The sequence below is a fragment of the Streptomyces sp. NPDC048623 genome (genome assembly GCF_040650755.1).
Taxonomy (GTDB): Bacteria; Actinomycetota; Actinomycetes; order Streptomycetales; family Streptomycetaceae; genus Streptomyces.
Genome location: NZ_JBEZHV010000001.1, coordinates 1 through 110,297, shown reverse-complemented (window position 1 = coordinate 110,297; position 110,297 = coordinate 1). Strand labels below are relative to the sequence as shown.

Sequence of the window (110,297 nt, the reverse complement as noted above, 5' to 3'; positions counted from 1 at the left end):
CGCGCAGTCCGCGAGCAGCGCCGCGTCCTCCCGGTCCGCGAGCCGGGCCGCCGCGGCGGGCGTACGGTCCACCATCCGGGCCGCCGCGTCGCCGAGCCGCCGAAGGCCGGGCGGCGCGGGCACGGCGACAAGGCGCGCCAGCAGATCCGCCAGGATCCCGACCGCCTCCCGCGCCTCCGCCACCCGCGACAAGTGCCGCCCCTCATCGGCCCGTTCGAGCAGCATCGTGCCCGTCCCCGCGTCGTGCTCCAGGAGCCGTACCGCCCCGTCCCCCGCCCACGCCCGCAGCGCCACCGGCTCGCCCTCGGTCTCCGCGTCGAGGAGCTGGAGCTTCAGGGCCGCCGGGACGCCGTCCCGCGCCACCGCCACGGGCAGCACGAGCGAGGCGACCCCGTGCATCGACGGGCCGGTCACCCGCAGCCCCCACCGGTCCAGGAACTCCTCCGCCCTGCCGGGCAGGGCCGCGATGAAGGCCCGCCCCGCCGCCCCGTTGTACCTCGCCTGCGACGCCGCCAGTTCCGCCGGGATCTCGATCATCCACCGACCCTAGAACCCTGGATCGCCCGCGTCGCCCCCGGTAACCTCCCGCGCACGACCCGGAAGAGGGATACACATGAGCACGACCAGCCAGCTCAGCACGGTGAACGGCGGCATTTCCTTCTGGTACGCGCAGGAGGGCGGCGCCCCCGCCCCCGTACCGCGCGAGCCGCTCCCCGGCGACCGGACGGCCGACGTCTGCATCGTCGGCGGCGGCTACACCGGCCTGTGGACCGCCTACTACCTCAAGAAGGCCGTCCCCTTCCTCGACATCACCGTCCTGGAGTCCGCGTTCTGCGGCTACGGCGCCTCCGGCCGCAACGGCGGCTGGCTCTACAACGGCATCGCCGGCCGCGACCGCTACGCCAAGGAGCACGGCCACGAGGCCGCCGTACGCCTCCAGCACGCCATGAACGACACCGTCACCGAGGTCATCGACGTCTGCGCCGCCGAGGGCATCGACGCCGACCTGCACCGCGGCGGCGTCCTGGAGGTCGCCACCTCCCCCGCCCAGCTCGCCCGCCTCAAGGACTTCCACGCCGTCGAGCTCGCCTTCGGCGAGAAGGACCGCGAGCTGTACGGCGCCCGCGAGACCGCCGAACGCATCCGCGTCGCCGGTGCCGTCGGCTCCTCCTGGACCCCGCACGGCGCCCGCCTCCAGCCGGTCAAGCTGGTCAGGGGCCTGGCCGCCGCCGTCGAGGCGCTCGGCGTCACCATCCACGAGTCCACCCCGGTCACCGAGATCCGCCCCAAGCACGCCGTCACCCCGTACGGCACCGTCCGCGCCCCGTACGTACTGCGCTGCACCGAGGGCTTCACGGCCTCCCTCGCCGGCCAGCGCCGCACCTGGCTCCCGATGAACTCCTCCATGATCGCCACCGAGCCGCTCACCGACGCCCAGTGGGAGTCGATCGGCTGGGACGGCCTGGAGACCCTCGGCGACATGGCGCACGCCTACATGTACGCCCAGCGCACCGCCGACGGCCGGATCGCGCTCGGCGGGCGCGGCGTTCCGTACCGCTACGGCTCCAGGACCGACAACGACGGCCGCACCCAGCCGCAGACCGTCGAGGCGCTGCGCGAGATCCTGGTCCGCTTCTTCCCGCAGCTCGCGGGGGTACGGGTGGCCCACGCCTGGTCCGGCGTCCTCGGCGTGCCGCGCGACTGGTGCGCCACCGTGACCCTCGACCGCTCCACGGGCCTGGGCTGGGCGGGCGGTTACGTCGGCTCCGGCGTCGCCACCACCAACCTCGCCGCCCGCACCCTGCGCGACCTCATCCAGCAGGACTCCGGCCAGTCGGGCCCCACCGACCTCACCGCGCTGCCCTGGGTCAACCACCGGGTGCGCAAGTGGGAGCCGGAGCCGCTGCGCTGGCTCGGCGTGCAGACCATGTACGCGGCCTTCCGCGCCGCCGACCGCCGCGAGTCCCGGGCCCGCACCACCGCCACCGACCGCATCGCGGTCGTCGCCAACCGCCTCAGCGGCCGGTAGCCGGTAGCCGGGGCGGCGTCGCCGTCACATCGCGGTGAGGCTCGCTATCGCGTCCTGCGCCCACTGCTGCGACCCCGCCGTCGCCCCGGCCGCCACCCCCGTGGCGACCGGGGCGAGCGCGCCCCGCAGCAGGGTGAGGGCGCGGCGCAGCCGGCCCGGCTCGGGCGCCTCCGTACCGCTGATCGTGTCCAGGACCTCGTTGGCCGCGGCCTCGGTGTCCTCGCGCTCCGGCTCGCCGAGCCCCTGCTCGGGCAGTCGCCGCAGCAACTCCCGTACGAGCTCGGCGAGCTCGGCGTGGCCGGGGGCGACCTCCGTGGCCGTGTGGTTGATCTGGTTCTGGGTGACCTGCTCGTTGCCGACGGCGATCTGGGAGCCGGACACCGCCCCGTGGATGTGAAGCCCGGGCGTCTGATGCGCCGGGGTGCCCGGGGTGCCGTGCTGGGATTCGTTCATGCGGAAGATCCGTCCTCGTCGGTGTGTCGTGGGCTGACGCTCTGGTTCATCTCGACCCGCTCGTTGCCCACGGCGATCTGGGCATCCCTCACACCACCGTGCACCGTCACGTGGTTGTTGTAGGTGACGTGCGTGGGCGGCGCCGGGTTCTCCTTCTCCACCCACTCCTTCACCGGCAGCGAGCTCTCCAACGCCACCAGCGACACCAGCCCGTTGTGCCACACCCCCACCCCGCGCGTACCGGAGACGGTGCACCCCACGAGGCGCCCGCCCACCTCCCCCCTGAGGAACACACCCGCCAGCTCGCAGTCGGCGAACTCGCTCTCGGAGACGTCCACGCGGGCGTTGTCCTGGCCGAAGAGGCCGCTCGCCGCCGAGCCGTCCACCCTCAGCCCTCGGGCGACCAGGCGCCCCTTCCCGAGCGCCGCCGCCCCGCCCGAGTCCGCCCCGCGCACGTCGCACTCCGTGATGAACAACTGCCCCTGCTTCGCGACGCCGAAGCCCACGGCGCCGCGCTCGGCGGTGACGTGACGCAGCGTCACACGCGACTGGCCGAGCACTTCCACGGCGGACATGGAGAAGTCCTCGAACACGCCGCCCTCGACCTCGGCGGTCGTGCCCGGGTCGCCACGCGTCTCCAGATGGGTCGGGCAGCGCTCCACCCGCACGTCCTGGAAGACGGCCTTGCCGCCCTCGTACGCCCGGAGCGCGACGCTCGTCAGATCCGCCACCCGGACCCGGGTGAAGCGGCCCCGGGAGCCGGTGCCCTCGACGACGACACCGACATTGCCGTGCACCACGCGCAGCCCGTGCACCTCCGGGCGGCCGCCCCCGAGTACGAACACGGCGATGTTGCCGGCCTCGGCGACCTCGCACTCCTCGAACCGGCCGCGCCCGGCCCGTACGTTGATCCCGGTGTCCCGACAGCCGGTGAAGACACAGCCGCGCACCACCGGGTCGGAGCCGTCCCCGACCGCGATGCCGTGCTCCGAGCCCGTGACCCGGACCCCGTCCACGGTGCCGCGGGACTGCTCGATGAACCCGATGCCCTCCGCACCCGCGTCGGCGATGGTGCAGTCGGCGACCGCGAGCCACGCCTGCGTGTCCGCGAACAGTGCGGCCGAGCCGCTCCCGGTGAACTCACAGCCGACGCACTCGACATGCGCGCCCCTGACCCGTATCCCATGGAACCGGGCCCCGGCGAAGCGGCTGTCCCGCACGGTCACCCGGGCACCCTCGACCACGGCAAGCGCGTTGTCGGCGGCGTCGTAGAGACCGCACCGCTCCACCAGACCGCCGGCCCCGGCGAACACCAACCGCCCCTGCCGCACGACGGTGTCCCGCAACGTGACCGCCGTACCGCGCACCGCGTGCACGGCGACGGCCTGAGGCGCCCGGATCTCCCCCTGCTCCACGGTCAGCGTGCCCGCCCCGCAGCGCACCACATCCCCGTCGCGCCCCTCGATGACGAGCCCCCGCACCCGCACCGCCCCGCCGGCATCGAGCACGGTGCCACCTGGAGCACTCACCACCACCGAGCCGGGCTCGCCCCGCGCCACCAGCTCGACCTCGCCGCCGACCACCAGCGGCGCCCGCACCTCGTAGTGCCCGGGCTCGATCTCGATCCGCGCAGACCGTCCCCGCCGGGCCGCCTCAGCGACCGCGGACCCTATGTCCGCGTAAGTCCGCCACCCCCCGCGCGGCGAAACGACATACCTGACAGCCACTCGCACCTCCCCCGATGCTCCCTGGCGATCCCCTGCAATCCCAACCTGCCCACCAGCTTAGGCGGTTGCACTGACACTCCCCCGTCCCGAAAGGCACCCCCGAGGCCGCTCACTCCACCTCGATCCCGAAGTCCCCCACCAGCTCCGCGAGCCCGCCCCCGTACCCCTTCCCGCCCAGGACGAAGTCCCAGTCGCCGCCCGCCCGGCGCCGGAACGAGCCGAGGACCAGCGCCGTCTCGCCCGGCCGCCCGTCCGACACCTCCAGGCGGTCCAGCTCCGCCCCCGCGTCGTCCCGCAGCACGATGCCCGCGTCCAGGAACCCCGACAGGTCCGCGTCCGGATTCACCTCCGGGTCCACCGAGGCCACCAGGACCAGCCGGTCGGCGTCGGCCGGCAGCGCGTCGAAGCCCACCCGTACCGCCGCCTTGTCCCCGGCTGGCGGTGTCACCATCGCCACCGAACCGTCCGGCGTGGCCGCGTTGTTGAAGAACACGAACCAGTCGTCGCCCAGCACCCGGTTCCCCGCGCACACCAGCGCGCACACGTCGAGCACGACCGACCCCGACCACACCATGCCGAGGAGGTTGAAGTCCTCGTCCGGCTCCGCCGGAGCCCGCAACGGGTCCACGAGGGTCGGCGTCGGCACCGGCGCCGCGACGGACGGGCCCGTCCCGAGCCGCCCCCGCAACCCGTGCTGCCGCAGCAGCTCCACCAGTTCCGGCCCCGAGATCAGCGTCAGCGGCTTGCCGTTGGCGAAGGTGTACGAGCCGGGGCCGAACTTCGACGTCGTGACCAGGACCCCCTTGTTCGCCCCGGCGCTCTGCACCGTCCCGAACAGGTCCCGCACCGCACTCGGCGGCACCGTGTTCCGGTACCGCTTCACCTGCACGATGATCGAACCGCCGCTGATCGGATCGGGATCCAGGGCCTCCACGTCCACCCCGCCGTCGTTCGACCGCTGCGTCGTCACGGCCGCGAGGCCCCGCGCCCGGAAGAGCTGAGCCACCAGACCTTCGAAGGCGATCGGGTCCATCGCGAGCAGATCCGGCTCGTCGCCTGCCCCGGCCGCGACCCCGGCCGCGGCCCCGGCCCCGGCCGCGGCCCCGGCCCCGGCCGCGACCCCGGCCCCGGCCACAGGCGGCACCGCGCCCGCCCCGCCCCCAACGCCGCCCCGCTCCGGAAGCAGGAACGGCTCCACGGCCACCCGCTCGTCCGGCCTCGCCGACAACCGCCCCGACAGCGCCCCCGTCACACACTCCACCGCGCTCACCAGCGCCAGATTCAGCCCGTCGAAGACCGGCCGGTCCACCGCCACGGCCGCCACGCAGACCCGGCCCATCACGCCCGTCGCCGGGTCGACGCCGGCCACGTACCCGTTCAGGACCACGCGTTCAAGGACACCCGAGCGGTCGGCCACGAACGACTCCCGCACCGCGAGCAGCACGCTCTGCGCCAGCACGTCCCGGTAGAGCGCCCGCCGCTGCGTCACCGGCCGCGGGACCTCCTTCTCCTGGTCCGTGCTCGGCAGGTACTTGATCCCCTTGGCGGCCGGCACCACCTCGTACCCGGGCAGCTCCCAGTCCAGGACCAGTCCGCGCACGCTCCGGTCGTACGCCGCCGACACCCGGCGCGGGAAGCCCTCGGGCCACACCGCCGACCCGGACAGCACCGCCGCGAAGAACCCGTCCACCGACTCCGGCTCGCGCGGCTGCCGCTGGAGCTCCGCCCGCCGCGCCGCCGCCCACTCCTCGTACTGCCGCCGGTACGCCGCCAGCTGCTCCACCCGCCGCGCCTCGGCCGCCTGCGCCGCGTACCAGTCCCGCTCGAACGCCGCCCGGTCCCGGTAGAAACGCTGCTCCGGCATCACCACCGGCACTCCCAGCTCCCCGGGCTGGAACGGCGCCGCCTGCTCGGTCAGCGGCACACTCCGGCAGCCGGCGACCAGCAGCCCCGCCAGCACCGCCACCCGCTCGTCCAGCTCCCGCGTCCGCCGCAACGCGTCCGCATCCCGATGCCGCCGGTACTCCGCCCGCTGCTCCCGCCGCATCCGCACCCCTCCCCGGAACACACCCCACGCACCTACGCCCCCGTAACGCACAAGTGTCCCGGACCCTCAAGGGTCCGGGACACAAGATCGTGGAGCCCCCTGTCGGATTCGAACCGACGACCTACGCATTACAAGTGCGTTGCTCTGGCCAGCTGAGCTAAGGAGGCAGCGAAGGCAGTGTAACGAACGCCCGCCCGCCGACGGTCGGAAATCTCACGTGCCCGGGACTGCTGACAGATCGGACATCGCGAGGTAGCGTCACCCGGAGTTCACCCAGGTGGACTACACCACATCCTTCCTTTACTCGGATCGTCCGGCACGTTCCTGCCGGTGAAGGGACATATCACCATGGCTTCCGTCACCTACGACAAGGCGACCCTGGTCTACCCGGGCGCCGACAAGCCCTCCGTCAACGAGCTGGAGATCGAGATCGCCGACGGCGAGTTCCTCGTTCTCGTCGGCCCCTCCGGCTGCGGCAAGTCGACCTCGCTGCGCATGCTGGCCGGTCTGGAGGACGTCACCGCCGGCGCCATCCGGATCGGTGACCGCGATGTCACGCACCTGCCGCCGAAGGACCGGGACATCGCCATGGTGTTCCAGAACTACGCGCTCTACCCGCACATGACCGTCGCCGACAACATGGGCTTCGCCCTCAAGATCGCCGGCGTGAACAAGAGCGAGATCCGCACCAAGGTCGAAGAGGCCGCGAAGATCCTCGACCTCACCGAGTACCTGGACCGCAAGCCGAAGGCGCTCTCCGGCGGTCAGCGGCAGCGTGTCGCCATGGGCCGCGCCATCGTGCGTGAGCCGCAGGTGTTCCTCATGGACGAGCCGCTGTCGAACCTCGACGCCAAGCTCCGTGTCTCGACCCGTACGCAGATCGCGAGCCTGCAGCGCCGGCTCGGCATCACCACGGTGTACGTGACGCACGACCAGACCGAGGCGCTCACCATGGGCGACCGGGTCGCGGTCCTCAAGGACGGTCTGCTCCAGCAGGTCGACACCCCGCGCAACATGTACGACAAGCCCGCGAACCTCTTCGTCGCCGGCTTCATCGGCTCCCCGGCCATGAACCTGATCGAGGTCCCGATCACCGACGGCGGCGTGCGGTTCGGCGCCAGCGTCGTCCCGGTCTCCCGCGAGGCCATCGCCGCCGCGGCCGCCAAGGGCGACACCACCGTCACCGTCGGCGTGCGCCCCGAGCACTTCGACGTGCAGAGCGCCACCAGCAAGGACGGCCTCGCCGTGACCGTGAACGTGGTCGAGGAGCTCGGCTCCGACGGCTTCGTCTACGGCTCCACCCGCGTCGGCGGCGAGGACAAGGACATCGTGGTCCGCGTCGGCGGCCGCGAGGTCCCGGCCAAGGGCTCCACGCTCCAGGTCGTCCCGCGCCCCGCCGAGCTGCACGTCTTCTCGACCTCGACCGGCGAGCGTCTCTCCGACTGACGCCTCACCCAAGCCATATCCAGGCCGCTCCTTACGGCCCCGTTCCCGCTTGCGGGTGCGGGGCCGTTGGCGTACAAGAGGCATGAAACCCGAAGTCGGCGAAAACCCCGGCAGAACTGGGCAACCAGGCCCTCGACCGCACCCCCGCGTCAACACGGGATTCGAAAAGGCGCCGAGAACCATCCCTCGTGAGAGTGACTAAATGTCGCCATTTCACTACCGACCGCTACGCTCGCCTGCGTGACGCACACTGCCCGCCGTATCGGCCGCTCCCTCGCCCTCGTCCTGCCCGTCGTCCTGGTGCTCTCCGGAACGCTCGCGGTGTCCGCCGTTCCGTGGGCCGGCCAGGGCTCCGGGACCCAGATGCTGACCGCCTCGTCCACGGACGTCTCCACCCCGGCCAAGTCCCGCGCCCCGCAGGACGTCCTGCGCGACCGGCTGCTCGCCGAGCTCCAGGAGAAGGACCCCGGGGTCGCCCTGACCCATCTGCAGCGCGAGGTGGAGAACCGCCCGTCGCTCGCCAAGCACTGCATGTCCATCGCCCGGTCCCTCGGTGCCGCCGCCGTCCAGCGCTACGGCCCGACCCGCGCCCAGGCCTTCTCCCGCCCGGTCTGCGACACCTCCTTCGCCTACGGCGTCCTGCACGCGAGCTGAGCGGGGCCCGGCCCGCATATGGTGCGGGGTATGCACACCTCCCCGACGCAGGCCGTGGTCCTGGCGGGCGGCCAGGGCTCGCGGCTGCGCCCGTACACCGACGACCGCCCCAAGCCGATGGTCGAGATCCCGGGCACCGGGACCCCGATCATCGGCCATCAGCTGTCCTGGCTCGCCGCCGAGGGGGTCACGCACGCCGTCGTGTCCTGCGGCCATCTCGCCGAGGTGCTCCAGGAGTGGCTGGAGACCGCCGACCTGCCGCTGAAGGTCACCACGGTCGTCGAGTCCGAGCCGCTGGGCCGTGGCGGCGGCCTCAAGTACGCCGCCGCGCACCTGCCCGAGCCGGAGCTCCCCTGGTACGCCACCAACGGCGACATCTGGACCCGCTTCTCGCTGCGCGAGATGGCCGAGTTCCACACCGAGCGCGACGCCACCGCGACCCTCGCGCTCGCCCGGCCCCGCATCCCGTGGGGCGCCGTCGAGACCGACGCGTTCGGGCACATCACCGACTTCATCGAGTCGCCGCCGTCCCCGTACCTCATCAACGCGGGTGTGTACGTCTTCTCCCCGGCCTTCACAGGCCTGCTGCCGGACCGCGGCGACCACGAGCGGACCACCTTCCCCCGGCTGGCCCGTGAACGCCGCCTGGCCGGCTTCCCGCTGCCCCAGGGCGCGTACTGGCGGGCCATCGACACCGCGAAGGACCTCACGGAGGCGGCGAAGGAGCTCGCCGCGCAGGCCTGAGGAACCGGCGGAACCTGAGGAACCGGCGGAAGGGGCGGCACCACGAGACCGTGGTGCCGCCCCTTTCTCGACCCGTTCTCGCCCCTTCTCTCGCGCATACGGAAGGGCCCCGGGCGCCTCCTGGCGCCCGGGGCCCTTCGTCCTTCCCGCCCCTCGGCCCCTCAGCCCAGCAGGCCGCCGATCGGGTTCCGCGCCCCGCCCGAGGTCGAGCCGCCGTCCGACGTGCCGCCGGTGCTGCTGCCACTGGTCGGGGTGCCGCTGGTGCCGCCCGAGGTGGAGTCCGTGGTGGACGAGCTCGGCGCCGTCGTACGCGACGACTGGCTCGGGCTGCGCGTCGCCGTGGTGCTCGGGCTGCGCTGCTGGGTCCGCGTGGTCTCGCGCGTCGACTCCGAGGGCGTGGCCTCCTTGGTCGGCTCCTTCGTCCCGCTCGCGCCGCTCGTCGCCGTGGGGCGCGGGCTCTTCGGGGCCTTGCGGGACGGGCTGCTCGTGCCCGGCTCGGACGGCAGCGACTGGCCCGGGAGGTGGTTGACCGGGTCCTCGTTCGGCCCGGGCACCGTGACCATCTCGGTGGAGCGCACCGCGCCGCCGAGGACCGAGCCGATGAGCAGCGTGAGGCCGACGACCACGGCCGCCACCAGCGTGCCGCGGCGCAGCACGCGGCGGCGCAGGTCCCACAGCTCGGAGCGCGGCCCGAGGGTGCGCCAGGCCTCGCCGGCGAGGCGGCCGTCGACCGAGTAGACCGGGGCGCCCGCGATGATCAGCGGCGACCAGGCGGCCAGGTAGATGATGTCGGCCGAGTCGTAGACCGGGACGCTCCTCCAGCTGACGGTCAGCAGGAGGGCGGCGGAGAGCAGGCCGCCGACGACGGCGGCGACCCGCTGCCACAGGCCGAGGACGGTGAGGACGCCGACGACCACCTGGAGGAAGGCGACGGTGAGCCCGGCGCCGACCGGGTGCTGGAGGGCGAAGTCGCGCAGCGGCTCGGCCAGCGCCCACGGGTGGAGCGAGTGCAGCCACTTGACCATGGAGCCGCGCTCGCCGCCGTCGAAGTAGACGGGGTCGCAGAGCTTGCCCATGCCCGCGTAGATGGAGATGAAGCCGAGGAAGACCCGGAGCGGGAGGAGGACGACACCGAGGTTCATCCGGCGGCCGGGGTAGTAGGCGTGCCGGAGGGCGTCGCTGGTGGCGGCGTGGCGGTGGGCGCCGCGGGCGTCCGGGCCGGCGCCCCGGTCCCCGTACCCGCCCTGGCCCTCGTCCCCGTCGGGTCCGAGCTCGTACACCTCGTCGTACGCGCCCTCCGCGCGCCGCATCGGCGGCAGCAGCGGGCCGGGCGGCGTGGGCGGCACCACCGGGGTGGGCATCGTGTCGTGGATGCGCGGGATGGTCTGGGTGGTCGGCTCCAGGGTGGAGACGCCGCCCGGCCGGTCGGGTCCGGCGGACGCGCCGCGGACGGCCTGGAGCAGTCCGGTCGCGCCGGGTGCCGCCTTGCCGGTCCACACGACGGGCCTGCGGCGGCCCGCGCCGCCCGCCGCGGCGCCGCCGGCCATCCCGGCGGCTCCGGCGAGCGCGGCGATCCGGGGGTTCGCGGCGAACTTCGGCTGGCCGGCCGCAGCGAGCCGCACACGGAAGCTGGCGTGGTTCACGATCACCTGGGCGGGATCGGAATCCACCTTGACCATGCTCAGCGCGGGCTGATCGTCGAACCCCGGCCGGGGCGTTCTGGTGTCCACACTCATCTAACCGAGTGACGCGCGGTTAGGACACTGCCTTGACGGCCCCGAAATGTCCGAGGCCCGTCAAGATCACGGCCGGGGCGGCTCACCCTTTCGGGTCAGCCTCTTCACCGGGCTGTACGGGTACGGGCTCAGCCCATGCGGCGGCGCGCCGCCTCGTACAGCACCACGCCCGCCGCGACACCGGCGTTCAGCGACTCGGCGCCGCCCGGCATCGGGATGCGGACCAGGAAGTCGCAGGTCTCGCCGACGAGACGGGACAGGCCCTTGCCCTCGGAGCCGACGACGATGACGACCGGGCCGGAGAGCGCGTCCAGCTCGTGCACCTCGGTGTCGCCGTCCGCGGCCAGACCGACCACCGTCAGGCCCGCCTTCTGGTACTGCTCCAGGCAGCGGGTCAGGTTGGTGGCGCGGGCCACCGGGGTGCGGGCGGCGGTGCCGGCCGAGGTCTTCCAGGCGCCCGCGGTCATACCGGCGGCGCGCCGCTCGGGCACGACCACGCCGTGGCCGCCGAACGCGGAGACGGAGCGGACGACGGCGCCGAGGTTGCGCGGGTCGGTGACGCCGTCGAGGGCGACGATCAACGGGTCCTCGTGGTCGTCGTAGGCCGCCTCGGCGAGGTCCTCGGGGTGCGCGTACTCGTACGGCGGGACCTGGAGGACGAGACCCTGGTGGTTGAGGCCGTTGGTCATCCGGTCCAGCTCGGGGCGCGGCGCCTCCATGATGTTGAGGTTGCCGCGCGCGGTGGCGAGGTTGAGGGCCTCGCGGACCCGCTCGTCGTTGTCGATGAACTGCTGGACGTAGAGCGTGCTGGCGGGCACGCCGTCGCGCAGCGCCTCGAAGACCGGGTTGCGGCCGACGACCATCTCGGACTGGCCCTTGCCGCCGCGGCGGGCGACGGGCTTGCGCTTGGCCGCGTTCCGGGCCATGGCGTTGGAGACGCGGAACGCCTTGTGGCCCTTGCGGTTCTCGGCCTTGGGCGTCGGGCCCTTGCCTTCCAGGCCCTTGCGCCGCTGGCCACCGCTGCCGACCGTCGCACCCTTCTTGTTGGACGTGCGACGGCCCCTGCGCTGGCTGTTCCCGGCCATGACTGCTACCTGTTTCCTCTACCTGCTGTACGTGCGTACGTACGAAGTCTGTCTGCGTCTGTCTGTATCTGTGAGTGTCGTCTGTGAGTGACGTCGGTAAGTGAAGTCTGTAAGTGAAGTCTGTAAGTGAAGTCTGTAAGTGAAGTGTGCCGCCCGGAGCCCCGGACGGCACACTCTCCTCGGTTCTAGCGGCCGGAGACCGACCAGCGGGGGCCGTCCGGGCTGTCCTCGATGGCCAGGCCGGACTGGGTGAGCTGGTCGCGGATCGCGTCGGCGGTGGCCCAGTCCTTGCGCTCCCGCGCCGCCTCGCGCTGGTCGAGGACGAGACGTACGAGGGTGTCGACGACGCCGTGGAGTTCGTCGCCGCGGTCGGACTCCTCGGCCCAGTGCTCGTCGAGGGGGTCCAGTCCGAGGACGCCGAGCATGGCGCGGACCTCGGCGAGGCGGGCGATGGCCTCGTCCTTGTCGTCGGCGGCCAGCGCGCTGTTGCCCTGGCGGACGGTGGTGTGGATGATCGCGAGCGCGTGCGGCACGCCCAGGTCGTCGTCCATCGCCTCGGCGAAGGCCGGCGGGACCTCGGCGGCGGGGGCGACAGGCGCGCCGGCCTTCTCGGTGGCGCGCTGGATGAAGCCCTCGATGCGCCCGAACGCGGCCTCGGCCTCGCGCAGCGACTCCTCGCTGTACTCGATCATCGAGCGGTAGTGCGGGGTGCCGAGGTAGTAGCGCAGGACGATCGGACGCCAGTGCTTGACCATCTCCGACACCAGCACGCTGTTGCCGAGCGACTTCGACATCTTCTCGCCGCTCATGGTGACCCAGGCGTTGTGCACCCAGTACCGCGCGAAGTCGTCGCCGAAGGCCTTGGCCTGGGCGATCTCGTTCTCGTGGTGCGGGAAGACGAGGTCGAGGCCGCCGCCGTGGATGTCGAAGGCCGAGCCCAGGTACTTGTGGGCCATCGCCGAGCACTCCAGGTGCCAGCCGGGACGGCCGCGGCCCCACGGGGTCTCCCAGTCGGGCTCGCCCGGCTTGGTGGCCTTCCACATGGCGAAGTCGCGCGGGTCGCGCTTGCCGGTGATGCCTTCCTCGGCGGGCTGGCGCAGGTCGTCGATGTCCTGGTTGGACAGCTCCAGGTAGCCGGGGAAGGAGCGCACGTCGAAGTAGACGCTGCCGTCGGCCTCGTAGGCGTGGCCGCGCTCGATCAGGCCGCGCATCATCTCGACCATCTCGGTGACATGGCCGGTGGCGCGCGGCTCGTAGGTGGGCGGCAGGCAGCCGAGGGCCTTGTAGCCGTCGTTGAACGCGCGCTCGTTCTCGTAGCCGATCGACCACCAGGGGCGGCCCTGTTCGGCGCCCTTGGTGATGATCTTGTCGTCGATGTCGGTGACGTTGCGGACGAAGGTGACGTCGTAGCCGCGGTAGGCGAACCAGCGGCGCAGGATGTCGAAGTTCAGGCCCGAGCGGATGTGCCCGATGTGCGGGGCGGCCTGCACGGTCGCGCCACACAGGTAGATCGAGACGCAGCCCGGCTTGATCGGGGTGAAGTCACGGATCTGCCGGGCGCTGGTGTCGTACAGGCGAATAGTCACCCCCCCAGGGTAGTGGGCGGGGGGCAGTGCCCCGCGACCCTTTGGGGGCGCGGGGCGGTTTTTTCGGGCGCCCGCTGCCGTGGCTGCTGCCGGGCCCACTCCCGCACCTACTGCTGTACGGGATAGACCAGGGCGGTCGCGAGGGCCGCCAGGCCCTCGGCGCGGCCGGTGAGGCCGAGGCCGTCGGTGGTGGTGCCGGAGACGGAGACGGGCGCGCCGGCCGCCTCGCTCAGCGCCTTCTGCGCCTCGTCGCGGCGCTTGCCGATCTTGGGGCGGACGCCGACGACCTGGACGGCGATGTTGCCGATCTCGTAGCCCTCGGCGCGCACGATCCGGGCCGCCTCCGCGAGCAGGGTGACGCCGGAGGCGCCGGACCACTCGGGGCGCGAGGTGCCGAAGTGGGCGCCGAGGTCGCCGACGCCGGCCGCGGAGAACAGCGCGTCGCAGGCGGCGTGGGCGGCGACGTCACCGTCGGAGTGCCCGGCGAGCCCGTACTCCTCGCCCTCCCAGAGCAGGCCCGCGCACCACAGCTCGCGCCCCTTCTCGAAGGCGTGCACGTCGGTGCCGATCCCGGTGCGGGGAAGGACCGGGGTCTCCGGGCGGCGGTCAGAAGCCATCGTTGGCCCTCCTGCGGGCGAGTACGGCCTCGGCGAGGACGAGGTCGAGGGGGCGGGTCACCTTGAAGGCCTCCTCGTGGCCGGGCACGACGACCACGGGAGCGCCGAGCTTCTCGACCATCCCGGCGTCGTCGGTGGCGCCCTCGCCCGTGAGGGCGACGGTGGCGTGCGCGTTGACCAGGGTCTCCCGGTCGAAGCCCTGCGGCGTCTGTACGGCGCGGAGGCGGGCGCGCACCGGGGTCGCGACGACCTGCTCGGGGGCGCCCGGCTGCTCGGCCGGTTCGACCTCCTTGACGGTGTCGGCGACGGGCAGCGCGGGGACGACGGCGACGGCCCCGTCCCGTACCGCCTCGATGACGCCGTCGACGATGTCGACCGGCACCAGCGGGCGGGCGGCGTCGTGGACCAGGACGATGGCGATGTCGTCCGGTACGGCCTTCAGGCCGAGGTGGACGGATTCCTGGCGGGTGTCGCCGCCGGGGACGACGACGTAGTCGGTGCGGTCGGGCAGCGCGTGGGCGTCGAGGAGGTTCTTGACCTCGGCGACTCCGTCGTGAGGCGCGACCACGACGACGAGGGAGACGGCGCGGGAGGCGGCCATCGCCCGGACGGCGTGGACGAGCATGGGGGTGCCGTTCAGCGCGCGCAGCGCCTTGGGGGCGCCCGGGCCGAGGCGCACGCCCCGGCCGGCCGCCGGAATCACCACGGCGGTGCGAGGAGGACGCGCTTGGTCTGTCATCGGTTGCACTCCGGCAGGTTTGTTTCCGCGGGCGTCGTGGGTATGGCGTCAGCAGGCTTGCTGCGACGCCTCGACCGGGCCCTTTCCGTGACGACGGTCGAGGCGTCGCCATGCGAGCCGTCGCGAGCGGCCGCCGGGTCCGGTAGGGGGGCGAGAAGAGAGACGAACATGCCGCAGTGCCCGGCGACGGCACTGTGGAATCGATCGGAGTCGATGCGATTCACAATGCGTCGGCGGGCACTGCGGCATTGATGCCTTTGATGCTGATGCCTTTGATGCTGGGCATGGCGGGTGCGCCAGGCGTCAGGACGCGAGCACCTCGTCGAGGAGCGCTTCGGCCTTGTCCTCGTTGGTGTTCTCCGCGAGGGCCAGCTCGCTCACCAGGATCTGGCGGGCCTTGGCGAGCATGCGCTTCTCACCGGCGGAGAGACCACGCTCGCGCTCGCGGCGCCACAGGTCGCGCACCACTTCGGCGACCTTGATGACGTCGCCGGAGGCGAGCTTCTCCAGATTTGCCTTGTAACGACGAGACCAGTTGGTCGGCTCCTCGGCGTACGGCGCGCGCAGCACCTCGAAGACCCGGTCCAGCCCGTCCTGACCGACCACATCGCGAACACCGACGAACTCTGCATTGTCCGCCGGCACACGAACCGTCAGGTCGCCCTGCGCGACCTTGAGCACCAAGTAGGTCTTGTCCACGCCTTTGATCTGGCGAGTTTCGATGGCCTCGATCAGCGCGGCCCCGTGATGGGGATAGACCACGGTGTCGCCAACCTTGAACGTCATGTGACAGGTACCCCTTCCGTGGCTATCCAGGGTAACACGGATACGGCTTCTTCTGAATGGCGTTTTCGCAGGTCAGGGCATATCTCGGGGCTTGACAAGTGTGTCGCCCGCGTGCTGCGACAGCCTTCCGGAGGGCGGTATTCGCAGGTCGGAGCCGCTGCGTCGACGCAGAGAAACACCCACGTTACAGGCTTCGGAGGGGGTCGGGAGGAGGGGTGATGTCCCGGTTTGTCGGGTTCGGTGTGGCCCGCTTCACGTACTCCGTTCGAGGATCGGCCACCCGTACGGACGGATTCCCGGAATTGATCACCGAGGATTCCCGAATGGCCCGGGCGGCGTAATCCGGGACGGGCGGCCGAATTGATCACGGCGCTTATGTGAACGGGAGGTCAATCAGCTGTGATCAGGCCATGACGGCGAGTTCTCGACGGTCGCGGGTGGTCGGCCGGAGGGTGGTCGGAGCATGGTCGGGGCGCGGCCGGAGCGTGGTCCTGGGAAGCCCGCTCGCATGGCGGGTGCACGAAGGGGGCGGGTCGGGTGCAGCACGGAGAGTGGGGGTCGGTAACCTGACTCCGCTGACACACCTTTAGCCGTTCCTTAGCCTGTCCGTTCGTCCTAGGAGTTGCCGCCGCCGTGAGCCGCAGCCTTCGACGCGGCGCCCTCGCCGCCACCGCCATCGTGATCTCGATCGCCGCCCTGTCCGCCTGTGGTGCGGGCAACGACGCGCAGACGCTCGGCGTGAAGCCGGACAACGCCGCCGTCACGGTGGACGACGTCAAGATCCAGAACGCCCTCGTGATCACCCAGCCCGACCCGGGCGCCGTGGGCCCCGCGGTCGTCTCCGCCACCGTCTTCAACAACGGTCAGACCCGTCAGGTGATCGACTCGATCACCCTGCCGGGCACCGTCGGTGCCGTGAAGCTCAAGGCGGCCGAGGGCGACGGCCCGATCGTCGTCCCCGCCCTGGGCTCCGTCGTCATCGGCGGCAAGGGCAACGCGTCCGCCGTGATCGAGGGCGGCCTGCGCGAGGCCAGGAACGGCGACTCGCAGAAGATCGTCTTCAAGCTGAGCAAGACGGGCGAGGTGCCGATCAGCGCCTTCGTCGTCCCGGCGGCCAGCTACTTCAAGGACTTCGGCCCGTCCGAGATCCCGCTGGCCCCGGCCACCCCGCCGACGGCCACCGCCACGGCCACGGCCACGCCGACCTCGACGGCGACCCCCACGGGCACCGCCACGCCGACCGGCGAGGCCACCCCGTCGGGCGAGGCGAGCCACGCGGCCGCCGGCCACTGACCCGTACGGGTGTAAGCAGTACGCATACGTAAGGGGCGCCCCCTCCGAGGAGGGGGCGCCCCTTACGTATGACGACGGGTGGCTACGGGGCCGGTTCGGCCTACGGCTCGAACTTGTATCCCAGGCCTCGCACCGTCACCAGGTACCGCGGCGCACCCGGGTCGGGTTCGATCTTCGCCCGGAGGCGCTTCACGTGGACGTCGAGGGTCTTCGTGTCGCCGACGTAGTCCGCGCCCCAGACGCGGTCGATGAGCTGCATACGGGTGAGGACGCGGCCCGCGTTGCGGAGCAGCATCTCCAGGAGGTCGAACTCCTTCAGCGGCAGGTCGACCTTGCCGCCCGCGACGGTGACCACGTGGCGGTCGACGTCCATGCGGACCGGGCCGGCCTCCAGGGCGGCGGGGGTGACCTCCTCCGGCTCGCCGCGGCGGCGCAGCACCGCGCGGATGCGGGCGACCAGCTCCCGCGAGGAGAAGGGCTTCGTCACGTAGTCGTCGGCTCCTATTTCCAGGCCGACGACCTTGTCGATCTCGCTGTCCTTCGCGGTCACCATGATGACCGGGACGTTGGAGCGGCTGCGCAGCTGGCGGCAGACCTCCGTACCGGGCAGACCCGGCAGCATCAGGTCGAGGAGGACGAGATCCGCTCCGTTGCGCTCGAACTCGTCGAGGCCGTCGGGCCCGGTCGCCGCGACGGCGACCTCGAAGCCCTCCTTGCGGAGCATGTACGACAGGGCGTCGCTGAAGGATTCCTCATCCTCGACGACAAGCACACGGGTCACGGAAGGACCTCCGGGGCGGGGAGTGGTTCGGTCATGAGATCGGGGGTGGGGAAGGTGGAGGCGGCACCGTGGCCGGAGCCGAACCCGGCGCCACCGTCCGCGCCACCGTCGGCGTCGGCATCGGCGTCGGGCCCGTCCTGGTCGGAGCGGCGGTTCCGCGCGGCGCCCGCCTCGGGGAGCCGCAGGGTGAAGGTCGAGCCCTGGCCCTCGGTGCTCCACACGGTGACTTCGCCACCGTGCGAGGCGGCCACGTGCTTGACGATGGCCAGGCCGAGCCCCGTACCACCGGTGGCACGGGAGCGGGCCGGGTCGACCCGGTAGAAGCGTTCGAAGATGCGCTCGCGGTCCTTCTCGGAGATGCCGATGCCCTGGTCGGTCACCGCTATCTCGATCAGGTCACCGCCGGGGGCCGCGACCCGGCGGGCGGCGATGCCCACGCGGGTGCGGGCCGGCGAGTAGTTGACGGCGTTCTCGACGAGGTTGCCGAGGGCGGCGGCGAGCTGGCCGCGGCTGCCCCAGACGAACAGGTCGGCCGTACCACCGGAGGCCATGGTGATCTGCTTGGTGGACGCGGTGTGGCGCGAACGGTCGATCGCCTCGGCGACCAGCTCGTCCACCCGCACCGGCTCGGAGTCCTCCAGCGGGTCGTCGTTCTGCACCCGGGAGAGGTCGATGAGCTCCTGGACGAGGTTGGTGAGGCGGGTGGCCTCGATCTGCATCCGGCCCGCGAAGCGGGTGACCGCCTCGGGGTCGTCCGAGGCGTCCATGACGGCCTCGGAGAGCAGGGAGAGCGCACCGGTCGGGGTCTTCAGCTCGTGGCTCACGTTGGCGACGAAGTCGCGCCGCACCGCTTCGATGCGCCGCGCCTCCGTCAGGTCCTCGACGAGCAGGAGCACGAGCCGGGAGCCCAGCGGGGCGACCCGGGCGGAGACGGCGAGGGCCTCGCCGCGTCCGGTGCCGCGTCGTGGCAGGTCGAGCTCGACCTGACGTATCTCCCCGTCGCGGCGGGTGTCGCGGGCCATGTTGAGCATGGGCTCCACGGCCAGCTTCCCGCCGCGGACCAGGCCGAGCGCGTACGCCGCCGAGCTGGCCTTGACCACGGAGTCGCTCTCGTCGAGGACGACCGCGGAGGAGCGCAGCACGGACAGCACGGTGTCGACGCCGGGCGGGAGCACGGCGTCGGTGTGCAGGGAGGTACGGGTGGGTCGCGCCTGGTCGCGCTCGCTCCAGCGGAATGCCAGCATGGCGATCACGCCGGTGCACACGCCGGCGATCGCGGCCAATGCGGCGACCGCCGCGTTCACGTCCATGCCATCCAGGTTATGCGGGCCGGACGACACTCTCCCAGCCGTCCGAGTGGCTGCTCGAACAGTCGTCGCTCAGAGTTCACCGAGGAGACGGGCCGGGTTCATTTGTCCTGATCGGTTCTGCGGGGTGTGTTGCCCAGAGTTCACCTGGGCGACGGAGGTGGTTCACGCGAGGGGCCGAAGCCGGACGCGTAGGGGCCCGACCGTGGGAGCGTGGGGGCACCACAGCGTGGGAGCACCACGTAGAGACAGGCCTGGAGACAGACAGGCATGGAGAGAGGGACATCGATGCGCGACGCGTACCACGAGGAACTTGACTCGATCGGCGAGGGCCTGGTCGAGATGGCCCGCCTGGTCGGGTCCGCGATCGGGCGCGCCACGACGGCCATGCTGGACGCCGACCTGAAGCTCGCGGAGAGTGTCATCGCCGCGGACCAGAAGGTCGACGACCTCCAGCACGACCTGGAGGCGCGCGCGATAGCCCTGCTCGCCCGGCAGCAGCCGGTGGCGACGGACCTGCGGATCGTGGTGACCTCGCTGCGGATGAGCGCCGACCTGGAGCGCTCGGGCGACCTGGCCCAGCACGTGGCCAAGCTGACCCGGCTGCGTTTCCCGGACCGTGCCGTGCCGAACGACCTGCACGCGACGATCCTCGAGATGGGTCAGCTGGCGCAGCGCCTGATGGCGAAGGCGGCCGAGGTGATCATCACCAAGGACGTCGACCTGGCGATGCAGCTGGAGCAGGACGACGACGAGATGGACCTGCTGCACCGCACGCTCTTCCAGCACCTGATGGACGACCGCTGGCGGCACGGCATCGAGACGGCCGTGGACGTGACGCTGCTCGGCCGCTACTACGAGCGTTTCGCCGACCACGCGGTGTCGGTGGCCAAGCGCGTGGTCTACCTGGTGACGGGCGAGCACGCGGACGAGCTCCAGCCGACGGACGCGCCGGTCGAGGGCGCGTAAGGCGCGCGGGGCGCGCACGGCGCGACGGGGCCGGTGGTCGCACAACAGTGCGCTGTTGATGCGCCCTGGGCGGTGGGCATGCACTGAGGGGGGAGGCGAGGTACGCCTCTCAGGGAGGGAACCCATGGCCGACACCGCTCCGATCACCGACCTTCCGCAGGACCCGCCGGCCCCGCGCGGCGCCGAGTTCCTGCCCGTCCTCGGCGCCTGCGGCTGCGGCTCCGGCTGCGGCTGCGGCTGCCAGTCGGGCGGACCGTGCCAGTGCGGGGGCTGCTCGTCGTAGGGGCAGGGCTCGGGCGCGGGGTCCGCCGGTTGACGGACCCCGCGCGCTATACGAGGTCGAGTACGCCGACGGCCTGGTCACCGGACTGTTCGCCGGTCTCGCGGAAGCCGAGGCGCCGGTAGAAGTCGCCGGGCCCGTGCTCACCGCGGTGCCAGGTCACGTACAGCTGCCTCGCCCCGCGCCGCCGCAGCTCCTCACGTACGGCGCCGACGGCGAAGCGCCCGTACCCCTTGCCCTGGTGCTCGGCGCCGATGTTCAGCCGCCACAGACCGCTGCGCCGGTCGGCAGGCTCCTGCTCGGCGTTCCACTGGATGTCGACGAAGGCCATCAGGAAGCCGACCACCTCGTCCCCGTCGAAGATGAGCCGCGGCCAGGCGGTCTCCCCGTACGCGTAGGCCTCGGCGAGCGAGCGGACGACGGGCGCGACGTCGTCCTGCTGGTGGGGGTGGACCCGCAGGCCGAGGGCGGCGTCGAGGGTGGCGGGGGTGACCGGCTCGAGGCGCGGTGCGGAGGGTGGCGGGGTGGTCATGCGGCGGACGGTAGATGATCTTCGGTGCCCGCCGCCTTCCATTAACCCCTTGCGCCGTGCGGGCGGCGGGCGGCGGGCGGCGGGCGGCGGGCGGCGGGCGGCGGGCGGCGGGCCAGGATGGGGCGCATGCCTGAACTCCGCGCACCGCGCCGCCGTACCGTTCTCGCCCGGGCGTCCGCGCCCGGGGAGGTGTCGCCCGAGCTGCGCCGGCGGCTGATCGGGTGCTGGATCGCGGTGAGCAACGCGGGCGGCGCGGCCGGTTTCCCGTTCCCGCCAGTCACGGAGACGGACGTCGCGCCGGTCGCGGACGCGCTGATCGCCCGTCTCGCGCCGGACGGGCACCAGTTGATCACCGCGACGGTCGGGGCGCGGCTCGCCGGCTGGGTGGTGCTCGGGCACGACCCGAGCCCGTTGATCGGGCACTGGGGCACGGTCCACCACCTCCAGACCCACCCCGACTTCCGCGGCCACGGCCTGGGAAAGGCCCTGATGCGCGAACTCCAGCGCGTCGCCCGCGACGAGCTCTCCCTCACCCACCTCCGCCTCGCCGCCCGCGGCGGCGTGGGCCTGGAGACCTTCTACGCCGCTCTCGGCTGGACCGAGACCGGCCGCTGGCCCCAGGCCCTGCGCCTGGGACCGGCCCCGGAGGACGTACGGGACGAGGTGCTGATGGGCCTGGAGCTGACGCGGGCGGACGGGGGTGAAGGCCCGCCTACGGCATGAAGACCTGGTCCAGGCGGTGGATCGCGCCGTCGTCGCCGACCTCGTAGCGGAACACCAGGCCGGAGTCCGGGTGCGCGTTCACCCAGTCGATGAGCTCCTGGACGCCGATCCGCTGGTTCTCGGTGCTCGTGACGATGGGGTTGGTGGCGGTGACGTAGGCCGCCTGGTCGAGCGCCCAGCGGCTGTCCTCGCCGCTGACGACGAACGGCGCGCCGTCACTGTCCGGAGTGCCGCAGCCCCAGGCCCCGTGCTGGAGGATGAGGTTGACCTTGCCGGTGCTTGCTGGAAGCTCCTCGGTGCGGTAGAGGGCGAACTCGTCGGGGTCGTACTGCTCCGGGGTCGGCGCGCTCGTCACGCAGCCGGAGGCGCCGGTGGACGAGCCGCCGGTCGACGAGCCGCCCGTCGACGAACCCTTCTTGGTGCCCTTCTGCGTGGACTTGGGCGAGGGCTTGGGCGAGGGCTTGACCGCGGGCTTCACCACCGGCGGGGTGGAGGAGTCCGCGGACGGCTCCGGCGTGGGATCGGCAGCGGGCGTGGCCGTCGTCGCCGCCGGGGCGGCCGGCGCGGGCGCCGCGGCGTTGTCCTTCTGACACCCCGTGAGCGCGACGGCGAGCACCACTCCGGCGACAGCGATACCGGCGGATCTGAAGCGCTTGATGTTCATCCCGGGACTCCCCCTTTTTCGACGGCGGCCATCCGAAGCCGCATCCCGCTCCGGAACGTAGCAACGCACCGGCCAGAGGCGCGAGATCCGGCCACGCACTGTGGCACAGCCGGGACATTTCCGTCACGGCCCCGGGTCACTCCGCCGGCCGGCCGGAATGTCCGTCAGAGCGCCTGGGCGGAGCGCCCGTCAGAGCGCCGGGAACGAGATCCGGACGGAGTAGCGGCGTTCCAGGTCGCGGATCCTGGCGGGGAGCGCGGTGCCGAGCGCGGCGATCTCCTGGCGGTGGGCGGCGCGGAAGCGTTCCCCGAGCGCCCTGCGCAGTTCGCCGCGCACGTCCTCGACCGGCTTCATGCAGGTGGCGTACGTCCCGGCCAGGGCGTGCTCGCCGGCGGTGTCGCCGTCCTGGAGGCGCCGGTCGACGAGCGCGAAGAAGGCGTTCTCGTCCGCCGCCTCGACCTTGTGCGCGGCCAGGCAGGGGCCGAAGCCGCGGAGCGCGGCGACGACCTGAGGGTGCCGGCGCAGCCCGGCCTCCTCCTGGAACCACTGGCCCTGGAGCTTCACGTACAGCGTGCGCAGGCTCTGGTCCACGGTCCGTCCGGTGTCCATGCAGCGGTTCTGGACCTGCTGCTGTCCGGCGCCGGCGGCGGGGCGGTCCGGCGCGGGGTCGGCGGAGCCGGGGACGATGACGCCGTTGAAGCCGTTGCGGCCGATGAAGGGCAGGTCGGGGATCTCGGAGAAGCGGACGAAGGCCGGGGGTTCGTGGGGCGGCGCGGGCGTCCGGGTCTCGGCGAGGCACGCGCGTACGGCGGTGTCGGCGGCCAGCCGTCCGAAGGCGTCGAGGCCCTGCGTCCAGCGGGTCTGCTCGCCGGTCGTGGGCAGCACCATGTCCGCGACGTCGGCGGGCAGGGCGGTGGTGACGGGGACGGCGGCGGGGCGGTGCTGCGGGGCCGCGGGGGCGGCCGGCGGCGCCGGTTCGGCGGAGCAGGCGGTCAGCCCCGCGAGGGCGGCGAGGGCGGCCAGGGCGACGGGGACCGGAGCGGTGGTGCGGCGGGGCATCGTCCCCGTACCTCCATGGGGCGTGGCGCCCGGCCGCCATGAGGAACGGCGGCCGGGCACGCGGTGAGCGCGAGCTGCGACGGGGAGGGTCAGTGGGCGACTTCCACGGCGCTGCCGTAGGTGTTCTGCGCCGAGACACCGAACCAGCGGCCGGTGGTGAGGTCGGAGATGAGGATGTACTGGTTCACCGGGTAGGTGCCGTTCGAGATCCAGACGTACGGGCGCGAGGCCCAGGTCCAGTAGCCGGAGGCGTTGACGTACTGGGCGCGGTAGGCGTCACCGGAGGCGCCGCCGGAGGCCCAGGCCTGGGTGACCTGGACGTCGTGGCAGCCGCTGCCGGACTTCTGGATGACGGAGTACGTGCCGCCGTGACCGGTGGTCAGCCAGTCCCGCTGGCAGCCGTCGGCCGCCGAGGCGGTCGGGGCGAGCGCCATCAGCGAGGTCGCGACGGCACCGGCGAGGGCCAGCACGGCCGTCGTCTTCTTCTTCATGAGGAGATCCCTTTCCTGCCGAGAACGCCGCCCCGGTGATGCGACGGCAGCACCCACTCTCCCGACGGGACCCCCCTCCTGTATGGGACGAATGCGCACACACGAAAAAGCCCCCGGCCCGCCGGAGAACGGCAGGTCGGGGGCTCTTTCGTACGTCAGCCCGGGGAAGACCGGGGAAGCCCGGGGAAGCCCGGGGAAGAACAGGGGCTACTTCTTCTTGCCCTGGGTCTGGCGGGCCCGTTTTCCGCCCCTGGTAAGAGGGGTGCGCACCCCAAGTGACCTGCGGTCGAGCGGTCGTTGTTGGTCGCTGGTGGTCGTCGCCGGTCGTCCTCGGAGGGCCCAGAGAGGGCCCAGCTTGGGGCCCGAGGGAGCCGCTGACGCTAGCAGTACGGCCCGCTAACGTTAGCGCCCCCGCTAGCGGCTCAACGGGCCGCGAGCAGCACGTTAGCGGATAGCGGCCCCCTGGCCACCACCCCGAATCCGGGCGTGAGGCGTGGAGTTGGGACCGGCCGGCGGACCGCTATCGCCGGTCGTCGGGGAAGAGCGAGAAGGACCGCCCTTCGGGCGGACGACTCTCGGGCGCCAACCACCGTCCCGGGAACCGTCGGAGTGCGGCCACCGCACGTCGTGTCCGAGCAGAAGAGACCACCGGCCGCCCGCGCGGCGTGGTCTCTTCCCTGACCGCCGGAGCCGCGCCCGGGGACGGGCTGAGCGCCCTGGCGCCTGCCGCTGGACGGAGCTCCGGGAGGGCTTTTCAGAGAGGCGGGTGACGGCGGTGCGCACCCTCGGCCGCCCCCGCTTCTGAAAAGCCCCCTCCTCTCGTCCTAGAGAGTTGAGGGAAAACAGCGTCCGCAGCGTCCGCCGCCTTTCCCGCACCGCTCCTGACCTGTGCTTTCCGTGCGGACGCTAAACAAAATGTGTAGCGTCCGCCAGCGTCCGCAGCGTCCGCGAGATCTCCCCCCTCTAAGAGAATCACCCCAGGTCAGAGCGCTCTTAGAGGGATACGGGCGCCGGACGCTGGACCTCCCACGTCACGGGACAGCACACAGACAAGAGGAGCACGCTGCGCCGCGCCCGGGTGCTCCTCTTGTCCGTACGCGGCCACTGCTTCGGGCACCCCCGACCGCCGAGGATGGGGCGTTGCCACTTGTCTTGTCGCTTGTCGCGCCGCTGGTCAACGGCCCTGCTGACCCCCTCTGGCACCGTTTCCTGCCCCTGGACGACAAGACAAGCGACAAGCCGCACTGCGCCGGCCGCCCGCGCCCCGGCGGCGGGCTGCGCAGCGCTCGCGGAGCGAGCTGCCAAAGGACGCGCCCGAAGGGCATCCTTCTATCCCTTCCTGCTGCGCGCCGACAGCGGCCTGACATCCCACGGATCATCGACCGCACCAAGAAGCACGCCGAGGAGACCAACTAGCCCCGCACGCGGGCCGTTCGAGCGACTGAGGCCGTCTGCGCCCCGCAGGCAGCCTGGACCCCCTCACAAAGGGGTTGAGACCCCCCAAGAGTTGTTCGGGCCTCTCGGGGCCCGTGGCGACCCTCCGTGAGGGAAGTTTCGCCGCTCGCGCGCGCACGCGTAGGAGGCCCGTCGGAAACCGGGAAACCAGAAACTCCACTACCCACCGTGATGGCGACGGGCCTACACAGGGCCTGTCACCACCCAACTTCCCTCCTCCGCAGCCCTGCTAGACCTAGCACCCCTCACTGCTAGGTCTAGCCGGACCGCTAGCAACCAAAAGGGCCCGCGACCAGCCTTCTAGCGTCTAGCAGGGCACACAGAGAACCCCCGGAATCGCGACGATCCCGGGGTTGGCAAGGTCTCACTCCGCCCGCTAGGACAGGGATCCCGGCTTCTCGCGCTCCGGCGTCTGAAGCCCTGCCGCTTCGAGCACCTTCAGCACCGAATCGGGATCACCGCCGTAGGCGACGTGAGGCTCGTCCGGCCGAGGAGGGACGAACCGGGTCCGGTAGCGCACCAAGTCGCTCTCCGAGAAGTAGATCGAGTTCGGGTCCGCTTCATGCTTTGCGTTCCTCTGGCTCACGCGCGACCACAGTTCCTCGTGACTCGCCTCCAGGTAGACGAGCAGCGGGCGGCCGCCGGCGGCCGCCGCGATCCCGAGCCATCGGGCGCGCTCTTCGGGCGTCCAGAACCCGTGATCCACTACCACGTCGTGCCCCGCTTGGAGCTGTTCGCGGAGCTCCACGGCGGTCTCTTCCAGGATCGGCCGCTCCAGGGCGGGAAACGTGCCCCGGGGGAAGTCGACCCCGTACACGCCGTGCCGGTGGAACATCACCTCATCCGGGCACAGCCGAACGAAGCCGCGGGCGGTGAGCGCACGGGACAGCGTCGTCTTCCCCGAGCCCGGGAGGCCGACCATCAACACGCAAAACGGCGCCCGGGCCGAGTCCGCCGTCACTGGGCGACCTCGGATTCCGTGAGCCAGGTACGACCGGGGCCGCCCAGGTCCACGCCGTACTCCACGACGTGGTCCCCGCTGTCGACGAACTTCGCCGTCATGACGACCACCGGCTCTACGGGCGGATTCGCGGGGTCCAGCTCCAAGAGCTCCGCGTCCGCAGGCGTCAGGAGTCGCGCTGAAGCCGTGTCGATCCGGCGAGTGATCGGCCGCCCCGTGGCCTGCGCGATGAGCTGGAGGGACGTTCCGCCGGACAGGCGCGCGCTCTCCGCCAGCTGGGGGACGAGCTTCCCGTACTGCACCGGGATCCACGACGTGGAGTGCGCGACGATGCCATGCCGGTCACGGTAGACGCGGCGCCGCCGGATCACGTCCGCCCCCGCAGCGATGTCCAGCACCTGAGCCACGTCGGCCGGCGCCGAGACCACCGCCGCTTGGTGGGAGTCGGACCGTTCGCCCGCTCCCCAGCTCGACCCGCTGCGGCGCCCCCGGTCCTGTCGCTGTGCGCCGGAGGACATGGGGGCAGGGCGGTCGATCACCTCGGTGCCGATGCCGTGGATTCCCCGGACGAGCCCGTCGGTGCGGAGCTTCCGGAGCGCCTTCTCGGCCGTCGCCGTGCTGACGCTCCACTCCTGGGAGAGGGTCTTGATGCTGGGCAGAAGCTCGCCCGGCTGAAGCTTGCCGGACGTGATCAGTTCCTCGTAGTGCGCGGCGATTCGTGCGTACGGCGCCCGATGGCCGGCCTGATCCGACACCACGTCAACTCCCTTGCGTCATTGGATGCGTTCCCTAGCGTACCGCTTGACACCCTAGGGTGCCCTAGGGAACCTTAGGGATGTGCCCGCCGATCGAACCGATCGGGGGCCACATCAGCGCTGCACCCGAGCGCTGGTCGAAAGAAAGCCCTGGTCAGAAGACCAGGGCTCTCGCAGGGAGCGGCTCCCTACCGCCAAGCAGATCGCCGCTCCCCGACCCTTGAAGGGGTACTTCCATGATGCACGGAAACGAGACGAGCACGGCAGCACGGCAGGGGAACGGCCCGTGTGGGCGGCGGCTGAAGCAGGGGGAGGACATCCCGCTGACGCCGGCGCAGTCCGCGCGGCTGGCGGAGCTGTACGAGGCGCACTCGGACTCGGTGCGACGGTACGCGTTCTCGCGGCTGCGGTCGGACGGGCGGGTCATGGGCGGCGCCTGGGCGCTGGCGGAGGACATCACCCAGAACGTGTGGCTCGGCATCGCCCGGACCATCGCCAAGGACGTACTCGGCGATGAGGCGACCGACGTTGAAGCGGCTCGTGGCCTGCTGTTCTTCCGGGTGAAGCAGGAGATCGGCAGGTACTTCCACGTGTCCCGCAACACCGAGCGGGTCGTCGACTGGACGGACCCGGTGACCTGCAACATCTACTGCCCGCTCATGCCCAGTGGGTGCGCGCTGATGGAGCTGCCCGGCTACCTGGCTGACATGGTGGCGGGGCTGCCCGAGGCGGAGCGCGAGGCGCTGCTGCTGAAGCTGGACGGGTTGCACCCGTCGCTGATGGCGGAGCATCTGGAGTGCAGCGACGCGACCGCGGCCCGCCTGGTCGACGCCGCCGTCCTGCTGCTCAAGCTCGACAACCCCAGCCTGTGCGGCCCGGCCGCGCTGCAGGGGGACCTGGACGAGTGGGAGCGCGCGGCCCTGGCCGAGCTGAGCGACGTCAAGCGCGAGGCGCTGCTGCGGCTGGACGCGGACTCCCGGCGGATCCTGCTGCTGAAGGCACAGGGCCTGAACGTCCACGAGATCGCCAAGCGTCTGGGCGTGACCTGGGACAAGGCTGCGGGCGCCGCACGATGCGTGAGCGTGCTGCGGCCGTCCACGGGCAAGAAGCCCTCCGCCCCGCGCAAGAGCGGGGTTCGCCGCAAGGAGTCGAAGGCGTCGCGGCTGGCCGAGACGCTGCGCTACGAGGTGGCCCGGATGCAGCCCGGGGAGCGTCTGCCCCGGCGGATCGAGCTGAAGGCCCGCTACGGGGTCTCCACGTCGACCGTGGACGACGCGTGGGCGATCCTGCGGCGCGAGGGTCTGATCGAGTCCAACGGCGTCCAGGGCTACCGCGTCACGATGGATGTCTCCCGCCTGGCGGTCGCCGCGTGAGCCTGCACGCCCGTCCCCAGATGAACGCTGCCCGCCGTCGTAGTCGCAAGGCACAGCTCGCGGCCCGCGACGGCTGGCGGTGCACCTACTGCCGGCGCCGCTTCCGCCAACTGTGCGACGCCACGATGGACCACGTCGTGCCGATCTCGCTCTACCGGACTTGGTCCGCGAACGCGCTCGTGCTCGCCTGCGAGCCGTGCAACCGGGCCAAGGCAGACCGACTGTTCCTGTCGATCGCGCTCCTGCTGGTCTGGTCGACCGACCCCGCGCACACCGGTGTTCAGTCGACCCCCGGCCCGACCGGTCCGGTGTTCACGGACGCCGACCAGTCGACCCCGATCGAGCCGATCCGACTCGGCCCCGACCAGGTCGACTGGCTGATGCTCGCCCGGATCGTTCACGCCCGATCGGTCGGGCAACGGTCTACCCCTGACCAGACAAAACCCACCAAACCGGTTCAGCGTCGGGTGCGGGTCGGTCGACTCGCCCACCCCCGCCGATCGCCCCGGATGAACAGCTGTGAACAGTCGACCGATCGAGGGGTGAGCGCGTGAACACGACCAGCCAGCCGGTGAACGGCACCGCCCGACCGATCCACCCCGACCAGTCGACCGGACCGGCCCCGGTGAACACCAACCAGTCGACCGTGAACACCGATCGGGCGACCGTGAACAAGGGGCGGAAGGCGGTCAGCAACCCGCCCTCCGAGGATGGGGGCAAGAAGCCCTCGGCCGCCGTCCGGCTCGTGCAGCTCGCCCGTGAGCGGTACCGGTTCGTAGTCTCGGCCGACGGCCGCCCTTACGCGGTGGCGGTCGACGGCCCGAACATCGCTCTCCCGCTGCGTGGCCGCTCCGGGGTGCGCCAGAGGCTCGCCAGGCTGTACGCAGAGACGTACGAGGGGGACGTGGCGTCCCAGTCCGCGCTCGCGGACGCCATGACCGTCCTGGAGGGTATCGCCGAGGACGACGACCCCGTACCCGTCCACCTGCGGGTCGGTCAGGACGACCTCGGCACGATCGTGGTCGACCTCGGCACCGCCGACGGCCGCGCCGTGACCGTGTCGGCCGGCGGCTGGCACCTGGTCGACCGCTCCCCGCTGCTGTTCCGGCGCTCCGGCGCCATGGCCCCCATGCCCGCCCCCGTGTTGGAGGGCGACGGCCTGTCCATGCTCCACAGCCTGCTGAACATGGACGAGTCCGCGTTCCGGCAGCTCGTGGCGTGGCTGATCGCCGCGTGGATGCCGAACATCCCCCACCCGGTGCTGACGTTCAAGGGCGAGCAGGGGACGGGGAAGTCCGCGACCGCGCAGATGGCCGTGAACCTGGTCGACCCGACCCCCGCGGCGAAGCGCTCCGCACCCCGCGATGTGAAGGCGTGGGCCACGCAGGCGTTCAGCTCGTGGGCACTGTGCCTGGACAACATCTCCGCGATCCCCGGTTGGCTGTCGGACACCCTGTGCAAGGCCGTCACCGGTGACGCGATCGTGGACCGGGCCCTGTACACGGACGACGACGTCGTGGTCCTCACCTTCCGCCGCGTGCTGACCATGACCACGATCGACGCCGGGGCGCTGGCCGGTGACCTGGCCGAGCGACTGCTGATGCTGGAGCTCCAGTTGATCGACCCCGAGCGGCGCCGCACCGAGGAGGAGTTGGCGACCGCGTTCGAGACCGTACGACCGGCCGTCCTCGGCTCGCTCTTCGACCTCTTGGCCACCGTCCTGGCAGTGCTGCCGAACGTGAAGCTCGACTCCATGCCGCGCATGGCCGACTTCTCCCGCGTGCTCGCGGCCGTCGACCAGGTCATGGACTGGCACACCCTGGACGACTACCTGGCCGCGTCCGCGAACGTCGCCGGAGACGCGCTCGAAGGCGACCCGTTCGGCTCCGCCGTCGTCGCCCTGGTCGACCAGTGCGGCACCTGGACCGGCACCGCCGCCCAACTCCTCGAACAGGTCCAGCCCCCCGGCGGCATGCGCCCGCCGTCCTGGCCCAAGGACGCCACCCGCGCCGGCGGGAAGGTCAAGCGGATCGCCCCGCTCCTGCGCACCGTCGGCATCACCGTGGACGACACGCAACGTAGCCGGGACCGGCACCGCCACAAGCTCCTCGTGCTGACCCGTTCCGCTCTCCCCGACGAGTCAGCGTCCAACGACTCTGCGCCCGGGCTGTGGCCCGACGTGCCCCCGATCGGACAGAGCCACAGGCCCTCTGACCAGCACTGACACCGCCGGACCGGGCCGCACACCACCGGCCCGGACACGGCAAGACCCTGCGGACGCTACAGCCGTCCAGCGCCCGCAGCGTCCGCTCCAGCATCCGCAACCCTCACCATCTCTGACCTGGGATAACGGGTCGGTGCGGACGCTGGGACGCTACGGACGCTGAAATGCACCAACTCTCTAGGACGGCCACCGGCACCACTCCCATCCTCCGCCCACTGGACACGAGGAGTCACCGAATCCCATGGCCAGCAAGCCGCTTGAGACCCTGCGCGCCGGACTCCCGGACCGCTACCTCACCCCCGAGGACATCGCCGCGATGTTCACCGTCCCCATCGAGACCGTCTACCGCTGGCGCAAGCAGCGCACCGGCCCGCCCGGCTTCCGCGTTGGCCGCCACGTCCGCTACGACCCCGCCGCCGTCCGCACCTGGGTCCAGCACCAGGAAGCCAACGACACCGCCGCGTGACCCGCCGGCCGACCGGGAGGTAAAGCCCCCTCCCGCTACCCGTCACAGCGTCACGCCTCCCGTCACATCCCCTGCCGGGGCCGCTCGGGTAGAGGGAGCCCTTTACCCCGGTAGAGGGGCCGGTAAGGGCCACTGACCTGGGAGGTAAGGCGGGTAAAGGGGGCCGCGTCACGGCCGTGACGCCACCGGGGCAGGCACGGGGAAGCACCGGGGAGGCGGGGAGAACTCCCCAACCACCTCCCCGGGCCGACTCCCCCACAACGACCAGCGAAAACGCCCGTTCGGGGAGCCGGGGAGGCGGCCCGCAGCACTACCCCGAATCCCCCTCCACAGCACCTTTCGAGCCCCTGCCCTCGCCTCCCCGGAGCGAGGGAGACAGCAGGGAGGCAGGGAGAACTCCCTGACCGCCTCCCTGACCCGCCTCCCTCCCTCTGACCAGGGCCAACGCCCCTCCAGGGAGGCAGGGAGGCGCCCTCCCAACCGCCCGGAAATCCCCTCCACAGCCGCTTCCACGGCACCCCCTTGCCTCCCTCCCTGAGGGCAGGCACACCACCCACCTGAGAGGACCCAGCCCACATGGCCGGCAGCATCCAAGACCGTTGGTTCAAGACCGAGACCGACGCCAACGGCAAGACCGTCCGCACCAAGACCGCCCGCCACGGCAGCGGTCTGCGTTACCGGGCCCGCTACTTCGCGCCCGACGGCAAGCGGAAGTCCAAGAGCTTTGCCGACGGGCAGAAGCGCCTCGCCGAGCAGTGGCTCAGCAGCATCAGCGCGGACGTGGCCCGGGGCCAGTACATCGACCCGAACGCGGCCCGGACGACCTTCCAGGAGTTCGCGGAGGGATGGCTGGCGACCCAGAGCGGCGACCCGAACACCAAGGCGTCGATGAAGTCTCAGCTCAAGCTGCACGCCTTCCCGCGCATCGGCGCGCGCCCGCTGGGCTCGTTCCAGCCGAGCCACATCCGCGAGTTCGTGACGCAACTCGAAGCTTCCGGGATGTCCGGCTCGTACGCCCGCGTCATCTTCTCCAACGTGCGCGCCATCCTGAGCGCGGCCGTCGAGGACGGGTGCCTGCCTCGAAACCCCTGTAACTCGCGCACGGTGACGCTCCCGGAGATGGGGGCACGGCGGGTGGTCCCCTGGCTGCCGGAACGGGTCTTCGCGATGCGCGGCGCCCTGGTCGACCGGTTCCAGCCCATGGTGGATGTAGGCGCCGGATGCGGTCTCCGGCAGGGCGAGATCCTGGGGCTGTCGGTCGAAGAGCTGGACTTCGACAACGCCACATTGCACGTCGTGCAGCAGCTCAAGCTGAGTCTGAGTCAGCCGGTGTTCGCCCCGCCGAAGGGCGGCAAGCTGCGGGACGTACCCCTGCCCGAGCCCGTGGCGGACGCGCTCAAGGCCCACATGAAGGTCTTCCCGCCGGTGGAGATCACGCTGCCCTGGATGCGCGCCGGCGGGGCGCCCGTGACCAAGCGGCTGCTCTTCACCGGCCCGCTGGGCGGGCACGTCTGGCGCACGTCGCTGAACGAGGACCACTGGAAGCCCGCACTGGCCAAGGTGGGCGTCATCCCCGCGGCGAAGAGCCGGGAGCACACCGCCGCGCGAGAGCACGGCATGCACGCGCTGAGGCACTTCTACGCCTCGGTGCTGCTGGACTCCGGGGAGAGCATCAAGGCCGTCAGCGAGTACCTGGGGCACTCGGACCCGGGACTCACGCTGAAGGTGTACGCCCACCTGATGCCGAGCAGCCGGGACCGCGCACGGCAGGCACTCGGCAGGGCCCTGAGGCCGGGCGACTCACTAGGCTGAGGGCCCAGCGTGGGCCCAGAGAGAGAAAATGCCCCTGATCCGCGCCGTGAGCGCAGGTCAGGGGCATGATCACTATTCATACTTCTTCTTGCCCTGGTTCTTCACGGCCTCGATGGCCGCCGCCGCGGCCTCCGGGTCCAGGTAGGTGCCGCCGGGCTTCAGGGGCTTGAAGTCGGCGTCGAGCTCGTAGGCGAGCGGGATGCCCGTGGGGATGTTGAGGCCCGCGATGTCGGCGTCCGAGATGCCGTCGAGGTGCTTCACCAGGGCGCGCAGGCTGTTGCCGTGGGCGGCGATCAGGACCGTGCGGCCGGCGAGGAGGTCCGGGACGATGCCGTCGTACCAGTACGGGAGCATCCGCTGGACGACGTCCTTCAGGCACTCGGTCCGCGGGCGGAGCTCCGGCGGGATCGAGGCGTAGCGGGCGTCGTTCGCCTGCGAGAACTCGTTGTCGTCGGCGAGCTCCGGCGGCGGGGTGTCGTACGAGCGGCGCCACAGCATGAACTGCTCCTCGCCGAACTCGGCGAGGGTCTGCGCCTTGTCCTTGCCCTGGAGCGCGCCGTAGTGGCGCTCGTTCAGGCGCCACGAGCGGTGGACCGGGATCCAGTGGCGGTCGGCGGCCTCGAGGGCCAGCTGCGCCGTGCGGATGGCGCGCTTCTGCAGCGAGGTGTGCAGCACGTCGGGCAGCAGGCCGGCGTCCTTCAGCAGCTCACCGCCGCGGACCGCCTCCTTCTCGCCCTTCTCGGTGAGGTTGACGTCCACCCAGCCGGTGAACAGGTTCTTCGCGTTCCATTCGCTCTCGCCGTGGCGGAGGAGGATCAGCTTGTACGGTGCGTCGGCCATGTGTCCGAGCCTAGACGACGGCCGCCGATTGACGTGCACCGTCAATTCACTGGCGTCCGGCGTATGAGATTCGTAAGTTACGAGGACTGCCAGCGGGACTTACGCACCAGGGGGCCGGACCACACATGTCCATCGACTCGCTCAGACGATCAGCACGCGCCACCGTCTCGGGACTCTCCGGCGGGTTCTGGTGGCTCTGGCTGTCGACCCTCGTCAACCGGACCGGCGCCTTCGTCCTGACCTTCCTCTCCCTCTACCTCACCCAGGAGCTCGGCTACTCCGCCTGGTTCGCCGGACTCGTCGTCGCCCTCCACGGCCTCGGCGGCGTCGCCGGCTCCCCGCTCGGCGGCATGCTCACCGACCGCTGGGGCCGCCGCCCCACCATGGTCACGATGCACCTCTCGGCCGCCGCCTGCGCCGTGCTCCTCTCGCTCGTCACCAGCGCCTGGAGCGTCGCCCTCGTCGTCCTGCTCATGGGCATCGCCATGCAGGGCGTCCGGCCGTCCATCAACGCGGCCATCGCCGACATGGTCCCGGCCCACGACGTGCGCCGCGCCTACGCCCTCAACTACTGGGCGCTCAACCTCGGCTTCGCCATCGCCGCCATCGGCGGCGGCGCCGCGATCGTCCTCGGCTACCGCGCCCTCTTCCTCGTCGACGCCACCGCGACCGCGCTCTGCGCCCTGATCGTCTTCCTCCGCCTCCCCGAGACCCGCCCCGAACCGGGAGCGGCGACCGCCGGGACCACCGGGACCACCGGCGAGGACGTGGCCGAGGCGAAGGTCAGCATCCTCACCGTGCTGCGCGACGCGCCCTTCCGCACCCTGGTGACCCTCAACCTGCTCGTCTGCCTGGTCTTCACCGCGCCCTGGATCGGCCTGCCGCTCACCATGGCGGGCGAGGGCCTGAAGCCCTCCGCGTACGGCGCGGTCATCGCCGTCAACGGCATCGTGATCGTCGCCTTCCAGCTGCTCGTCAACCGGATCACCGACAAGCGCTCGCCGGTCCTCCTCCTGACCGTCTCCTCCCTCCTCTTCGCCCTCGGCACCGGCGCCACCGCCCTGGCGGGCAGCTCCCTCGCCTTCGGCGCGACCGTCGTCGTCTGGACGATCGGCGAGATGGTCCACGTCCCGACGAACGCCGCCGCCACCGCCCGGCTCGCACCCGAGCACGCCCGCGGCCGCTACCAGGGCGTCATGGGCATGTCCTGGGCCGTGGCCGGTTTCGTCGCCCCGATCCTGGCCGGCTCGATCGTGGACGGGCCCGGGCCCGACGTCCTGTGGATCTCCTGCGCCGTGATCGGCGCCGTCGCCGCCCTCGGCTACCAGACCCGGCTGCGGACCGCCCTCGCCGAGGCGGAGGCGGAGAAGGAGGAGGCGGAGGAGGCGCTTCCCGTGACCGAGGAGCCCGCCGCCTCGGAGGACGTCAAGGCGGGGGTCAGCGGGGGCAGTGAGGTCAGCGAGGTCAGCCGGTCGGCTTCCGGGTCAGGTTCCTGAACGCGTCGAGGTTACGGGTCGACTCCCCGCGCGACACCCGCCACGCGTACTCCCGGCGGATCGCCGTCGCGAAGCCCAGTTCGAGCAGCGTGTTGAAGTCGCCGTCCGCCGCCTCCAGGACGGACCCGAGGAGCCGGTCCAGCTCCTCGGGGGTGACGGCGGCGAGCGGGAGCTTGCCGGCCAGGTAGATGTCGCCGAGCGGGTCGATCGCGTAACTCACGCCGTACAGCTTGAGGTTGCGTTCGAGCAGCCAGCGGTGGACGCCGGCCTCGTTCTCGTCGGGGTGCCGGACGACGAAGGCGTTGAGCGAGAGGGAGTGGCGGCCCACGCGCAGCGAGAGGGTGGTGAACAGCTTGCGCGTGCCCGGCAGTTTGACCACGTAGGAGCCCGGTTCGGTGGACTCCCACTCCAGTTCCGCGTCCTTGAGGGTGTCCTCGACGATCCGCCGGACGTCCCCGGTCCCCACCGCCCCGGGCCCTACCGCCCCGGTCCCTGCCTCCGCTGCGTCAGCCATGGTGGGAGCGTACGCGACGCCGGTGCTCGCGCATCTCGCGCAGCTCACGCAGCCCGTGCTCGTGGCGCGAACGGTGGTCGTGCATGGCGGCGGTGTACACGTCCGCGGTCGCCGAGGCGGCGGTGTCCCAGCCGAAGGAGCCGGCGTGCCGCGCCGCGGCCGCGCCCATCCGGTCCGAGAGGCGCGGTTCGGCCACGAACCGCTCCAGGGCACGGGCGTAGTCGGCCGGGTCGTGGCCCTGCACGAGGAAACCGGTCACCTCGTCCCGTACGGCCACGGGCAGACCGCCGACCGAGGCCGCGACGACCGGGGTGCCGGCCGCCTGCGCCTCGATGGCAACGAGGCCGAAGGACTCGCTGTACGAGGGCACGACGAGGACGCTCGCGGCGCGGAACCAGTCGGCGAGCCGGTCCTGGCCGACCGGCGGGTGGAAGCGCACGACGTCGGCGATGCCGAGCCTGGCGGCGAGCTTCTGCAGGCCCTCGGGCTTGGCGAGGCCGCTGCCGCTGGGACCGCCGACCACGGGCACGACCATGCGGGAGCGGAGGGAGGGGTCGCGGTCGATGAGGATCGCGGCGGCGCGCAGGAGTATGTCGGGGGCCTTGAGCGGCTGGATGCGGCCGGCGAACGCGGGGATGAAGGCGTCCTGCGGCAGGCCGAGCCGGGCCCGCGCGGCGGCGCGGCCGTCGGCGGGGCGGAAGTGGTCGAGGTTGACCCCGGGGTGGACGACGGCGATCTTGGCCGGATCCGCGTCGTAGAAGCGGGAGAGCTCGTCGGCCTCCTCGGCGGTGTTGGCGATCAGTCGGTCGGCGGCCTCGACGATCTGGGTCTCGCCGATGACGCGGGCGGCGGGCTCGGGGGTGTCGCCGTCGGCCAGCGCCGCGTTCTTGACCTTGGCCATGGTGTGCATGGTGTGGACGAGCGGGACGCCCCAGCGCTCGGCGGCGAGCCAGCCGACGTGGCCGGAGAGCCAGTAGTGGGAGTGCACGAGGTCGTAGTGGCCGTGCCGGTGGCCCGCCCAGGCCTGCATCACGCCGTGCGTGAAGGCACACAGCTGGGCCGGCAGCTCTTCCTTGGCCAGCCCCTCGTACGGGCCCGCGTCCACATGCCGTACGAGCACGCCGGGCGCGAGCTCGACGAGCGGCGCGAGGCCGCCGGTGGTGGCGCGGGTGAAGATCTCCACCTCGACGTTGATCGCGGCGAGCCGCTTGGCCAGCTCCACGATGTAGACGTTCATGCCCCCCGCGTCGCCGGTACCCGGCTGGTGCAGCGGCGAGGTGTGCACGCTGAGCATGGCCACACGGCGCGGGGTGCGGTGCCGGCCGGGAAGCCGGAGCCGCGACGGCGCCACCAGGCCGCCGGCGAACCGGGACACGTACTGGCTCACGTCGGGCTCCTTCCGCTGTCGGGCATGGCAGAGCGAGGGTGCGTCACACCCACCGGCCTGGAGAACACCGGAATGACCGGATTCATTTCCGCCGGCGGGAGCGCTTTGCCAATTCATTACGCCGGGAGGCCTGAATCCGCCCTGGGGGCCGTTGGCGCGGTCGGGCCCCCTAGGGGCGGTCCGGGACCGGGGCGCGTAGCCCTTACGCTCGTGGCATGGCCCGCCGCACCACCAGTAACGCCGTCGTCCGACCCGTCGGGACGGTGACGCGCGGGACCACGAATCCGAATCGGCTGCGGCGGCAGGACCGGTGGATCGCGGCGGTGCACGGGCCGGCGATGCGGCGGTCCGAGGGGGCGCCGGTCGCGGTGGATCTGGGGTACGGGGCCGCGCCGTGGACCGCGGTGGAGCTGCTGGGGCGGCTGCGGACGGCCGATCCGCGTGTACGGGTCGTCGGGATCGAGATCGAGCCCGCCCGGGTCGCGGCGGCGCAGCCGTACGAGCGCGAGGGGCTGACCTTCCGGCACGGCGGCTTCGAGGTGCCGGTGCCCGGCGAGGTCTCGCTGATCCGGGCCGCGAACGTGCTCCGCCAGTACGACGAGGAGCAGGTCGCCGCCGTCTGGGAGCGCCTGTGCGGGCGGCTCGCGCCGGACGGTCTGCTCGTCGAGGGCACCTGCGACGAGATCGGGCGGCGGCATGTCTGGGTCGCGCTCGACCGCTCGGGCCCGCGCACCGTGACCTTCGCGACCCGGCTCGGCTCCCTCGACCGCCCCTCCGACCTCGCCGAACGGCTCCCCAAGGCGCTCATCCACCGCAACGTGCCCGGCGAGCCCGTGCACGCCTTCCTCCGCGACTTCGACCGCGCCTGGGCGGCCGCCGCGCCGTTCGCCTCCCTCGGCGCCCGGCAGCGCTGGATCCATGCCGTACGCGACCTGGCGGCGGACTGGCCGCTCACGGACGGCCCGCGGCGCTGGCGGCAGGGCGAGGTGAGCGTGCGGTGGGACGCGCTGGCGCCCCGTACGTGAGAACCCCCCCTCGTGTCCGGGGCGATGGTGAACTCCCCCTGAATTTCCCCGGGCTGTGGAACGCGTCCGGCGCCGCGTACGTCCACCGTGGGGGGAAGTGACCCGACAGGCCCGGCTTTCCCCTGTTGCTTTCGGGTTTCGCATGGCACTATCGCCAAGGTCACCAGTAAGTTACTGACGGTAAATCAGATTCGGGCAGATTCAGATTCAGGTACAGATTCGGTGTCCTGAGGGGGAGCCAGTGAACCGACGCCGCCACGCCATCGCCACGCTCACCGTGGTCTGCGCCCTGACGGTGCTTGCCTCACCCGCGCTCACGCTCCAGGCCGCCGCCGCCCCGCTCCCGCCCGGGCCCCCGGCGCAGCCGAAGAAGACCCTCGAAGAGGTCCGCAAGGAGATCGACGGCCTCTACCGCCAGGCCGCCTCCGCCACCGACGCCTACAACCTGGCCGAGGAGAGGACCGAGGAGCAGTCCGCCGAGATCGTGAAACTGGCCCGGATGATCGTGGCCGGCCAGGAGAAGATCGACGACCTCAAGGCGCGCGCGGGCGCCGCGGCCCGCGCGCAGTACCGCAACGGCGGCCTGCCGGACGGCGCCCAGTTCGTCCTCACCAACGACCCGCAGCTCTTCCTCGACAACGCCGGCCGCATCCAGGAGGGCCAGAAGGCCACCCGGGACCTGCTCGCCGAAATGACGAGCACCCAGGCCCAGCTGACCGAGTACGCGAAGGACGCCAGCCTCAACTGGAAGAAGCTGGAGGCCAACCGGGTCAAGCAGGCGCAGGCCAAGAAGGAGATCAACGACAAGATCGACGCGGCGAAGAAACTGGAGTCGCAGCTCGCCGCCGAGGAGCGGGCCCGCCTGCTGCGCCTGGAGGAGCAGGAGCAGTACAAGGCGCAGACCGCCTGGATCAACTCCGGTGTCCTCAAGGGGCTGAGCGAGAAGGCCACCCCGGCGGGCAAGCGCGCGGTGGAGTTCGCGACGGCGCAGATCGGCAAGCCGTACGTGTGGGGGGCCGAGGGCCCCGCCTCGTACGACTGCTCCGGCCTGACCCAGTCGTCCTGGGCGGCGGCCGGCCGCGCGATCCCGCGCACCTCGCAGGAGCAGTGGCGGCTGCTGCCGCACGTGGAGATCAAGGACATGCGGCCCGGCGACCTGATCGTCTACTACAAGGACGCCAGCCACATCGGGATGTACGTGGGCAACGGCGCGATCGTGCACGCGCCGCGCCCCGGGCGGAACGTGACGATCACGGGCGCGGGCTCGATGGAGATCCTGGGCGTGGTGCGCCCGGAGTGAGGCGCGCGGAGTGACGTCCGGAGTGAGACGCGCGGGGTGACGTCCGTGGGGCTGCGGTTCGCGGGGTGACGTCCGTGGGGGGCGCCTCCGCCCCCGTACCCTTTCCCCGTCCACCCCCGACGTGACGTTTCTCATCGCGCGAAGGGCCCACCGCCCCGCCCCCGCCGCCTCCGAGCGGCGACTACCTCCCCATCCGTGGCATATGCCATACCGCCGTGCCGGTTCACTCGGTGATCGCCATTCCGCTGCGCCCCGCCGTACCGCTATGGTCGGTGCCGGCCCTCGGGGGGAGGGAAGGAAACCCAGACCGATGCCCGTACCCGTACCGCGCCAGAGAATCGATTCTCCCGCGGCACCCGTAACGCCCGGCACCGCCCACGACCTGACGCTCCTGGTCGTCGAGGACGACCCGGGCGGCGCACTCGCCGTACCCGAGCTGCTCGACGCCGCCGGGACCCGGGTCCGTATCCGCACCGCCCGCAACCTCACCGAGGCCGAGCGGCTCCTCACCGACGACGTGCACTGCGTCCTCGTCGACCTCGCCCTGCCCGCCCCCCGCGGGTCCGAGGACGACCTGCTCGCACCGCTGCGGCACATCCTGCGGCTCGCGCCGCGGCACGCCGTGCTCGCGCTCGCCGCGTCCGCGGACGCGGAGCTGGCCGCCGAGGCGGTACGGGTCGGGGCGCAGGACCACCTCTTCCGGGAGGAGCTGGACGGGCGGCTGCTGAGCCGGGCCATCCGCTACGCGGTCGAGCGCAAGCGGAACGACGTCGTCAAGATCAAGCTGGCGGAGTCGCGGCTGCGGGCGCAGGAGAACGCGCGCCTGGAGCGCGGGCTGCTGCCCACCCCGCTCCTGGAGGGCTCCGACCTGCGGTTCGCCGCCCGCTACCGGCCGGGCCGGTCCCGGGCGCTGCTCGGCGGCGACTTCTACGACACCGTGCGCACCCCGGACGGCACCGTCCACGCGATGATCGGCGACGTCTGCGGCCACGGCCCGGACGAGGCGGCGCTCGGCGTGGAGCTGCGGATCGCGTGGCGGGCGCTGACGTTCGCGGGGCTGTGCGGGGACGAGCTGCTCTCCACCCTCCAGCAGGTCCTCGAGAACGAGCGCGAGAGCGACGAGATCTTCGCGACGCTCTGCACGGTGGACATCTCGGCGGACGGGCGGCGGGCCGGGTTGTGCCTCGCCGGGCACCCGGCGCCGCTGATCGCGCGGTACGGGCGGGCGGCGGAGCTGCTGCCGTACGAGGACGGCGGCCCGGCCCTGGGTCTGCTGCCGCGCGCCCGGTGGCCGCGCCGGCAGGTCGAGCTGGGCGGGTCGTGGAGCCTGCTGATGTACACGGACGGCCTGATCGAGGGGCGCTCGGCGGGACCGGGCTCGGCGCGGCTCGGCCAGGACGGCATGCTCGGCATGATCAACCGGCAGCTGACGGAAGGTCTGCGCGGCGAGGAACTGCTCGACGCGGCGGTGACGGAGGTGCGCTCGCTGAACGGCGGGGAGCTGACGGACGACGTCGCGGTCCTGGCCCTGGAACGGGACAAGGCCCGGGCGTAGCCGCCCGGACCTTGATCACGTCTCTCTGGCTGTCTCTCCTACCGGCCGCCGTTGTACGGGCCGTACGGGCCGTCGCTGCTGGATCCGCCGCGGCGGCCGCCGCCGGAGATCTGGCGGATGGCGGGCCGCACGTCGACCATGAAGACGATGGCGGCGATGAGCCCGGCGATCTGCAGGAACAGCATCGGCCAGAGCAGGTTGAGGATCAGGTTGATCCCGAGGAGGATCAGCCAGAACTTCTTGGTCTGCTTGTCCGCCGCACGGTAGGCGTCCTCGCGCGCCGTGGCGGCGAAGGCGAACGAGACGACGGCGAAGCCGGTGAAGACCAGGAAGATCACCAGGGAGAGAATCGAGTCGAAGCCGTTCGCCAACATGCTGAGCACCGCCTAGGTGTGTGGGTGGAGCGCCTCGCGGCCAAGGTACCCGTTACAACGTTCCGGACACCGGGTTTGGTGCCCGGCCCGCCCGGACCGCGCGGACCGACTGCTACTTCTCGGTGACCGCGGCCTTCTTGGCGGGCGCCTTGCGGGCGGTGGTCTTGCGGGCGGGAGCCTTCTTGGCCTCGGGCCCGGCGCCCTCCGGCTCCTCGGCCTCGGCCTCGGCGACCGGCGCCGGCCCGGTCTTCGACCCGGCCTCGGACTCCGACTCGGGCTCGACGACGACGGCGATCTCGACGATCTCGTCGGCGACCTCGCCGCGCCAGGCCTTCACGGTCTCCTCGCCGTGCGCGGCGAGCTCCTCGTACTTCTCACGGGCCTTGACGGCGTACTCGGCGGCGACGCCGACCCCGCGCAGCGCGAGGTCCTGGGCCTGCTCCCCGAGCTTCTTCAGGTCGGTGTCGATGCCGCCGACGAACTCGGCGAACTTCGCCTGCGCCTTCTCCTGCACCGCCTTCGGGTCCGTCTTGCGCACGGCCTCGATCCGCGCGGGCGCGTCGGCGGCGAGCTGCTCGATGAGCCCGGGCACCTTCTTGGCCTGCTGCGCGGCGAGGTCGGCGGCGCCGGCGGCGAAGTAGAGCGGGGTACGGAGTTCGTCGATGATGGCCATGTTCGTGGTCCTCCCGGAAGTTCAGGTGCTACGTGTCGGCGGGCTGTTCTGCCTGCGGTGCTGCTGCCTGCTGCTCGGCGGCGTTCTCCTTGCGGAAGGAGTCGTAGATCTGGAGCAGCACCTGCTTCTGCCGCTCGTTGATCGAGGGATCGGCCAGAATGACGGCCCGCGTCTCCAGCTCCTCCCGCTCCTGCTCGTCAAGAATCCCGGCGCGCACGTACAGCGTCTCGGCGGAGATCCGCAGCGCCTTCGCGACCTGCTGCAACACCTCGGCACTGGGCTTGCGCAGCCCCCGCTCGATCTGACTCAGATACGGATTCGACACCCCCGCGGCCTCGGCGAGCTGCCGCAACGACAACTGCGCGGTGCGCCGCTGCTCACGGAGGTACTCGCCAAGATTGCCGACGTTGAGTGAAGCCATGCTCCGACCATGCCAGCTCCTGCTAACTATTGCAAGCACCTGCTTGCAATAGTTCTAGAGCTGAGGTCCCGCCTGTCACGGTCGGCCGAACAGCTCGGCCGCCACCCCCTCGCGCAGCCACTCCCGGTGCTCGACGGCCGTCCAGCCGCGATGGCGCCGCGGTCGAGCAGGTCAGCGGTCCGGTCGATCAGCGCGTCGACCGTCCGGGCCGGGTCGGCCTCGGTGCCGAGTGCGGTGGATCCCGGCCGGTCCGCGACCGCCACCGGCGCCTCGTCACGCCACGTCGTCCCGCAGCAGCCCGTACACGTACATGTCCCGCCGCTCCTCGCCGACCTGTTGCCATCCGCGGAGCAGGCCCTCGCGGCGGAAGCCGATGTGCTCGGCGGTGCGGAGGGAGGGGGTGTTCCAGGGTTCGACGTGGAGTTCGAGACGGGGGATGCGGAGGGTGTGGAAGGCCCAGGTGGTGACCGTGGCGAGGGCCGAGGCGGCGGCGCCGTGGCCGCGGGCGGCGGGGGTGAGCCAGTAGCCGAGGGAGGCGCGGCCCTGAGGGAGGTCCTTCAGCCAGAGGCCGATGGTGCCGGCCGGGCGCCCGGCCGGGGTCTCGATCACGAAGGGGTAGCCGGCACCGGTGCTCGCCCGCTCCCACTGGCGCCGGACGAAGGCCTCCGCGTCCGGGTCCGTGTAGGGGGTCGGGATGGTCGAGATCAGGGGGATGTACGGGTCCGCCGAGGCCTCACGGACCAGGGGGAGGTCCGACAGGCGCCAGGGGCGGAGGGTGTGGCCAGACCGGGCGGGGAGGACGGGGACGTCGAGGGGCATCCGCCGATCCTCCCCCGGACGTCGCCGTCCGATGCTCCCGCCGGGCCGACCCGTCAGGCGCCCACGTAGTCCGCGAGGTGGCGGCCCGTGAGGGTGGAGCGGGTGGCGGCCAGGTCGGCGGGGGTGCCCTCGAAGACGATGCGGCCGCCGTCGTGGCCGGCGCCCGGGCCGAGGTCGATGATCCAGTCCGCGTGGGCCATGACCGCCTGGTGGTGCTCGACGACGATGACGGACTTGCCGGAGTCGACGAGGCGGTCGAGCAGGCCGAGGAGCTGTTCGACGTCGGCGAGGTGGAGGCCGGCGGTCGGCTCGTCGAGGACGTACACGCCGCCCTTGTCGCCCATGTGCGTGGCCAGCTTGAGGCGCTGCCGCTCGCCGCCGGAGAGGGTGGTCAGCGGCTGACCCACGGTCAGATAGCCGAGGCCGACGTCCACGAGCCGCTCCAGGATGCGGTGCGCGGCCGGGGTGCGGGCCTCGCCCGCGGCGAAGAACTCCTCCGCCTCCCCCACAGACATCTCCAGGACCTCCGCGATGTTCCGCCCGCCGAAGCGGTATTCGAGCACCGCGGCCTGGAAACGCTTCCCCTCACACTCCTCGCAGACCGTCGCGACCCCGGCCATCATCGCCAGGTCGGTGTAGATCACCCCGGCCCCGTTGCAGGTCGGGCACGCGCCCTCCGAGTTCGCGGAGAACAGCGCCGGCTTCACCCCGTTGGCCTTGGCGAAGGCCTTGCGGATCGGGTCGAGCAGACCGGTGTACGTGGCCGGGTTGCTGCGCCGCGAGCCGCGGATCGCGCCCTGGTCCACCGAGACCACGCCCGCGCCGGCCGGGATCGAACCGTGCACCAGGGAGCTCTTGCCGGAGCCGGCCACTCCGGTGACGACGGCCAGCACCCCGAGCGGCACGTCGACGTCCACGTCCTGGAGGTTGTTCGCGTGCGCGCCGCGGATCTCCAGGGTGCCGGTGGGCGTGCGCACCGAGTCCTTGATCTTGGCGCGGTCGCCGAAGTGCCGGCCGGTGACCGTGCCGCTCTTCCGCAGCCCCGCCACCGTGCCCTCGAAGCACACGCTGCCGCCCGCCGCCCCCGCGCCCGGCCCCAGGTCGACCACATGGTCGGCCACCGCGATCGTCTCCGGCTTGTGCTCCACCACCAGAACCGTGTTGCCCTTGTCGCGCAGCCGGAGCAGCAGGTCGTTCATGCGCTGGATGTCATGCGGGTGCAGACCGGTGGTCGGCTCGTCGAAGACGTACGTGACGTCGGTGAGGGAGGAGCCGAGGTGCCGGATCATCTTGACCCGCTGCGCCTCGCCGCCGGACAGCGTGCCCGAGGGGCGGTCGAGCGCCAGATAGCCGAGGCCGATCTCCACGAACGAGTCGAGGGTCTGCTGCAGCGTGGCGAGCAGCGGCGCCACGGACGGCTCGTCGATGCCCCGTACCCACTCCGCGAGGTCGCTGATCTGCATCGCGCACGCGTCGGCGATGCTCACCTTGCCGATCTTCGAGGAGCGGGCCCCCTCGTTGAGCCGGCTGCCGTCGCAGTCCGGGCAGGTGGTGAAGGTGACGGCGCGCTCCACGAAGGCGCGGACGTGCGGCTGGAGGGAGTCGACGTCCTTCGACAGCATCGACTTCTGCAGCTTGGGGATCAGGCCCTCGTAGGTGAGGTTGATGCCCTCGACCTTGATCTTGGTGGGCTCGCGGTGGAGCAGGTCGTTCAGCTCGCGCTTGGTGTAGCGGCGGATCGGCTTGTCCATGTCGAAGTAGCCGCTGCCGCTGAAGATCCGGCCGTACCAGCCGTCCATCGTGTAACCGGGGATGGTCAGCGCGCCCTCGGCGAGCGACTTCGAGTCGTCGTACAGCGCGGTCAGGTCGATGTCGGAGACCGTGCCCCGGCCCTCGCAGCGCGCGCACATGCCACCGGTGATGGTGAAGCTGCGCTTCTCCCTGACCGTCCTGCCGGCCTTCTCGACGGTCACCGCGCCCGCGCCGCTGATCGAGGCGACGTTGAAGGAGAAGGCCTTGGGGCCGCCGATGTGCGGCTCGCCGAGCCGGCTGAACAGGATGCGCAGCATCGCGTTGGCGTCGGTGGCCGTGCCGACGGTCGAGCGCGGGTCGCCGCCCATCCGCTGCTGGTCGACGGTGATCGCCGTGGTCAGGCCGTCGAGCACGTCGACCTCGGGGCGCGCGAGGGACGGCATGAAGCCCTGGACGAAGGCGCTGTACGTCTCGTTGATCAGCCGCTGCGACTCGGCGGCGATCGTGTCGAAGACGAGGGAGCTCTTGCCGGAGCCGGAGACGCCCGTGAACACCGTGAGACGGCGCTTCGGGATCTCGATGCTGATGTCCTTCAGGTTGTTCTCGCGCGCGCCGTGCACGCGGATCAGATCGTGGCTGTCGGCGGCGTGCGGCTTGCTCATCGTCTCTCCCTGCGGCCCCGTGTCGTTTCCTGGGAGCCAGGCTAGGCGGGCGGTCGGCGCCGTGCTTCTCGATTCCTGCTCACCTGTGGACAACAGGCTCGCCTGTGGAAAAACCGGGGCGGGGCAGGGGGCGCGTGCCATCCTGGGGGTTGTGACGCCACCCACCCTCGACGACCTGGTCAGACTGCGGCGGGCCCGGGACATGATGGACCGCGACTACGCGGAGCCGCTGGACGTCCCGGCCCTGGCGCGCGCCGCCCTGATGTCGGCGGGGCACTTCCAGCGCAGCTTCCGCGCCGCGTACGGGGAGACGCCGTACAGCTATCTCATGACCCGCCGGATCGAGCGGGCCAAGGCGCTGCTGCGGCGCGGGGACCTGAGCGTGACGGAGGTCTGCTTCGCGGTGGGGTGTACGTCGCTGGGGTCGTTCAGCACCCGGTTCACGGAGCTGGTCGGGGTGAGCCCCAGCGCGTACCGGGCCCGGAACCACGACGCGGGCGAGCCGATCCCGGCGTGCGTGGCGAAGTTCCTGACCCGCCCGACGCGGGCGCCCCGGCAAGTCACGGCGCCCGTCGCGGAACCGGTCAGGAACGGAGAAGCGGAAAGCACGGCGCGCTCGTAGCGTCGACGGCATGAACAACACCATCAATCTCGCCCAGTGCTTCATCGCCGTCGACGACCACGACAAGGCGCTCGCCTTCTACCGCGACGCCCTCGGCCTGGAGGTCCGCAACGACGTCTCCTTCGAGGGCATGCGGTGGGTGACCGTCGGGTCGCCGACCCAGCCGGACGTCGAGATCGTCCTGGAGCCGCCGCTGGCGGACCCGAACGCCCCCGCCGCCGACCGCCAGGCCGCCGCCGAACTGCTCGCGAAGGGCATGCTGCGCGGCGTCATCTTCCGCACGGACGACGTGGACGCCACCTTCGAGCGCGTCCGCAAGGCGGGCGGCGAGGTCCTCCAGGAGCCGATGGACCAGCCGTACGGCGTGCGCGACTGCGCCTTCCGCGACCCGGCGGGCAACATGCTCCGCTTCAACCAGCCCCGCGCGTAGCGCCTACCCGGCGGATCGGGGTACGCCGGCCCGGCGAAATCCGAGCCGCCCGGAGGCAGGGCGGGGAGCGTTCCCCCGGGACGTCCCCGTCGTGGCCGCGCGCTTCGCCGCCGCGCCCCGAGGGCCGGCGCTCTATTCAGTCAAGACGCTCCAGCCACTCCCGTACCGCCGTGTAGTCCGCCGCCGTGAGGCCCGTGCGTGGGTCCACGCGGTGGAGGAGGGTGGCGCTCAGTCCACCTCCGTGTGGGCATTCGTCCCGCTGGGGCGGGACGGGTGGGCACACGGGACGGCGCCCATGCGGGCGCGTTCCGCACCTGTACCTGGACCCGCACCCGGAGCCGGCGCCGTACGGCTGGGCGTTCAGGCGCAGGGAGCCTGGGCCCGGCAAGAGGCGCCGTCCGTTGTGCCCACCCGTTCCGCCCCAGCGGAACGTATGCCCACAACGGGGAACGGCAAGGCGCCCCACAACGGGCGGGCACCGATCCTGCGGCGGAGGTGTGGGCGGCCGGGCCGCCGAAGGGGGATCAGGGGGCCGTCGGCGTCCAGGAAGATCAGGGGGCGCATGGCCCCAGCCTGTCACCAGCCGCACCCGACTCGTGCGCCGGACGGGCCAGCGCAGGCGGCAGCGGCTCCCGGTGCACCACGTCGAGCCGGGACACCGCGCGGGTCAGCACCACGTACAGCCGGTGCAGCCCGCGCGGCTCGGCCCCCACGATCACGGCGGGCTCGACGACCACCACATGGTCGAACTCCAGGCCCTTGGCGAGCGAGGCCGGGACGACCGAGACCCGGCCGGAGGAGCCCGGCCGGTCCCCGAGGCCCTCCGCGAGACCGGCCACCGCCTCGTCCGCCGCGATCACTCCCACCGAGCCCTCCTCCTCCAACGCCGCCCGAACCGCCTCCGCCACTTCCCCGGCCACGTCCTCGGCCTGACGTATGGTCACCGCCCCGCCCGCCCGCAGCGAACGGCCCGCCGGCACCCCGGCGCCCAGCTCCGGGAGCAGCCGGTTGGCGAGTTCGACGACGGCCGCCGGAACCCGGTAGCCGGTGGTCAGCGGCACGAGCGCCGCATCCGGCTTGCCGAGGTGGGCCAGTTGCCCGGCCCAGTTCCGGGCCGCCCATGGAGTGGTGCCCTGCGCCAGGTCGCCGAGCACGGTCAGGGAACCGAAGTCCGCGCGGCGCGCGACGGCCCGGCACTCCATCGGTGACAGGTCCTGCGCCTCGTCGACGACCACATGCGCGTATCCCTCGGGCCGCTCCATCAGCCCGGCCAGCTCGTCGAGCAGGACCAGATCGGCGGCGCTCCAGCGGGCGCTGCGGAACGAACGCGGGGGCTTCGCCCAGCGGATCGCCGCCCGTTCCTCGTACGAGAGCAAGCCGCCGCTCCACCGCTCGTCGTCCGGGTCGGTGAGGAAGGCGGCGAGCACCTCCTCCGGGGTCGCCTTGGGCCAGCAGGCCTCGACGGCCGCCGACACCGGCCGGGCGCGCTCGATCCGGCGCACCCACGCACCGCCCTGCGGCCCGGCCCGCCGCTCGGCGCGCAGCTGGAGCGAGCGCACGATCCGCGCCCGCACCCGCTCCCGGCCGATCGCGTAGGGCGGGGCCTCCTCCCGTACGTCCGCGACGATCCGGGCCAGTTCCCGGGCCGGCACGCGCCAGCGGTACGAGTCGTCCGGCACCGTCACGTCCTCGGCGGGCGCCGGGTCCACCCGCGCGTACAGCGCCCGGCGCAGCACCTCGGCCATCCGGGCGTCGTGCTTGACCCGGGCCGCGGCGGCGGTGTCCTCGGCGCGCACCTCGTGCCGGGCGATCTCCTCTCCGATCGTGGACTGGCGCACCCCGGTCTCGCCGAGCGCGGGCAGCACCTCGGAGATGTAGGAGAGGAAGGTGCGGTTGGGGCCGAGGACGAGGAGTCCGGAACGCTGGAGGCGCTGCGGATGCGTGTAGAGGAGGTACGCGGCGCGGTGCAGGCCGACGGCGGTCTTGCCGGTGCCCGGCGCGCCCTGCACGCAGATCGACTCGGCGGGCCCGGACCGTACGAGATCGTCCTGCTCCGGCTGGAGCGTCGCCGCGATGTCCCGCATCGGGCCGACGCGCGGGCGCTCGATCTCCCCGGCGAGGATCGCTCCCACCCGACCGGGCGCCGCGCCCCCGGCATCAGGAGCATCGGTCAGGTGCTCGTCCTCCATCGCCGTCAGGTCCTCCGACGCCCCCGCGCTGCCCGGCGCCCAGCCGAACCGCCGCCGCCGGACCACGCCCCGCGGGTCCTGCGGGCCCGCCTGGTAGTACGCGCGGGAGACCGGCGCCCGCCAGTCCACGACGAGCGGCGGCGCGGCCGGATGCTCGGCGATCCGGCGCCGCCCGATGTGGTGCACCTGCCCGTCCTCGCGGTCGAGCCGGCCGAAGAACAGCGGCCCCGGCGGCATCTCCCGGAAGACCTTGGCGCGGCTGCGCAGGTGGTACCCGAGGGCCTCCGCGTCGGCCCCGGACGCGGCGGTGTCCTCGCCTATGACCACCTGCTCCTCGACGTCCTCGGTCATACGGACGAGGGCGGCGCGGCAGGCGTCGTGGTGAGCGCGTTCCCGGTCGAGGTCCCGGCCGAGGTCATGTCGGAGGTCACGTCGAAGGTCGTCTCGAAGGTCGTCTCGGAGGAGCTTCATGACACGAGAGTACCCCGAGAGCGTTACTCGGTAACATTTTTTACCCGGTCAGTTCGCTCGGCCGTTCACCGTCGCTCGACCGGCCCTCGTCGTCAGTACGGCAGGCCCTCCGCGAGGCGCCGGAACGCCTCCCGCGTCGCCGCCTCCGCCGCCGGCAGCAGCTCCTCCACCCGCTCCCCCGCCTCGACCCGCCGCACGTTCTCCTGCGCCAGGACCCGCAGCACCGCCACGATCTGCGCCGCCGCGAGCCGCGCCGCCAGCGGGTCCTGGTCCTCCCCGCCCTCCCCGCCCAGCGCCGCCGCCAGGAGCTCCTCCGAACGCCCCTGGTACGCGGACATCCGGGCGACCAGCGCCGGAGTCCCGTACAGCAGGCGCAGGAAGGCGAGCACCCGCGGATCGTCGTTGAGACCCGTCACCGGGTCGCGCCGCTCCAGACCCGCGAGCACGTGGTCGCGCAGCGCCGCCAGCGGCTCGGCGCCCGCCGCGCGCGCGGCGGCCACCACGCGGGCCGGCTCGTCCTCATGATCGGCGAACCGGTAGAGCGCCAGGTCCTCCTTGGCCGGGAAGTAGCGGAACAGCGTCGGCTTGGACACCTCCGCCGCCGCCGCGATCTCCGCGACCGACACCGCGTCGAAGCCCCGTTCGAGGAACAGCTCGACGGCGGTGTCCGAGAGCGTCTGCCGCGTCCGCTCCTTCTTCAGCTCCCGAAGCCCGCTCACGGTCACCCCTTCACCCGTTCTCGATCAGAAGATGTCCATGCTCCACGGTCGCCGCGACGTACGCAGCAGCAGGTCCGCCCGTGCCGCCGCGCCGGCCACCGGTTCCTCGATCCGGCCGAGCGCGGCGAGGCGTACCGCCGACTCGTCGCCGAGCGCCAGCGTCGCCAGTTCGGCCACGTCCAGGACCAGATCCGGCGAGGCGGTGGTCGGCGCACACACGCCACCCGCCTGAGAGGCCTCCAGGCGGAAGCGCCCGCCCGCGTACCCCGCCGCGTCCTTCACCTCCAGGACCAGGACGCCCTCCGTCGCGTACGTCCGCGGTGCGAACACCTTCGGTACGTCCAGGATCCGCAGCCACACCATGTCGGCGTGCGTGAGGACCTGCGCGGCGCGCGGGTCGGGAAGCAGCAGCGGGAGTACGTCGTCGGGCGCGCGGTATCCCGTACGCACCTGGGTGATCCAGTCGACCGAGCAGACGAAGCGCCACAGCGCGCGCTCGGCGGCCGGAGTGACCGCGATCAGATCGCGCACGCTTGCCGTGTTGACCGGCTGCTTCCGGTCGTTCCACTTGTCGTCGGCGGTGTACGCGACATAGCCCTCGACCTCGCCGGCGGCGGACCGGTACATCGCGTAGAAGGGCTCCGTCCACGGCTCGAAGGGGTACGAGTTCCCCGTGCCGATGTCCCAGCCGCGCGCCGTACGGGCGGTCACCCCGGCACGCTGCGCGGCGAGCCGGCGGTGCAGCTCCGGGCCCTCCTCGCGGATCTCGGCGCCGTCGGAGAAGTCGATCCGCCCGCCACCACCGACGCCGCCGTCCGCCTCGCCCGACCAGCGGTGGTCCAGGCCCGAACGCGTCACGTCGACGAGCCACTCCGTCACCCAGCTCGCGACGCCGAAGCCGAACCGCCCGTAGATCGGGTACTCGGCGGCGATCAGCGTCGCGCACGCGTCGCCGCGCTCCTTCGCCCGCGCCAGGTCGGCCGTCATCATCCGGCTGAGCAGACCGCGCCTGCGGTGGGTCGGGGAGACGGTGACCGCGCTCACCGCGTTCGCGGCGAGGCTCGCGCCGCCGACGGTGGACAGCTTCTGGTCGAAGGAGTGGAAGGTGGCGACCATCCGGCCCCGGTCGAAGGCGCCGTAGGTGCGGGAGAGGTCCGTGTGCGGCAGCCGGTCGGCGACCTCCTCGTCCTTGAGCACCGGAGGGTTGAGGAAGCCGGTCCGCTTGGCGAGCAGCCACTCCCGGAACTCGGACTCGTCGATCGCGCGCACCTCAGGACTCATCCTTCGAGGCTATGCGGGCGCGTCGGGAGCCCGCACGCGAGTTTCGGCCCGGGTTTCCGACCCGGGTTTCCGACCCGGGTTTCCGACCCGGGTCTCCGACCCGGGTCTCCGCACGCGCGCGTTGCGCGCAGGGCTGTTCCACGCGCGCGTGGAGGCGCGCCCGCTGCCCGTGCCCATGCAGCCCGTGCCCGTACGGCCCGTGCCCGTACGGCTCACGCCAGCAGGTCGTCGACCTGTGCCTCGCCCTCCCGGTACCGGCGGGCGATCTCCGCGCTGCAGTCGTCCGCGGTGCGCTGGAGCTGCTGCCGGCGCCGCGACACCTGGTGTTCGTAGCCCGCGAGCCGCGCCATCGCCAGGTGCAGCTCCTCGTCCGTGCGCGCCGTGAGGTCCGACAGCTCGACCTCCGACAGCATCTCGGACGCCAGCCGCCGGTACTCCTCGCTGCGTGGCGTCGACAGCGTCACGTGCCGCGCCGAACGCGCCACCGCCCCGGGCCCGGACGGCGTGTCCGCGAGGATCTCGGACAGCCGGTCGAGGACCGGCGCCTCCGGGTCGGTGCGCCGCGCCAGTTCCGCCCGCAGGATGTCGATCCGGCCCTGCAGCATCCGCCGTACGTAGCTGAGGTCGGCCTCGTCGCGCTGCGCGTCGCGGCGCAGCGCGCGCAGTTCGGGCAGCCGCAGGGCGCCGAGATCCGGCTGCGGCCCGTCGGGCAGCTCCGGCTCGGCGGTCCGCTGCAGGGGCGGACGCCCGACGGCACCACCGGGTCCGGAGCCGGAGGCGCCCGAGCCGGAGACGCCCGAGCGGGTCGTCGTGGTGGTGGTGGTCAGCGGTACGGGACCGGGCGGCGTGGGCCCGGTGCCAGGTGCACTCATGTGAATCGTCCCCTCGACCGGTGCGGTCGGCCGCACCGCCTGACACGCATGGTGCCACTGCGGACCGGGCGGACGCAGGCGCTCTGCACCCGTTCGGCCCTCCCCGTGTCGGCCGGTGGGCCGATCGGTAGGTTGGTCCGTATGCGAGCAGTGGTGCAGAGGGTCGACGGCGCGAGCGTCGTCGTCGCAGGGGAGACCGTCGGAGAGATCGTCGGCGAGGGGCTGTGCGTCCTGGTCGGGGTGACCCATGAGGACACTCCCGAGAAGGCGGCGCAATTGGCCAGAAAGCTCTGGTCCGTCCGGGTACTGGACGGCGAGAAGTCCTGCTCCGACGTGAACGCGCCGCTGCTCGTCATCTCCCAGTTCACCCTGTACGGGGACGCCCGTAAGGGCCGCCGCCCCACCTGGAACGCCGCCGCGCCCGGCCCGGTGGCCGAACCGCTCGTCGACGAGGTGGTCGCGCAGCTGCGGCAGCTGGGCGCGCACGTGGAGACGGGCCGGTTCGGAGCGGACATGCGCGTCTCGCTCACGAATCACGGCCCGTTCACGGTCCTGATCGAGGTGTGACCCTCCCGTACGGGTTCCCCTACGGCTCGACGACCGTCTCCTGGGCCGCCGCCGTCGTCCCCGCGATCAGTTCGGCGTCCACCGGCACGTTCCGCTTCACCAGGGCCAGGGCGATCGGGCCCAGCTCGTGGTGGCGCGCCGAGCTGGTGACGAAGCCCAGCTGGCGTCCCTCCTCGCCGTCCGCCTTCAGGCGTACCGGCGTGCCGTGTCCGGGCAGCAGCACCTCGCTGCCGTCCAGGTGCAGGAAGACCAGGCGGCGCGGCGGCTTGCCCAGGTTCTGCACCCGGGCGACCGTCTCCTGGCCGCGGTAGCAGCCCTTCTGCAGGTGGACGGCGCTGCCGATCAGACCGATCTCGTGCGGGATGGTCCGGTGGTCGGTCTCGAAGCCGAGCCGCGGCCGGTGGGCCTCGATCCGCAGCGCCTCGTACGCGAGGATGCCGGCCGCCGGCCCGTGCGTACCCGCGAACGCCTCCAGGTCCCCGCGCGGCAGGAACAGGTCGCGGCCGTGCGCCGTCTCCCGTACGACCACGCCCTCGGGCGCGGCGGCGATCGAGCCTGCCGGGAGGTGGACGACGGCGAAGTCGTCGGTGCGGTCGGCGACCTCGACCCGGTAGTAGAACTTCATCGACTCCAGGTACGCGAGCAGCGCGTCCTGCGTGCCCGGCTCGACGTGCGCCCACACCGTCTCGCCGTCGTCGACGAGGTAGAGGGCGTGCTCGATGTGCCCGTTCGCGGAGAGGATCAGCGCGTCGGTGGCCTGGCCGGCGGGGAGTTCGCTGACGTGCTGGGTGAGCAGCAGATGCAGCCAGCTCAGGCGGTCGGAGCCGGTGACGGTAATGACACCGCGATGCGAGAGGTCGACGAAACCGGTGCCGTCGGCGAGGGTCCGCTGCTCGCGGAACAGGTCGCCGTAGTGCGCGGCGACGCCTTCGTCACGGCCTTCGGCGGGGACGGCGCCGGGCAGGGACAGCAGGGGGCTGAGCTTGGAAAGTCGCTGCATAGGAAGAGCCTACGACTCCGCTACGACTCCGTGGTCGGGACCTTCGACCCGGCGGTCGCGGCCTTGTGGGCACAGTCCCGGCACCGGCCGAAGATCGCGAAGTGCTTCATGTCCGTCTCGAAGCCGAAGGTCTCGCGGAGCTTCCCGGTGAACTCGGCGGCCACCTCCACGTCCGCCTCGATGACCTCGGAGCAGTCCCGGCAGACCAGGTGCAGATGGTGGTGCCGGTCGGCGAGGTGGTAGGTGGGCGCTCCGTGCCCCAGATGGGCGTGGCTGACCAGACCGAGCTCCTCCAGGAGCTCCAGGGTCCGGTAGACGGTGGAGATGTTGACGCCGGACGCGGTCCTGCGGACCTCGCCCAGGATCTCGTCCGGGGTCGCGTGCTCCAGCGCCTCCACGGCCTCCAGAACAAGCTGGCGCTGAGGCGTCAGCCGGTAGCCGCGCTGCCTCAGGTCGCTCTTCCAGTCGGTGCTCACCACGCCCCCCAGTGTAGGAGGGCGTGGCGGACACGGGCCGGTCCACTCGCCTGCTTGACTACGTGACTACTCGACTACGCGGCTACGTGACTGCGTGACTACTTGAAGAAGGCGATGCCGTCGTCGGGCATGTCGGGGAGGTTGCGCGCCATCTCGGCGACCTCCTCCGGAGTGACGACCTTCTTCAGGTGCGCCGACATGTAGGGGCGGAGCGGCACCTCGGGGGTGGCCTTCTCGCCGACCCACATGAGGTCGCTCTTGACGTAGCCGTAGAGGCGCTTGCCACCGCTGTACGGGCCGGAGGCGGCGGTGCGGGCGACGGCGTCCGTCGCGATGTCGATCTGCGGCTTCTGGTCGGCGAGCTCGCCGTACCAGACCTCGACGACACCGTCGTCGCGGACCATGACGATCTCGACCTGGCGGTCCTTGTCGATGCGCCAGTAGCCGCTCTCGCTCTCCAGCGGGCGGACCTGCTTGCCTTCGGAGTCGAGCACCCAGGTGTGCGAGTGGTACTCGAGGAAGTCCCGGCCGTCGTGGCTGAACGTCACGGACTGGCCGAAGTTGCACTTCTCGGCGCCGGGGAAGTCGGAGACGCCCGCGCCCTCCCACGTACCGAGCAGGAACGCGAGGGGGACGAGGGACGGGTCGAGGTCGGACGGGATCTGGATCATGAGCAGCTCAGGCGATCTGTTCTCGTTCGGTTGTCAGCTGTCAGCCGGCAGCTGTCAGCGCTGGCCCTGGTACAGCTTCTTCACGGTCAGACCGGCGAAGGCGAGCACCGCGACACAGACGAGCGCCAGCAGAGTTTCGAAAAAGACGATCACTTGGTGCTCCTCGGTGAGCGGTGAAGGCGGACGGGCCGGCCCCCAGCTTAGTGGGCGGGGGGCCGGACCCTCTCGGTGAGGTGGGTCTCGCCGGGGCTGCGCCGTCAGCCGAGGAGCTGGTTCTGCAGGGTGACCGTCTGCTGGAACGGTACGGCCAGGGCCTCGCCCTTGCGGGACTGGACGACGAGCGCCAGCGTGTCGCCGGCCTGGATGTAGGCCCAGCGGGTCTGCTCGGGGCCGTACGGCTGCGGCTCCTGATAGATGTACGGACGCGTGTCCGGTACCTCGATGTCGTCGCCGAAGCTGTCCATCTTCGCGCCCTGCGCGGCCGCCGGCAGGACCTCCGGTACGACGTCGCCGTCGTCCGAGGCCACGAGCGTGTCCTTGAACTCCTCCGCGTACGCGACCGACCCGAAGCGCAGCAGGTGGATGCTGCTCCGCGTGCCGTCCGGCATCGTCCACGACCGGGTCGTGATGTGACGCAGGGTGGAGTCGGCGAGGGCCTGCGCGAGAGCAGGCCGCTCGTCCTTCCCGTAGAGGGACAGGAACGCGTCCGTGCTCGTCCAGCCGCCGTCCGCCTTCGGGTCGACGGTGGCGCCCGCCGGGGCCGGCAGCAGCAGCTTGCGGAGGTCGGCGTGGTGGATCTCGCCCTCGTTGCCGTGGGTGAACGGCCGCGGGGAGCCCTCGGGCAGCGGTGGGAGGGTCAGCCGCGGGTAGTCCCACCGGCCGTCGCTCTCGGTGGCGAGGCCCGGTACGTCGGTGCGCTCCATCGAGGTGATGCCGGCCGCCGTGCCGGCGCCGACGCCGCCGCAGACCAGCACGGCCGCCGTCCAGCGGGCGACTGCCCCGAGCACGCGCCGCGCCTTGCCGGGCGTGGGGGCGGGGGTGGAGGTGGTGTCGGTGGCGGGCTCGGGCGCGGACTCCGGTGCGGGCTCGGGCGCCGCCACCTGCTCCTTTACGGCCTCGGGCACGGCCCCGGCCATGGCCTCAGGCGCGGTCTCGGGCGCGGTCTCGGGCGCGGTCTCGGGCGCGGTCTCGGGCGCGGTCTCGGAGACCGTCTGCTGCTCGCTCATACGTACTCCCCCGGGGACTTGATGTGGTCGAGCTGCTTCTTCACCAGGTCGGCGACGGAGCTCTTCTCGAACGGCGCCGAGCCGTACGCCCGGACGGAGACCAGCAGATCGGAGTCGTACGCGGAGCAGGTCATCCCGCCGAGCGCCGACTCGGAGTCCTTGTCGTCGCCCTTGTCCCCGCCGTCCTGTTCGGCGTCGAAGTCCGGCATCAGGTAGCAGGCCGAGTTCTTGTGGCCCTCGATCTTCGGTCCCTTGGGGAACTTCAGGATCTCGGCGATCTCCCCCTTGACCTCGTGCAGGTCGTGGATCCGCTGCTTGTTCTTCATCCGGACGATCTGGACCTCCACGACGAGGTCGTTGGAGTCCGAGCTGAACGAGCGCACGCCGATGCCCTGCACGCCGAGCCGGTCGATCCGCTTCTCGAAGTCGCGGCGCTTCTTGCCGGAGAGCCCGCGGGCGTCGTTCTTGAGGAGGGCGACCGCCTCCTTCTCGCCCAGCTCACCGTCGTTCCCGTACGAGTCGGCGTCCGGGCCGAGGTGGAAGCCGCTGGGGGCGGGCAGCAGCAGCTTGCTCATCGGGGTGTTCGCGCGGCCCTTGAGGGCGCCCTCGGCAGGGTCCTTGACGACCTTCTGCGCGGACTTCCCGGACGGGTCCCCCTCGGGGTCCTGCCAGGCGACGGTCTCGGCCGAACGGTCGGCGTCCGAGACGGTCACGGCGGTGTAGGCGATGCCGCCACCGGCGGCGCCCAGCACCAGAACGGCGGGCAGGACGACGGTGAGCAGCTTGCGCCCGCGCCTGCCGGTCGTGCCGGTCGTGTCGGGCGTGCCGGCCTCGCCGGCTTCTCCGGCTTCTCCGGCCTGTCCGGGCTCGCCGGCCTGTCCGGGCTCTCCGGGCTCGCCAGGCGCCGGGGCGGCGGATGCCTGCTCGGTCTCCTCGGAGTCAGGGATCGGGTGCTCGCTCACAGGCGCTCCAGCTGCTTCTCGGCCAGCGAGCGGATGTCGCTCTTGCTGATCTTCTTCGTGTCGTAGATGGTGATGTCGACCATCACGTCGCCGCGCTGGAAGATGGCCCGGGCGCGGTAGAGGTCGAGATAGCCGGCCTTCCGCTCCACCGGGTAGAGGTAGTAGCGGCCGTTGCCGCTGCCCTTGAGCGCGTCGCCCTCGTTGCCCGCGAACTTCTTCTCCGGCATGTAGCCCCGCTGCCCCTCGGCGTGCTCGACGGCGCCGAGGACGTACGAGGCGCGGAACTGGACCAGGTGCACGGTCGTCGAGCGGTGCTCGCCGGAGGCCCAGCTGCGTACGGCGATCCGGCGCACCCGGTTCTCGCTGAGGAACTCGAGCATCCAGCTCTCGTCCTTGAAGGCCGCCGCGTACGAGGAGAGGTCGTACCAGCCGTCGCGGGGCGCGTACTCGTCCTCGCGGGCGCCGGCCGGGCGGGGCACGAGCAGCTTGCGCAGGTCCCCGTCGGCCTTGGCCTGGTGGTCCTCGGCGGCGGAGAGCGGCGCCGGCTCCTGGCCCTTCGGGAGCGGCGCGGCCGGGTAGGCGAGGCCCGGCTGGTTGAGGGCCGGCAGCGGAGTGGGCTCGCGCTCGGCCTGGATGCCGTAGCCGACGGCGGTGCCGCCGATGACGCCGAGCACGGCGGCGACGGCGATCAGCGCGACCGTACGGCCGACCCGGCGGCGCGGAGCCGGCCCCGCGTCCGGCTCCGCGGCCGAACCCGGATCGGCAACCGGACCGACATCCGGCCCGGCATCCGGCCCGGCGGCCGGATCGGGAGTCGGAACCGGCGCCGGTGCGGGTATCGGTGCCGGATCGGGCACGGGCGCCTGGGTGATTTGAGCGGATCCCACCGCTTCTGAGGCTTCCAAAGCAGTCCCCCCACGAGACTAGACGCGCGGATTCCGTTACCCGCGCGCCTAGCTGACACGTGAGTGGTGCATGAGGTTGCCGGGAACCGCATTACAGTTCGGTATATGGCGAAGAAGCTCGTGATCAAGGTGACCGCCGGGGCGGATGCCCCCGAACGCTGCTCCCAGGCCTTCACCGTGGCCGCCGTCGCCGTCGCGAGCGGCGTCGAGGTCTCCCTCTGGCTGACCGGAGAGTCCTCCTGGTTCGCCCTCCCGGGCCGCGCGGCCGAGTTCGAGCTCCCGCACGCCGCGCCGCTCCCCGACCTGATCGACTCGATCCTGGCGGCCGGGCGCATCACCCTCTGCACCCAGTGCGCGGCCCGCCGCGAGATCACCGAGGACAAGGTCCTGAAGGGCATCCGCATCGCGGGCGCGCAGGTCTTCGTCCAGGAAGCGATGTCGGACGACACCCAGGCGCTGGTGTACTAGGGCGTGCAGTCAGCAGCGGTGCGGCGGGCGCGAACCGTCGTCTTGGGCCGGCGCCGTGGTCAGCCTGCGCTGGGGGTCCAGTCGGCGGGCAGGCCGGACTGGGCGAGGACCGCGTTCAGGCTGTAGAAGTCCTGGTCGGAGGTGATCTGTCGGCCGTGGGTGTCGAGAAGGGTCACCACCGGGACCGCGAAGGGCTTGGGTGCACCCTTGATGTGGCCGGCGTAGACGCCCTCGATGGTGATGTGGTCACCGCTGCGCCAGGCGTGGTTCACGGTGACCTTCACGTCCTCGATCGTGGCGTCGGTGCGGGCCTTCCAGCCGGAGATCTGGTCGCGGCCGGTCATGGTGACACCGATTCCCTGATCGGTGTAGGTGGCGTTCGGGGTGAACAGGGCACCCAGGGCGGCCGGGTCGGTGCCGCTCCAGGCGGCGGCCCAGGCGGCGACGATCTTGAGCTCGTGGTGCCTGCTCCGTGAGCCGGCGGGCGCGATGGTCACTGGTGCGGATCCGCAACGATGATGACCTTCCCGGCCACCGTGCGGGACTCGGCAAGAGCCAGCGCCTCATGGGCCTGGGCCAGCGGGAACCGGGCGGCGATCTGCGGGGTGAGCGCCCCGTCGGCCAGCAGCCTCAGCACCTGGGTGAGGTCCTCGCGCAGCCGACTGCGGAAGGCTTCAAGGCGTCGCTTGCCGGCCCAGAAGTTGTAGAAGTGCGCGTTCTTTCCGTTGGGCAGGCAGTTCCACAGGGCCAGCTGGGCGACCGACCGCAACACGGGCAGTTGGGAGTTGCCGTCGTCGTTCTTCGTGGCCGCCGTGCCGTAGGACACCAAGGTCCCGCCCCGGCGGAGCAGCCCCCACGACTCCTTCAGGCCGGGCCCGCCGACGTGGTCGAACACCGCGTCGACGCCGTCGGGCGCGATCTCTCGGATGCGCTGATACATGTCCGGGTCGCGGTAGTCGACCGGGGCGGCGCCCAGATCGCGCACGTGCTGGTGGTGACGGGCTGACGCCGTCCCGATCACTTCGATGCCCGCGTGTCGGGCAAGTTGCACGAGAGTGGAACCGACGCCGCCGTTGGCGCCCAGGACCACGACCGTCGCCCCGCTGCGCACCTTGGCGATCCGGTGCAGCATCTGCCAGGCAGTGATCCCGTTGACCACCACGGTCTCGGCGGAGACGGCGTCCACCTCGTCCGGCACGGGAACGAGGTCCGCGGCGTCGACCAGCAGATGACTGGCCCAGCCTCCGACCTTGGTGACCGTGGCGAAACGCCGCCCGATCAGGGCGGCATCGGCCTGCGAACCGGCGGCGGTGACCGTGCCGACCACGTCATATCCAGGGACGAAGGGGAAGGGCGGCTGGTCGTAGTACTTGCCGCGGCGCATCTGCTGCTCGGCGAAGGACACGCCCGTCGCGTCCATCCGCAAGACGACCTTTCCCTCGGCCGGGGCGGGAAGTTCCCGGACACGGACTTCGAGGCCGCTCGGCTCGACCTTCCCGGGCAGGACGATCTCGGTGGCAGTGGTGGTGGGAGGGCTGACAAGCACGATGGGCTCCTGGTCCGGAACTTCCCTGACATCCGTAAGCTTACGCGTGTAATTCTTGAGCGCGCAAGGTGAACGGCTGTAAGTTTTTCCGCGTAAGACGACGACCTGGGAGAAGACATGCCCACACCCGCCTCGCCGAGGCCCGCCCGCACTCGTAACCCCCGCGGGGAGGGGGGCCGCCTGCGCGAGGACATCATGGCCGCGGCGACCGAGCTGCTCGAGGAGAGCGGCGACCAGAGCAGCGTCACCCTGCGATCCATCGCCCGCCGGGCAGGAGTGGCCGCTCCCTCGATCTACCGCCACTTTCCCGACCAGCCGAGCATCATGCTGGCCGTGGTGCAGCAGGCTTTCGCCATGCTCGAGGCCGATCTGCGCAGCGCCGTGGACGCCGCGGGCAGTGACGCCAGAGAACGGCTGTTCGCCTTCTGCAACGCCTACCTGGACTTCGCGGACCAGCACCCTGGCCGTTACCGCACGATGTTCGGCGGGGCCTGGATGCCCGACCTGGGCAGCAGCTCGGTGACCGAAGGCGACGTCTCCTCCTTGGGCGGGGAGAGCCTGACACTGCTCGCCGACGCTCTCGAGGACTGCGTCCGCGCGGGCTGCGCAACCAGCAGCGACCCGGTCGCCGACGCCGTTGCCCTGTGGCTCGGCCTGCACGGGCTCGCCCACCAGCGGCTGGTGACCGTCGCCTTCCCGTGGCCGGCGGACATCGCCGAACGCCTCATCACCACGCTCGCCCACCTCGACGAGGCCTGACCGCAGGGCGGTCAGGACGCAGCGGGCGCCATCCCGCCCGCGCCCTCCTCACCGGTCCGGCTTCTTCTTGCCGTCCAGCTCGTCCCACCACTCGTCCGACTGCTTGTCACCCGTCGGGTCGTCCCACCAGCGGTCCTCCGGGCCGCGCCGGTTCGCGATCATCGCCGCGACCGGCGGGATGACCATGGCGACCAGGCACAGGGCGATCGCCGCAGGCACCGAAAACAGCCGCACGACACTCCAGGCGCCCACGAAAAGCACCAGGCAGGCGCCCATCATCCAGAAGTAGACGCGCCGTCGCCGTGCGTACACACCTTCAGCGTACGACCGGAGCCCTGCCTGGGACAGCCGCGAGCAACGTCGGAAGCAGGCTAGGGCGAGGCCGAGCGGTGTTGCTTGAGCTTGTGGAATTCCCACTTCGCCTCGCGCAGGTCCGCGAGCCGGGCGGAGTCGCGGACCCCAGGGCCGCCACGATGCCGATCTCGCCGTAACGGAGGCCGACCTCGGAGCGGGTGGTGTAGGCGAAGAGCTCGCCGAACATGTGGAAGACGGTGACGCGGTCGCTGTCGATGGCGGGCATGGGGTCGCCTCCGATGGGGTGCCGTCCGGCACGCGCCGCGGCGGTGTGTGCCGGACAGCAGGGGTGGGGCGGGAGGTCGGCAGGCGCAGCGGCGCGAAGCCCGTGAGGCGCCCCGGCGCCGAGCGGTGCGAGAGGCGCGTCGGGAAAAGGGACCGAAGGGCCGTGCCTCAAGTCCCGGAAAGCGTCCAACCCCCAGGAGGCACGGCCCTTCGGCCGGTCGGTGTGGCTTCACGCCGCGTCGGAGTCCGGCGGACGGAAATCCGACGGACAGAGTCCGGCGCAGCGGCGCGAAGCCCGTGAGGCGCCCCGGCGCCGAGCGGTGCGAGAGGCGCGGAAAGATCAGACCGCGATGGCGACCTCGGCCAGGCCGCCGTGCTGGGCCACGACCTGGCGGTCGGCGGTGCCGCCGGGGACCAGGGCGCGGACGGTCCAGGTGCCCTCCGCCGCGTAGAAGCGGAACTGGCCGGTGGCGGAGGTCGGGACCTCGGCCGTGAACTCGCCGGTCGAGTCCAGGAGGCGGACGTAGCCGGTGACCGGCTGGCCGTCCTTGGTCACGTAGCCCTGGATGGTGGTCTCACCGGGCTTGATCGTCGAGGCGTCGGGGCCGCCGGGCTGTGCTCCGCACATGTCAGGAATCCTTACGGTCGAAGAGGGGAGGACGAGGGAGGGCTTACTTGTTGGCGCCGAGCTCGATCGGCACGCCGACGAGGGAGCCGTACTCGGTCCACGAACCGTCGTAGTTCTTGACGTTCGGGACCTCGAGCAGCTCGTGCAGGACGAACCAGGTGAGCGCGGAGCGCTCGCCGATGCGGCAGTAGGCGATGGTGTCCTTCGCCAGGTCGACCTGCTCGTCCTCGTAGAGGGCCTTGAGCTCCTCGTCCGACTTGAAGGTGCCGTCGTCGTTGGCGTTCTTCGACCACGGGATGTTGCGGGCGCCGGTCACGTGGCCCGGGCGCTGCGACTGCTCCTGCGGGAGGTGGGCCGGCGCGAGGAGCTTGCCGGAGAACTCGTCGGGCGAGCGCACGTCGACGAGGTTCTGGTTGCCGATCGCGGCCACGACGTCGTCGCGGAACGCGCGGATGGAGGCGTCCTGCGCCTGCGCCTTGTAGGCGGTGGCCGGGCGGTTCGGGACCTCGGAGCCGTCGACCAGGTCGCGGGAGTCGAGCTCCCACTTCTTGCGGCCGCCGTCCAGGAGCTTCACGTCCTGGTGGCCGTACAGCTTGAAGTACCAGTAGGCGTACGACGCGAACCAGTTGTTGTTGCCGCCGTAGAGGACGACCGTCGTGTCGTTGCCGATGCCCTTCGCCGAGAGGAGCTTCTCGAAGCCCTCCTGGTCGATGAAGTCACGGCGGACCGGGTCCTGGAGGTCCTTGGTCCAGTCGATCCGGATGGCGTTCCTGATGTGGTTCTTCTCGTAGGCGGACGTGTCCTCGTCCACCTCGACGAGGGCTACCTGCGGGTTGTCGAGGTTGGCCTCGACCCAGTCGGCATCGACCAGGACGTCGCTGCGAGCCATGCTGTTTCTCCTCCGGGGCAGTGTGCGGCGGTTCGTGCAGGGTGGTGCGGGTACGCGTCGGCGCACGACGGCGTACGGCTGCGCAGGGGTGGCCCCGACATCACGTCGCAGGGACATCAGTCGTAGGGGCCTGAGGGAATACGGGAGGTGTACGTCCCGCTCAGACTGAGCGACAGAGCATGGCGGCGACGCGGCACAGGTCGACTGCCCGCCGCTTCGTGAGTTCCGCCTGTCGCTTCATGCCCTCGATCGTAGGGACGGACCGGCGGCCGTGTCACCGGTGTGTCGTATTTTGAGACGCGATCATCCGGCATGTGGGATACGAAGAGGGTACGGATCTCCCGCGGACGCCCGCCGCGCGCCCGCGCCCCTTCACTTTCTACGGATCGGACGCCGCCGTCTCAGAATGTGATCAGCAGGTGTCCAGCGGTCCGGAATCAGGGACCTCAGCCGGCGCGCAGCAGTACGTTCTCGCCGGTCACCGTCGCCACGAGGCCGTTCTCCCGCGCCTCGACCTTCGTCAGCCGCATGCCCTGCGGCAGGCCCTCGATCCTGCGGTCGAAGTCGGTGCGGGACCGCACCATGCGCTCCAGGCCCGGGATGCCCTCGCCGGGCACCTCGTCCGCGCGCACCCGGATGGTGTCGCCGTTCACCAGGGTCACCGTGGACAGCACGCTCCTGGTCAGCGTCCGGCCGAGGATCCGCACCCCGCCCGTCACCTTCAGTTTGCCGTCGCCGCCGTAGACCACCTGCGCGTCCCGCCCCGAGGCCTTGGCCAGGTCGGGGTAGGCGATCAGCGCGGTGCCGTCGGCGCTGCCCGCCCGCTCGATCGCGTAGGCGTCGGTCAGGGTCACGTCGTGCAGCGTGGCGGTCATCTCACCGATCCGCACCGGGCGGCCCCCGGCCATCACCTGGACGCCGGTGAGGCTCACCTCGACCTCGTCGAAGCTGCGGCCGGCGGCCTGGGTGAGGAACGGGAAGCCCTTGATGTCCACGTCCGTGGACTCGGGCCGCACCGCGCCGACCCGCACCCCGTCGGCGGCCTCCGACTCCGCGTACGCGACCGCGACCCGGTCCACGCCGACCAGCAGCCCGCCGAGCACCACGGCAATGATCAGCACCATCCGCAGTGCTCGCATGCGTTTTCGCCCCCAGATCACGGAACCGGCCCCCCGACACGAAGATCGACGTGTCGGGGGGCCGGACGGTTCCCCATGCCTTGCTCGGTGCGCGTTACGCGAGCGCCCTGCCCAGCAGATAGACCGCGGGCACGGCGGCCGTGAGCGGCAGCGCGACGCCCGCCGTCATGTGCACGAACCGCGACGGGTAGTCGTAGCTCGCCACCCGCAGACCGGCCATCGCGCACACCCCGGCACCGAGGCCGAGCAGCGCGCCCGAGGAGCCCAGACCGGTCATGCCGCCGGCCGCGATCCCGCCGCCCGCCGCCGCGAGCAGCGCGACGACCACGGAGACCGGGCCGGGCAGCGGAACGGCGCGGGCCAGGACGGTCGCGGCCACCGCGACCGCGCCGACCACCACCGCGTCCGGCTCGGCGCCGAGGTTCCCGGCGGCCAGGATCGCCAGGGCCGAGGACGCGACCGTGGCCATCAGGCCGTACATGCGCTCGTCCGGGTCGGCGTGGCTGCGCAGCTGGAGCACAAGCGTGAGCAGCACCCAGACGCCGAGCGTGCCGATGATCGCGCCGGCCGCGTGCTCCCGGCCGGCCGTCAGCAGCACCGCGTCGGCGACGATCCCGCCGAGGAAGGCGAGCGCGATGCCCTGCCGGGCCGGCCACATGCCGTTGAGCCGGAACCAGCCGGCCGCGGTGAGGCCCTGGAGCAGCAGCAGCGGGACGAGCAGCGCGTACGGGCCGACGGCCGCGCCGACCGCGAGCAGCGCGCCGAGCCCGGCGGTGAGCGCGGCCGGCTGCATCCCGGGCTCGATGATCGGCGACCGGCCCTCGGCGCGGGCGCGCTGGGCGTCGGTGATGCGGGTGTTGCCGGAGGTGGTGGGCGAGGAGTAGGCGGGGCCCGGCTCGTCCGGCGCCTGCGGAGCCTCGGGGGCGGCGGCCTCATAGGGGGCCGGGACCTGGGCCCCGTACCCGTACGGCGTCTCCGGGGGCAGCGGGTGGCCGCCCGTGGCGGGCTGCTGTCCGTACCCCTGCGGCGCCAGGTACGCCGTGTCCGCACCGTACGAGACGGGCGCCTGCGCCTGCGGCTGCACCGTCGGCTGGTACTGCGTGTCCCAGGTCTGACCCTCCCACGTCTGAGTGACGTGCGGGTCGTACGGTTGACCGCCCTGCGGGTCGTACGGCTGGTACTGCTGATCACTGCTCATGGTGTGCGGTTCACCCTCCTGCGAACGGGGGGAGCACCTCGACCGTGCCGCCCTCGGCCAGCCGTACCGTCTCATGCGCGCGGGTCCCGACCGGATCGCCGTCGATGAGGAACGAGCAGCGCTGGAGGACCCGGGTCAGCTCGCCCGGGTGCCGCTCGCGGGCCGAGTCCAGCGCCTCCGCGAGGGTCTCGGCCGTGTACGGCTCCTCCGCGACCCCTGCGGCGGCCTTCGCCGCGGCCCAGTAGCGGATGGTTCCCGCTGCCATAGCGGCACTCCCTTCGATCGTGTGCGCGCCGCCCCCCATGATGGGCTATGGCCGGGCGAGCCAGGCGCCGAGGCGGTCGAGGAGCTCGTCGCCCGCCGCGTTCTCGGCGTGGCCCATGCCGTGCTCCAGCCACAGCTCGGCCGGGGCGCCGGCCGCCGCGGCGGCGTCCGCGAGCATCCGGGGGTGGTCGACCGGGAAGTACGGGTCGCGGTCGCCGTGCACGACGAGCAGCGGGGTCGGCGCGATCAGCGGCACCGCCTCGAACGGCGCGAGCGGCACCGGGTCCCACTCCTTGCGGTCGATACGGGTGCCCAGGCCGTAGCGCCCGACGAGCCGGCCCACCGGCCGGGTGACCACCCAGTGCACGCGCCGCATCGACGGCGTCCCCCGGTAGTACCAGCGGGCCGGGGCGCTCACGGCGGCGACCGCGTCCGTGTGCGCGCCGGTGCCGCGCTCCAGTGCGGCGTGCCGCAGCACGACCGAGCCGCCCATGGAGAAGCCGACCGTCACCACGCGCGTGTGGCCGAGCTCACGCGCCCAGCGCACGACGGCGGCCAGGTCCAGGACCTCACGGTCGCCGACGGTGGAGCGGCCGCCCGAACGGCCGTGTCCCCGGAAGGAGAACGAGACGACGGCGGCGTGCGCGCGGAAGGCCTGGGCGGCGCGGCGCAGCGCCGGCCGGTCGAGCGAGCCGGTGAATCCGTGCGCCACGACCACGGCCGTGCCGCCCCGCGTTACGGCCGCCGTATCGGTGACACTGGCGGTGGAGGGTTCGTAAACCGCCTCGATCCCGACACCGTCATCCGTTCGCAACACCGTCCGCACGGTGACGCGGCGAGGGACGGAAGTGAGCGAGGAAACATCCACCATGTGAAATCGGCCCTCTGCCTCGGAACTCATATGAGCTATTGTGCTTGGCAGAGGATCCGGGCAATGCAGCCCCCGGGTCCTTTTGTGTTTTCCGACCGTTGTTACGGACAGGTGAACAAAAGCTCTCGGGGCGCGAGGGCCGAGGAGGAACCGACGTCATGGACGATCGACCACGTACGAAGCACGACCGACCGACGAGCCTGGTAGGTGGCGCGCGATGAGTTCTCTGCTGCTCCTCACGAACGCCCTGCAGCCGTCGACCGAAGTGCTGCCCGCTCTCGGCCTGCTGCTCCACAACGTGCGGGTCGCCCCCGCCGAGGGCCCGGCCCTGGTGGACACTCCCGGCGCCGACGTGATCCTGGTGGACGGCCGGCGCGACCTGCCGCAGGTGCGTTCGCTCTGTCAGCTGCTGCGCTCCACCGGCCCCGGCTGTCCGCTGATCCTGGTGGTCACCGAGGGCGGGCTCGCGGCCGTCACCGCCGACTGGGGCATCGACGACGTGCTGCTCGACACGGCGGGGCCGGCCGAGGTGGAGGCGCGGCTGCGGCTCGCCATGGGCCGGCAGCAGATCGGCACGGACGACTCCCCCATGGAGATCCGCAACGGCGATCTGTCGGTCGACGAGGCCACGTACAGCGCGAAGCTGAAGGGGCGGGTCCTGGACCTGACCTTCAAGGAGTTCGAGCTGCTCAAGTACCTCGCCCAGCACCCGGGCCGGGTCTTCACCCGTGCGCAGCTCCTCCAGGAGGTGTGGGGGTACGACTACTTCGGCGGCACCCGGACGGTGGATGTGCACGTACGGCGGCTGCGGGCGAAGCTCGGGCCCGAGCACGAGTCGCTGATCGGCACGGTCCGCAACGTCGGCTACCGCTTCGTGACGCCGGAGAAGCCGGACCGGGCGGCGGACCGATCATCGGACCGGGCGGCGGACCGGTCGGGTGAACGCACGGAGACCCGCCCGGGTGAACGTACGGACGCCCGAGCGGAGGCGCGGGGGGAGGCGCGCGTCAAGGAGGACACGCGGGAACTCACTCCGGCGGAGGACCGTTAACGTGGCGTATGCCACAGGGCGACCTGCCGGTAGGTAGGTCCCCCCGCGTAGACTTCCGCGCGTGGCCAAGGTGACGCGGGACGACGTTGCACGACTGGCGGGTACTTCCACCGCGGTCGTGAGTTACGTGATCAACAACGGACCCCGGCCGGTCGCCCCGGCCACGCGCGAGCGTGTCCTCGCAGCGATCAAGGAGCTGGGCTACCGGCCCGACCGGGTGGCCCAGGCGATGGCCTCGCGGCGCACGGACCTCATAGGCATGATCGTCCCGGACGCGCGCCAGCCCTTCTTCGCGGAGATGGCGCACGCCGTCGAGCAGGCCGCCGCCGAGCGCGGAAAGATGGTCCTGGTCGGCAACTCCGACTACCGCACCGAGCGCGAGATCCACTACCTGCGGGCCTTCCTGGGCATGCGGGTGTCCGGTCTGATCCTGGTCAGCCAGGGCATGAGCGAGCAGGCCGCGAGCGAGATCGAGGCCTGGGACGCGAAGGTCGTGCTGCTGCACGAGCGGCCCGAGGCGATCGACGACGTCTCCGTCGTGACCGACGACATCGGCGGCGCGCAGCTCGCCACCCGGCACCTCCTGGAGCACGGGTACGCGTACGTGGCGTGCATGGGCGGTGTGCCGAACACCCCGGCCGTCGGCGACCCGGTCGCCGACCACGTCGAGGGCTGGCGGCGCGCCATGCTGGAGGCCGGCCACTCGGTCGAGGGGCGCCTCTTCGAGGCCCCGTACAACCGCTACGACGCGTACAAGATCGCGCTCGATCTGCTCTCCGGCCCGGACCGGCCGCCGGCCATCTTCTGCTCGACCGACGACCAGGCCCTCGGTGTGCTGCGGGCCGCGCGCGAACTGCGCATCGACGTGCCGTCGGAGCTGGCGGTGGCCGGCTTCGACGACGTGAAGGAGGCGGCGCTCGCCGATCCGCCGCTGACCACCGTCTACTCCGACCGCCCGGCGATGGCCCGGGCCGCGGTGGACCTGGTCCTCGACGACTCGCTGAAGGTCACGGGCTCGCGCCGTGAGCGGGTACGCCTGTTCCCCTCGGCCCTGATAGTCCGCCGCTCCTGCGGCTGCGAGCACTGACCCGTACACGTCGGGTCTTTATTTCGGGCATACAGGGTTCTGTCGGGCTTCTCACCCCGTCCTCAGACGGTTCTCATCTACGGCTCCGAGAGTCGTAGCCATGACGGACGACACGCAGCCCCAGCCGCAGCCCCAGCAGCCGTACTACCCGCCGCGGCCCCCGTACGAGCCGTACACGACGCACACGACGTACGCCCAGGCCCCGGCCCAGAATCCGGCCCCGGCCCCGGCCCCCGCCCCGCACCGCCGTGCCCGGCGCGGCGTCGGGCTCATGGCCGCCGTGGCCATCGCCGCCGCGGCGGTCGGCGGCGGGACCGCGACCCTGGTCGAGCGCTGGACCTCCGACGGGGCGACCAGCGCCGCCGCGAGCAGCGTCAGCGGCACGAACGTGTCGGCGGGCAGCAAGGGCACGGTCGCCGGGGTCGCGCAGGCCGTGTCGCCCTCCATCGTGGAGATCTCCGCGAGCTCGAACGCCGGCAAGTCCACCGGCTCGGGCGTGATCATCACCTCCGACGGCGAGATCGTCACCAACAACCACGTCATCTCCGGCGCCTCGCAGATCAGCGTGCAGCTCAGCGACGGCACGTCGTACCCCGCGCACGTCGTCGGCACCGACCCTGACAAGGACCTCGCGCTGATCAAGCTGGAGGGCGCCTCCGGACTCAAGGCCGCCACGCTCGGCGACTCGTCCAGGATCCAGGTCGGCGACCAGGTCGTGGCCATCGGCTCGCCCGAGGGCCTGACCGGCACCGTCACCAGCGGCATCGTCTCGGCGCTCGACCGCGACGTGACCGTCGCCAAGGAGGACGGCGGCCAGGACAGCGGCCAGGGACAGCAGCAGTACGACCCGCGCCAGGGCTGGCCGTTCGAGTTCGGCGGACAGCAGTTCAACGGCGACACCGGCTCCTCGAAGACCACGTACAAGGCGATCCAGACCGACGCCTCGCTCAATCCCGGGAATTCCGGCGGTGCGCTGATCAATATGAACGGCGAGATCATCGGCATCAATTCGGCCATGTATTCGCCCAGCTCTTCGAGCGGCTCCACGGCCGGCAGCGTCGGCCTCGGATTCGCGATCCCGGTGAACACCCTCAAGGCCGACCTGGACCAGCTCCGCTCGGGCGGCGACAGCTGAACGGCACCCCGGCCACGTGCGACGCTGACCCCATGAGTGGCCCACAGAACGATGCACGGAACGACGTCGAACGCATCCTCGTCGTCGACGACGAGCCCGCCGTCCGCGAGGCCCTGCGCCGCTCCCTCGCCTTCGAGGGATACGGGACGGAGGACGCCGTCGACGGGCTCGACGCGCTCGCCAAACTGGTGGCGTACGGCCCCGACCTCGTCGTCCTCGACGTCCAGATGCCCCGCATGGACGGGCTCACCGCGGCCCGCCGGATCCGCGCGTCCGGCTCGACCGTGCCGATCCTGATGCTGACCGCCCGCGACACCGTCGGCGACCGGGTCACCGGCCTCGACGCGGGCGCCGACGACTACCTGGTGAAGCCCTTCGAGCTGGACGAGCTCTTCGCCCGGATCCGCGCCCTGCTGCGGCGCAGCTCGTACGCGGCGCAGCAGGCGGCGGCGACCGCGGGCGCCGTCGCCGAGGACGTCCTCGCCTTCGAGGACCTGCGGATGGACCTGGCCACCCGGGAGGTGACCCGGGCCGGGCGGCCGGTGGAGCTGACCCGTACCGAGTTCACGCTCCTGGAGATGTTCCTGGCGCACCCGCGGCAGGTGCTCACCCGTGAGCAGATCCTCAAGACCGTATGGGGCTTCGACTTCGAGCCGAGCTCCAACTCCCTGGACGTGTACGTGATGTATCTGCGGCGCAAGACCGAGGCCGGCGGCGAGCCGCGCCTGGTGCACACCGTGCGGGGCGTCGGATACGTCCTGCGCGGCGGAGGCGCCGAATGACCGGTCCCGCCACCTGGTTCCGGACCCGCCCGCTGCGCTCCCGGCTCGCGCTGCTCACCGCGCTCGCGGTCGCGGTCGCGGTCGCCGCGGTGTCGCTGGCCTGCTGGTTCGTGACCCGGGCGCAGCTGGAGAGCGAGTTCGACTCCGGGCTGCGCGGCACCAAGGTCGACAACGGCTATCTGACGATGGTGCTCGCCGGCTGCCGGACCGGGCGCCAGGCGCCGCCGCTGCCGCCGTACACCGTGCAGCTGGTCTTCACCGACGGCTCGGTGTGCACGTCCGGCAAGGCGCCGATCCCGGCGCAGGCCTCGGACGTGGCGGTGGCGCGCCGGCTGCTCGACGACGCCCTGCACACGACGAAGGACGGCGACGGGCGCGAGATGCGCGTCTACACCTACGCGGACCCGTCCCGGCCCGACGCGGCGGTGTCGCTGGCCCGTCCGCTGTCCGAGATCGACAACTCGATGAGCACCCTGGCCTGGGTGCTGCTCCTGGTCTCCGGCATCGGCGTGGTCGGCGCGGGCGCGGCCGGACTGTGGGTGGCGCGCACCGGGCTCGCGCCGGTGGACCGGCTGACCGGCGCGGTCGAGCACGTGGCGGCCACCGAGGACCTGACCGTACGCATCCCGGTGGAGGGCGAGGACGAGATCGCGCGCCTCTCGCGCTCCTTCAACGCGATGACGGCCGCGCTCGCCACCTCCCGCGACCGGCAGGCGCAGCTCATCGCGGACGCGGGGCACGAGCTGCGTACGCCGCTGACCTCGCTCCGTACCAACATCGAGCTGCTCGCGCGCAGCGACGAGACCGGGCGTGCGCTGCCGCCGGACGACCGGCGGGCGCTGATGGCCTCGGTGAAGGCGCAGATGACGGAGCTGGCGGCACTGATCGGCGACCTCCAGGAGCTGTCCCGGCCGGAGGCGGCCGCGCTCGGCCCCCTGGAGGTCGTACCGCTGCACACCGTGCTGCGGTCGGCCCTCGACCGGGCCCGGCTGCGCGGCCCGGAGCTGCGCTTCGAGACGGACCTGGCGCCCTGGTACGTACGGGCGGAGCCGGCCGGGCTCGAGCGGGCCCTGGTGAACGTCCTGGACAACGCGGTGAAGTTCTCGCCGCCGCGCGGCACGATCGAGGTGCGCCTGATGCGCGGTGAGCTGACCGTGCGCGACCACGGGCCGGGCATCCCGGCGGACGAGCTGCCGCATGTCTTCGACCGCTTCTGGCGCTCGCCGTCGGCCCGCAGCCTGCCCGGCTCCGGCCTGGGCCTGTCCATCGTGGCCCGTACGGTCGGCCAGGCGGGCGGCTCGGTGGAGCTCGCCCCGGCGGCCGACGGGGGCGGTGGGACGGTGGCGACGGTACGGCTGCCGGGGGCGCCGAAACCGCCGCCCGACGCGTAGGACCGGGTCCGGCGGGGAGTGGACGCCCCTCACACCACCTCGAAGTTGGCCATCATGGCCATGTCCTCGTGTTCGAGGTTGTGGCAGTGGACCATGTAGCGGCCCCGGTGTCCGGCGAAGCGGGCGAGGACCTCGACCACCTCGTACGGGCGCACGTCGACGGTGTCCTTCCAGCCGACGTCGGTGGCGCGCGGCGGCTTCCCGTCCCGCGACAGGACCTCGAACTGGGCCAGGTGCAGATGCACGGGGTGGTGGAAGTCGCTGGTGAAGCGCCAGCGTTCGACCGTGCCGAGCCGTGGCCTGGCGAGGACGTCGGTGGTCGAGAAGGGCCGGCCGTTGACCGTCCACATCGCGTGCTCGTCCTCCGCGGCGGTGCGGCGGAAGTCGAACCGCCGCACCTGGACCGCGTCCGTCTCACGGAGGGTCTCGACGGCCGAGAGACGCGTCGGCACGCGGGTGTCGTCCCGCTCGTGGCGGGTGACCCGGAAGCGCATCACCTCCCGCATCCGGCCCTCGCCGAGCGTGTTGACCAGGGTGACCTCGGTGCCGGGCGGGTAGCCGGCGAAGTCGACGATCACGTCGTGGCGTTCGCCGGGCGCCAGCGGGATCTCCTGGTGCCCCTGGGGCCGGCCGAGCAGCCCGCCGTCGCTGCCGATCTGCGTGAAGGCGACGCCCTGGCGCGGGCCGGGTTCGAGGGCGAGGCGGTAGCGCCGGGCGTTCGAGCCGTTGAGGAGCCGGAGCCGGTGGCGGGTGGCGGTGACGTCGCGTACCGGCCAGGGGGCGCCGTTGACCAGCTGTACGTCTCCGAGGACCCCGTCCATGTAGGCGTCGAGCACGCCCGGTTCACCGGTGCAGCCGGGCTCCTTGGCCGGGTAGCGGAACTCGCCGTCCTCCTCGAAGGCCCGGTCGCACAGCAACAGCGGGATGTCCTTCTCGCCCCGGGGCAGTGGCAGCCGGTCCTCCTCGTCGTCGTGGATCAGGAAGAAGCCCGCGAGTCCGCGCCAGACCTGCGGGGCGCTGAAGTCCATCCGGTGGTCGTGGTACCAGAGCGTGGCCGCGCGCTGGTCCAGGGGGTACTCGTACGCCTTGGAGCCGGGCGAGAAGTGCCAGGGGGCGCGCGTGGTGTCCATGTCCTTACCCGACATGGCGTGCCCGGACATGGCGTGCCCGGACATGGCGGTGCGCAGCTTGTCGCCGCACAGCGCGCCGGGGACCACCAGGTCGGTGGGGTAGCCGTCGGAGTCCGGCGGGGTGACGCCGCCGTGCAGATGCGTGGAGGTCGGCACGGGAAGGGTGTTGAGGACCCGGACCACCATCTTCTCGCCGCTGCGGCCGGTGAAGGTGGGCCCGGGGAAGATGCCGTCGTACCCCCAGACCGTCGTCTTCAGGCCGGGGACGATCTCGATCCGCGCCTCGCGCTGCTCGACCTCGAAGACGTCCGCGCCGTTCTCGCGCCGGGCCGCGCGGGCGACCGGCGGGACCGGCAGCGGTACGGCGAAGCGCGGGACGGGCTTGCAGCGGCTCGTCAGGACCCGGCCCGTGCTCTCCCCGGCCAGCGAGGCGTACGCCGCCGCCCCGAAGGTGGTCGCCGCGATCCCCGTACCGGCGGCGATCCCGAGGAAACGGCGGCGGCCGAGTGCACTGCGGGCCGTGCCACGGGCCGTGCCGTCCGCCTTGCTGTCCGCCGTCATCGGCCGGCCTCCTCACGGGAGGTACGGGGAGAGGTGAAGGCCCAGAACGTCAGGGCCGCCGCGAGGCCGAAGATCGTCATGCCGAGCGGGATGTGCCCGCCGAGCTGCCGGGACTCGCCGAGCCCGTGCTGCACGTTCACCAGCGCCATCAGCGCGACGGCGGCGAGAGCCGCCCAGCCGCTGGTGCGCGCCGCGCGCCACGCGAGGACGGCCGCCGCGCACGCGAGCACGGAAAGCCCGCCCAGGAGCTGGGCGTTGGCGGCGTGCCAGGTCAGCAGGGCCACGTCCCCGGTGACGAACAGGCCCGCGAGGGCCGCCTGGAGCAGGGTGTCGAGCAGGAACAGGGCGGTGAGGACGCGCAGCGCGACGACGCCGACGTTGCCCCACCGGCCGAGTGCCGGCCGCTCCGGCGCCACGCTCAGGGTTTCTGTTGCGGCGGTCGAGGTCATTCACGGTCTCCGATCGGTTCCGCGCGCAGCGGGGTCCGTGGCCGGGTGGTGTGCGGCCACGGACCCCGTCGCTGCGGCCGGGTTGCGGTCAGTGCGCGGTGTCAGTGCGCGGTCGTACGCTGCCGGGGCGCGGCGAGCGCCGGGGCGAGCACGGTCAGCGCGACGAGGACGGTCAGCGCCCAGAAGGCGCCGTTCTCGGCGTGCGACGAGGCCGCGAGGGCGGCCGTCAGGGCGGCGATGCCGTTGACGCCGACCGCCGAACCGATGTTGCGCAGCATGGTCGCCGCGGACGTCGCCACACCGAGCTGTTCGGCGGGCGCCTGGTCCTGGAGCAGCGCGAGCGTCGTCGCGGTGACGGCGCCCGTACCGATCCCGGCCAGGGCTCCGGCCAGCCACGGCAGCGCGCCGGTGGCGCTGAAGACCGTGCTGGCGAGGAGCGCCACCGAGCCGATGCCCAGGGGCAGCCGGTAGCCCCGCTTGGCCACCATCCCGCCCGACACCGCGCTGCCGAGCACCCAGCCGACCGCCGAGACGCCGACCATGACGGCGATCGCCGTCGTCGAGGCGCCGTGCGCGGCGAGCCGTACCGGGAGCACGGTGACCGTCGCGTACATCACCACGGTGGCCCCGACGGTCGCGAGCGCCGCTCCCGCCGAGGGCGTACGGCCGAACACCTGGCGCGGCACCAGCGCGCCGCCGAAGCGGCGGAGCAGCGCGAGCAGCACCAGGCCGACGACCGCGACTGCGGTGGCGGCGATCACGCCGAGGCCGAGCGAGGAGCCCTGAAGGCCGATCAGCAGGATCACGGCACCGCCGGTGACCAGGGCGTACTCCAGGCCCGGGAAGCCCTTGGCCCCGGAGGGAGCCGGGGTGTCCGACGACCGCCCGGGCAGGGCGATCGCGACCGCGAGGAGGACCAGGACGCACAGCGGCACGTTCGCGAAGAACACCCAGCGCCAGCCCCAGGCCCCGGTGATCGCGGCGCCGACGACGGGGCCGAGCACCGCCGCGATGCCCCAGACCATGCTGAGCATGCCCTGGGCGGCGGTGCGGCGCTCGGGGCCGTACAGCCGTCCCACGATCACGTAGCTGGAGACCACGATCGCGCCCGCGGCCAGGCCGTGCAGCACCCGCGCGGCCACCAGGACCCCGAACGAGCCGGCCAGACCGGCCGCCGCGGAGGCGGCCAGGAAGGCCAGGGTCGCGCCCACCGCGAGCACCCGGTCGTCGAGCCGGTCCGCGATCCAGCCGGCCAGCGGCGTACCGGCGACCTGGGCCAGCATGAAGCCGGAGACGAGCCAGGCGTAGCCGCCGTGGGCGCCGCCGCCGACGTCCGCGAGGACGTCGGGCAGCACCGTGCCCATGACGGTGGCGTCCATGGCGGCGAGCAGCAGGGCGAGCACCGCGGCCGCGACCCCGACCTTGCCGGCCACCGCACCGGCACCGGCCGATGCGGTGGCGGGGTTCGGTGCGGTGGCGGCCGCGCCGACCGTCGACGAGGTCACAGCGCGCTCCCGGATACGGGTGCGAGCTCGGGCACGGCGGCGGACAGCAACGGGGCGGCGGCGTCGTGGACCCGGCCGACCCCCGCGAACTGCGTGATCAGCTCCCGCAGTTCGCCGTCGAGCACCTCGTCCACCGTGTGCAGGGTGCCGTCGGCGGCGAAGATCTTCTCGCCGAAGCCGATGGTCATCTTCAGCTGGACGGCGGCGGACGGGTTCCCGGTGACGAAGTCGACGCCCAGGGCCTCGGCCGTCGTCTCCTGGAAGGCCATCGCGAGCCGGCGGTTGAGGTCCTCGATCTCACCGAGGAGCACCCGGACGCGGGCCTGCTGCTCGGCGGTGAGCGCCGGGTAGAGCAGCTTCATCGCCACGTGGTCGATCTTGATGTGACGGGCCTCGTCCAGGCCGTGGGTGTGCAGGAGCCGGGTGAAGAACCGGGCCCGCCGCGGGTCCAGGCCGTCCGTGCGGTGCTCGAAGACCGTGATGACGGACTCGCCGACGTACGCCGAGCAGCACAGGGCCACCAGCTTCACGTACGGGTGGTCGTCGGTGCGGAAGACCTGGAGCCGCTCGTCGAACAGGGCCTTGTAGACCCGGGGTTCGACGCCGGTGAGCTCACGCACGTACCGGTAGAAGGTGTTGGCGTGCTGGATCTCCTCCGCCGCGAAGCAGGAGAGCGCGTTGTGCAGCTCGTGCCCCACGTTGACCGGGTCCCGCAGGTCGTGCAGCTCGCCCATGACCATGGCCATGACGGCGCTGACGTGGCGCTCGATCTCCGCGAGCTGGGCGAGCTCCTTGGTGATGTACGCGACGGCCTCGGCCTCGTGGCCCGGCTCGCCGTACGCGACCGTGGAGAGGTACGCCAGCTCGGCGGGCGTGCGGGCCTCGGACCAGTCGAAGGCGTTCGGGTGGAAGGTGTTGATGTGGGCGAGCCGGGTCACGGAGTCCAGCTCGGCGCGCACGGCGTCCGCGATGTCCGCGAACTGCTCAGGCGTGGTCGTGGTCATTCTCGTGCTCCTTCTCGTATTCCTTGTAGCCGTCCGGGACGCCGATGGTGATGTCGTGGATCCGCACCCAGCCGTGGGCGATGAAGTCGCTGTCCCGCAGGCCCTCGACGAAGTAGTAGTAGGCCTGCAGGTCGTCGGTCTCGATCAGCAGGAAGTCGGAGTACTCGGCGCTGAACGCCTCGGCGTCGAAGTGCCGGACGGTGAGCCGGTCGACGTAGGGGCCGACGATCTCCTTCTGGAAGACCTCTTCGTGGCGGTTGCGCTCGTCCCGGCTCAGCCGGAGCCAGGAGGTGTCGAACTGGTAGCGGATGACGATGCCGTACTTCACGGTCAGCTCCTGGCGTAGCTCTGCGAGTTGAGGATGGTGCGGTCGGGGTCGGTGATGGCGCGGCGGCCGTGCATGACCCTGGAGTTGTCGATGAGGCCGATGTCGCCGTCCTCCCACAGGACCTCCTCGGTCACCGCCTCGGTGACCTCGGTGTACTCGGCGACGATGTCGTCCGGAACGGAGGAGCCGTCCGCGAAGCGGATGTCCGGCGTCTCGTAGTTGAAGGACGGGCCGAGGAGGCTGTTCGCCCAGGCCGTGCGCGAGGACCACTTCGTGGGGTGCGCCGCGTACACCTGGTAGTCGTAGTGCAGGCTGCCGTCCGCGTTCTCGGTGAACTCGACCTTCGCGCCGGGGTTGGCCTGCTCGTAGAGGTCGGCCACGGTGACCTCGTCGGGGCCGCGCCCGTCGCCGGCCATGAAGGCCGCGAGGCGGCGCCACAGGTCGGCGGGCACCGTGCGGGCGTAGCGGACGGGCTGGGCGTCGAAGGCCTCCCTGGCCCGGTCGGAGAGCGCGTCCCAGACGCGGTAGCCGTCGCAGACGGTGGTCTGCGAGCCGGACGAGGCGGCCTTGACGCAGTGGAACCACAGCAGGTCGGGCGCGTACGGCGTGCCGCCGTTCTCCAGGTGCAGACCGATCGGGTCGTGCCCCGAGTCGACCTTCTGGGCGGCCGAGCCGTGGAAGACCCGGGCCGGGTCGAGGGTGGTGCGCGAACTGTACTTCTGCACCAGTTCGTTGAAGTCGTCGACCGACGGCCCGAAGCCGCGGATGAGCAGGTGACCCGCGTCGGCGAGCAGCTCGTCGAGGCCGGCGTCGAAGAGCGCGGCGAAGTCGGCGGCGCCGTCCGGGTTCGGCGTGATCAGCATGCCGTCGCCGTCGCCGATGGATGTCAGACGCAGGTGGTGACGCCCGTTCATGAACTCCCCCATGGATGTGCGTGATGTACGTGATGTACGTGATGGGTACGCGCGCGTGAGCGCTGCCGCACGGCCGCGGCCAGGGCTGTGCTGTGGGTGCTGCGGCCGCGGCCGTACGGCGGTTGTGGCTGTGGCCGTGGCTGTGCTGTCAGCGGGTTGCGGCGGGCTCGCGGCGGACGATCTCGTCGAAGATCAGGTCCCGCCGGGGGCGTCCGGTCACGGTGAAGTACCGCTCCCGCATCGCCTTGTCGTCCGGGATCGCGAGGAAGCGCTCGGGCCGGTCGGTCTCCGCGAGATGCTCCGCGGCGTACGCGCGGGCCTGCCGGACCGCCTCGCCGTCGGCCGCCGCCTCGGCGCCGGAGGTGACGAGGACCGCGGTGAGGTACTCCATGCCCTCACCGAAGAGCACCGCGTCCACGACGGTGGGGCAGGTGCGCAGCCGGCCCTCGACCCACTCCGGCGAGACGTTCCGCCCGTGCCCGGTGATGATCACGTTCTTGAGCCGGCCCAGGATGCGGATGGCACCGTCCGGGTCGATCTCGGCGCGGTCGCCCGTGTGCAGCCAGCCGTCCTCGTCGACCGGGCGGCTGGTGGGGTCCTCGACCGTGTAACCGGCGAACAGCGACGTGGACCTGACCAGCAGTTCGCCGCCCTCGGACACCCGCACCTCGCAGTGCGGCAGCGGGCGGCCGACCGTACCGGGACGCCAGTGGTCGGTGGTGTTCCACGACACCACCGAGCTGTTCTCGGACAGGCCGTAGCCCTCGTGGACGCGCAGCCCCGCGCCGTCGAGCCGGACCAGCGCGTCCGCGTCGACGGGAGCGCCTCCCGCCATCAGGAACGGCCGCCGCCCGGGCCCGAAGACCAGGTCCGCGTCGGCGCCCGATCCCCGTACCGCCTTGTCCAGGGCGCTGACCACGGCCGGCGGAAGGACCGCCGCGGTCGGCTCGCCCGCCCGCAGCCAGGCCAGGGCGTCGTCGGCGCGGGAGCCGGCGGTGCCGAGGAGCGAGACGGAGTCCGGGAGCAGGACCATGCGGCCGCCACGGACGAGGGGCAGGTAGACCGCGGTGACCTGCTCGATGAGCAGGCTGAACGGTACGAGCGAGAGGTAGCGGTCGAAGATGCCGGGCGGGCAGACGCTGTCGAGCGAGGCGAGCAGCGCGCCGAGGCCGTGGGAGCGGATCTTCACGCCCTTGGGGGCGCCAGTGGTGCCGGAGGTGTGGATGATCTTGACGATCCGGTCCTCGCCGTCGTCGGTGCCGGCTTCTTCGAGGTCGTCGAAGTCGTCGAAGTCGACGAGGTCGACGAGGTCGACGAGGTCGTCGACGTCTTCGCCCCTGTGCCGCGCGATGTGCACCACGGTGGCCGAGCCGTCGAGGCCCCAGTCCACCAGCTTGCGGGCACCGGCCTCGTCGGCCAGGCACACGCTCACGTTCCTGAGCAGCGAGGCCGCCTGCTCGCCGGAGAAGGCGAGCGGCACCGGCACCTCCACCAGACCTTCGCGGAGCAGGGCGAGGTCGGCGGCCACCCACTCGGGGCCGTTTCCGGCCACCAGGCCCACGGAGGTTCCGGCCGGAAGGCCGAGCGCGCGCAGCGCGCGCCGGGCCTCGTCGCTCCAGGCCCGCATCCGTGCGTACGTGAAGGTCTCCGGGCCCGAACCGTCGGCGGCGAGCCGCTCGACGAACGTCCTGTCCTGGTTCTCGGGCGCGCACAGCGCCTCGACGACCGCCTTCATCGGGCACCCGCCGTCGCGTCCGCCGGAGTGCGCCGGTCCCAGGTGACGGCCATGTGATAGCCGAACTCCGCGCGCTGGCTGATCTCGGCGCCGAAGTGGCGCAGATCGACGTAGCCGGCGACGGGCTCGGTGTCGTAGTACGTGCCCCAGCGGCCGTGCTGCTCGGGCGGCAGCTGCTCCTCGCGGGCCTGGGTCACCGGCGTGAACGTGATGCCGACGCGGGCCAGCATCCGGGAAAGGGCAGGGGTGATGGTGCAGAGCGCGTACGCCGCGCCGTTGCACCAGCAGAAGGCGGGCAGCATCCGCAGCAGGGCCAGACCGGCGCCCGGTTCCATGGAGGCCAGCGGGCCGACCTCGACCAGGGCGGTCGGCTCGCAGCGCTCGCCGACCCGCTCGGTGATGACGTCGGCCGCGACGTCGCCGAAGTAGCTCTCGATGAGGAGCCCCCGCGACCCCCCATAGGTGAGCCCCGCGCAGGCGAGCGGAACCGCGGCGTCCGAGCCGTCGGAGCCGTCCGAGCCATCCGCGCTCAGGGCGATGTAGCAGTCCGGGGACGGCGCTATCCGCGCCTGGTAGTCCCGGGCGTAACGCGTCCGGGCGAGCTCCCCGCAGGCTTCCCACAGGGCACTGCCTCTTCGAGCAATGGTGATGCGCATATCTGAATCCCCCTTGATCCGCATCTGTCCGCGCCTTACGGGCGGACGGGTGCCACGTTATGACTACTCGTCGATTTTTGACAAGTAGTTCAATCAAGGGGGAGGTGGGGTGTCGGAGCGAAGAGCCACAGCCCGCCGCCTGTGCACATTACGGAGAGTGAGACTCATCGAGGGAAGCGAGGGGCATCACGCTCCCGTCGTCTGCGCGGCGGCGCTGTCGACGATGTCGTGGACGACCTCCTGGATCGAGGCCATCTCCTCGGCCTCCAGGCGCGGCCAGCCGAGGCCCTGCACCATGGAGGCGAGCACGAGGAGCCGGTCGCGGGGGTCCTTCTCGTCGGCCCACAGGAAGCGCCGGGACAGCAGGTGCATGGCCGCGTAGCCGAGGATGCACGAGCGGAGCGCGTCCACGGCGACGGCCGGCGTGAGGTGCGGGTTGTCGAACGGGCCCTCCGCCACGGCGCGTTCCACGACGGAGCCGACCACCTGCGCCATCTGGGATTCGACCAGGTCACGGCGCTTGAGCCGGTCCTCGGACGCGGCCGCGCACACCGTGTCGGTGCGGGCGGTGATGCTGCACTCGAAGAGGACGGGGGCGGTCTCCGCGTGCCGCATGTAGGCGAGCATCAGACCGTACAGGGCCTGGACACCGCCCCAGGCCAGATCCGCGACGGACTGGTAGTAGCCCAGCTGGCGCCGCGCGCTCTCCGCGGACAGCTCGATGAGCAGGTCCTCGCGGCAGGTGAAGTGGTTGTAGATGGTGCCCTTGGAGTAACTGGCCTCGCCGGCGAGGCGCCCCAGGGTCAGGTTGTGGAACCCGTCCCGCTCGATCATCTCCAGCGCCAGGCGGACCAGCATGCGGTCACGCTCCGCTACCTCTTTGGCTTTTCTTTGCACGGTTCGCATGGCGTCAGTATGAACGACCAGTCGTCAAACATCGACCACTAGTCAATTACTTTTCACGATGCCCGGCTGACGCCCCGCGCCGCCTGCCCGAAGGGTAGGGCCTCCGGGCCCGGGCGGTCGCGCCCGGGCCCGATCCCGGTCCCGTGGTCAGGCCCCGTGGTCAGTTGTGGCGGATGAGGGACTCGACGAGTCCGGAGCGGGTGTTGGGGAAGTCCATCGGCACGATCCCGAGGCCCCTCCAGCCGGCGCCCTCGCCGTCGAGGAGCGAGTGCACCTGCGGGTTGAGCCGGTCGGCGTTCCAGCGCGGCGGAAGCCCGGCCGCGGTCGAGACGAAGTTGACGTAGAAGGGGCCGGGCCGGGCGGCCGCCTTGCGGAACTGGTCCTGGATCTTCGGCCACTTGGCGAACGGCTCGGCCTGGTAGGCGTCCTGCACGTCGAAGTACCTGCCGTCCGCCCAGCGCAGCCCCGGCAGGCCCGCGTTGTCGGCGAGCAGCACGACCCGCCCGCGCGACTCGCCGAGCGTGGGCACGCCGTCGCCGATGCGGAACAGCGGGCGCCAGCCGCGGTTGTCGAGGTAGTCGTCGAAGATGGCGCGGAAGGTGGCGTCGGAGTCGGTCGAGTACTCCTGCTTGACCCGCATCAGGACGGTCTCGGAGGGATGCGCGGCGAGGAAGTCCCAGCAGGCGCCGAGGACGTCGCCGAACATGATGTTCTGGAAGTACGCCCCGTGGTGGATCGCGAACGACCCTCCGGTGACCCGGCAGCGGACGTCCAGGAAGCGGATCCCGCTGTCGAGCTGCTGGGCGATGGTGGTGTTCTGGCACTCGGTCCACAGCCCGCCGTAGCGGGCACCGGAGTCGTGCGTCCCGGGGATCGTGAGCTTCTGGAGCGGGGTGGGGTCGCCGTGGGCAGCCATCCAGTCCTGCGTCCCGAGGGCGGTGGCCGCCCGGGCGGAGGGGGTGCCGATCAGAAGCGCGGCACCGGCTGCGGCGGCGCCCGCGAGAAAGCGTCGTCGGTCCATGCGCGGAGTATGACGCGTACGCGACAAGAACGACCAGAGCCGTGCAGGACCGGAGTCGCACACGAAAGGGGCGGCGGACTGGTCGCACCGGCCGCCGCCCCTTCGCTCGGAGCGCCCTACACGAGGGTCACTCGGGTCACTCAGGTCACTCGGGTCACTTGATGATCGTGATCCGGCCCAGCGCCGGCGGCGCCAGCGGGGCGCTCGCCGAGGAGTGGGCGCTCATGTAGGCGGTGAACACGTCCAGGTCGGAGGCGCCGACCAGCTTGTTCTTGTGCTCCTTGAGGACGGTGAAGCCGTCGCCGCCGCCCGCGAGGAACTCGTTCATCGCGACCCGGTAGGTCTTCGCCGGGTCGATCGCCTCGCCGTTCAGCCGCACCGAGTCGACCACGATCCGGTCCGCGCCGGTCTTGGTCAGGTCCAGGGTGTACGTGAAGCCCTTCGACACCTGCAGGATCTTCGGGGCGGCCTGGTTCGGGCCGCTGACCTGCTGCTGCAGGGCGGTGATCAGCTGCGCGCCGGTCAGGTCGACCGCCGTCATCATGTTGGTGAACGGCTGGACGGCGTACGCCTCGGCGTAGGTCACCACGCCGTCGCCCTCGGCACCGGACTGCGCGTAGCTCAGGGGCGCGCGGACGCCGCCCGGGTTCATCAGCGCGAGCTGGGCGCCGCCCTTGTCGGCCGCGGCCATGCCCTCGAGCTGCGCGTCGGCGATCAGGTAGCCGAGCGGCTTCTCGATGCCGATGGCCGGGTCCTTGGGGTCGGGAAGCGGGTTCTCGATCGCGGCGGAGATGTGGCCCACCGGGCGGTTCGCGACCGGCGCGGACAGCGTCTTGTAGTGGCCGATCAGGTCGGTCATGTCCTTCGCCGGGGTCACGTCACGGGTGACGACGTGGTTCGCGGAGGCGACGGCGGTGCGGACGATGTCCTTCGAACGCCGGTCGTAGGTCAGCGTCGTGTCGGTGTACAGCCGGCCGAACGAGGCCGCCGAGGTGACGGTGCGCGGCCTGCCGGACGGGTCCGGGATGCTGCACGCGTAGGCCTGGTGGGTGTGGCCGGTGATCAGGGCGTCGACCTGCGGGGTGACGTTCTTGGCGATGTCCACGATCGGGCCGGAGATGCCGGCGCCCGCGCCCGGGGTGTCGCAGTCGTAGTTGTACGCGCCGGAGGCCGGCATGCCGCCCTCGTGGAGCAGGGCCACGATCGACTTCACGCCCTTGCGCTCCAGCACCTTGGCGTACTTGTTGATCGTCTCGACCTCGTCGCCGAACTTCAGGCCCTTGATGCCCTCGGCGTTCACGATGCCCGCCGTGCCCTCCAGGGTCACGCCGATGAAGCCGATCTTGATGCCGTCGCGCTCCCAGATGAAGTACGGGTCGAGCATCGGGCGGCCGGTCTTCTCGTCCGTCACGTTCGCCGCGAGGTACGGGAAGTTCGCGCCGGAGAAGGACCTGCCCTCCTCGTAGCAGCCCTCGACCGGGTGACAGCCGCCGTTCTGCAGACGGGCGAGCTCGCGCCCGCCCTCGTCGAACTCGTGGTTGCCGACGGAGGTGACGTCGAGCTTCAGCTTGTTCAGCGCCTCGACGGTCGGCTCGTCGTGGAAGAGGCCGGAGACCAGCGGCGAGGCGCCGACCATGTCGCCCGCGGCCGCGGTGATGGAGTAACGGTTCCCCTGGCGGGCCTGGCGCAGGTGCGTGGCGAGGTACTCGACGCCGCCGACGCCCTCGATGGTCTTGGTGGTGCCGTCCTCGTTCAGCTGCGTGAGGCGGCCCGAGGAGCCGGTCGGCGGCTCCAGGTTGCCGTGCAGGTCGTTGAAGGAGAGGAGCTGTACGTCGACCAGCCTGCCCGTCCGCCCCCCGTTGCCGTACCCGGCGTCCTCGGCGCGGTCCTGCGAGGCGCCGGCCGGCATCGCCGCCACGAGCGCGCCGACGGTGGCGAGTCCCGCCCCGACGGCGAGGATCCGCCGCCGCACCTTGTTCTTCTTCCGTGTCGCTGCCATTTCTCCCCAGTTCCCTGAACGACTCCGGTCTTGCCCGCCGCAGCCTAGGGTCAACGCGCGTAGCGCAACAGGGGGTCACGGGTTACGAGCTGGTTGACTTTGCTCACCCGGCGGGCGCCGAGCGGACGCCGATCAGGCGCCGCCGAGCACGGGGCGGGCCGTTGGCAGGCACCCGACCGGCTGCCGGCCGCCTCGCCCGCCGCGCCCCACCGGGCCCGTCCGGCCGCCCACCTGACAGGCTCCGGGCGATCTCCCCCGCCTCGGCGCGGCCCCGCGGGTAGGGGTGTCGCGCCGGTCAGGCCGGATCAGGCGCCGAGAGCCCGGCCTGATCGGCGTGAGACCCCCTACGCTCGGAAGCATGACTTCCGACGCGGCACCGGCCCTCGAACCCGGACGGCAGATCAACACTTACGAAGAGCTGAGCCCCGAGCAGATCCAGGACGTCCTCGACCTCCTGGAGGCCGCCGACCTCGCCGACGGCGTGCACGCCGTCTCGGAACAGGGCCGGCTGTATCTGCGCCACGGGCGGCGCGAGGGTGTGCGGCACTTCCTCCTGACCGTCGGCTCGCACCTGTACGGCTACGCCCAACTGGAGGAGACCGACCCGGTCGAGGCGCCGGCCGCCGAGCTGGTCGTGCACCCCGCGCACCGGGGCCGCGGCCACGGCCGGGCGCTCGGCACCGCGCTGCTCGACGCCTCCGGCAAGCGGCTGCGGGTCTGGGCGCACGGCGGCAAGTCGGCGGCCCGGCACCTCGCGCAGGTCCTCGGCCTGACCCTGTTCCGCGAACTGCGCCAGCTGCGCCGCTCCTTGGTGCCCCTGGACATCCCGGAGCCGGTCCTCCCGGAGGGCGTGACGGTGCGCACCTTCGTACCGGGCCAGGACGACGCCGCCTGGCTCGCGGTGAACGCGGCGGCCTTCGCCCACCACCCCGAGCAGGGCTCGCTGACCCAGCGGGACCTGGACGACCGGATCGCGGAGCCGTGGTTCGACCCGAAGGGCTTCTTCCTGGCGGAGCGGGAGGGGCGGCTGGTCGGCTTCCACTGGACGAAGGTGCACGCCGAGGAGCAGCTGGGCGAGGTGTACGTGGTCGGCGTGCAGCCCGGCGCGCAGGGCGGCGGCCTCGGCAAGGCGCTGACGGCGATCGGTCTGCGGCATCTGGCGGCGGAGACGCTGCCGACGGCGATGCTGTACGTGGACGCGGACAACACGGCGGCGCTGCGGGTGTACGAGGGCCTGGGCTTCCGGACCCACGAGGTGGACCTGATGTACCGCACGGAGTCGTAGGACACCGCGGCAACACACTTGCCGGAGGGGGCGGTTGACACCGCCCCCTTCTTTGGATCACCCTTTCACTACTCAATTAGTGAAAGGGTGGTGGAAGGGAACGTGGTCGAGTACCGCATCGACCGGCGCAGCGGCGTCGCCACCTACCTCCAGATCGTCCAGCAGACGAAACAGGCCCTCCGCATGGGCCTCCTGGAGCCCGGCGACCGGCTGCCCACCGCGCGCGAGGTCGTCGAGGCGACGGCCATCAACCCCAACACGGTCCTCAAGGCCTACCGCGAGCTCGAACGCGAGGGCCTCGTCGAGGCCCGCCGCGGCCTCGGCACCTTCGTCCGCGCCACCCTCGGCACCGGCCCCGCCGACTCGCCGCTGCGCGGCGAACTCGCCGACTGGGCCCGCCGGGCCCGCGCCGAGGGCCTCGACCGGGACGACGTGGCCGCGCTCTTCACATCCGTACTGACCGAATTCTTCGAGGGGGACATATGAGTGAGGACACCGCGCTGAGAGCGGAGGGCCTCGGCATACGGTACGGAGGACGGGCCCGCCCCTGGGCGCTGCGGGACTGCGACCTCACCGTCCCCGCCGGCCGCGTCTGCGCCCTCGTCGGCCCCAACGGCGCCGGCAAGTCCACCCTCCTCACCCTCGCGGCGGGCCTGCTCCGCCCCACCGAGGGCACGATCACCGCGCCGCCCCGCGAGAAGCTCGCGTACGTCGCCCAGGACAAGCCGCTGCACCCTCGGCTGTCCGTCGCCGACACCCTGCGGATGGGCCGCGAGCTGAACCCGGGGCGCTGGGACGAGGCCGCCGCCCGCCGGGTCCTCGCCGACACGCTCGCCCCGGACACCCTCGTACGCGCGCTCTCCGGCGGCCAGCGCACCCGCGTCGCTCTTGCGCTCGCCCTCGGCAAACGTCCCGAACTGCTGCTTCTGGACGAGCCGATGGCGGACCTCGACCCGCTGGCCCGGCACCAGCTGATGGGCCTGCTGATGGCCGACGCGGCCGAGCGCGGGACCACGATCGTGATGTCCTCGCACATCCTCACGGAGCTGGAGGGCGCCTGCGACCACCTGCTGCTGCTCGCCGGCGGCCGGATCCGCCTCGCCGGCGAGGTCGACGAGCTGCTCACCGCCCACGCCCTGCTCACCGGCCCGGTCGCCGACCTCGCCCCGCACACGGTGGTCGACTCCCGCACGACGGGCCGCCAGCTCACCGCCCTGATCCGCCGGGACGGCCCCGTCGACGGCCCCTGGGAGGTCACCTCCCCCTCCCTGGAGGACCTCCTCCTCGCCCACCTCCGCACCTTCGAAGGAGCCGCCGCGTGAGCACCCTCGCCCTGAAGGGCCCGTACTGGGTGACGGTCCGGCAGCATCGCTGGTCGCTCTGGGCGGCACTCGTCCTCGCTGCCCTGGCCTCGGCCGTCCTGGTCGCCTCCTGGTACTGGGCGGTCCGCGCCGACGACGTCCTGGCGGCCGCGGACTGCACCGCGGACAGCCTGGCCGAACGCTGCTTCGAACCTGCCCGCGTGCGCGCCGACGCCCAGTGGCAGGCCCGGCACATGGTGGAGTTCGTCGGGCTCGGCATGCTCGTGCTGCCCGCCGTCCTCGCCGGCTACATGGCGGGCCCACTGATCGCCCGCGAGGTGGAGTCCGGCACGTACAAGCTGGCGTGGACCCAGTCCGTCAGCCCGGCCCGCTGGCTCACCGCGAAGCTGGCCGTGGCGGCCGCGTGCTGCGTCACGCCCGTCCTGCTTGTGACCCTGGTCTTCCAGTGGTCCTGGTCCACCGGCCCGGCCGACGACTTCCCGACCTTCTGGTTCGACGCCAACATGTACGCGGCGCTGCCGGGCACCGTCCCCGTGGCAGCCGTGCTCTTCGGCCTCGCGACCGGCGCCCTCACCGGCCTGCTCGTGCGCCGCACGGTCCTCGCTCTGGGCGCCGCCGCGCTGGTCACCGGCGCCGTCACCACCGTCCTCACCAAGCTGCGCCCGCACCTGTGGCCCGTCGAGACCCTCACCGCCACCGGCGGTCTCGGTGTCCCCGCACGGACCTGGACCGTGGAGTCGGGCCGGCTCACCGCGGACGGCCGACGTGTGACCTGGCAGGACTGCTACGAGGTCGTCCACGACGGGCAGACGAACCGCTGCATGAACGCGCGCGGCGCCGTCACCGACTACGCCGACGTCCACCCGCCCACGCACTTCTGGCCCCTCCAGCTCGTCGAGACCGGCATCCTCCTCGCCCTCGCCGCCCTCGCGGCCTTCGCCGCCTTCCGCGTCCTGCGCGCCCGGCTTCCCTAGCCCTCCGCAGCACCCTCCGCCAGGCCCTCCGCAAAGCTCTCCATAGCAGGCGCAAAATCGACGGGGCCGGGGCCCCGACCCGGCCCCGCCCCCGATTCCCGCACGTCACGTCCCCGTTACCAACCATTCAGACGCGCTTGCGACGCTCACGCAATGAAGCGCTCCGTGCCCGCACACCCGCAGGGCAGACTTCCCAAAGGGAGACTCCCGGCGGCGGCCGGGCCCTCCACGGCCCGCTCCGACGCGCCCGACCAGCCCTTCGCGCGGAAGAATGGGGCCATGAGCCAGCAGCCCGCCGAGGTCCCGGTCCAGTCGTCCGCGAAGACGTCCACGAAGACGTCCGCCAAGACGCCCACGAAGGCGTCCACCAAGACGTCCGGAAAGACGTCCGCGCCCGCCAAGACGGCGAAGCCCACCGCGTCGCCCGCCGCGTCGCCCGCCGCCGCGCAGGCGAACGCCGCCGCCCAGCCCTCCCTCGGCTCCATAGCCGCACACCGGCCGCACGCCGTCACCGCCGGGGCCTTCAGCGACCTCCAGCCCGACCTGGACACCGACCTCGACGCGTACGAGGAGGACGGCACCGCCGGCGAGCTGCCGCAGGGCCGGTTCCTGGACCGGGAGCGCAGCTGGCTCGCGTTCAACGAGCGGGTCCTGGAGCTGGCCGAGGACCCGAACACCCCGCTCCTGGAGCGCGCCAACTTCCTCGCGATCTTCGCCTCGAACCTCGACGAGTTCTTCATGGTCCGGGTCGCCGGCCTCAAGCGCCGCATCGCCACCGGCGTCGCCACCCGCTCCGCCTCCGGCCTGCAGCCCCGCGAGGTGCTCGACCTCATCTGGACCCGCTCGCGCGAGCTCATGGCCCGGCACGCCGCCTGCTACCAGCAGGACGTCGCCCCGGCCCTCGCCGACGAGGGCATCCACCTGATCCGCTGGCCCGAGCTCACCGAGAAGGAGCAGGCGCGCCTCTTCACGCTCTTCCGCCAGCAGATCTTCCCGGTCCTCACCCCGCTGGCCGTGGACCCGGCGCACCCCTTCCCGTACATCTCCGGGCTCTCCCTCAACCTCGCCGTCGTCGTGCGCAACCCGGTCAGCGGGCACCGCCACTTCGCCCGTGTGAAGGTGCCGCCGCTCCTCTCCCGCTTCCTGGAGGCGTCCCCGGAGCGCTACGTCCCCCTGGAGGACGTCATTGCGGCGCACCTGGAGGAGCTGTTCCCGGGCATGGAGGTGCTCGCCCACCACATGTTCCGGGTGACCCGGAACGAGGACCTGGAGGTCGAGGAGGACGACGCCGAGAACCTGCTCCAGGCCCTGGAGAAGGAGCTCATGCGGCGCCGTTTCGGCCCGCCGGTGCGCCTGGAGGTCGAGGAGTCCATCGACCCGTACGTGCTCGACCTGCTGGTCCGCGAGCTGAAGATCTCCGACGCCGAGGTCTATCCGCTGCCCGGCCCCCTCGACCTCACCGGCCTCTTCGGCATCGCGTCGCTCGACCGGCCCGAGCTGAAGTACCAGAAGTTCGTCGCCGGCACCCACCGCGACCTCGCCGAGGTCGAGTCGGCGTCCGCGCCCGACATCTTCGCCGCGGTGCGCGAGCGCGACGTGCTGCTCCACCACCCGTACGACTCCTTCTCCACCTCCGTCCAGGCCTTCCTGGAGCAGGCGGCGGCCGACCCCGACGTCCTCGCGATCAAGCAGACGCTGTACCGGACCTCCGGCGACTCGCCGATAGTGGACGCGCTCATCGACGCCGCCGAGTCCGGCAAGCAGGTCCTCGTCCTGGTCGAGATCAAGGCCCGCTTCGACGAGCAGGCCAACATCAAGTGGGCCCGGAAGCTGGAGGAGGCTGGCTGTCATGTCGTGTACGGCCTGGTCGGCCTGAAGACGCACTGCAAGCTCTCCCTGGTGGTCCGCCAGGAGGGCGAGACGCTGCGCCGCTACAGCCACGTCGGCACCGGCAACTACCACCCCAAGACCGCCCGCCTCTACGAGGACCTCGGACTGCTCACCACCGACCCGCAGGTCGGCGCGGACCTCTCCGACCTCTTCAACCGGCTCTCCGGCTACTCCCGCCGCGAAACCTACCGACGGCTGCTCACCGCGCCGAAGTCGCTCCGCGACGGACTGGTCTCGCGGATCAACAAGGAGGTCGCCCACCACCGGGCCGGCCGGCCGGCGTACGTGAAGATCAAGGTCAACTCGATGGTCGACGAGGCCGTCATCGACGCCTGTTACCGGGCCTCCCAGGCCGGTGTGCCGGTCGACGTGTGGGTCCGCGGCATCTGCGCCGTGCGCCCGGGCGTCGCGGGTCTCTCCGAGAACATCCGGGTCCGCTCGATCCTCGGCCGCTTCCTGGAGCACTCCCGGATCTTCGCCTTCGGCAACGGCGGCGAGCCCGAGGTGTGGATCGGCAGCGCCGACATGATGCACCGCAACCTGGACCGCCGTATCGAGGCCCTGGTCCGGGTCACCGACCCCGCCCACCGGGCCGCCCTCACCCGGCTCCTGGAGACCGGGATGTCCGACACCACCTCCTCCTGGCACCTGGGCGCCGACGGGAACTGGACGCGGCACGCGACCGACCCCGAGGGCCAGCCGCTCCGGCACGTGCAGGAGATGCTCATCGACGCGCGGAGGCGCCGGCGTGCACAACCCTGACATCACCGCGGCGATCGCCCCCGACACCGCCACCGCCTTGTCCGGGCCCGCGCTCCCGCCCGAGGCCTCGGCGGGCGAGGTGCTCGCCCCCTACCTGCACGCACGGGCCGCGGACTTCCTGCGCGGCCTGCGGCTGCACACCGAGAGCGGCGCCGACTCGGCCGGCGCCGAGGAGGCCGCCCGCACCCTGCGGGCGGCGGCCCGCCGGATCAGCGGCACCCTGCACACCTTCCGGCCGCTGCTCGACGCCGCCTGGGCCGACCAGCTACGCGCGGAGCTGGCCTGGCTCTCCGGCACCCTGGCCCTGGAGCACGCCTGCACCGACCGGCTCGTCCGCCTGGTGGACGCGCTGTCCCGCCTGTCGAACGACGGGCCCGTGCCGGCGCCGCGCGCCGCGGACAGCGCCGCCCGCGGCCTGACCGTGGGCGCCGCCCGGGCCGGGGCCCTGCTCGAACGCCAGCTGACCCTGGCCAGGACCCGCGCCCACTCCGCCGCGCTCCAGGCCCTCGGCTCCTCCCGCTTCCACGCCGTCGCCGACGCCGTGGCCCTGCTCGCCTCCGAGGTGCCCTTCGGCCCGGCCGGCTCCGCCCGCGCCGACGAGGTCCTCCACGCCCCCGCGATCGTCGTCGAGCACCGGCTGCTCGACGCGGTCGGCGCCCTGCCGCTCGCCCGCGCCGCCCACCCGTACAACGCCGAGGCCCTCGCGCTCGCCGCCGGCGAGGCCCAGGACACCCCCTGGCACCAGACCCGCAGCCTGCTGCGGCTGCACCGCTACGCCGGCGAGGTGCTGCGCGGCGGCACCGAACCCGACCCGCTCCTGTACGAGGCGGCCCGGGCCCTCGACCGGCACCGCGACGCCGCCGAGGCCGCCGCGGCCGCGGCCGCCGCCGCCCGCACCCCCCGGATCGCCCCGGCCACCGCGTACGCCCTCGGCGTCCTCCACGCCGACCAGCGCCACGAGGTCGAGGCGGCCCGCTTCACCTTCCAGCGCGCCTGGACCCGCGCCACGGCGGCGGTCTCGTGATCCTGGCGGCAGGCTGCGTCCTGTGGCGCCCGGCCCCGGGCGCCGCGGAACCCGCCACCGCGGAACCCGCCGCCACGGATCCCGCCGCCACGGATCCCGCCGGGATCACCGGGACCGCCGGGGCTCCTGCCGCCCGCATCGAGATCGCGCTCGTCCACCGCCCGAAGTACGACGACTGGTCGCACCCGAAGGGCAAGCTCAAGCGCGGCGAGACCCTCGCGGCCTGCGCGCTGCGGGAGGTCGAGGAGGAGACCGGCCAGAGCTGCGAGCTGGGCGCCCGGCTGCCCTCCGTGCAGTACCTGGCGCAGGGCCGGCCCAAGGAGGTCCACTACTGGGCGGCCCGCGCCCTCGGCGGCGTCTTCACCCCCGGCCGTGAGGTCGACGCCCTCGCCTGGCTGCCTCCGGCCGAGGCCCGTACCCGGCTCACCCAGCCCCGGGACCGCGAGCTCCTGGACGCCCTCCTCGCGACGCCCGTCCGTTAGCCCGTACCGGCCCCTCCGCGAGCCCGGAAGGTGACCCCTCCGTTACCTGAACGACACCGCACCCGGGCTTACGGCATGGTTCACCTGCCGTTCACTCTCCCCCGTCGGCGGCTTCACCTGATCTGCCTAATTTCGGCTGTACACGGTGCAGAACCCAGTGATGCACCGACCACCCCGACACGCGCCGCCGTACAACGTTCAGGACAGCAAGGTCCGCGGCAGGCGACTTCTGGAAGGAACAGCCGAAAGTGAAGCTTTCGCGTAAGAACGGGCTTCGCGCCTCCGCGATCGGTGCCCTCGTCGTCTCCGGCGCGCTCGTCCTCTCGGCGTGTGGTTCGGACAACAACAACGAGCCCACCAAGGACGGCGGCAAGACCTCGGCCGCCGCGTCGAGCATCAAGTGCGACGGCGCCAAGGGTCAGCTTCTCGCCGCCGGCTCGTCCGCGCAGAAGAACGCCATGGACCTGTGGGTGAAGAACTTCCAGGCCGCCTGCTCCGGCGTCGAGATCAACTACCAGCCGATCGGTTCCGGCGGTGGCATCACCAAGTTCAACCAGGGCCAGGTCGCCATGGCCGGCTCTGACTCCGCCCTGAAGGACGAAGAGGTCGCCGAGTCGCAGAAGATCTGCAAGACCGGCAAGGGCGTCAACCTCCCGATGGTCGGCGGCCCGATCGCCATCGGTTACAAGCTGGACGGCGTGGACAACCTGGTCCTCGACGCCCCCACGATCGCCAAGATCTTCGACACCAAGATCACCAAGTGGAACGACCCGGCGATCGCCAAGCTGAACCCGGGCGCCAAGCTCCCCGACTCCACCATCCAGGCCTTCCACCGCTCCGACGAGTCGGGCACCACCCAGAACCTGGGCAAGTACCTCTCCGCCGCCGCCCCGGCCGACTGGAAGTACGACCCGAAGACGAAGTCGTGGCCCGCCAAGGACGGCCAGGCCGCCAGCGGCTCCTCCGGTGTCGCCACCGCGGTCAAGGACGCCGAGGGCTCCATCGGCTACTTCGAGCTCTCCTACGCGACCACCAACAAGATCTCCACGGTCAGCATCAACACCGGTGCCGCCGCCCCGGTCGCGGCCACCACGGAGAACGCCTCCAAGGCCATCGCCGCCGCCAAGATCAAGGGCACCGGCTCCGACCTGGCGCTCTCCCTCGACTACACCACCAAGGCCGAGGGCGCCTACCCGATGGTCCTCGTGACGTACGAGATCGCCTGCGACAAGGGCAACAAGGCGGAGACCCTGCCGACCCTGAAGGCGTTCCTCACCTACACCGCCAGCGAGGAGGGCCAGAAGGTCCTCTCCGACGCCGGCTACGCCCCGCTCCCGGCCGAGATCGCGGCCAAGGTCCGCGAGATCGTCCCCACCCTGTCCTGACCCCGACCGGGGGCGGCCCCCTTCCTCCCGTAGGGGGGCCGCCCCCGGCATCCGGTGCACCGCCGCCAGGGGCCGCCACCGTACGCACGCCGCACAGCGCGCCGTACCGACCGGCCCCGCAGACCGGAGAAACGACACGATGGCTTCGACCACACCAGACATACAGAGGAGCCGGCGCGCCAAGAGCGCGACCCGCCCCGGAGACCGGATCTTCGCCGGTCTCTCCCGCGGTTCCGGTATCACCCTCCTCGTGATCATGGCCGCGATCGCGGTCTTCCTCACCTACCGCGCCGTCCTCGCGATCTCGGACGACAGCACGAACTTCTTCACCACCTTCGAGTGGAACCCGGCGGGCACCCCGCCGGTCTTCGGCATTGCCGTCCTCGTCTTCGGCACGATCGTCTCGTCGCTCATCGCGATGCTCATCGCCGTGCCGGTCGCCATCGGCATCGCGCTGTTCATCTCGCACTACGCCCCGCGCAAGCTGGCCAAGCCGCTCGCGTACGTGGTCGACCTGCTCGCCGCCGTGCCCAGCATCATCTACGGCCTCTGGGGCGCGATCTTCCTCGTGCCCTACCTGGGCGGCCTGAACAAGTGGCTCGACCAGTACCTCGGCTGGACGTACATCTTCGACAAGTCCAGCGACGGCGTCGCCCGCAACATGTTCACCGTCGGCATCCTGCTGGCGATCATGATCCTCCCGATCATCACCAACGTGACCCGCGAGGTCTTCCTCCAGGTCCCGCGCATGCACGAGGAGGCCGCACTGGCCCTCGGCGCCACGCGCTGGGAGGTCATCCGCATGTCGGTGCTGCCCTTCGGCCGTTCCGGCATCATCTCCGCCTCGATGCTCGGCCTCGGCCGCGCCCTCGGCGAGACGATGGCCGTCGCCGTCGTCCTCTCCCCCAGCTTCGTGCTCTCGGGCCACCTGCTCGACCCGGGCGGCGGCACCTTCGCGCAGAACATCGCCGCGAAGTTCAACGAGGCCAACGAGTACGGCCGCGACGCCCTGATCGCCTCCGGTCTCGTCCTCTTCGTCATCACGCTGCTGGTCAACGGCGCCGCCCGCATGATCATCGCGCGCCGCAAGGAGTACTCGGGGGCCAACGCATGAGCCACGCCATACAGGACCGTCCGGTGGCCGTGAGCCCGCGCCGTCCGCTCTCCCACGCCCGCCTCCCGCGCTGGACCCCCGCCGCGATCGCCGCCGGCTCGATCGCCGCCGGCATCGGCATCGGCCTCGGGGCCGGCTGGACCAGCAAGGTGCAGTGGGGCCTCCTCGCCGCGCTGATCTTCGTCCTCGCCACGTTCGCCATCACCACCAAGGTGGAGGGCGTCCGACAGGCCAAGGACCGGGTCGCCACCAGCCTCATCTGGGTCGCCTTCGTCCTCGCCGTCGTCCCGCTGCTCTCCCTCGCGTGGGTCACGATCAGCAAGGGCATCGAGGCCCTCGACCCGTACTTCCTGAGCCACTCCATGAACGGCGTCCTCGACGCCGAGGCCGGCGGCGGTGTCTACCACGCCCTGCTCGGCACGATCGAGCAGGTCGCCATCGCGACCCTGATCGCCGCCCCGATCGGCCTCCTGACCGCGGTCTACCTCGTCGAGTACGGCGGCGGAAAGCTCGCCTCCGCCGTCACCTTCTTCGTCGACGTCATGACGGGCATCCCGTCGATCGTCGCGGGCCTCTTCATCCTCGCCACCTGGAACCTGATCCTGGGCTTCGGCCCCTCCGGTTTCGCCGGCGCGATGGCCCTCGCGATCCTGATGATGCCGGTCGTGGTCCGCTCCACCGAGGAGATGCTCAAGCTCGTCCCGAACGAGCTGCGCGAGGCCTCCTACGCCCTCGGCATCCCCAAGTGGCGCACGATCCTGAAGGTGGTCCTGCCCACCGCGATCGGCGGCATCACCACGGGCGTCATGCTCGCGGTCGCCCGTATCACCGGTGAGACGGCCCCCGTACTCCTCCTCGTGTTCGGTACGAAGCTCATCAACCCGAACCCCTTCGAAGGCGCCCAGTCGTCGCTGCCGCTCTATGTGTACGAGCAGTTCGCGGTCGGCACCGACGCGTCGATGGCCCGTGCCTGGGCCGCCGCGCTCGTCCTGATCGCCTTCGTCATGATCCTCAACATGGTGGCCCGCGGCATCGCCCGCTGGAAGGCCCCGAAGACCGGCCGCTGACCGCGGTTACTCCTGGATGTGAATTGATATGGCCAAGCGAATCGACGTCAGCGGCCTCTCCGCGTACTACGGCAACCACAAGGCGATCGACGACATCTCGATGACCGTCGAGCCCCGCTCCGTGACGGCCTTCATCGGCCCCTCCGGCTGCGGCAAGTCCACCTTCCTGCGCACCCTGAACCGGATGCACGAGGTCACCCCCGGCGGCCGCGTCGAGGGCAAGGTGATGCTGGACGACGAGAACCTGTACGGCGCCGGTGTCGACCCGGTCGCGGTGCGCCGCACCGTCGGCATGGTCTTCCAGCGCCCGAACCCCTTCCCCACCATGTCGATCTTCGACAACGTGGCGGCGGGCCTGCGCCTCAACGGCTCGTACAAGAAGTCCGAGCTCAACGACATCGTCGAGCGCTCCCTCAAGGGCGCCAACCTCTGGAACGAGGTCAAGGACCGCCTGAACAAGCCGGGCTCCGGCCTCTCCGGCGGTCAGCAGCAGCGCCTGTGCATCGCCCGCGCCATCGCGGTCGAGCCGGACGTGCTGCTGATGGACGAGCCCTGCTCGGCCCTCGACCCGATCTCGACGCTGGCGATCGAGGACCTCATCGGCGAGCTGAAGGAGCGCTTCACGATCGTCATCGTGACGCACAACATGCAGCAGGCCGCCCGCGTCTCGGACCGCACCGCCTTCTTCAACCTGGCGGCGGTCGGACAGCCCGGCAAGCTGATCGAGCTGGACGACACCGAGCGCATCTTCTCCAACCCGAGCGTCCAGGCGACCGAGGACTACATCTCCGGCCGCTTCGGATAAGACGTCGTACGGCGCTGCATGGCGGTGCCGCCGTACGACAACGAGAGGGCCCGGCTCCCCCACAGGGGAGCCGGGCCCAACCACTTTCACGGCATCTCTAGCCGAAGAGCAGCGCCACCACGTAGTAGCTCAGCGCCGCCACGATCGCCGCCGCCGGCATCGTGATGAACCAGCCCATCACGATGTTCTTGGCGACGCCCCAGCGGACCGCGTTGACGCGCTTGGTGGCGCCCACACCCATGATCGCCGAGGTGATGACGTGGGTCGTGGAGATCGGCGCGCCGAACATCAGGCCCGCGCCGAACATGATCGACGCGCCCGTGGTCTCGGCCGCGAAGCCCTGCGGCGGGTCCAGCTCGATGATCTTGCGGCCGAGGGTCCGCATGATCCGCCAGCCGCCCGCGTACGTACCGAGGGAGAGCATCGTCGCGCAGACGATCTTCACCCACACCGGGATCGGGTCGTCGCTCCCCTGGACGTCCGCGATGACCAGGGCCATCACCACGATGCCCATCGTCTTCTGCGCGTCCTGGAGACCGTGGCCGAGCGCCATGCCGGCCGCCGAGACGGTCTGCGCGATACGGAAGCCGCGCTTGGCCTTGTGCGGGTTGGCCTTGCGGAAGAGCCACAGGATCACGCACATGACCAGGTAACCGACGATGAGGCCGACCACCGGCGAGACGAACATCGGGATGACGACCTTCTCCAGGACTCCCGACCAGATGACCTCCGTGCCACCCGCGAGCGCCGCGCCCACCATGCCGCCGAACAGCGCGTGCGAGGAGGACGAGGGAAGACCGAAGTACCAGGTGACCAGGTTCCAGACGATCGCGCCGAGCAGCGCGGCGAAGAGGATGCCCATCCCCTTGTCGCCGGTGGGCGTCTCGATGAGGCCCTTGCTGACGGTGTGCGCGACCCCCTGGCCGAGGAAGGCACCGGCGAGGTTCATGACCGCGGCCATCGCGAGGGCGGCCCGCGGGGTCAGTGCCCGGGTGGACACCGAGGTGGCGATGGCGTTCGCCGAGTCGTGGAATCCGTTCGTATACGTGAAGCCGAGCGCGACACCGATGGTCACGATCAGAGCGAAGGTGTCCACGAAGCCTCAGGACTCCTTGACCGCGATGGTCTCCACGGTGTTGGCCACGTGCTCGAAGGCGTCCGCCGCCTCTTCCAGGACATCCACGACCTGCTTGAGCTTCAGCACCTCGATGGCGTCGTACTTGCCGTTGAAGAGGTGGGCGAGCAGCTTGCGGTGGATCTGGTCGGCCTGGTTCTCGAGCCGGTTGACCTCGATCCAGTACTCGGTGAGGTTCGCCATGGTCCGCAGGTTCGGCATGGCCTCGGCGGTCAGCTCCGCCGCCCGGGCCAGCACCTCGATCTGCTGCTCGACGCCCTTGGGCAGTTCCTCGATGTTGTAGAGGACCACCAGGTCGACGGCCTCCTCCATGAAGTCCATGATGTCGTCGAGGGACGACGCGAGGGAGTAGATGTCCTCGCGGTCGAACGGCGTGATGAAGGAGGAGTTCAGCTGGTGGAAGATGGCGTGGGTCGCGTCGTCGCCGGCGTGCTCCGCTGCCCGCATCCGTTCCGCGATCTCGGCCCGGGCGGACGAGTCCGCTCCGAGCAGTTCCATCAGGAGCTTGGCGCCCGTGACGATGTTGTCCGCGGACGCGGCGAACATGTCATAGAAGCTCGTCTCCCTGGGGGTCAGACGAAATCGCACGTGGGGTCCTCGGGGTGCTGGAATTCGGTCAGGCTGATGCTAGGCGCATCATCCGGCCACGGCTAACCGGCGTCCCTTCAGTGTCGCCCATCAGGCACAGTGATCTGCACGGGCCCCCGCCCCGATTCGCGGGGATCGGTACCATATACCCAGCAGGGGTATAGACACCCCTTTTCTGGACAGCGGGAGGACGCGATGACGACCACCGAGGCGGCGGCCGAGGTCACCCCCGAGACCACTCAGCCGTCGACGGACCACGGTCACGACCACGGCCAGGGTCACGACCACGCGGTGCACGGCTACCACAAGCAGAAGGACGAGCACCTGAAGCGGCTGCGCCGCATCGAGGGCCAGATCCGGGGCCTGCAGCGGATGGTCGACGAGGACGTGTACTGCATCGACATCCTCACCCAGGTGTCCGCCTCGACGAAGGCGCTGCAGTCCTTCGCGCTCCAGCTCCTGGAGGAGCACCTGCGGCACTGCGTCGCGGACGCGGCGACCAAGGGCGGCGACGAGATCGAGTCCAAGGTCGAGGAGGCCACGAAGGCCATCGCGCGGATGATGCGGACCTGAGCAGCGGCCCGGTCCGGACGACCTGCTCGTCTAGGGCAGGCCCGCGCCCCGGAGCACCTCGTCGATACGGTCGGGGCTCAGCCGCTCCCCGTCGACGGCGGAGGCAGCGATGATCAGCTCACCGCACAGTTCGATTTCGGCCAGGGCCACGCAGTCGGGATCCCCGAGCGCGACGGTCGCGGTACCGAGCGGCGGAGCCATGTGCCTACACCTCTTCCTGCCGACGTCGGTATCCCAGCGTAGGGAGGGCCCTACGGACCGCACATGACACGTCCGGACCATTTCGCCATGGTCCGCCACCCCACCGCCGCAGGTGCGCGCTCGCGCTCAGGCCTTGATCTTCCCGGCGTAGATGTCCTTCCGCGCCGGCAGCTCCACCGTGACCCGCGCCCCGAACCCGTACAGGAGCGTGGTCGACGCGACCGCGACCGTACGGCCCTGATTGCTGAAGCTGAACCGGTGGCGGACCTTGCGCAGCCGCCCGGTCTCGTCGAGAAACGCGTCGAAGGGCACGGTGTCCGTGGTGAACCCTTTCGCCGCGGCGGCCAGCGCGCCGCGCACCTGCGGCGAGGCGAGCCGCGCGGCCTCGCCGATGTCCGCCGTACCGCGGTAGTGCCGGACCTTCTCCCCGGCGAGCTCGGTCTCTCCCACGTACGTGACCCCCCGCGCGCCGCGCAGCAGCTCGGCCGCGGCGGCCGGGTCGGTGGCGCCGCCGGTCACGAGGTTCCCGTCGTCGAGGGTGGTGGTGTCGACCCGTACCCACTTGTCGGCGGGGACGCCGGCGCCGCGGTTCTTCATGTACAGCGCGCCCGGCGCGAGCAGCTCGGTGATGGGGCGGTGCGCGCTCTCCCCTGCGGCGTCCTTGGGCAGCACCACCTGGAGGCTGCCGGTGCGGAGCCGGAAGTCGTAGCTTCCCTCGCCGCGGATGGTGACCCGGGTGCCGCCGGAGGCCATCTCCATCGACGTGCTCGCCCTGGCGGAGCCGGCCCGCGCCAGCCCCTCGGCGGCGTCGCGCACCGTCTCGGCCGGATCGCCCCCGCCGCCGCCCGGGGCGTCGTCGTCGGCGGGCGCCGAGCAGCCGCCGACAAGCAGCACCGCGGCGACGGCCACCCAGGCCCCGCCCGCGCGTCCGTTCCGCACCACCATCGCCTGCCAACCCCCAACAACCTGCCGCCGCCGTCCGGATCCCGCCCACCGGATAACGACGCTCCCGACGACCCGTCACGCATCGCGCAGTACGGTGGACACGTGCATCACACGGAGACCACGGAGCGCGGTTCCTTCGCGTTCGCCCGGTGCAGCTGCGGCTGGTCGGGCCCGGCCCGCCGATCCCGCGAACGAGCCCGTACGGACGCGGCGAGGCACTCGGAGAGTGCGACGGCGAGGACGGCGTAGGACCCGATAGGTCAGGTCCGTGATGGAGAGGCTGGTCCGTCGGGTCCGTCGGGTCCGTCGGGTCCGTCAGGCCGCGAGGTCGCTCTCCCCGGTCCCCAGCCGGGGTTCCGGGATGGCGGGGGCCTCGGCGACCGCGAGGCGTTCGGCGGCGCGGCGCGAGCGGATGAGGCGGGCGCCGCGCGGGGAGCGGGCGACGGCGGAGAGCACCGGGGTCAGCAGCGCGAGCGCGAGCGGCGCGAGGAGCAGCGCGACGGCGGTGCCGAGGGCGAGGCCGCCGACGACGTCGGTCGGGTAGTGGACGCCCATGTAGACCCGGCAGAAGGCCTCGGCGAGGGCGAGCCCGATGGCGAGCAGTCCGTAGCGCCGGTGCGCGATGAAGACGCCGACGGCGACGGCCATCGCGAGGGTGGCGTGGTCGCTGACGAAGGAGTAGTCGGTCTTGCCGGCGACGAGGACTTCGAGGCCCTGGTGGTCCTTGAAGGGGCGGGGCCGGTCGACGAAGCCGCGGATCGGGATGTTGACCAGGAGCGCGATGCCGGCGGCGAGCGGCGCCCACAGCAGTCCGGCGACGCCCGCGACGGAGTCGCCGGTCGCCGCGCGCCGGCGCACGCTCCACCAGCAGCCGAGCACCACGAGGACGAGGCCGAGCATGATGCCGTACTCGCCGACGAACTCCATGACGCGGTCGAACCACGGCGGGGCGGCCTTCGCCAGCCCGTTGATGTCGTAGAGCAGGCTGACATCGGGGTTCGAACCGTCCGATGCGAGTCCAGCCATCTGCTGCGGCCCCTTGCTTTCGTGTGGGTGGTGTCCAACCCCCGTGGTCGGTGCGGTCGCATCGGCAACGATTCGGCCGAAGGCGACGTTCCGTTCTGCGCCCAAGATCGCCACGACGTTACCGAAAGGTGACGGGCCGTCGCAGCCCAGGGCCGGAGCCTCACACAGAGTCCCGATCAGGACTGGTTCACCGGGGCAGGTGGGTGGGCAGCGCCGCGGCCCCGTCCTCGGTGACGCGGGTGGCCCCGAAGTAGTCCGGGGTGTCGATCCGGTCGAAGCGGATCACCGCGCCGGTGCGCGGCGCGTCGATCATGTAGCCGCCGCCCACGTAGATCCCGACGTGCCGGATGGCGCGCGAGTTCGTCAGGTCGTCGGAGAAGAAGACGAGGTCGCCGGGGAGCAGTTCGTCGCGCCCGGGGTGCGGCCCGGCGTTGTACTGGTCGTTGGCGACGCGCGGCAGCGAGATCCCGACCGAGTCGTACGCCGCCTGGGTGAGCCCCGAACAGTCGAACCGCCCGTTCTGCGCGGCCGTGCCCGTACCGCCCCAGAGATACGGCGTACCGAGCTTCTGCTGCGCGTAGTAGATCGCGCCCGCGGCCTGCTTCGACGGGTCGACCCGGCCGACCGGCCGGGCGAAGCTCTTCTCCAGGGAGCGGATGATCCGCACGTAGTTCTGCGTCTCGCTGATCCTCGGCACACCACCGGACTTGATGACCCGGTAGGCCCCGGCGTTGTACGCGGCGAGCATGTTGTTCGTGACGTCCCCGGGCACGTCCTTCACGTAGCCGGCGAGCTCGCAGTCGTACGACGCGGCCGACGGGATCGCGTCCTTCGGGTCCCACACGTCCCGGTCCCCGTCCCCGTCCCCGTCGATGCCGTGCCCGGCCCAGGTGCCCGGGATGAACTGGGCGATGCCGCGGGCGTTCGCGGGCGAGACGATGGTCGGGTTCCAGCCGCTCTCCTGGTACAGCTGCGCGGCGAGCAGCGCGGGATTGATCGCGGGGCAGAGGTTCCCCCACTGCTGTACGAGCCCCTGGTACGCGGCCGGCACGGCCCCCTTCGCCAGCGCCACGGACCCGTTCTTCCCGTTCCCGGCGCCGAGCATCCCGGCGGCCGCGGAGTACGTCCCGACGACGAGCAGCGCGACGAAGCCGAGGCAGACCCCGACCGCCCCGCCCGCCACGAGCCAGGCCCCACGCGCCTTACGCACCGTCAACCACCCCTCGGTCCCTGCCAGTACGCCCCGCCGCGCCAGTCTAGGCGCGAGCCCCCTCGACAGCCCCCGCGACGGCTCCGACGCCGCCCCAAAGGTGCCACAACGACAATCATTGCCCGGAGTCACTCTCCGTGATACACAGAGTGACCATACGCGTCTTCGCATACAAACCGGCCACACCGTCGCAGGTCAAGACGGTCGGATCGGTCAACTGTGCGGTGATCGGGTAAAGAGAGCCGTTCAACCGTCACACGCGAGCGGTTTCATCAGCGAAGATAGGTCGACGACCCATGCCATCGGGCAGGGGCGACGAACTACCCAACAGGGGCGGTGAGTTACATGTACCTGGCGGCCGAGAAGGGCGACATCACCACCATCATCGGTGGAATCGCCCCGAACTGGGGCCCTTTCGGGAGCCTCGGTGCCGAAGCCAAGGTGATGATCGAGGTCGTGATGGCCGTGGCCATCCTGCTCTGTCTCGGCATCGCCATCTGGGGCGCGGCCAAGCAGCGTATCGGCGCCACCGCCCTGCGCGACACCTTCAGCGCCGAACAGGGCAAGGGCCTGATCGTGGCCGGCCTGACCGGAGTCTTCATCATCGGCTCCCTGGGGACGCTCTTCACCATCGTGTACGGGATGGCCGTCTAACCCGTTTCTCACCACCGAGGTCGCGTTCCCTGATGTCCAGTCACCACGCCGCGCCCGCGCGGAAACCAGCACGGCTCGCTTCGGCGTACCCGTCGTGCCCGCCGTACCCGCGAACGGCCGAGGGGGCGTACCCGGCATGAGCTTCGGCGACGAGCACGACGGCCAGACCCGCACCCGCCTCCCCGACTCCGGCCCCGGCACCCCCCGTCCCCCCGCCCGCAGCTCCCGCTCCCTCATCGCGGTGGTCGGCGTGGTGGCCCTCCTGGTCGCCGCGATCGCCCTCGCCAACCGCGGCGACGGCACCCCCGACTCCGCCACCCGCGGCGGCGCCGCGGCCGGCCAGGGCACCCCGTCCCCGTCGGCCGCCCCGACGGCGCCGACGGGCGTCCGCCCGGTGACGGGCAAGAACGGCGCGATTCCAGCGGGGTTCGCGCGGGACGAGCAGGGGGCGCAGAGCGCGGCGGCGAATTACGCGGTGGCGCTGGGGTCGGTGGACATGTTCCAGCGCGGTCCGCGCGAGACCATCGTCCGCGCCCTCCATGACCCGGCCGTCGCCGACGCCCTCGTGAAGGACCTGAACGACTCCTACTCGGCCGGCTTCCTCGCCAACGTGGGCCTGCAGCCCGACGGCACCGCCCCGGCCGGCCTCACCTTCGTCTCCCGCACCATCCCGGTGGGCGCCCAGGTGAAGGACTACACGGGCGACACCGCCACCGCGGAGGTGTGGTGCACGGGCCTCGTCGGCCTCGCCGGCGAGGGCTCCACCAAGCCGGTGACCACCACCTGGTTCACCATCACCGAGAAGCTGAAGTGGGTCGGCGGCGACTGGAAGGTCGTCAGCTCGGAGCAGGCCGAGGGCCCGACTCCCGTCAACGGCGACAACCGCGCCTCCGTCGCGGACGACATCGCCAAGGCCGTCGAGGGATACGGAGGCTTCACCTATGCCCGCTGACCGACGCCCCGCCCACCGCCCCGGCCACCCCCGCCCTGGCCGCTCCACCGGCCGCACTCCCGGCCGCGCGCCCGGCTGGCGCTTCCCCCTGCGCGCCGCCGGCGCCGCAGTGGCGGCCCTGCCGGCCACGCTCGTCCTGCTCGCCTCGCGCGCCTACGCGGCCCCGACGCCCACACCCACCGGCACGCCGTCCACGGGCGGCACGCCCTCGCCCGGCACCCCGTCGCCGGGGGCCAGCAACAACCCGTGCGACCTGATCGTGGGCCAGGCCCGCGACTACTGCGAGAACGGCCAGCAGTCCCCCGGGTCCCGCCCCGCCATCACCGACCCCACCACCACCCCCGACCCCCTCGCCTCCCTCGCCAACGGCTGCGCCAAGGCCGCCGCCTGGGTCGTCGACACCCTCTCCGGCGCCGTCAAGGAGACCGCGGCCGTGGACTTCACCAACATGGAGTTCCTCGGGCGCTACGCGATCGTCTTCGCCGCCGCCACCTTCCTCACCCTCCTTCTCTGGCTGCTCGCCGTCGCCAAGCGCGCCGTCCGCGGCGTCCCCCTCACCACCGCGATCTCCGAGGCCATCGGGTTCCTCTGGCTGACGGTCCTCGCCTCCGCCTTCACGCCGCTCATCCTCTACACCGTCGTCAACGCCACCGACGCCATCACCGAGGTCATCGCCTCCGGCACCGGCCAGCAGACCGACGTCTTCTTCGGCAGCTTCAAGCAGGCCCTGGAGAAGGGCGACAGCATCGGCGGCGGGCCGATCATGCTGATCATCGTCTCGCTCGTCACCGTGCTCGCGGCCGGCGTCCTCTACCTCGAACTCGTGCTGCGCGCCGTGCTGCTCTACGTCGGCGCCCTGCTCGGCGTCGTCGTCTACTCCGGGCTCGTCGACAAGAACATGTGGGGCCACGTGCGCCGCTGGGCGGGCATCATGATCGCGGTGATCCTGGTGAAGCCGGTCATCGTCATCGTCCTCGGCCTCGCCGGCGCGCTCTCCTCCGGCACCGGCCCCGACGCGTTCTCCGCCGTCGTGTCCGGCCTCGCGATCATCCTGCTCGCGATCTTCGCCTCCGCGATGATCTACCGCTTCGTCCCCGGCTTCGGCGACGAGATCATCGCCTCCCGCGACAACCGCCTCCACCGCGCCGGCGAGAACACCGCGGCCGCCGTCATCTCCTCCCCCGCCTCCCTCGTCTCGCAGGGCATCAAGACCCACAGCACCCGCAGCGACGGCGGAGGCGGCGCCCAGGGCTCCGGCGGCGGCGCCCGCCCCGCCAACCCCCTCTCCGGCGGCGTCGCCGCCCACAGCAGCCGCTCCGGAGACAGCCGCGGCGGGGCGGGCGGAGGCGCGGGCGCCACCCCCGCGCCCCGTAACAGCAGCCCCACCGCAGGCACCCCGCACACCAGCCGCAGCAGCAACAGCAAGAACTCAGGAGGTGCAGGGCGTTGACGACCCAGTCCCAGCCGGTCTCGCCCCGCCGCACGTATCTCATCGGCCGCGCCCGGCCGAACGCGATCGTCGGCAAGAACCGCGAGACCGGCGAGATCGCCCTCATCATCGCCGGCGCGTTCCTCGGCATGATGAGCGGACTGATCGTCCAGGTCCTCGCCCTGCGCATCGCCCTGCTCGCCGGCCTGCCCATGCTCGCGCTCGCCGCCGTCTACGTCCCGTACAAGCAGCGCACCTTCTACAAATGGTTCGAGATCAACCGCAGCTACAAGCGCATGCTCAAGCGCGGCACCGCCTACCGCTCCGCCGCCGTCGAGGCCGGCACCCGCCTCGACGGCCGCGAGGTCGAGATCGGCCCGCCCCCCGGCATCGGCGGCGTCACCTGGCTCTCCGCCCCCTTCGGCCCCGACGAGATCGCCGTCCTCCTGCACGCCGACCGCCGCACCGTCACCGCCGCCATCGAGATCGAGGGCCCCGGCGTCGGCCTGCGCGACTCCGAGGACCAGGAGGCCCTCGTCGACCGCTTCGGCACCCTCCTCAAGCACGTCGCCAACGGAGACGGCTTCGTCACCCGCCTCCAGATGCTCGCCCGCACCCTCCCCGCCGACCCCGACGCCCACGCCAAGGACGTCGCCCAGCGCGGCGACCACCAGGCCCCGGCCTGGCTCCAGGAGTCGTACGACCAGCTCCAGTCCATGGTGTCGACCTCCAGCGAGCAGCACCGCGCCTACCTCGTCGCGTGTATGCACTACACCCGCGACCTCGCCGCCGAGGCCAACGCCATGGCCCGCGCCGCCCGCCACGCCTCCGGCGCCCGCCGCCTCGACCGCGACGCCGGCCTCGCCGTCGTCATGGCCCGCGAGCTCACCGACATCTGCGCCCGCCTGGCGGAAGCCGACATCCGCGTACGGCAGCCCCTCGGCCAGTCCCGGCTCGCCTCCCTCGTCCACTCCATGTACGACCCGGACCACCCCATCGACCACATCCAGGCCATGTCGAAGCGCAACGCCTGGCCGGCCGAACTCGACGCGATGGAACCGACGTACCTCCAGGCCAAGACCCGCGAGTCCGCCACCCGCGCCCCCTGGTGCCACGCCACCGCCTGGATCAAGGAGTGGCCGATGACCCCGGTCGGCGTCAACTTCCTCGCCCCGCTCCTCGTCCACACCCCCGACGTCATCCGCACCGTCGCCGTCACCATGGACCTCGAACCCACCGAGGTCGCCATCGAGCGCATGCTCACCGAGAAGACCAACGACGAGGCGGACGCCAGCCGCGCCGCCAAGATGAACCGCACCGTCGACCCGCGCGACATCGCCGCCCACGGCAGGCTCGACCAGCGGGGTGAAGATCTCGCCAGCGGCGCGGCCGGGGTCAACCTCGTCGGGTACATCACGGTGTCGTCGCGTTCGCCCGAGGCCCTGGCCCGGGACAAGCGCACGATCAGGGCCTCCGCCGGCAAGTCGTACCTGAAGCTGGAATGGTGCGACCGCGAGCACCACCGGGCCTTTGTGAACACCTTGCCGTTCGCGACCGGCATCCGCCGCTAGGGCCGAAGGGGCACAGACCGATGCGAGATCCGCTGTCCGTCCTCACCGAAGCCTTCACCTCCTTCCTCTTCGGCAAGGTCGAGACGACCCGCCTGCCCGTGCGCACCTCCACGGGCCAGGCCCAGGCCGTCTACCTGCCGACCGCGGCCCCCGGCCTCGGCGACTCCGGCGTGATCATCGGCCGCGAGGTCTACAGCGGCAAGGGGTACATCTACGACCCCTTCCAGCTGTACGGGCAGCAGCTCCCCGCCCCCCACTGGCTCGTCCTCGGCGAGTCCGGCAACGGCAAGTCGGCGCTCGAGAAGACCTATGTGCTCCGCCAGCTGCGCTTCCGCGACCGCCAGGTCGTCGTCCTCGACGCCCAGGGCGAGGACGGCGTCGGCGAATGGAACCTCATCGCGCAGGAGCTGGGGATAACTCCCATCCGGCTCGACCCGATGGTCGCCAACGACGACGGCATCCGCCTCAACCCGCTCGACCCCTCCATCACCACGACCGGGCAGCTCGCCCTGCTGCGCACCATCATCGAGGTGGCGATGGGCCACGGCCTCGACGAGCGCTCCGGCTTCGCGCTCAAGGTCGCCCACGCCTACGTCAACGAGCACATCACCGACCGCCAGCCGATCCTCACCGACATCGTCGAGCAACTCCGCCACCCGGAGGCGGAATCGGCCGAGGCGATGAACGTCGACATAGACGATGTACGGGCCTGGGGCCTCGACGTGGCGCTCGTCCTCGACCGGCTCGTCGACGGTGACCTGCGCGGCATGTTCGACGGCCCGACGACCGTCGGCATCGACCTCGACGCCCCGCTCATCGTCTTCGACCTCTCCCACATCGACCGCAACTCCATCGCCATGCCGATCCTCATGGCGATCGTCGGTGTGTGGCTGGAACACACCTGGATCCGCCCCGACCGGAAGAAGCGCATCTTCCTGGTCGAGGAGGCCTGGCACATCATCAACAGCCCCTTCGTGGCCCAGCTGTTCCAGCGCCTGCTCAAGTTCGGCCGCCGACTCGGTCTGTCCTTCGTCGCCGTCGTCCACCACCTGTCCGACGTCGTGGACGGCGCGGCGGCGAAGGAGGCCGCGGCGATCCTCAAGATGGCCTCCACACGCACGATTTATGCGCAGAAGGCCGACGAGGCCCGCAACACCGGCCGCGTCCTCGGCCTGCCGCGCTGGGCCGTCGAGATCATCCCGACGCTCACGCCCGGTATCGCCGTGTGGGACGTCAACGGCAACGTCCAGGTCGTCAAACACCTCATCACCGAGAAGGAACGCCCGCTCGTCTACACCGACCGCGCCATGACCGAGTCCTCCGCGACGGACCCGGAACTGGAATGGGAGACGGAACAGCGCGCGATCCTCATCGAGCAGCAGATGAACGCGCAGATGAACGACTCGTCCCAGTCGACGGTGGCGTGACATGCAGCAGGAGCGCAAGCAGTCGGGCAGCGGCATCCCCGACGGATTCGTGGTCGGGCTGCTCGCCCTCCTGCTCGGCCTCGCCGTCCTGGTCTGGACGGCGACGGGCCTGGCCGGCCTGCTCTCCCACGGCGGCTGGCCGCCGGGCGTCACCTTCACCCGTACTCCCATGGCCCTGCGCTCCCTCCTCGGCGCCCCGACCGACCTCGCCACCGCCTGGCCGGACACCCCGCCCGGCACCCTGTCGGGCTACGGCCTGTTCTGGGGCCTGGTCATCGGCGAGGCGATGATCCTCGTCGTCCTCACGGTCTTCGTCCTCGGCACCCTCACCCGCTGGCGCGCGGTCCGCGCGAACCGGAAGGCGGGGGCGTACGGGAAGGGCCGGGCCGGGCGTACGAACGAGGCACAGGCCGATCAGGCGGCAGGCGCCCCTGGGGTCACCCAGCCCCCGGCCCCGCGTCGCCCCGCGGACCGGGAGGAGCCGCTGAGGGCGGCGGAGGCCCCGGAGGTCCAGGAAACCCGGGTCCAGGAGTCCGCCGGCTCCCCGGCGCCCGTCCTCGTCTCCCCTGCCCCTGTGCCCGTCGCCGCGTCCGTCCCCCGGCTCGTCTACGGCCCCGCCGCCACCCGCCGTCCCGCCGCCGTCCAGACCGTACGGGACGCGGAGGGCGCCGTCCTCGTCGTGACCTCCGACCCCGAGCTGTGGGCCACCACCAAGGACGCCCGCGGCAAGCTCGGCCCCGTGATGGTGTACGACCCCGGCCACCTCTGCGACACCCCCGCCCGGCTCCACTGGAACCCCGCCGAGGGCTGCGAGGACCCGCAGGAGGCGCGTGACCGGGCCGTCGCACTGCTCGCGCCCGTACGCCCGCAGTCGCGTCTGGACGCGGCCGTGGCGGACACCGCGGAAACGCTCCTGCGGTGCTGGCTGCACGCCGCCGCCATAGACGGCCGGCCGTTCAAGCAGGTGCACCGCTGGGCCCAGGGCGCCGACGCCCACGAGCCCGTACGGATCCTCCGTACCCACCCCAAGGCCGCCGCCGGCCAGGCCGGACTGCTCGAATCCGCGCTCACCGCGCACCCCGAACGTCGCGCCACCGCCCAGGAACTGACGGCCCGGGCACTCTCCTCCCTCACCTCGATCCACATCCGGCAGGCCTGCACCGCGAATCGAACGGATTCGCTGACGCTCGCATCTTTCGTCGCCGAGCAGGGCACCCTTTACGTGGTGGGTGAACCGATCGAGGACCCGCGCACCCACCCGGGCGCGATGCCCCTGCTGACCGCGCTCGCCGCCAGCGTGGTCGAGCACGGCCGCCGCATGGCCGCACGGTCATCCGACGGTCGGCTCGACCCACCACTGACGCTCGTCCTCGACGACGTCGCGGCGGTCGCACCGATCCCCCGCCTGCCCGAACTCGTCGCCACGGGCCAGGAACTGGGCCTCCCGACGCTCGCCCTGATGCGCTCCCAGGAACAGGCCCGCGCCCGCTGGCCGGAACCCCTCCCGGCCCCCTAACGGTGCCTCGGGAGCTCATACTCCAGGTCGTAGCCGCTCCCCGAGCCCGGCATGAGTATCCGCTCGCCCGAGGGTATGAACCCGAAGCGCCGGTAGAAGGCGGCGGCCCGGGCGTTGTCCTCGTGGACGTACAGCCGCACCCGCTCGATCGCCGGCTCCGGCAGCGTCCAGGACCACTCCACGGCCGCGCGGAACAGCGCGTCGATCACCCCACCGCCGCGCGCCTCGGGCCGCACGTACACGCCCACCAACTGCGTCTGGTCGACCTTCGCCGGCTCCCCGAACAGCGGCTCCGCGTCCGAGGGTCGCTCGACGAGCACCGTGGTCGAGCCTATCCAGCGCCCCTCCGGCGTCTCCGCGACAAACTGCCGCACCCGCCCCGGGCCACTCTCCGAGGCATTCGCCGTCCGCTGCTGCCAGAAGGAATCGGGCTGCGCGACGGCAGTCTCGTACGTCTCGACGAAGGCGAGGTGCGCGACCGGGTCCTGCAAGGCGGTGAGCCGCAGCTCGCGCACCTTCTCCCACTCGTCGGCGCGGGCGGTGCGAATCAAGTAGTCCATGCCACGATCTTCGCCATCGCCGCACCCCACCCACAAGCGGATTCTTGATCCCAGGATTCGTGGTCCCTGGGTACGACCAAGCTGCCCGTAAACGCAGAAAAGCCCCGCACCAAATGGTGCGGGGCTTTCCCACAAAGGTTGTTCGGCGGTGTCCTACTCTCCCACAGGGTCCCCCCTGCAGTACCATCGGCGCTGAAAGGCTTAGCTTCCGGGTTCGGAATGTAACCGGGCGTTTCCCTAACGCTATGACCACCGAAACACTATGAAGTTGAACCGCCGCGCACCCCGAAGGGGGGCGTGTTCGTTACTTCAGAACTAACACAGTGGACGCGAGCAACTGAGGACAAGCCCTCGGCCTATTAGTACCGGTCAGCTCCACCCATTACTGGGCTTCCACATCCG

The 110,297-nt window shown here is 71.7% G+C and carries 109 protein-coding genes, 1 tRNA gene and 1 rRNA gene (1 of these 111 running past the window's edge); 45 read left to right on the top strand and 66 right to left on the bottom strand.

What is annotated here, in order from left to right:
* Window positions 1-537, bottom strand: the 5' portion of a protein-coding gene (locus AB0C73_RS00555; protein WP_362523006.1) for an aminoglycoside phosphotransferase family protein. 363 nt of this gene lie to the left of the window's left edge; the window shows 537 of its 900 coding nt (coding positions 1-537); its start codon is at window positions 535-537; the stop codon falls past the left edge of the window.
* 76 nt (window positions 538-613) lie between these two features.
* On the opposite strand from AB0C73_RS00555, the gene AB0C73_RS00550 reads away from it, so the two are divergent.
* Window positions 614-2,029 carry an FAD-dependent oxidoreductase gene (locus AB0C73_RS00550; protein ID WP_362523004.1) on the top strand — a complete coding sequence of 472 codons (1,416 nt, stop codon included), beginning with the start codon at window positions 614-616 and terminating at the stop codon, window positions 2,027-2,029.
* Window positions 2,030-2,053: 24 nt separating this feature from the next.
* Here the strand turns inward: AB0C73_RS00550 and AB0C73_RS00545 are convergent, their stop codons facing one another.
* The 4 genes from AB0C73_RS00545 to AB0C73_RS00530 form a co-directional block, all read right to left on the bottom strand.
* Window positions 2,054-2,482: a hypothetical protein gene (locus AB0C73_RS00545; protein WP_362523002.1), complete on the bottom strand. Its 429-nt coding sequence runs from the start codon at window positions 2,480-2,482 to the stop codon at window positions 2,054-2,056.
* On the bottom strand, window positions 2,479-4,209 hold the full coding sequence (locus tag AB0C73_RS00540; protein WP_362523000.1) for a right-handed parallel beta-helix repeat-containing protein: 1,731 nt from the start codon (window positions 4,207-4,209) through the stop codon (window positions 2,479-2,481). Before AB0C73_RS00540 ends, AB0C73_RS00545 begins: the two co-directional genes overlap by 4 nt.
* A 109-nt stretch (window positions 4,210-4,318) precedes the next feature.
* Window positions 4,319-6,256 carry a restriction endonuclease gene (locus AB0C73_RS00535; RefSeq protein ID WP_362522998.1) on the bottom strand — a complete coding sequence of 646 codons (1,938 nt, stop codon included), beginning with the start codon at window positions 6,254-6,256 and terminating at the stop codon, window positions 4,319-4,321.
* Between the two features lie 90 nt (window positions 6,257-6,346).
* Window positions 6,347-6,423: transfer RNA gene (locus tag AB0C73_RS00530), tRNA-Thr, on the bottom strand.
* Window positions 6,424-6,604: 181 nt separating this feature from the next.
* On the opposite strand from AB0C73_RS00530, the gene ugpC reads away from it, so the two are divergent.
* The 3 genes from ugpC (at window position 6,605) to AB0C73_RS00515 (ending at window position 9,100) form a co-directional block, all read left to right on the top strand.
* On the top strand, window positions 6,605-7,702 hold the full coding sequence (gene ugpC, locus AB0C73_RS00525; RefSeq protein ID WP_362522996.1) for a sn-glycerol-3-phosphate ABC transporter ATP-binding protein UgpC: 1,098 nt from the start codon (window positions 6,605-6,607) through the stop codon (window positions 7,700-7,702).
* A gap of 240 nt (window positions 7,703-7,942) precedes the next feature.
* Window positions 7,943-8,356 (top strand): hypothetical protein, encoded by a 414-nt coding sequence (locus AB0C73_RS00520; protein WP_362522995.1) that lies wholly within the window; start codon window positions 7,943-7,945, stop codon window positions 8,354-8,356.
* 30 nt (window positions 8,357-8,386) lie between these two features.
* Window positions 8,387-9,100, top strand: coding sequence for a nucleotidyltransferase family protein (locus tag AB0C73_RS00515; RefSeq protein ID WP_362522994.1), 714 nt, complete (start codon window positions 8,387-8,389; stop codon window positions 9,098-9,100).
* 161 nt (window positions 9,101-9,261) lie between these two features.
* Here AB0C73_RS00515 and AB0C73_RS00510 read toward each other — a convergent pair whose 3' ends face one another.
* From AB0C73_RS00510 to AB0C73_RS00485, 6 genes are all read right to left on the bottom strand, one after another.
* Window positions 9,262-10,836 (bottom strand): DoxX family membrane protein, encoded by a 1,575-nt coding sequence (locus AB0C73_RS00510; protein ID WP_362522992.1) that lies wholly within the window; start codon window positions 10,834-10,836, stop codon window positions 9,262-9,264.
* A gap of 128 nt (window positions 10,837-10,964) precedes the next feature.
* Window positions 10,965-11,921: a 23S rRNA (guanosine(2251)-2'-O)-methyltransferase RlmB gene (gene rlmB / locus AB0C73_RS00505; protein ID WP_362522990.1), complete on the bottom strand. Its 957-nt coding sequence runs from the start codon at window positions 11,919-11,921 to the stop codon at window positions 10,965-10,967.
* A 185-nt stretch (window positions 11,922-12,106) separates the two neighbouring features.
* Window positions 12,107-13,507, bottom strand: a complete 1,401-nt coding sequence (gene cysS / locus AB0C73_RS00500; protein ID WP_362522988.1) for a cysteine--tRNA ligase — start codon at window positions 13,505-13,507, stop codon at window positions 12,107-12,109.
* A gap of 107 nt (window positions 13,508-13,614) precedes the next feature.
* Entirely contained in the window at window positions 13,615-14,124 is a 510-nt protein-coding gene (ispF, locus tag AB0C73_RS00495) for a 2-C-methyl-D-erythritol 2,4-cyclodiphosphate synthase (RefSeq protein ID WP_362522986.1), read from the bottom strand.
* Window positions 14,114-14,863: a 2-C-methyl-D-erythritol 4-phosphate cytidylyltransferase gene (gene ispD / locus AB0C73_RS00490; RefSeq protein WP_362522984.1), complete on the bottom strand. Its 750-nt coding sequence runs from the start codon at window positions 14,861-14,863 to the stop codon at window positions 14,114-14,116. Before ispD ends, ispF begins: the two co-directional genes overlap by 11 nt.
* A gap of 303 nt (window positions 14,864-15,166) precedes the next feature.
* Window positions 15,167-15,649, bottom strand: coding sequence for a CarD family transcriptional regulator (locus tag AB0C73_RS00485; protein ID WP_003953493.1), 483 nt, complete (start codon window positions 15,647-15,649; stop codon window positions 15,167-15,169).
* 633 nt (window positions 15,650-16,282) lie between these two features.
* Between AB0C73_RS00485 and AB0C73_RS00480 the strand changes: the two genes are divergently transcribed.
* Window positions 16,283-16,942 (top strand): DUF461 domain-containing protein, encoded by a 660-nt coding sequence (locus tag AB0C73_RS00480; protein WP_362522982.1) that lies wholly within the window; start codon window positions 16,283-16,285, stop codon window positions 16,940-16,942.
* Window positions 16,943-17,042: 100 nt separating this feature from the next.
* Here AB0C73_RS00480 and AB0C73_RS00475 read toward each other — a convergent pair whose 3' ends face one another.
* Together AB0C73_RS00475 and AB0C73_RS00470 are read right to left on the bottom strand one after the other, a co-directional pair.
* On the bottom strand, window positions 17,043-17,723 hold the full coding sequence (locus AB0C73_RS00475; RefSeq protein WP_362522980.1) for a response regulator transcription factor: 681 nt from the start codon (window positions 17,721-17,723) through the stop codon (window positions 17,043-17,045).
* On the bottom strand, window positions 17,720-19,033 hold the full coding sequence (locus AB0C73_RS00470) for an ATP-binding protein (protein ID WP_362522978.1): 1,314 nt from the start codon (window positions 19,031-19,033) through the stop codon (window positions 17,720-17,722). Before AB0C73_RS00470 ends, AB0C73_RS00475 begins: the two co-directional genes overlap by 4 nt.
* 285 nt (window positions 19,034-19,318) lie before the next feature.
* On the opposite strand from AB0C73_RS00470, the gene phoU reads away from it, so the two are divergent.
* Window positions 19,319-19,999 carry a phosphate signaling complex protein PhoU gene (gene phoU / locus AB0C73_RS00465; RefSeq protein WP_362523833.1) on the top strand — a complete coding sequence of 227 codons (681 nt, stop codon included), beginning with the start codon at window positions 19,319-19,321 and terminating at the stop codon, window positions 19,997-19,999.
* A gap of 124 nt (window positions 20,000-20,123) precedes the next feature.
* A complete protein-coding gene (locus AB0C73_RS00460; RefSeq protein ID WP_362522976.1) occupies window positions 20,124-20,282 on the top strand; it encodes a hypothetical protein in 159 nt (52 codons plus the stop codon).
* Window positions 20,283-20,328: 46 nt separating this feature from the next.
* Here the strand turns inward: AB0C73_RS00460 and AB0C73_RS00455 are convergent, their stop codons facing one another.
* Window positions 20,329-20,811, bottom strand: coding sequence for a GNAT family N-acetyltransferase (locus AB0C73_RS00455; RefSeq protein WP_362522974.1), 483 nt, complete (start codon window positions 20,809-20,811; stop codon window positions 20,329-20,331).
* 126 nt (window positions 20,812-20,937) lie between these two features.
* Here AB0C73_RS00455 and AB0C73_RS00450 point away from each other — a divergent pair, with 126 nt between their 5' ends.
* Window positions 20,938-21,534 carry a GNAT family N-acetyltransferase gene (locus tag AB0C73_RS00450; RefSeq protein WP_362522972.1) on the top strand — a complete coding sequence of 199 codons (597 nt, stop codon included), beginning with the start codon at window positions 20,938-20,940 and terminating at the stop codon, window positions 21,532-21,534.
* On the opposite strand, the gene AB0C73_RS00445 is transcribed toward AB0C73_RS00450, so the two are convergent.
* The 5 genes from AB0C73_RS00445 to AB0C73_RS00425 form a co-directional block, all read right to left on the bottom strand.
* Window positions 21,524-22,198 carry a hypothetical protein gene (locus AB0C73_RS00445; protein WP_362522970.1) on the bottom strand — a complete coding sequence of 225 codons (675 nt, stop codon included), beginning with the start codon at window positions 22,196-22,198 and terminating at the stop codon, window positions 21,524-21,526. The genes AB0C73_RS00450 and AB0C73_RS00445 overlap by 11 nt on opposite strands.
* 189 nt (window positions 22,199-22,387) lie before the next feature.
* Window positions 22,388-23,257 (bottom strand): hypothetical protein, encoded by an 870-nt coding sequence (locus AB0C73_RS00440; protein ID WP_362522968.1) that lies wholly within the window; start codon window positions 23,255-23,257, stop codon window positions 22,388-22,390.
* Window positions 23,258-23,346: 89 nt separating this feature from the next.
* Window positions 23,347-23,748 (bottom strand): hypothetical protein, encoded by a 402-nt coding sequence (locus AB0C73_RS00435; RefSeq protein ID WP_362522966.1) that lies wholly within the window; start codon window positions 23,746-23,748, stop codon window positions 23,347-23,349.
* 1,831 nt (window positions 23,749-25,579) lie between these two features.
* Window positions 25,580-26,164, bottom strand: coding sequence for an ATP-binding protein (locus AB0C73_RS00430; protein WP_362522964.1), 585 nt, complete (start codon window positions 26,162-26,164; stop codon window positions 25,580-25,582).
* Entirely contained in the window at window positions 26,161-26,919 is a 759-nt protein-coding gene (locus AB0C73_RS00425; RefSeq protein WP_362523831.1) for a GntR family transcriptional regulator, read from the bottom strand. Before AB0C73_RS00425 ends, AB0C73_RS00430 begins: the two co-directional genes overlap by 4 nt.
* Before the next feature lie 236 nt (window positions 26,920-27,155).
* Between AB0C73_RS00425 and AB0C73_RS00420 the strand changes: the two genes are divergently transcribed.
* From AB0C73_RS00420 to AB0C73_RS00400, 5 genes are all read left to right on the top strand, one after another.
* A complete protein-coding gene (locus AB0C73_RS00420; RefSeq protein WP_362522962.1) occupies window positions 27,156-28,292 on the top strand; it encodes a GntR family transcriptional regulator in 1,137 nt (378 codons plus the stop codon).
* The gene (locus AB0C73_RS00415; protein WP_362522960.1) at window positions 28,289-28,846 is read left to right on the top strand and encodes an HNH endonuclease signature motif containing protein; all 558 of its coding nucleotides are present in this window, start codon (window positions 28,289-28,291) and stop codon (window positions 28,844-28,846) included. The genes AB0C73_RS00420 and AB0C73_RS00415 overlap by 4 nt, the downstream gene beginning before the upstream one ends.
* Window positions 28,843-30,516, top strand: a complete 1,674-nt coding sequence (locus AB0C73_RS00410) for an ATP-binding protein (RefSeq protein ID WP_362522958.1) — start codon at window positions 28,843-28,845, stop codon at window positions 30,514-30,516. The genes AB0C73_RS00415 and AB0C73_RS00410 overlap by 4 nt, the downstream gene beginning before the upstream one ends.
* 241 nt (window positions 30,517-30,757) lie before the next feature.
* Window positions 30,758-30,982, top strand: a complete 225-nt coding sequence (locus tag AB0C73_RS00405; RefSeq protein WP_362522956.1) for a helix-turn-helix domain-containing protein — start codon at window positions 30,758-30,760, stop codon at window positions 30,980-30,982.
* Window positions 30,983-31,558: 576 nt separating this feature from the next.
* On the top strand, window positions 31,559-32,794 hold the full coding sequence (locus AB0C73_RS00400) for a tyrosine-type recombinase/integrase (protein WP_362522954.1): 1,236 nt from the start codon (window positions 31,559-31,561) through the stop codon (window positions 32,792-32,794).
* A 72-nt stretch (window positions 32,795-32,866) separates the two neighbouring features.
* Here the strand turns inward: AB0C73_RS00400 and AB0C73_RS00395 are convergent, their stop codons facing one another.
* Window positions 32,867-33,634 carry a phosphoglyceromutase gene (locus tag AB0C73_RS00395; protein WP_362522952.1) on the bottom strand — a complete coding sequence of 256 codons (768 nt, stop codon included), beginning with the start codon at window positions 33,632-33,634 and terminating at the stop codon, window positions 32,867-32,869.
* A gap of 125 nt (window positions 33,635-33,759) precedes the next feature.
* Between AB0C73_RS00395 and AB0C73_RS00390 the strand changes: the two genes are divergently transcribed.
* On the top strand, window positions 33,760-35,130 hold the full coding sequence (locus AB0C73_RS00390) for an MFS transporter (RefSeq protein ID WP_362522951.1): 1,371 nt from the start codon (window positions 33,760-33,762) through the stop codon (window positions 35,128-35,130).
* On the opposite strand, the gene AB0C73_RS00385 is transcribed toward AB0C73_RS00390, so the two are convergent.
* Both AB0C73_RS00385 and mshA read right to left on the bottom strand, forming a co-directional pair.
* Entirely contained in the window at window positions 35,099-35,644 is a 546-nt protein-coding gene (locus AB0C73_RS00385) for a YbjN domain-containing protein (RefSeq protein ID WP_362522949.1), read from the bottom strand. The two genes, AB0C73_RS00390 and AB0C73_RS00385, sit on opposite strands and share 32 nt — an antisense overlap.
* Window positions 35,637-37,031 carry a D-inositol-3-phosphate glycosyltransferase gene (gene mshA / locus AB0C73_RS00380; protein WP_362522947.1) on the bottom strand — a complete coding sequence of 465 codons (1,395 nt, stop codon included), beginning with the start codon at window positions 37,029-37,031 and terminating at the stop codon, window positions 35,637-35,639. The genes AB0C73_RS00385 and mshA overlap by 8 nt, the downstream gene beginning before the upstream one ends.
* A gap of 215 nt (window positions 37,032-37,246) precedes the next feature.
* Here mshA and AB0C73_RS00375 point away from each other — a divergent pair, with 215 nt between their 5' ends.
* The 3 genes from AB0C73_RS00375 (at window position 37,247) to AB0C73_RS00365 (ending at window position 40,911) form a co-directional block, all read left to right on the top strand.
* A complete protein-coding gene (locus tag AB0C73_RS00375; protein ID WP_362522945.1) occupies window positions 37,247-38,056 on the top strand; it encodes a class I SAM-dependent methyltransferase in 810 nt (269 codons plus the stop codon).
* A gap of 241 nt (window positions 38,057-38,297) precedes the next feature.
* A complete protein-coding gene (locus AB0C73_RS00370; protein ID WP_362522943.1) occupies window positions 38,298-39,356 on the top strand; it encodes an NlpC/P60 family protein in 1,059 nt (352 codons plus the stop codon).
* A 310-nt stretch (window positions 39,357-39,666) separates the two neighbouring features.
* Window positions 39,667-40,911, top strand: a complete 1,245-nt coding sequence (locus AB0C73_RS00365; protein WP_362522941.1) for a fused response regulator/phosphatase — start codon at window positions 39,667-39,669, stop codon at window positions 40,909-40,911.
* Between the two features lie 38 nt (window positions 40,912-40,949).
* Here the strand turns inward: AB0C73_RS00365 and AB0C73_RS00360 are convergent, their stop codons facing one another.
* The 5 genes from AB0C73_RS00360 to AB0C73_RS00340 all read right to left on the bottom strand — a co-directional run bounded on the left by AB0C73_RS00360 (window position 40,950) and on the right by AB0C73_RS00340 (window position 45,612).
* Window positions 40,950-41,285: a DUF2516 family protein gene (locus tag AB0C73_RS00360; protein ID WP_362523829.1), complete on the bottom strand. Its 336-nt coding sequence runs from the start codon at window positions 41,283-41,285 to the stop codon at window positions 40,950-40,952.
* Between the two features lie 112 nt (window positions 41,286-41,397).
* Window positions 41,398-41,958 (bottom strand): hypothetical protein, encoded by a 561-nt coding sequence (locus AB0C73_RS00355; RefSeq protein WP_362522939.1) that lies wholly within the window; start codon window positions 41,956-41,958, stop codon window positions 41,398-41,400.
* A gap of 28 nt (window positions 41,959-41,986) precedes the next feature.
* A complete protein-coding gene (locus AB0C73_RS00350; protein WP_362522937.1) occupies window positions 41,987-42,379 on the bottom strand; it encodes a helix-turn-helix transcriptional regulator in 393 nt (130 codons plus the stop codon).
* Between the two features lie 273 nt (window positions 42,380-42,652).
* Window positions 42,653-43,198, bottom strand: a complete 546-nt coding sequence (locus tag AB0C73_RS00345) for a GNAT family N-acetyltransferase (RefSeq protein ID WP_362522935.1) — start codon at window positions 43,196-43,198, stop codon at window positions 42,653-42,655.
* A gap of 53 nt (window positions 43,199-43,251) precedes the next feature.
* Window positions 43,252-45,612 carry an excinuclease ABC subunit UvrA gene (locus tag AB0C73_RS00340; RefSeq protein WP_362522933.1) on the bottom strand — a complete coding sequence of 787 codons (2,361 nt, stop codon included), beginning with the start codon at window positions 45,610-45,612 and terminating at the stop codon, window positions 43,252-43,254.
* A gap of 202 nt (window positions 45,613-45,814) precedes the next feature.
* Between AB0C73_RS00340 and AB0C73_RS00335 the strand changes: the two genes are divergently transcribed.
* Window positions 45,815-46,234 carry a helix-turn-helix transcriptional regulator gene (locus AB0C73_RS00335; RefSeq protein ID WP_362523827.1) on the top strand — a complete coding sequence of 140 codons (420 nt, stop codon included), beginning with the start codon at window positions 45,815-45,817 and terminating at the stop codon, window positions 46,232-46,234.
* Window positions 46,235-46,244: 10 nt separating this feature from the next.
* On the top strand, window positions 46,245-46,664 hold the full coding sequence (locus AB0C73_RS00330; protein ID WP_362522931.1) for a VOC family protein: 420 nt from the start codon (window positions 46,245-46,247) through the stop codon (window positions 46,662-46,664).
* Between the two features lie 551 nt (window positions 46,665-47,215).
* Here the strand turns inward: AB0C73_RS00330 and AB0C73_RS00325 are convergent.
* From AB0C73_RS00325 to AB0C73_RS00310, 4 genes are all read right to left on the bottom strand, one after another.
* Complete coding sequence (locus AB0C73_RS00325) at window positions 47,216-49,324, bottom strand: AAA family ATPase (protein ID WP_362522930.1); 2,109 nt, start codon at window positions 49,322-49,324, stop codon at window positions 47,216-47,218.
* A gap of 92 nt (window positions 49,325-49,416) precedes the next feature.
* Window positions 49,417-50,049, bottom strand: a complete 633-nt coding sequence (locus tag AB0C73_RS00320; protein ID WP_362522928.1) for a TetR family transcriptional regulator — start codon at window positions 50,047-50,049, stop codon at window positions 49,417-49,419.
* A gap of 18 nt (window positions 50,050-50,067) precedes the next feature.
* Window positions 50,068-51,324 (bottom strand): GNAT family N-acetyltransferase, encoded by a 1,257-nt coding sequence (locus AB0C73_RS00315; RefSeq protein WP_362522926.1) that lies wholly within the window; start codon window positions 51,322-51,324, stop codon window positions 50,068-50,070.
* A 212-nt stretch (window positions 51,325-51,536) separates the two neighbouring features.
* Window positions 51,537-52,196 (bottom strand): ABC transporter substrate-binding protein, encoded by a 660-nt coding sequence (locus tag AB0C73_RS00310; protein ID WP_362522924.1) that lies wholly within the window; start codon window positions 52,194-52,196, stop codon window positions 51,537-51,539.
* Between the two features lie 141 nt (window positions 52,197-52,337).
* Here AB0C73_RS00310 and dtd point away from each other — a divergent pair, with 141 nt between their 5' ends.
* Window positions 52,338-52,763, top strand: a complete 426-nt coding sequence (gene dtd, locus AB0C73_RS00305) for a D-aminoacyl-tRNA deacylase (RefSeq protein ID WP_362522923.1) — start codon at window positions 52,338-52,340, stop codon at window positions 52,761-52,763.
* A 19-nt stretch (window positions 52,764-52,782) separates the two neighbouring features.
* Here the strand turns inward: dtd and AB0C73_RS00300 are convergent, their stop codons facing one another.
* The 6 genes from AB0C73_RS00300 to AB0C73_RS00275 all read right to left on the bottom strand — a co-directional run bounded on the left by AB0C73_RS00300 (window position 52,783) and on the right by AB0C73_RS00275 (window position 57,955).
* Window positions 52,783-53,763 carry a glycine cleavage T C-terminal barrel domain-containing protein gene (locus tag AB0C73_RS00300; protein WP_362522921.1) on the bottom strand — a complete coding sequence of 327 codons (981 nt, stop codon included), beginning with the start codon at window positions 53,761-53,763 and terminating at the stop codon, window positions 52,783-52,785.
* Between the two features lie 20 nt (window positions 53,764-53,783).
* A complete protein-coding gene (locus AB0C73_RS00295) occupies window positions 53,784-54,242 on the bottom strand; it encodes a transcriptional repressor (RefSeq protein WP_362522919.1) in 459 nt (152 codons plus the stop codon).
* Window positions 54,243-54,337: 95 nt separating this feature from the next.
* Window positions 54,338-54,910, bottom strand: coding sequence for an FABP family protein (locus AB0C73_RS00290; protein ID WP_362522917.1), 573 nt, complete (start codon window positions 54,908-54,910; stop codon window positions 54,338-54,340).
* Between the two features lie 257 nt (window positions 54,911-55,167).
* Complete coding sequence (locus AB0C73_RS00285) at window positions 55,168-56,136, bottom strand: hypothetical protein (protein ID WP_362522915.1); 969 nt, start codon at window positions 56,134-56,136, stop codon at window positions 55,168-55,170.
* Window positions 56,133-57,098: a hypothetical protein gene (locus AB0C73_RS00280; RefSeq protein WP_362522913.1), complete on the bottom strand. Its 966-nt coding sequence runs from the start codon at window positions 57,096-57,098 to the stop codon at window positions 56,133-56,135. Before AB0C73_RS00280 ends, AB0C73_RS00285 begins: the two co-directional genes overlap by 4 nt.
* The gene (locus AB0C73_RS00275) at window positions 57,095-57,955 is read right to left on the bottom strand and encodes a hypothetical protein (protein WP_362522911.1); all 861 of its coding nucleotides are present in this window, start codon (window positions 57,953-57,955) and stop codon (window positions 57,095-57,097) included. Before AB0C73_RS00275 ends, AB0C73_RS00280 begins: the two co-directional genes overlap by 4 nt.
* Window positions 57,956-58,108: 153 nt before the next feature.
* Here AB0C73_RS00275 and AB0C73_RS00270 point away from each other — a divergent pair, with 153 nt between their 5' ends.
* The gene (locus tag AB0C73_RS00270) at window positions 58,109-58,471 is read left to right on the top strand and encodes a DsrE family protein (protein ID WP_362522909.1); all 363 of its coding nucleotides are present in this window, start codon (window positions 58,109-58,111) and stop codon (window positions 58,469-58,471) included.
* A 59-nt stretch (window positions 58,472-58,530) separates the two neighbouring features.
* On the opposite strand, the gene AB0C73_RS00265 is transcribed toward AB0C73_RS00270, so the two are convergent.
* Together AB0C73_RS00265 and AB0C73_RS00260 are read right to left on the bottom strand one after the other, a co-directional pair.
* A complete protein-coding gene (locus AB0C73_RS00265; RefSeq protein ID WP_362522907.1) occupies window positions 58,531-58,968 on the bottom strand; it encodes a nuclear transport factor 2 family protein in 438 nt (145 codons plus the stop codon).
* A complete protein-coding gene (locus AB0C73_RS00260; RefSeq protein ID WP_362522905.1) occupies window positions 58,965-60,017 on the bottom strand; it encodes a medium chain dehydrogenase/reductase family protein in 1,053 nt (350 codons plus the stop codon). The genes AB0C73_RS00265 and AB0C73_RS00260 overlap by 4 nt, the downstream gene beginning before the upstream one ends.
* A 117-nt stretch (window positions 60,018-60,134) precedes the next feature.
* Here AB0C73_RS00260 and AB0C73_RS00255 point away from each other — a divergent pair, with 117 nt between their 5' ends.
* Window positions 60,135-60,776, top strand: a complete 642-nt coding sequence (locus tag AB0C73_RS00255) for a TetR/AcrR family transcriptional regulator (protein ID WP_362522904.1) — start codon at window positions 60,135-60,137, stop codon at window positions 60,774-60,776.
* A 48-nt stretch (window positions 60,777-60,824) separates the two neighbouring features.
* On the opposite strand, the gene AB0C73_RS00250 is transcribed toward AB0C73_RS00255, so the two are convergent.
* The 8 genes from AB0C73_RS00250 to AB0C73_RS00215 all read right to left on the bottom strand — a co-directional run bounded on the left by AB0C73_RS00250 (window position 60,825) and on the right by AB0C73_RS00215 (window position 66,374).
* Window positions 60,825-61,088 (bottom strand): DUF3099 domain-containing protein, encoded by a 264-nt coding sequence (locus tag AB0C73_RS00250; RefSeq protein ID WP_362522902.1) that lies wholly within the window; start codon window positions 61,086-61,088, stop codon window positions 60,825-60,827.
* A gap of 607 nt (window positions 61,089-61,695) precedes the next feature.
* Window positions 61,696-61,983, bottom strand: a complete 288-nt coding sequence (locus AB0C73_RS00245; RefSeq protein WP_265867432.1) for a DUF1416 domain-containing protein — start codon at window positions 61,981-61,983, stop codon at window positions 61,696-61,698.
* A 43-nt stretch (window positions 61,984-62,026) separates the two neighbouring features.
* Window positions 62,027-62,872, bottom strand: a complete 846-nt coding sequence (locus AB0C73_RS00240) for a sulfurtransferase (protein WP_362522900.1) — start codon at window positions 62,870-62,872, stop codon at window positions 62,027-62,029.
* Window positions 62,873-63,032: 160 nt separating this feature from the next.
* Entirely contained in the window at window positions 63,033-63,113 is an 81-nt protein-coding gene (locus tag AB0C73_RS00235) for an Ms5788A family Cys-rich leader peptide (protein WP_352021666.1), read from the bottom strand.
* A gap of 205 nt (window positions 63,114-63,318) precedes the next feature.
* Window positions 63,319-64,011, bottom strand: a complete 693-nt coding sequence (locus tag AB0C73_RS00230) for a DUF2993 domain-containing protein (protein WP_362522898.1) — start codon at window positions 64,009-64,011, stop codon at window positions 63,319-63,321.
* Between the two features lie 94 nt (window positions 64,012-64,105).
* Complete coding sequence (locus AB0C73_RS00225; RefSeq protein ID WP_362522896.1) at window positions 64,106-65,209, bottom strand: hypothetical protein; 1,104 nt, start codon at window positions 65,207-65,209, stop codon at window positions 64,106-64,108.
* A gap of 10 nt (window positions 65,210-65,219) precedes the next feature.
* A complete protein-coding gene (locus AB0C73_RS00220; RefSeq protein WP_362522894.1) occupies window positions 65,220-65,474 on the bottom strand; it encodes a MoaD/ThiS family protein in 255 nt (84 codons plus the stop codon).
* Between the two features lie 45 nt (window positions 65,475-65,519).
* Window positions 65,520-66,374 (bottom strand): alpha/beta fold hydrolase, encoded by an 855-nt coding sequence (locus AB0C73_RS00215; protein ID WP_362522892.1) that lies wholly within the window; start codon window positions 66,372-66,374, stop codon window positions 65,520-65,522.
* A 187-nt stretch (window positions 66,375-66,561) separates the two neighbouring features.
* Here AB0C73_RS00215 and AB0C73_RS00210 point away from each other — a divergent pair, with 187 nt between their 5' ends.
* From AB0C73_RS00210 to AB0C73_RS00190, 5 genes are all read left to right on the top strand, one after another.
* On the top strand, window positions 66,562-67,395 hold the full coding sequence (locus AB0C73_RS00210) for a response regulator transcription factor (protein WP_362522890.1): 834 nt from the start codon (window positions 66,562-66,564) through the stop codon (window positions 67,393-67,395).
* 61 nt (window positions 67,396-67,456) lie between these two features.
* The gene (locus tag AB0C73_RS00205; protein ID WP_362522888.1) at window positions 67,457-68,482 is read left to right on the top strand and encodes a LacI family DNA-binding transcriptional regulator; all 1,026 of its coding nucleotides are present in this window, start codon (window positions 67,457-67,459) and stop codon (window positions 68,480-68,482) included.
* Between the two features lie 100 nt (window positions 68,483-68,582).
* Entirely contained in the window at window positions 68,583-69,617 is a 1,035-nt protein-coding gene (locus AB0C73_RS00200; protein ID WP_362522886.1) for a trypsin-like peptidase domain-containing protein, read from the top strand.
* A 32-nt stretch (window positions 69,618-69,649) separates the two neighbouring features.
* Window positions 69,650-70,399 (top strand): response regulator transcription factor, encoded by a 750-nt coding sequence (locus AB0C73_RS00195; RefSeq protein ID WP_362522884.1) that lies wholly within the window; start codon window positions 69,650-69,652, stop codon window positions 70,397-70,399.
* Window positions 70,396-71,790, top strand: a complete 1,395-nt coding sequence (locus AB0C73_RS00190; RefSeq protein WP_362522883.1) for a HAMP domain-containing sensor histidine kinase — start codon at window positions 70,396-70,398, stop codon at window positions 71,788-71,790. The genes AB0C73_RS00195 and AB0C73_RS00190 overlap by 4 nt, the downstream gene beginning before the upstream one ends.
* 29 nt (window positions 71,791-71,819) lie before the next feature.
* Here AB0C73_RS00190 and AB0C73_RS00185 read toward each other — a convergent pair whose 3' ends face one another.
* The 11 genes from AB0C73_RS00185 to AB0C73_RS00135 all read right to left on the bottom strand — a co-directional run bounded on the left by AB0C73_RS00185 (window position 71,820) and on the right by AB0C73_RS00135 (window position 83,998).
* Window positions 71,820-73,481: a multicopper oxidase domain-containing protein gene (locus tag AB0C73_RS00185; protein ID WP_362522881.1), complete on the bottom strand. Its 1,662-nt coding sequence runs from the start codon at window positions 73,479-73,481 to the stop codon at window positions 71,820-71,822.
* The gene (locus tag AB0C73_RS00180; protein WP_362522879.1) at window positions 73,478-73,930 is read right to left on the bottom strand and encodes a hypothetical protein; all 453 of its coding nucleotides are present in this window, start codon (window positions 73,928-73,930) and stop codon (window positions 73,478-73,480) included. Before AB0C73_RS00180 ends, AB0C73_RS00185 begins: the two co-directional genes overlap by 4 nt.
* A gap of 101 nt (window positions 73,931-74,031) precedes the next feature.
* Window positions 74,032-75,435, bottom strand: a complete 1,404-nt coding sequence (locus AB0C73_RS00175; protein ID WP_362522878.1) for an MFS transporter — start codon at window positions 75,433-75,435, stop codon at window positions 74,032-74,034.
* Window positions 75,432-76,439: a hypothetical protein gene (locus tag AB0C73_RS00170; RefSeq protein WP_362522877.1), complete on the bottom strand. Its 1,008-nt coding sequence runs from the start codon at window positions 76,437-76,439 to the stop codon at window positions 75,432-75,434. Before AB0C73_RS00170 ends, AB0C73_RS00175 begins: the two co-directional genes overlap by 4 nt.
* Window positions 76,420-76,767: a darcynin family protein gene (locus AB0C73_RS00165; RefSeq protein WP_362522875.1), complete on the bottom strand. Its 348-nt coding sequence runs from the start codon at window positions 76,765-76,767 to the stop codon at window positions 76,420-76,422. The genes AB0C73_RS00170 and AB0C73_RS00165 overlap by 20 nt, the downstream gene beginning before the upstream one ends.
* 2 nt (window positions 76,768-76,769) lie before the next feature.
* Window positions 76,770-77,681, bottom strand: a complete 912-nt coding sequence (locus tag AB0C73_RS00160) for a TauD/TfdA family dioxygenase (RefSeq protein ID WP_362522874.1) — start codon at window positions 77,679-77,681, stop codon at window positions 76,770-76,772.
* Between the two features lie 148 nt (window positions 77,682-77,829).
* A complete protein-coding gene (locus tag AB0C73_RS00155; RefSeq protein WP_362522872.1) occupies window positions 77,830-79,416 on the bottom strand; it encodes an AMP-binding protein in 1,587 nt (528 codons plus the stop codon).
* Entirely contained in the window at window positions 79,413-80,072 is a 660-nt protein-coding gene (locus AB0C73_RS00150) for a thermostable hemolysin (protein WP_362522870.1), read from the bottom strand. Before AB0C73_RS00150 ends, AB0C73_RS00155 begins: the two co-directional genes overlap by 4 nt.
* A 186-nt stretch (window positions 80,073-80,258) precedes the next feature.
* Window positions 80,259-80,930: a helix-turn-helix domain-containing protein gene (locus AB0C73_RS00145; protein ID WP_362522868.1), complete on the bottom strand. Its 672-nt coding sequence runs from the start codon at window positions 80,928-80,930 to the stop codon at window positions 80,259-80,261.
* A 208-nt stretch (window positions 80,931-81,138) separates the two neighbouring features.
* Entirely contained in the window at window positions 81,139-81,999 is an 861-nt protein-coding gene (locus AB0C73_RS00140) for a phosphatidylinositol-specific phospholipase C (protein ID WP_362522866.1), read from the bottom strand.
* Between the two features lie 154 nt (window positions 82,000-82,153).
* On the bottom strand, window positions 82,154-83,998 hold the full coding sequence (locus AB0C73_RS00135) for a bifunctional metallophosphatase/5'-nucleotidase (protein ID WP_362522864.1): 1,845 nt from the start codon (window positions 83,996-83,998) through the stop codon (window positions 82,154-82,156).
* 358 nt (window positions 83,999-84,356) lie between these two features.
* Between AB0C73_RS00135 and mshD the strand changes: the two genes are divergently transcribed.
* From mshD to pstB, 11 genes are all read left to right on the top strand, one after another.
* Window positions 84,357-85,283: a mycothiol synthase gene (mshD, locus tag AB0C73_RS00130; RefSeq protein ID WP_362522862.1), complete on the top strand. Its 927-nt coding sequence runs from the start codon at window positions 84,357-84,359 to the stop codon at window positions 85,281-85,283.
* Between the two features lie 102 nt (window positions 85,284-85,385).
* Complete coding sequence (locus AB0C73_RS00125; protein ID WP_362522860.1) at window positions 85,386-85,769, top strand: GntR family transcriptional regulator; 384 nt, start codon at window positions 85,386-85,388, stop codon at window positions 85,767-85,769.
* Window positions 85,766-86,605: an ABC transporter ATP-binding protein gene (locus tag AB0C73_RS00120; protein WP_362522859.1), complete on the top strand. Its 840-nt coding sequence runs from the start codon at window positions 85,766-85,768 to the stop codon at window positions 86,603-86,605. The genes AB0C73_RS00125 and AB0C73_RS00120 overlap by 4 nt, the downstream gene beginning before the upstream one ends.
* The gene (locus AB0C73_RS00115) at window positions 86,602-87,579 is read left to right on the top strand and encodes a hypothetical protein (RefSeq protein ID WP_362522857.1); all 978 of its coding nucleotides are present in this window, start codon (window positions 86,602-86,604) and stop codon (window positions 87,577-87,579) included. Before AB0C73_RS00120 ends, AB0C73_RS00115 begins: the two co-directional genes overlap by 4 nt.
* Before the next feature lie 279 nt (window positions 87,580-87,858).
* Complete coding sequence (locus tag AB0C73_RS00110) at window positions 87,859-90,231, top strand: RNA degradosome polyphosphate kinase (RefSeq protein ID WP_362522855.1); 2,373 nt, start codon at window positions 87,859-87,861, stop codon at window positions 90,229-90,231.
* A 37-nt stretch (window positions 90,232-90,268) separates the two neighbouring features.
* A complete protein-coding gene (locus AB0C73_RS00105) occupies window positions 90,269-91,255 on the top strand; it encodes a CHAD domain-containing protein (RefSeq protein WP_362523825.1) in 987 nt (328 codons plus the stop codon).
* Between the two features lie 104 nt (window positions 91,256-91,359).
* Window positions 91,360-91,737 carry an NUDIX hydrolase gene (locus AB0C73_RS00100; RefSeq protein ID WP_362523823.1) on the top strand — a complete coding sequence of 126 codons (378 nt, stop codon included), beginning with the start codon at window positions 91,360-91,362 and terminating at the stop codon, window positions 91,735-91,737.
* Between the two features lie 248 nt (window positions 91,738-91,985).
* Complete coding sequence (gene pstS, locus AB0C73_RS00095) at window positions 91,986-93,122, top strand: phosphate ABC transporter substrate-binding protein PstS (RefSeq protein ID WP_362522854.1); 1,137 nt, start codon at window positions 91,986-91,988, stop codon at window positions 93,120-93,122.
* A 139-nt stretch (window positions 93,123-93,261) separates the two neighbouring features.
* A complete protein-coding gene (pstC, locus tag AB0C73_RS00090; protein WP_362522852.1) occupies window positions 93,262-94,236 on the top strand; it encodes a phosphate ABC transporter permease subunit PstC in 975 nt (324 codons plus the stop codon).
* Window positions 94,233-95,303, top strand: coding sequence for a phosphate ABC transporter permease PstA (pstA, locus tag AB0C73_RS00085; RefSeq protein ID WP_362522850.1), 1,071 nt, complete (start codon window positions 94,233-94,235; stop codon window positions 95,301-95,303). Before pstC ends, pstA begins: the two co-directional genes overlap by 4 nt.
* Window positions 95,304-95,331: 28 nt before the next feature.
* Window positions 95,332-96,108: a phosphate ABC transporter ATP-binding protein PstB gene (pstB, locus tag AB0C73_RS00080; protein ID WP_361587556.1), complete on the top strand. Its 777-nt coding sequence runs from the start codon at window positions 95,332-95,334 to the stop codon at window positions 96,106-96,108.
* Window positions 96,109-96,205: 97 nt separating this feature from the next.
* Here pstB and AB0C73_RS00075 read toward each other — a convergent pair whose 3' ends face one another.
* Both AB0C73_RS00075 and AB0C73_RS00070 read right to left on the bottom strand, forming a co-directional pair.
* Entirely contained in the window at window positions 96,206-97,204 is a 999-nt protein-coding gene (locus AB0C73_RS00075) for an inorganic phosphate transporter (protein WP_362522848.1), read from the bottom strand.
* Between the two features lie 6 nt (window positions 97,205-97,210).
* A complete protein-coding gene (locus AB0C73_RS00070) occupies window positions 97,211-97,831 on the bottom strand; it encodes a DUF47 family protein (protein WP_265867459.1) in 621 nt (206 codons plus the stop codon).
* A 195-nt stretch (window positions 97,832-98,026) separates the two neighbouring features.
* Between AB0C73_RS00070 and AB0C73_RS00065 the strand changes: the two genes are divergently transcribed.
* Complete coding sequence (locus AB0C73_RS00065) at window positions 98,027-98,404, top strand: metal-sensing transcriptional repressor (protein WP_362522846.1); 378 nt, start codon at window positions 98,027-98,029, stop codon at window positions 98,402-98,404.
* Between the two features lie 30 nt (window positions 98,405-98,434).
* On the opposite strand, the gene AB0C73_RS00060 is transcribed toward AB0C73_RS00065, so the two are convergent.
* The 4 genes from AB0C73_RS00060 to AB0C73_RS00045 form a co-directional block, all read right to left on the bottom strand.
* Window positions 98,435-98,605 (bottom strand): hypothetical protein, encoded by a 171-nt coding sequence (locus AB0C73_RS00060; RefSeq protein ID WP_362522844.1) that lies wholly within the window; start codon window positions 98,603-98,605, stop codon window positions 98,435-98,437.
* A 126-nt stretch (window positions 98,606-98,731) separates the two neighbouring features.
* On the bottom strand, window positions 98,732-99,550 hold the full coding sequence (locus tag AB0C73_RS00055) for a hypothetical protein (protein WP_362522842.1): 819 nt from the start codon (window positions 99,548-99,550) through the stop codon (window positions 98,732-98,734).
* Window positions 99,551-99,865: 315 nt separating this feature from the next.
* Window positions 99,866-100,576 carry a phosphatase PAP2 family protein gene (locus tag AB0C73_RS00050; RefSeq protein ID WP_362522840.1) on the bottom strand — a complete coding sequence of 237 codons (711 nt, stop codon included), beginning with the start codon at window positions 100,574-100,576 and terminating at the stop codon, window positions 99,866-99,868.
* A 187-nt stretch (window positions 100,577-100,763) separates the two neighbouring features.
* Window positions 100,764-101,786 (bottom strand): bifunctional lytic transglycosylase/C40 family peptidase, encoded by a 1,023-nt coding sequence (locus AB0C73_RS00045; protein WP_362522838.1) that lies wholly within the window; start codon window positions 101,784-101,786, stop codon window positions 100,764-100,766.
* A 345-nt stretch (window positions 101,787-102,131) separates the two neighbouring features.
* Between AB0C73_RS00045 and AB0C73_RS00040 the strand changes: the two genes are divergently transcribed.
* The 6 genes from AB0C73_RS00040 (at window position 102,132) to AB0C73_RS00015 (ending at window position 109,335) form a co-directional block, all read left to right on the top strand.
* The gene (locus AB0C73_RS00040; RefSeq protein ID WP_046908545.1) at window positions 102,132-102,440 is read left to right on the top strand and encodes a hypothetical protein; all 309 of its coding nucleotides are present in this window, start codon (window positions 102,132-102,134) and stop codon (window positions 102,438-102,440) included.
* A gap of 136 nt (window positions 102,441-102,576) precedes the next feature.
* Window positions 102,577-103,392 (top strand): hypothetical protein, encoded by an 816-nt coding sequence (locus AB0C73_RS00035; RefSeq protein ID WP_362522836.1) that lies wholly within the window; start codon window positions 102,577-102,579, stop codon window positions 103,390-103,392.
* Window positions 103,382-104,842, top strand: coding sequence for a hypothetical protein (locus AB0C73_RS00030; RefSeq protein ID WP_362522834.1), 1,461 nt, complete (start codon window positions 103,382-103,384; stop codon window positions 104,840-104,842). The genes AB0C73_RS00035 and AB0C73_RS00030 overlap by 11 nt, the downstream gene beginning before the upstream one ends.
* The gene (locus AB0C73_RS00025) at window positions 104,839-106,392 is read left to right on the top strand and encodes an SCO6880 family protein (protein WP_362522832.1); all 1,554 of its coding nucleotides are present in this window, start codon (window positions 104,839-104,841) and stop codon (window positions 106,390-106,392) included. The genes AB0C73_RS00030 and AB0C73_RS00025 overlap by 4 nt, the downstream gene beginning before the upstream one ends.
* A 20-nt stretch (window positions 106,393-106,412) precedes the next feature.
* Window positions 106,413-107,819: an ATP-binding protein gene (locus AB0C73_RS00020; protein WP_362522830.1), complete on the top strand. Its 1,407-nt coding sequence runs from the start codon at window positions 106,413-106,415 to the stop codon at window positions 107,817-107,819.
* 1 nt (window position 107,820) lies between these two features.
* Entirely contained in the window at window positions 107,821-109,335 is a 1,515-nt protein-coding gene (locus AB0C73_RS00015; RefSeq protein ID WP_362522829.1) for a type VI secretion protein, read from the top strand.
* Here AB0C73_RS00015 and AB0C73_RS00010 read toward each other — a convergent pair.
* Together AB0C73_RS00010 and rrf are read right to left on the bottom strand one after the other, a co-directional pair.
* Window positions 109,332-109,895, bottom strand: a complete 564-nt coding sequence (locus AB0C73_RS00010; RefSeq protein ID WP_362522828.1) for a GNAT family N-acetyltransferase — start codon at window positions 109,893-109,895, stop codon at window positions 109,332-109,334. The two genes, AB0C73_RS00015 and AB0C73_RS00010, sit on opposite strands and share 4 nt — an antisense overlap.
* Before the next feature lie 140 nt (window positions 109,896-110,035).
* Window positions 110,036-110,152 (bottom strand): 5S ribosomal RNA (gene rrf, locus AB0C73_RS00005).
* Window positions 110,153-110,297: the final 145 nt, after the last annotated feature.

Bases quoted from the DNA above. Each gene is read 5' to 3' on its own strand.
- AB0C73_RS00550 (WP_362523004.1), top strand. From the start codon at position 614: ATGAGCACGACCAGCCAGCTCAGCACGGTGAACGGCGGCATTTCCTTC.
- AB0C73_RS00545 (WP_362523002.1), bottom strand. From the start codon at position 2,482: ATGAACGAATCCCAGCACGGCACCCCGGGCACCCCGGCGCATCAGACG.
- AB0C73_RS00535 (WP_362522998.1), bottom strand. From the start codon at position 6,256: ATGCGGCGGGAGCAGCGGGCGGAGTACCGGCGGCATCGGGATGCGGAC.
- ugpC (WP_362522996.1), top strand. From the start codon at position 6,605: ATGGCTTCCGTCACCTACGACAAGGCGACCCTGGTCTACCCGGGCGCC.
- AB0C73_RS00515 (WP_362522994.1), top strand. From the start codon at position 8,387: ATGCACACCTCCCCGACGCAGGCCGTGGTCCTGGCGGGCGGCCAGGGC.
- AB0C73_RS00510 (WP_362522992.1), bottom strand. From the start codon at position 10,836: ATGAGTGTGGACACCAGAACGCCCCGGCCGGGGTTCGACGATCAGCCC.
- rlmB (WP_362522990.1), bottom strand. From the start codon at position 11,921: ATGGCCGGGAACAGCCAGCGCAGGGGCCGTCGCACGTCCAACAAGAAG.
- ispF (WP_362522986.1), bottom strand. From the start codon at position 14,124: ATGGCTTCTGACCGCCGCCCGGAGACCCCGGTCCTTCCCCGCACCGGG.
- ispD (WP_362522984.1), bottom strand. From the start codon at position 14,863: ATGACAGACCAAGCGCGTCCTCCTCGCACCGCCGTGGTGATTCCGGCG.
- AB0C73_RS00485 (WP_003953493.1), bottom strand. From the start codon at position 15,649: ATGACGTTCAAGGTTGGCGACACCGTGGTCTATCCCCATCACGGGGCC.
- AB0C73_RS00470 (WP_362522978.1), bottom strand. From the start codon at position 19,033: ATGGACGTGAACGCGGCGGTCGCCGCATTGGCCGCGATCGCCGGCGTG.
- phoU (WP_362523833.1), top strand. From the start codon at position 19,319: ATGCGCGACGCGTACCACGAGGAACTTGACTCGATCGGCGAGGGCCTG.
- AB0C73_RS00460 (WP_362522976.1), top strand. From the start codon at position 20,124: ATGGCCGACACCGCTCCGATCACCGACCTTCCGCAGGACCCGCCGGCC.
- AB0C73_RS00455 (WP_362522974.1), bottom strand. From the start codon at position 20,811: ATGACCACCCCGCCACCCTCCGCACCGCGCCTCGAGCCGGTCACCCCC.
- AB0C73_RS00450 (WP_362522972.1), top strand. From the start codon at position 20,938: ATGCCTGAACTCCGCGCACCGCGCCGCCGTACCGTTCTCGCCCGGGCG.
- AB0C73_RS00445 (WP_362522970.1), bottom strand. From the start codon at position 22,198: ATGAACATCAAGCGCTTCAGATCCGCCGGTATCGCTGTCGCCGGAGTG.
- AB0C73_RS00440 (WP_362522968.1), bottom strand. From the start codon at position 23,257: ATGCCCCGCCGCACCACCGCTCCGGTCCCCGTCGCCCTGGCCGCCCTC.
- AB0C73_RS00435 (WP_362522966.1), bottom strand. From the start codon at position 23,748: ATGAAGAAGAAGACGACGGCCGTGCTGGCCCTCGCCGGTGCCGTCGCG.
- AB0C73_RS00420 (WP_362522962.1), top strand. From the start codon at position 27,156: ATGATGCACGGAAACGAGACGAGCACGGCAGCACGGCAGGGGAACGGC.
- AB0C73_RS00405 (WP_362522956.1), top strand. From the start codon at position 30,758: ATGGCCAGCAAGCCGCTTGAGACCCTGCGCGCCGGACTCCCGGACCGC.
- AB0C73_RS00400 (WP_362522954.1), top strand. From the start codon at position 31,559: ATGGCCGGCAGCATCCAAGACCGTTGGTTCAAGACCGAGACCGACGCC.
- AB0C73_RS00395 (WP_362522952.1), bottom strand. From the start codon at position 33,634: ATGGCCGACGCACCGTACAAGCTGATCCTCCTCCGCCACGGCGAGAGC.
- AB0C73_RS00390 (WP_362522951.1), top strand. From the start codon at position 33,760: ATGTCCATCGACTCGCTCAGACGATCAGCACGCGCCACCGTCTCGGGA.
- AB0C73_RS00385 (WP_362522949.1), bottom strand. From the start codon at position 35,644: ATGGCTGACGCAGCGGAGGCAGGGACCGGGGCGGTAGGGCCCGGGGCG.
- AB0C73_RS00375 (WP_362522945.1), top strand. From the start codon at position 37,247: ATGGCCCGCCGCACCACCAGTAACGCCGTCGTCCGACCCGTCGGGACG.
- AB0C73_RS00365 (WP_362522941.1), top strand. From the start codon at position 39,667: ATGCCCGTACCCGTACCGCGCCAGAGAATCGATTCTCCCGCGGCACCC.
- AB0C73_RS00360 (WP_362523829.1), bottom strand. From the start codon at position 41,285: ATGTTGGCGAACGGCTTCGACTCGATTCTCTCCCTGGTGATCTTCCTG.
- AB0C73_RS00355 (WP_362522939.1), bottom strand. From the start codon at position 41,958: ATGGCCATCATCGACGAACTCCGTACCCCGCTCTACTTCGCCGCCGGC.
- AB0C73_RS00350 (WP_362522937.1), bottom strand. From the start codon at position 42,379: ATGGCTTCACTCAACGTCGGCAATCTTGGCGAGTACCTCCGTGAGCAG.
- AB0C73_RS00345 (WP_362522935.1), bottom strand. From the start codon at position 43,198: ATGCCCCTCGACGTCCCCGTCCTCCCCGCCCGGTCTGGCCACACCCTC.
- AB0C73_RS00340 (WP_362522933.1), bottom strand. From the start codon at position 45,612: ATGAGCAAGCCGCACGCCGCCGACAGCCACGATCTGATCCGCGTGCAC.
- AB0C73_RS00335 (WP_362523827.1), top strand. From the start codon at position 45,815: ATGATGGACCGCGACTACGCGGAGCCGCTGGACGTCCCGGCCCTGGCG.
- AB0C73_RS00330 (WP_362522931.1), top strand. From the start codon at position 46,245: ATGAACAACACCATCAATCTCGCCCAGTGCTTCATCGCCGTCGACGAC.
- AB0C73_RS00325 (WP_362522930.1), bottom strand. From the start codon at position 49,324: ATGAAGCTCCTCCGAGACGACCTTCGAGACGACCTTCGACGTGACCTC.
- AB0C73_RS00315 (WP_362522926.1), bottom strand. From the start codon at position 51,324: ATGAGTCCTGAGGTGCGCGCGATCGACGAGTCCGAGTTCCGGGAGTGG.
- AB0C73_RS00310 (WP_362522924.1), bottom strand. From the start codon at position 52,196: ATGAGTGCACCTGGCACCGGGCCCACGCCGCCCGGTCCCGTACCGCTG.
- dtd (WP_362522923.1), top strand. From the start codon at position 52,338: ATGCGAGCAGTGGTGCAGAGGGTCGACGGCGCGAGCGTCGTCGTCGCA.
- AB0C73_RS00300 (WP_362522921.1), bottom strand. From the start codon at position 53,763: ATGCAGCGACTTTCCAAGCTCAGCCCCCTGCTGTCCCTGCCCGGCGCC.
- AB0C73_RS00290 (WP_362522917.1), bottom strand. From the start codon at position 54,910: ATGATCCAGATCCCGTCCGACCTCGACCCGTCCCTCGTCCCCCTCGCG.
- AB0C73_RS00285 (WP_362522915.1), bottom strand. From the start codon at position 56,136: ATGAGCGAGCAGCAGACGGTCTCCGAGACCGCGCCCGAGACCGCGCCC.
- AB0C73_RS00270 (WP_362522909.1), top strand. From the start codon at position 58,109: ATGGCGAAGAAGCTCGTGATCAAGGTGACCGCCGGGGCGGATGCCCCC.
- AB0C73_RS00255 (WP_362522904.1), top strand. From the start codon at position 60,135: ATGCCCACACCCGCCTCGCCGAGGCCCGCCCGCACTCGTAACCCCCGC.
- AB0C73_RS00245 (WP_265867432.1), bottom strand. From the start codon at position 61,983: ATGTGCGGAGCACAGCCCGGCGGCCCCGACGCCTCGACGATCAAGCCC.
- AB0C73_RS00240 (WP_362522900.1), bottom strand. From the start codon at position 62,872: ATGGCTCGCAGCGACGTCCTGGTCGATGCCGACTGGGTCGAGGCCAAC.
- AB0C73_RS00235 (WP_352021666.1), bottom strand. From the start codon at position 63,113: ATGAAGCGACAGGCGGAACTCACGAAGCGGCGGGCAGTCGACCTGTGC.
- AB0C73_RS00230 (WP_362522898.1), bottom strand. From the start codon at position 64,011: ATGCGAGCACTGCGGATGGTGCTGATCATTGCCGTGGTGCTCGGCGGG.
- AB0C73_RS00225 (WP_362522896.1), bottom strand. From the start codon at position 65,209: ATGAGCAGTGATCAGCAGTACCAGCCGTACGACCCGCAGGGCGGTCAA.
- AB0C73_RS00220 (WP_362522894.1), bottom strand. From the start codon at position 65,474: ATGGCAGCGGGAACCATCCGCTACTGGGCCGCGGCGAAGGCCGCCGCA.
- AB0C73_RS00215 (WP_362522892.1), bottom strand. From the start codon at position 66,374: ATGAGTTCCGAGGCAGAGGGCCGATTTCACATGGTGGATGTTTCCTCG.
- AB0C73_RS00210 (WP_362522890.1), top strand. From the start codon at position 66,562: ATGAGTTCTCTGCTGCTCCTCACGAACGCCCTGCAGCCGTCGACCGAA.
- AB0C73_RS00200 (WP_362522886.1), top strand. From the start codon at position 68,583: ATGACGGACGACACGCAGCCCCAGCCGCAGCCCCAGCAGCCGTACTAC.
- AB0C73_RS00195 (WP_362522884.1), top strand. From the start codon at position 69,650: ATGAGTGGCCCACAGAACGATGCACGGAACGACGTCGAACGCATCCTC.
- AB0C73_RS00190 (WP_362522883.1), top strand. From the start codon at position 70,396: ATGACCGGTCCCGCCACCTGGTTCCGGACCCGCCCGCTGCGCTCCCGG.
- AB0C73_RS00185 (WP_362522881.1), bottom strand. From the start codon at position 73,481: ATGACGGCGGACAGCAAGGCGGACGGCACGGCCCGTGGCACGGCCCGC.
- AB0C73_RS00180 (WP_362522879.1), bottom strand. From the start codon at position 73,930: ATGACCTCGACCGCCGCAACAGAAACCCTGAGCGTGGCGCCGGAGCGG.
- AB0C73_RS00170 (WP_362522877.1), bottom strand. From the start codon at position 76,439: ATGACCACGACCACGCCTGAGCAGTTCGCGGACATCGCGGACGCCGTG.
- AB0C73_RS00160 (WP_362522874.1), bottom strand. From the start codon at position 77,681: ATGAACGGGCGTCACCACCTGCGTCTGACATCCATCGGCGACGGCGAC.
- AB0C73_RS00155 (WP_362522872.1), bottom strand. From the start codon at position 79,416: ATGAAGGCGGTCGTCGAGGCGCTGTGCGCGCCCGAGAACCAGGACAGG.
- AB0C73_RS00150 (WP_362522870.1), bottom strand. From the start codon at position 80,072: ATGCGCATCACCATTGCTCGAAGAGGCAGTGCCCTGTGGGAAGCCTGC.
- AB0C73_RS00145 (WP_362522868.1), bottom strand. From the start codon at position 80,930: ATGCTGGTCCGCCTGGCGCTGGAGATGATCGAGCGGGACGGGTTCCAC.
- AB0C73_RS00140 (WP_362522866.1), bottom strand. From the start codon at position 81,999: ATGGACCGACGACGCTTTCTCGCGGGCGCCGCCGCAGCCGGTGCCGCG.
- AB0C73_RS00135 (WP_362522864.1), bottom strand. From the start codon at position 83,998: ATGGCAGCGACACGGAAGAAGAACAAGGTGCGGCGGCGGATCCTCGCC.
- mshD (WP_362522862.1), top strand. From the start codon at position 84,357: ATGACTTCCGACGCGGCACCGGCCCTCGAACCCGGACGGCAGATCAAC.
- AB0C73_RS00120 (WP_362522859.1), top strand. From the start codon at position 85,766: ATGAGTGAGGACACCGCGCTGAGAGCGGAGGGCCTCGGCATACGGTAC.
- AB0C73_RS00110 (WP_362522855.1), top strand. From the start codon at position 87,859: ATGAGCCAGCAGCCCGCCGAGGTCCCGGTCCAGTCGTCCGCGAAGACG.
- pstC (WP_362522852.1), top strand. From the start codon at position 93,262: ATGGCTTCGACCACACCAGACATACAGAGGAGCCGGCGCGCCAAGAGC.
- pstA (WP_362522850.1), top strand. From the start codon at position 94,233: ATGAGCCACGCCATACAGGACCGTCCGGTGGCCGTGAGCCCGCGCCGT.
- pstB (WP_361587556.1), top strand. From the start codon at position 95,332: ATGGCCAAGCGAATCGACGTCAGCGGCCTCTCCGCGTACTACGGCAAC.
- AB0C73_RS00065 (WP_362522846.1), top strand. From the start codon at position 98,027: ATGACGACCACCGAGGCGGCGGCCGAGGTCACCCCCGAGACCACTCAG.
- AB0C73_RS00060 (WP_362522844.1), bottom strand. From the start codon at position 98,605: ATGGCTCCGCCGCTCGGTACCGCGACCGTCGCGCTCGGGGATCCCGAC.
- AB0C73_RS00055 (WP_362522842.1), bottom strand. From the start codon at position 99,550: ATGGTGGTGCGGAACGGACGCGCGGGCGGGGCCTGGGTGGCCGTCGCC.
- AB0C73_RS00050 (WP_362522840.1), bottom strand. From the start codon at position 100,576: ATGGCTGGACTCGCATCGGACGGTTCGAACCCCGATGTCAGCCTGCTC.
- AB0C73_RS00040 (WP_046908545.1), top strand. From the start codon at position 102,132: ATGTACCTGGCGGCCGAGAAGGGCGACATCACCACCATCATCGGTGGA.
- AB0C73_RS00035 (WP_362522836.1), top strand. From the start codon at position 102,577: ATGAGCTTCGGCGACGAGCACGACGGCCAGACCCGCACCCGCCTCCCC.
- AB0C73_RS00030 (WP_362522834.1), top strand. From the start codon at position 103,382: ATGCCCGCTGACCGACGCCCCGCCCACCGCCCCGGCCACCCCCGCCCT.
- AB0C73_RS00020 (WP_362522830.1), top strand. From the start codon at position 106,413: ATGCGAGATCCGCTGTCCGTCCTCACCGAAGCCTTCACCTCCTTCCTC.
- AB0C73_RS00015 (WP_362522829.1), top strand. From the start codon at position 107,821: ATGCAGCAGGAGCGCAAGCAGTCGGGCAGCGGCATCCCCGACGGATTC.
- AB0C73_RS00010 (WP_362522828.1), bottom strand. From the start codon at position 109,895: ATGGACTACTTGATTCGCACCGCCCGCGCCGACGAGTGGGAGAAGGTG.